This is a genomic window from Bradyrhizobium sp. McL0615, assembly GCF_049993905.1.
Classification (GTDB): Bacteria; Pseudomonadota; Alphaproteobacteria; order Rhizobiales; family Xanthobacteraceae; genus Bradyrhizobium.
Window position 1 is genome coordinate 8,574,610 of the sequence record NZ_CP188254.1, and the last position, 112,427, is coordinate 8,687,036.

Consider the following 112,427-nt stretch of genomic DNA (forward strand, 5'->3'; position numbering starts at 1 on the left):
AGCGCGGTATGGACAAGCGGAAACTCGACGTTCGCTTCCACCGTGCACCATGGCAACAGCGCAAAATCTTGGAACACAAAAGTCAGCGGATTGAGGCTGCCGGCCGGCGGCGCGCCGCGCAGCTTGGCAGCACCCGCATTTGGCTGCAGCAATCCGCCAAGGATCGACAGCAGCGTGCTCTTGCCGCAGCCGGAAGGACCGACGATCGCGACCACCTCGCCCGAGGCGACCGTGAACGACACGTTGTCGAGCACGTCGAGGGCGCCGAAGCGGTGGCTGATTTTGTCGGCGATCAGGTCCATTGAATTCCCGGCTAATTGCTGTTCGTCATTGCCTGCGACAAACGCGAAGCGTTTGCGCAAGGGAGCGAAGCGACGAAGCAATCCATCTTCCCCCCGCGTAGAGCCATGGATTGCTTCGCTGCGCTCGCAATGACGGCTTGGCGACGGATCGGCGCATCAATCCGCCTTCACATATTCCTTCGCGATGATCGCGTCCGCCGCAAATCCCTTGTCGACAAAGCCCTGCTCCTGCAGCCACGCGATCTGGTTGTCGACGTTCTTGACGTCGAGCTTGCCGTCGGGATCGATATAGGCGCAATTGCCGACCACCTGCTCCACCGGCAGATTGGTGTACTTGGCGATGATCTCGAGCAACGGTTTTGTCTTGTCGTTGATGTCGGCCTTGCCGTCCTTCACCGAAGCCAGGATCACGTCGTGATACTCGCGATCGGCGCGCACCAGCACGGCGAGAAGCTTGGTCACCAGCGCGGTGTTGGTCAGCGTCTTCGGCGAGGCGAACACCGCGCCGAGCTGCCACGGCGTCTCGTCGCCAACCCAACCGAGGAACTTTGCGCCGCCGGAATCCACCAGCGCCCGCGCGGTCGAGATCGGCAGCAGCGCTGCATCGACGGTTTCGCCCTTCAGCGCGGCCGCGGCATTCGACAGCGACTGCAGCGGCAGCACTTTTACCTCAGCGAGTTTGAAACCATATTTGTCGGCGAGCAGGCCGAGCGAATAATGAAAGCTGGAACCCACTTGGGTGACCGCGATGCGCTTGCCCGCAAGATCCTTCGGCGTTTTCAAGCCGGCCGCATAGGCGTTGTTGCTGGCGAAGTAGCCGATCAGCGGATAGCCCGCCTTCTCGCGGCTCATGCCGCCGATCACCTTCAGTGTGCCTTTGCCGGCTAGATTGTAGAGCCCGGCGGTAAATGCCGTGATGCCGAAATCGATGTCGCCCGAGGTCGTCGCCACGGCGATCGGCTGCGCCGCGTCAAAGAATTTCAGTTCGATGTCGAGCCCGGCCTCGCGAAAATAGCCCTTGTCCTGCGCAATGAACACCGGCGCCGACGACGACAGCCGGAGCACGCCGATTTTCGCCTTCAGCGCATCATCGGCCCGCGCAATCCCGCCCGCGCCGATGGCCAGCAGGGCCGCCATCGCGAGCCGTGCAAATTTTGACATCCCTCTCCTCCGTAACCCTTTTATAGCCCCTCGGGCACCTTCTGGTCCCGCCCGATGAACGCGCCCTGTTGTTTCAGGCCTTGTTGCAACTTTTCGACCGCAATGTCGCGCGGAATCGTGTTGCCGGCCAGCGCCAGTGCCGCAGCAGAGCCTGCCGCCTCCCCCATCGCAAAGCAGGCGCCGGACACCCGCGCCGCCGACTGCCCCTCATGGGTCATCGAGGCGCAGCGCCCGGCCATCAGGAGGTTGTCTATGCCTTCGGGCACCAGCATGCGATACGGCAATTCGTTGAAGCCGCGCGATTCCGGAATCGGCGGAAACGTGAAGGTCACATCTCCGGCGACGTGCTGTTCCATCGGCCAGCCATTGACGCCTATGGAATCCTCGAACGAGGCACAGCCCAGCACGTCCTCGCCGGACAGCATGTAGCCGCCGATCACGCGCCGGGTTTCGCGGATGCCGAGCTGCGGCGGCAGATCGACGATGTAGGATTTTTCGAAGCCGGGCACCGTGCGCAGGAATTCGAACGCCTGCACCGCCTGCCGCCGTCCGTCGATCTCGCCGCGCGTCATCTGGTCGGGATCAATGCCGCTGACCGCGGAACCATCCTCGCGCGCGAGCTGGGTAAAATTCACCCGCCATTCAATGCCTGACCGCTGCGGCCGCACGATCGCGGTCTTGCGCGGAAACCGATGCGTGCCCGCGGCCTCGGCCTTTTCCATCAGCGCCGGGATCGTGCGCCAGGCATCGCCCGCTTTTTCGGGATCGATGCCGTTGAGGCGGAACATCATCGAGGGATACATCATGCCGCCGGCATTGTCGCCGACCTCAAACGGCGCGCCCGCCCAGGCCGCCAGATCGCCGTCGCCGGAGCAGTCGATGAAGATATCCGCGCGCACCGCCTGACGGCCGGCCTTGGTCTCCACCATCAGCACGTTGATGCGCCTCTCGTCCATCACGACGCCGGCGCCGAGCGCATGAAAGAGAATGTCGACCTTGTGGGCGGCGAGCAAATCATCCGCCGCGATCTTGTAGGCCGCGGTGTCGTAGGCCTGCGCAAAAATCTTGCCGAGGATCAGATGCGGTGCGTTCAGCCCATCGAGCCGGTCGATCCGCGCCAGCAGGTCGGAGGCGATGCCCTGCACCACCCGATGCATCTCGCCATGAACGTTGGCGTGCAGCCCGCAGAAATTCGTGACGCCCGCGGCCGTGCCCATGCCGCCGAGAAAGCCGTAGCGCTCGATCAGCAGCGTGCGCCGCCCGGCCCGCGCCGCAGCTACGGCAGCGGCAATGCCGGCGGGACCACCGCCCAGCACGGCGACTTCATATTCGCCGTAGAGCGGTATCTGGCGCGCGGGCTCTTGAATGGTTTTCTTGGGCACCTGTGTATCCGCCTAGAATTTCAAGGTCACAATGCCTCTGGCGGCTTTGGGTCGAGCGGTCAAGCTTTGGGACCGCAAGGCATGGCGCACCCTTGATAGCACTGTTCAAAGAATCTAACTTTGGTTGAAGGATATTATTACGCAATTTTTGTTGGATGACCCCGAGATGGGAGGGAGTAATGTTTCGTTTATTTGGAGACCGAGATGGACTATCGCCGCACTTGCGAGAAAAATGGGGATACGTCCGTTTTCATCATCTAATATTAGCCACGGACGATTTCATCGTGTTCCTCGATAATTCACTAGACGTGGATTGGAAATCTAGTCCCGGATGGGACGAGGCGCACAGGAATCAGCGGCGGCAACTGGACGAGATTTTGAACCGGGCCGCCCAACTGGAAGCAGGAGACTGGGATAGGTCGGACGTCGAGCGGACACTAAGCCTGAAGCGGCAGATCGGCGAAGCCATTGCGCGAGGGTTAGGCGGAAACATCGCTCAAGCCAAACAGATGCTCGATACTGCCGAAGAGTATCGAGATAACGCAATCCTTGACTTCAAGAGAAGCAGGGCGATCCGAGGTCAAGTCAAGATCAAGGACGAGTGGGAAAGCTACTACAAGCGGTGGACGGCAATCCATTACACTATTGGAATTGGGGCTGTTATTCTCTCCACTTTGGTAGCATCAAAGCCAACTTGGATTGGTTCGGCGTTAGGTTCAGGCGAATGGCTGGGAATATTTGCGTGGCTCGCTGCAGTGTTTACTGGGTTGCTGACTTTTCTGTCACCAGAAAAGAAGGCGAGTAAGTATTCTCGAGCGTGGTCTTCTCTCAATAGTGAAATCACCCGATACAATGCTGATGAATCTTACACCGTGAATGACGTGTTGGAGGCCTACAACAAGGGTCAAAACGTTATCTTTGAAACATCTGATACCGGCAGGAGGCGGTAAGTTCGAGAAACTAACCGATGTTCCTGCCGGCCAACGAGGCGCACTCAGGTTCCGACCTGCAGCGGCGAGGTGAGCTTGCGCAGCGCGGCGATGACCGAGAGGGCAGTGATACGGCCTGTCTTCGGGTTTTCCGACGGGATGTTCTCGATTGCCATCGTGAACGAGGCCGAGTCGGAATCGACCTTGATCTGATGACAGTTGCGCGTCACATCAGGATCGGCCCAGATCTCGATGGTCGTACGATCGGGGCCGATGCCCGCGAGCGACAGCGCCGCCACCACATTGACATTGGCCGGAAATGCGGCGGCGGCGGCGCGCGCCGAGCCCTTGAACACGCAGAGCGCGGATTTCACCCCCTCCATGGAAATCCCGTTTTCGACGAGATAGGGCGCGCCGGCGAGACCGCCGGGCGGCTTGCGCGTGATCATCTGCACCGAATGGATATTGCCTTCGGCGGCTGCCGAAACCGCATCGAAGCCGATCAAGGCGCCGGTCGGCACGATGATCTGGCCGCCATGCGCCCGCGCCAGATCGATCAGTTCGGGACGCGGCAGTAGCGCACTGGCACTCAGCACCATGACCTGCTTGCCGGCGCTCAGCATCGGCCGGCAGATCTGGTCGAGGATCGCGGCCGGCGCGCATTCGACAACGAGGTCGGCGTGTGCGGGCAACTCATCGAGCGAGATCAGCGGACAGGCAATACCTTCGCGATCGAGCCAGGCTTGCGCCTTTGCCTGATCCCTTGCCGCGATCGCTGCGAGCGAAAGCCCCGGCAGACCCTGCGTCAGCTTGCGCGCTATGGTTTTGCCGATCTCCCCCAGCCCGGCGATGGCGATACGTTTGGACGGCAAATCTGATCCTCCAGTGATGGGGTGCCATAAAACCCGGAGAGATCGGACACGGCAAGACGCTATCCGCGTCTGCCGTTGCCTTTATCCAGCGCTTCCTCTAATTCGCAGCCCGCTTCTCCGCAGACGCCCCTACCCTCGACGCGCCGCGTCGCCGTCAAGCCGCCGCGCGAATGGTCTGCAGAAAGTCGCTGACATTGCTCTTCAACGAAACGGCCTGCTGCCGAAGCGCCGCCGAAGCTGTCAGAGCTGCCTCGGCACCGGCGTCGGTCTCGTTGGCCACCGCGCGCACGTCGCCCATCTCCTGGGTCACTGCCGCGGTTCCGCTTGCCGCCTCCTCGACATTGCGTGCGATGTCGCCTGTCGCGGCACCCTGCTCCTCGACTGCGGCGGCCACCGCCGAGGCGATCTCGGCCATTTCCTTGACCGTTGCACCGAATTGCGCGATCGCCGTTACGGTTTCGCCGGTGGCGCTCTGGATGGTTGCGATCTGGCTGGCGATCTGTTCGGTCGCCTGCGCGGTCTGGGACGCGAGATTTTTCACCTCGCTGGCGACGATCGCGAATCCCTTGCCGGCGTCGCCGGCCCGTGCCGCTTCGATCGTCGCGTTCAGCGCCAGAAGGTTGGTCTGGCTCGCGATCGCCTGGATCAGCTGAACGATTGTGCCGATCCTCTCCGCAGCGCTGGACAGCCCGCTGATCAGTTCGGAGGTCCGCTGCGTCTCGCTCGTTGCCCTGCTTGACACGGTGACCGAACGCTGCACCTGGGTCGATATTTCGCGGATCGAGCCGGCGAGTTGCTGGGTCGCGGCAGCAACGGTCTGGACATTGATCGACGCCTGCTCGGCGCGGGTCGCCACCGCTTCCGCAAGCCCCCGGCCGCGTTCAGCGACCCGTGCCAGGTCCTCGGCGCTGCGGCCCATCTCCTCCGCGCGGCCCCCGACGCCCGTAATCACGCCCTGCATGCCTTGCTCGAAGCGGCTGGCGAGCTCGGACATCATGCGCTGACGATCCGCCTCGGCGACGCCGTGTTGCGCCGCAGCTTCCTGCTCCATGCGGCGAACGGCCAGCGCGCTTTCGCGGAACACCTCGACAGCCCGCGCCATGCGACCGATCTCATCGCGCGACTCGCCACCCGGGATCGCATCGTCGAGTTCGCCCGCGGCAAGCGATTGCATCCTGTCCGTCATGCGGCGGATCGGGCCGGAGAGGCTGGCGCCGATCAACCATGCCAGCACGGTGCCCAAAAGCAGCGCGCCGGCCGCGCTCAGGATCACCGTCTGCTGCGTGTGCTGAACCGCCGCAGCGGTCTTCTCACCCTGTTCGGCGCGCACTGCGCCAAGCTTCGTGCTGATCTTGTTGACCTGCTCGTCGATCGCGGCACTGGCTTTCACCAGCTCGGCCTGCTTCGAACGCAGATCGCCGGCAACCTTGACCACCTCGTCCAACGCAGCCGCGTCAGCGGCGACCGCTGTCTTCAGTGCTGTGACCAGTGATTTCAATTTGGTTTCTGCCGTGCCGGCAATTTCGGCCTCGGTGTCGGCGATTGCGAGCTGGACGTTCCCTAGCGCGAGTTTTGCATCGTCGGCATCCGCCGTCGACAGCGTGTTCCCATAGCGCATCACCGTGATCCGCAACGCATCGACGACGGCGGCGAGCCGCATCGGGTTGATGAGCCGTACCGGATCGGATCGGTTGGCAAGGGCGACCTGGATGCCGCCGACATTAAGCCCTGCGACGGCACCGTGGGCGTCAGTTTTTGTCGTCGCCGCACGCAGCCGGTCGACGGCCTCCGTCGCGGCCGCGAAAGAAGACCGGTAGGTCTCCAGCGATGTTCGCACCGGGCCAACGCCCTCCGCGATGGTGGGCAACGTGCCGAACTGTCGTTCGATCTGATCGGTCAACTGGCCGACGCGCGCGATCGCCTGCGTCGCGGCATCCCTGTCACCGATGTTCCAGGTCCGGATGAATTTCTCCACCGCGCCGTTGGCGCTGAGCAGCGCGGCGCGCACCTGGGACATGCCGGCGTCTCCAGCGGCGCTGGTCACGAGTTCGTTCACGGTTCCGCCGATTCGCTCGACCTGAACCATGGCGAAGCCACCGAGAAGAACAAGGAAGCTCAACACCAGCGCGAAACCGCCAAATACCCGCGGACGGACACCGATCCAGGACATCATTGAAGGCACTTTCATTGTATTCCCGAAAATTTCTAACGAGCAGACCGAATAGCGGCGATCAAATCCTTGCCGAAACGCTTTTCGAATTCCTGGTCGAGCGGTTTGAGCGCGTCGAGGAAGGGCTGGCGGTCAATCTTCTCGATTACCTCCATGCCGCCTTTGCGCACCTGTTCGAGCCTTGGGGCGTCAAGCTCAGCCTGCCAGGTCACCTCAGCCGCCGCCTTGGCGGCCGCGATCAGCACAGCCTGGTCGTCCGGATCGAGTTGCTCAAACATCGCGCGATTGGCGACGAAGGCGATCGGCGCAAAGAAATGTCCGGTGAGGGTGAGGTGTTTCTGAACTTCGTAAAACCGGCTGTTGGCGATCGTCGGCACCGGATTTTCCTGACCGTCCAACCGTCCGTCCTTCAACGCGGCATAGACCAGCGGGAATTCCATCGGCACCACTTCCGCGCCCAGCGCCTTGAAGGTCATCAGATAGACCTCGTTGGGGATAACGCGGATCTTGAGGCCCTTGAGGTCGGCTGGCGCTCGAATCGGCTGCCTGGAATTGGTGATGTTGCGAAAGCCTTGCTTGCCCAACGCCAGCAACGTCAGCCCCTTGTCCGCGAATTTGGTGGCGATCGCTGACCCGATCGGGCCCTGCGCTACCGCCTTTGCATGCGCCACGTCACGAAACAGGAAGGGAACGTCAAACACGCCCAGTTCAGGAACGACCGAGCTGACAACCCCGCCGGAGATCACCGCCATGTCGATGGCGCCGGATCGGGTCGCGGCAAGCACCACGTTTTCGCTGCCGAGGGCGCCGTTGCCGCGGTAATCGACCACTAGACGCTTGCCCGATAGCGCCAGCAGTTTCTGACGAAACTCGTCCGAGCCAAATTGCTGCGGAGCCTGCGCCTGCGAGTTGAATGCGAGCGAGATAAGCCGGGGGGAAGTGGCAGCCGGCTGCGACACCAGCGACGCTGCAATCATCGATCCCGCGATACAAAATCGTCTCAACTGTCTGCGCATGTCACACCATTGTTCTGGCTTTAATCGCAGACCTATCAAACAATTATGGTTAAGGCGTTAAGGAGCGCCTTCGACGGAGAGGCGGTCCGTCGCAAGACGGGCAACGCTAAAATACTTCTGGACGTAGTTCCGGCGCTGGAATTGCAACCGGGAATAGTTGGCAGCGGCTGCGTGCGTGTGGCTTTCTCGCGCACGCGCCATGCGGTGCTTATCGACCTGCTAAGCCTTGCCTGCCCAATTCGCCGCCCGCTTTTCCGCGAACGACGCCAGTCCCTCCGACGCCTCTCTCGTCTGGCGCCGCTCCGAATGCATCCGCACCAGCCGCGCATAGGCCTCGTCATCGACGCCCATGCCGCCGAACGAGCTTTCCATCGCGAGCGCCTTGGTCTCGGCCATTGCCTGCGGACCGTTGGCAAGCAACTGCTCCACAACTTTCGCCCCCGCAGCCTCCAGCTCCGCCAGCGGCACCACCTCGTGCACGAGGCCGATGCGGCGGGCCTCAACCGCGCCAAACCGTTCACCAGTCAGTGCGTAGCGGCGGACCTGCCTCACGCCGATGGCGTCGCAGAGTTGCGGGATGATGATCGCGGCCGTCAGGCCCCAGCGCACCTCGGTGATCGAGAACAGCGCGTTGTCGGCGGCGACCACGACGTCGCACGCCGAGATCACGCCGGTGCCGCCGCCGAAGCAGCCGCCCTGCACCAGCGCCACCGTCGGAATCGGCAGCGTGTTCAGCCGCTGCACGGCCTCGAACGTCGCGCGCGACACCGCCTCGTTCTCTTCGGCAGATTTGGGCCGCACGCCGTTGATCCATTTCAGGTCGGCGCCGGCCTGGAAATGCTTGCCGTTGCCCTTGAGCACCACGACGCGGAGATTGGGCTTCTTGCCCAAATCATCCATCGCTGCGAGCACGCCGTTGATGAGCCCGGCGTCATAGGCGTTGTTCACCTCGGGACGGTTCAACGTCACGGTGCCAACGCCGCGCGCATCAAAATCCCACAAAACCGGATTGGCAGTCATTCGGTGGCCCCTTGGTTCGGCATTTTATCATGCCGGACAATAGGCCGAGATATCGGATGTTGTCATCGCCGCCGGTCTACCGGCGGCTGCGCCGCATATCTGCCCTGTCGGCGACGGCGGTCCTTCTTGGACCGATCGCCTCGAATTGCGCTTTTTGCTCGTCGTTCAGCGTCGCATAGAAGTCGTCGAGCGCCGTCCGCACGAGCTTGACCTGCTCCAGCATCACGCCGAGCCGCTTGCCGACGGCGGTGAGCCGCGCCGGCGGCGTGGCCGCTTCGTCGATCCGGCATGATGTGGCCAGCGCGTCGGCCGCCTTGGCGCTGGCATTCTGCAGCGCGGTCAAGCCGGGGCGTTGCGCGTCGGTGGGGTGCAGCCGCGTCTCGATCTCCTCGGCCGGCCATTGCAGGGCGGAGGACTGCGCGACGTCGCACGGCCGCGCCAACGACCTGCTACGGCGACGCTCGGTTTTCCGCTCCTGATCCTCGGCGACCGCGTTCAGGCGCGCTTTCTGCTCGTCGTTCAGAAGGCCGTAAAACTTGTCCAGCGCCGGCTGCACGGTCGCGACACCCGATATCATCGCCTCGATACGCTGCTGCATCGACGCAAGCCGGCCTGACGCCGTCAGCGCAACCGTGGTCGGGCACGCCGCCTTGATCTTCTGTGCTGACGTCACCGATGCATTGGCGAGATCGTCGAGGGCCGCGCGTTGCGGCTCGGTCGGCTCGATCGCCTGCGCGATCAGGTCGATCGGGAGCCCTGCGATTTCGCGGCTATCCTCGCCGCATAACAGTGCCAGCCGGTCCGGCGCGGCGCCGGCCGAGCCGCGCGGCGGCAGGTAGCCCGAAAGACCCTGATAATCATAGGGGCCGAACAGACCGGCATAGATGTCGTCATAGCCGTAGTACCAGAACGGTGCGCCGACGCGCGGTCCCCACAGCGCGTAGTCATAGATGTCGAAATAGGCGAACGGCCAGAACAGCGGTCCGACCCAGCCGTAGCCGCCATTGCCGTGGCGCCACCAGCCGCCGCCTCTGGACCGGCCGTATTGCCATCCGGCAAGCGCCGCGCCTGCGGTCACGCTGGCCCGCACCGCGGGACGATGCAGCGCTGCAGCATGGCGATAGTTGCGCGCGAGTGCGCGCGAGTTCAGCGCCCTGCCGGTCCCAGCGAGATTCATGCGTTGCGCAGAGAACGAACGCTGTGTTGAGAACGAACGGCGTGCGGAGAATGAACGATGGCCGGAGAACGAACGGAAATGCGCGGCCCTGCCGTGAAAATGGCCGCCGCCGTGATGCCCGCCGCCGAAATGGCGTCCTCCACCACCGAAATGATGTCCTCCACCACCATGATGACCGCCGCCGCCACCGTGACCGCCTCCATGACCACCGCCGCCTCTCGCGATGGCAAAGTCCGCCATTGACAGCGCCGTCGCAAAAACAATGACGGCAATTCCCAGTCCGAATTTCGACATGGCGCGTCCAATCATTGCTGTACTGCGAGCTTGACGCCGGGCGGATGAACGCCGACTGAATGGCGAGGTTCCGCCCGCCGCCCGGGCCGCGCCCGCCACAACCCGCCCTGTGCGGCGGACCGGTTGCGCCAAATCAAGGCTTGTGAAAACTAGCAACGCCCTTCCCTCCCAGCAGGATTTCACCCCATGCGGATTTGCGTTTTCGGTGCAGGCGCCGTCGGCAGCCATTTTGCGGTGCGGCTCGCACTGGCAGGACATGAGGTTTCCTGCGTGATGCGGGGCGCCCACCTGGATGCCGTGAAAGCCAACGCCCTGACGCTGCGGGTTGGAAATGGCGAGTTCAAGGCGATGGTGCACGCATCGAGCGATCCGGCCGCGCTCGGCCGGCAGGACGCGGTCGTCTGCACGCTGAAGGCCACGGGACTCCCCAGCCTCGCGGAAGGGCTGCATCCGCTGCTTGGCGAGGACACCGCCGTGGTGTTCGCGCAGAACGGCGTTCCCTGGTGGTACGATATCGGGCTCTCGCCAAGTCATCCGCCGGTGCCGGACCTGGCCTTCCTCGATCCCGGCGGCCGCCTGCGCGCCGCCATCCCGAAACGGCTTATCGTCGGCGGCGTGGTGTTTTCGTCCAACGAAGTCGTCGCCCCCGGCGTGGTCGCGAACCTGTCGCCCGAGCGCAACCGCCTCCTGATCGGCGAATGCGACGACCGCCAAAGCGAGCGGGTCGTGAAGCTGCGTGCGGCGCTCAACGAAGCCGCGATCGATTCGCCCGAGGTCACCCAGATCCGGGAAACGATCTGGTCAAAACTCCTGACCAACATGTCGATGTCGGTGCTGTGCCTGCTGACCGGCCAGACCGCGCGCGGCGTGCGCGACGATCCTGATCTCGCCGACATCGTGCCGCGCCTGCTCGACGAGGCCAACAGCATTGCGCAGAGCTGCTTCCCGGAGGTCAAGCGCGTCACGCGCTCCGGCCCCGCGCCAGACCACAAGCCTTCGATCCTGCAGGACTACGAACTCGGCCGCGCCATGGAGGTCGACGTGCTGGTCCGCGCCCCCGCGGCCTTCGCGCGCGCCGCAGGCCTTTCGACACCGATGCTCGACATGATGGCGGCGCTCGCGACCCGACAGGCGCGCGACAAGGGGCTCTATCGGGGTTAGCCCGATTGGCCGCGCATGCGTTATTCCGCTCGGAAAACTTTTCGCCGGCAGAGGGATCGGGTACATCCACAATGATGATTGGATGTCTCGCAAGGCCTGGCAGATGAAAAAGGCGAAGAACGCAGTTCAGCCGGGAGCCCCCGCCCTCGAGAAGGGGCTGGATCTGCTCGAAGCGCTTGCGGCGGAAGCGCGCGGCCTGAGCCAAAAGCAGCTGGCAGAACGTGTCGGCCGCTCGGTCGGCGAAATATTCCGGATGCTCGTCGCACTGGAACGGCGGGGTTATGTCACGCGCGATCCGGCGACGGGCGAATATACCCTGACGCTAAGACTGTTCCGGATTGCGTCGCAATATCCACCCACGGAACGACTACTGAAAGCTGCGCTCCCGGTCATGGAGCAACTCGCGAGCCGGGTCCAGCTATCGTGTCATCTGACGGTTCTGCATGGCGAGCAGTTCATGGTGATCGCGCGGATCGAACCGGAATGGCTGATGGGGTGGTCGGTCAAGGTCGGCGCCGTGTTTCCTCTCACCCAGCAATATGCGTCGGCCAAGGTACTGGCAGCGTTTCAGCTCGAGGGCAGACGCCGGGAACTTGCGGATGTCATCGCCGAACAGGATCGCATCAGCGGGAAGAAGGCCCTCGCGGCATTGGACAGGATTTCGGCCGAAGGCGGAAACTTTTCCAATGATGACGGCTACACGCGAATTCTTGCCTATAGCTGCCCTATCATCGAAGCATCGGGACGCGCGGTGGCGGCCCTGACCGTGCCGCTCGTGCGCCAGGACAAGATCCCCGCCGGCGAAGCCGCCACGATCGCAAGCGAACTCCGCAACGCGGCGAAGGCCGTGTCGGAAAGAATCGGCGCCACCGCGACGCCGTGAATCACCCCGCGGTTATTCCCGCGTCCACGACCCATGCCGCGCCGTTGACGTGCTCGGCCTCCCTGGATGCCAGGAATGCGACGACATCGGCAATGTTCTGGGGCTGTCCGTACCGTGTCGCGCCGGCGCGCCGAAATCCATGGGATGCACGGCCGGCCTGGTCATCCAGCTCCCGGATCATGCGGGATTCGACCGGCCCCGGAAGCACCGCATTGACGCGAATGCGCGTCTCCGCGACCTCGAGCGCCGCGGTCCGTGTCAATCCCAACACCGCATGCTTGGAAGCAACATAGCCTGACAGGCCGGCGCGCCCCCGAATCGCCGATGTCGATGCGGTGTTGACGATCGCGCCCCATCCCCGCGGAATCATCCTGGCCAGCACATACTTCAAGCCGATAAAGACGCCTTTTACATTCACCTGCATCACGCGATCGAAGACATCCTCGGGATATTCATGCAGCGGGGCTACCACGCCTTCGATCCCGGCATTGTTGGCAAAGATGCCGATCGGCCCGAAGGCATCCTCGATGGCATCTACAAGATGCGCGATCTGCTCCGGGTTCGCGACGTCGGCCCGAACAGCCCGGGCCTCGCAACCGTTTGCCTGCACGAGGCTCGCCGTCAGCGCCGCCGCCTGTTCGTCAATATCGACGATTGCGACCGCCTTGCTCATCCGCCCCAACCGCAGCGCGATGGCGCGACCGATATCGCCGCCACCGCCGGTGACGAGGGCCACCGGCCGGTCCTGCTCACCCGCTCCGTTCATGACTTGAGGAAATCGCAGCCGCCCTCTTCCAGCGGCCGCCACGCCTCGGTCGGCGGAATGGTCTGGATCAGTTTGTAGTAATCCCACGGATATTTGGATTCCTCGGGCTTCTTCACTTCGAACAGATACATGTTGTGAAGCTTGCGGCCGTCGGAGCGAACCGATCCCTTCCCGAACAAAGGATCATCCGTCGGCAGCTTCTTCATCTCCTGCACAACGGCCTTGCCGTCACTGGATGCGCCGAGTGCGTCGACCGCTTTCAGATAATGGAGCGTCGCTGCATAGACGCCCGCCTGCATGGCGGTCGGATATCGGTTGTTGTTGCGCGGAGCAAAGCGTTTGGCCCAGGCGCGTGTGCCGTCGCTGAGGTCCCAGTAGAACGATTCGGTGAATTGAAGCCCCTGCGCCACCTTCAGCCCCAACGAATGTACGTCGCTGAGATAGAGTACGGTCGCGACGACGCGCTGGCCTCCTTGCGGAATGCCAAACTCGACCGACTGCTTGATGGAATTGATGGTGTCACCGCCGGCGTTGATCAGGCCGACGATCTGCGCTTTCGAAGCCTGCGCCTGCAGCAGGAACGAGGAGAAGTCCTGGCTGTTGATCGGCGTACGAACTCCGCCAACCACCGTGCCGCCCAACTTCTGGACCACGTTCTTCACTTCCGCTTCCATCGCGTGTCCGAAGGCGTAGTCGGCGGTCAGAGTGTACCAGGTCTTGCCTCCACCGGCGACCACCGCGCGCGCGGTGCCGTTGGATAGCGCGTAGGTATCGTAGCTCCAATGCACGAGGTTGGGCGAACAAGCCTTGCCCGTCAGATCCGAGGATGACGCTCCCGAGACCAGAATCACCTTGTTGGTTTGCTGCACGATATTGCGGACGGCGAGCGCAACCGATGAGTTAGGCACGTCGATAATGGCTTCGACGTTGTTGCGATCGATCCACTCCCGGGCGATGTTGGCGCCGAGGTCGGCCTTGTTCATATGATCGCCGCTCACGACCTCGACCTGGCGCTTCGTCTTGTGCGGCCCGGCGAGAAAGTCCTCGACGGCCATTTTGGCGGCGGCAACGGAGCCGGGACCGGTGATGTCGGCATACAGGCTCGACATATCGGTCAACACGCCGACGCGCAGCGGCACGGCATCATCGGCCTGCGCCACTGCAAACCCGCCGGTGCTTAGGGCGATCGTCGCGATGCCGGCCAGTATCCGGCGGCGGCTTGGCGGAATGAGCTTGTCCATGGTCGAAGCCTCCCTCTGTCAGGCTCGAGCTCTTCGTCTCGGTGCCGGTGATCACTAGCGCGCGGATCTGCCCGCGCGGGTTCTTGACGTTACGGAATGAGCCGTTCGATCAGTCGCCTGTCCTCGACGTCAAAACCGCCGCCGTAGACGTCGGACACCATGAAGTGCGCGCCCAATATCTCCGGCTCGAGGTCCGCGATCGGATCGTATTCGCAAGGATGCAGCGTCATGGCGCAACGCCCCGGGACCGGCGCCGAGTATTTCAGCGGCGTGCGCCGGTAGGCGATGTCGGCGTAGGCCGTTTCCAGGCGCTCGGGATGCGGCAGGCGCCGCACGTGAATTTCGCCGGCAGGCAACTCCGCACCGTCGACGATGCGAACGATCGGCGCGGCCGGGTCCGGCGTGAAGCTGAAGTCCGCCAGCTGAATTCCGCGGCGCCTGACCCAGCCGGCAATCGATCCGTCGGCGCGTTCGTCGAACGCGTAATGGGTGTCCTTCTTGGTGTACCCAAAAACCTCGCGGCCGGCGCAGATACCCATCGGGTCGCTGCAATACATGAAGATGTGGGTCTCGGTGAACAAGCCCTTGTACCGAACAGGCACGGTCACCATCAGGTCGAACATCTGGCCGGCGTGAACGGCCATCGAATGGCCTGGGGACAGCATGAACCGAAAGGCAACGCGATCGCTGGCGATCTCGAACGGCGTATCCGAAAGCAGCTGCGCTACCTTCGCCGGGGCCACACGTGTCATGATCTCGACCGTCCGCAGCGTGCAGCCCCACTCGACCGGATAGGCCGGCGAGTAAGGTGGATTGACGCCGCTGTTCGGCTTGAGCTGATAGTCACCGAACATGCGGCGTTTCGGATCGTTTAATTCGGTCATTTCGATTCTCTCTGCTGTGGAATGCGGGCCTCGCCGCGGTGCGCGTCAGCGCATCGCTCCCATCTGCGCATTCCGCATCAACACTTTTTGCTGGTCGCCCATGACATGGGCGTGGAACGCCACCGCCGCATCGGACAGATCGTGATCCGGCGCATATTCCGGTTCGAAATTGCCGAACCGGTCGACACCGCGAACGAGCGTTGCACTGTCGCGCGTCCCCACGACCTGGCGAACGTAGGTCGGAAGGTAGCGAATGGCGAAGCCAATCCGGCGCTTTGCCGAAGGATTCGGGTCCGAACCATGAATCAGGCGAACATGATGGAGGGACATTTCGCCGGGCTGCAGCGAGAGCATCGCGGCGGTGTCGCCGTCGACGTCCACCGCGATCTCCTGCCCACGTGTCAGCAGATTGTTCGCCGCGAACGTGTCGCGATGCGCGACCTGCTCGAGTTTGTGCGTGTCCGGAATGACGCGCATGGCGCCGTTCTCGGCCGTGCTCTCGGAAAGTGCGACCCATGCCGTGACGATGTCCGCGGGATCCAGCCCCCAATAGGTCGAATCCTGATGCCACGACACGAAGCCGGGATCTCGGGCCTCCTTGATGAAGAACGTGCTGCTCCAGCAAAGAATATCAGGACCCATCACGGATTCGACCGCGTCGAGAATGGCGGGATGCCGGATCAGGCCGTCCAGCCAGGTGAACAGCAGATGGCTCTTGTGGCGCATTGACCCCTTGAGCACGCCATGCAGCTTTTCATAAGTTTCGAGGCACAGGCGAAGCCTTTCGGCCTCTGTAACGGGCATCACCCTGATCGGAGCGTAGTAGCCGTGCTCGCGGTAGTGAGCGACTGCGGCCTCGGGAAGCCCTCCCATCGTTTCCTCATTTCATATATGATTTTTATGTTCCATATATGAAATTCAATTCCTGGCGCGAGTCAAGCGCTAACGGACGCCACCCGGTTCCGGCAGCCGAACACAAAAGGGCGTTGCCTGCGTGCCGCGACGCCGGGCTGTCAACGCCAATGCTCAACATGATGGCCGCGCACCATCGGCCGGGCGCGCGGCAACGGTTTTATGAGGGCTAGCCGAAATGCGTGATGCGAAGCCCGGTCAGATCGCCTGCAGCCCCAGCCGCTTGAACAGCTTCCGGTCGGCCTCGTCTTCGGGATTGCCGGCCGTCAGCAAGGTATCGCCGACGAAGATCGAATTCGCTCCCGCAAAGAAGCAGAGCGCCTGCATCTCATCGGTCATGGCGGAGCGGCCGGCCGACAGGCGGACATAGGATTTCGGCATCATGATCCGCGCCAGTGCAACGATCCGGACAAACTCGATCGGCGCGATCGGCGCGGCTTGCGCGAGCGGCGTGCCGGCGATCGGAATCAGCATGTTGATCGGAACGCTTTCCGGCGGCTCGGGCAGGTTCGCCAGCGTGACCAGCATTTCGACGCGGTCGATTTCCTCCTCGCCCATGCCGAGAATGCCGCCGCAACACACTTTCATGCCGGATTGCCGGACATTCTCCAGCGTGTCGAGACGATCGGCGAATGTGCGTGTCGAGGTCACCTGCGGGTAATAGCGCGCCGACGTATCGATATTGTGGTTGTAATAGTCGAGCCCTGCCGCGCTGAGGCGGTCCGACTGATCGCGGTCCAGCATGCCCAGCGTCATGCAGGTCTCGAGCCCGAGCGCTTTCACCGCGCCGACCATTTCGACGATGGCATCCATGTCTCTCGGCTTCGGATTGCGCCATGCCGCGCCCATGCAGTAGCGCGTGGCGCCGCCGTCCCGCGCTTTCCGCGCCTCGGCGACGACCTTTTCGACCTCCATCAGCTTCGAGGCGACAAGCCCGGTCGAATGATGCGAGGACTGGCTGCAATAGCCGCAATCTTCCGGGCAGCCGCCGGTCTTGATATTGAGCAGCTTGCTGAGCTGCACGCGGTTCGGATCGAAATGCTGGCGGTGAACGGTTTGCGCCCGGAACAGCAGATCGTTGAACGGCAGCCGGTAGAGCGACCACGCCGCCTCGCTGGTCCACTCCGCAGCGTCCGCAAGCGGCGCCGTCACAGTCGCTTCATCCCGAACTTCGAGCATTCTTCACCTCTCCCGATCCTGATTGCCTCGTGCGGTCGTCATCGCACGCTGGCGAAGCCGATGCCAGCTGCGCGCGCCGTGCTGGTAAAAAATTGATCGCCAGCGCAAACCGCGCATTGACCACACCGCGGAGGTCGTATCACTCTCGACCCCGTTCAAGAAAAAGAAACCAGGGGAAGCCGAACATGCACGTCAAAGGCAAGGTCTGCGTCGTTACGGGAGCTGCGAGCGGCATTGGCGAAGCGGTGGCGCGCGCCTATGCGGAGGCCGGTGCGCGCGGCGTCGTCATAGCCGACCTGAAAACCTCGCGAGACAGGCTGGCGAAGGTCGCCGGCGACATCGACGGCTTGCCGATCACAGCCGATGTCGGGCTGGAGGAAGACATCAAGGCTCTGATCGCCGCGGCCGAAGACAAATATGGCCAGGTCGACGTGTTCTTTTCCAATGCCGGCCTGTCGCGCAAGGGACAGGAAACGGCTTCCGACGCCGACTGGGACGTGAGCTGGCGTGTCCATGTCATGAGCCACGTGTTTGCGGCGCGCGCGCTGGTGCCGGGCATGCTCGCGCGTGGATCCGGCTATCTCCTCAACACCGCTTCCGCGGCCGGCCTGCTGGCGTCGCTGAACTCGATGCCTTATGGCGTAACAAAAAATGCGGCGGTCGCACTCGCCGAACATCTCGCCATTCAATATGGCGACCGCGGCATCCGCGTGTCCGTGCTGTGCCCGCAATCGGTGCAGACCGGCATGACGACGCCGGGGCCGAGCGCGGCGCGGGTCGACGGCGTGTTGCAGTCGCCGGAAGTGGCGCGCATGGTGATCGAGGCGATGGCGGAAGAACGCTTTCTCATTTTATCGCATCCGCAGGTCGCCGAATACATGCAGCGCAAGGCCTCCAGCCGCGACCGCTGGCTCACCGGGATGCGGCGGCTGCGCGACAAGATTTACGGCGCGCCGCAACAATAGCGTTTTCGAGCGAAGGGGATGCCGGTTCGCGTCAAGAAAACGCTGGCGGAAGGAGCAATGGCAATGAATCAGTTTGAAATCGAGTGCCGCTACTTTTGCCGGCCGTAAAACAGCACCCACACGGAAAAATCCTCCGAAATATCCTCGAAACCATGTGCAACATGCGCGGCACAGAACAGCACGTCGCCAGGACCAACTGCGGTTACCGTTTCCTCGACTCGATAATGGCCGCTTCCGGAGGCGACGAAATAGAGTTCATCGCGCTGATGCGGGACCTGCGGTCCGTTGGTGGGACGGGCGGCGAATCTGACCTCAAGATCGCCGTCAACGAAGACTTCGGACGATCTCCCTGGTGTCCGTGGCAGAGCGAGCGCGGCGGCGAGCGACACTGGCGGCGGCGTGCGATCCATGGGACTCCTCCCGACAAGGAAAGAAGGATTTGTACATCATACGGTAATTTCAAACTGAGACACTTCCGGACTGATGAGTTCTGACCCTAGCCTGAGGTCTTTGGCGCAAACGGCGCCAATATGCCGTCGTATTTCTTCACGCCCGGCGAGGCGTAGGAACCGCGCCGCGACGTCATCAGCTTCAGCCCGGCCAGCGCCTCGGCCTGCTTCACTGCCGCCGCCACGCCATCGATGACCGGCACATCAAATTTCCGCGATAGTTTCTGCGCGAGATCGGCCATCCCGGCGCAGCCCAGCACAATCGCTTCCGCGCCCTTGTCGAGCGCGCGGGAAATCTCGGCTTCCAGTTTTGCTTCCGCGCCCGAGCCGGGCTTGTCGAGATCGAGCACCGCGACGTCGCAAGCGGTGACCTTTGCTCTTTCCGCAAAACCATAGCGGCGCACCAGTTCCTCCAGCGGCACGATCGAACGCGGCAGCGTCGTGACGACGGCGATGCGCTTTGCGATCTGGCCCGCCGTCACCAGCGCCGCCTCGCAAATGCCGACCACCGGAAAGCGCGCCGCGGTGCGGGCAGCGTCAAGGCCGGTGTCGTCGAAACAGGCAACGATCGCTGCGTCCGCATCGGGCGCATTCATCAGCGCCTGGATCAGGCCGGGCACGGCGAACGCCTCGTCGTAATACCCTTCGATCGAGACCGGCCCCATCGCCGACGTGACGGCGGAAATTTCAGTGCCGGGCGCGGCGACGGCGAGCGCCGCGGCGCCAATCGTTTCGGTCATCGCGGCAGTCGTGTTCGGATTGACGATCAGGATTTTTGTCATGGGCGCATCGTAAAGGGTATGCGGCATGGCGCAACTCTATCATCGGTCGTCCCTGCGAACGCAGGGACCCATAACCACGGGATTTGGTTGTTTGGGCAAAGCGATTACCACAGCGATTCACAATGACCGCCGCGGTGTATGGGTCCCTGCGTTCGCAGGGACGACGTTTGAGCTAGCCCACAATCTCATCAACCCACGCAGCGAACGCATCCAGCGCCTCGCCCATCACCTCGCGATCATTCCGCCCCGAGCTTTTCAGCACATGAAAGGAATGATCGGCGCCCTCAAGCAGTCGCAGCGTCGCGCGCGATCCCAGGCTTTTGACGACAGGCTCGAGCAGCCTCAGTTCCGCCAGCGCATCGCGCGTGCCCTGCAGAAACAGCATCGGGATATCGACCTCAGCAAGATGCCTCGCCCGATCGCTGGAAGGCTTTCCCGCCGGATGCAGCGGAAAGCCGAGAAACGCCAGCCCGCGAACGCCGGGCAAGGGTGAAAGCGCCTGCGCCTGCGATGTCATGCGCCCGCCGAACGATCGGCCACCCGCGATCAGCGGCAGTGCGGGCCAGCGCCGCCCGGCTTCCGCCACCGCCGCCCGCACCACAGCGTGCGCCACCGCGGGCGCATCGGGACGCTTGCTGCCTTTTTCCATATAGGGAAACTGATAGCGCAGCGACGCAATGCCGCGCTCGGCGAGGCCGGCAGCAACCGCTTCCATCGACGCATGGGTCATGCCGGCGCCGGCTCCATGCGCGAACACGTAACACGCGCGGGATTGCCGCGGGCGGATCGCCAGGCCGGAAACCGCCTCACCGGGGCTGATCTCAATTCGGAGCGATTCCGCTGCGGCTGCGCACATGTGACCCATCCAACACTCTGCTGCGTGATCCGGACTCTATACTGGAAATATCCCGGCGCGAGATCACCCCGCCGAGACCGCAACCGGCATGAGGAATCGGATTTATGGACAGGCCTCCAGCGCCACTATAAGATGGCATCATATTCAACCGCACGCCGAGGGTGATTCGCCTTCCGGCGTTTTTTGATAATAGACGGGTATTACGTGCCAGCAGCGCTGGTTTGGGGAGGGGCAGGCCATGCGTGGCAAAAGGATTGCAAAAATTGTGATCGCGCTGGCGATCGTCGGCATCGGTTATGCCGCCTTCAAGGACGACATCGCCAAGCTCTGGCAGGATTTTCACGTCAAGCTCGTGGAGCATCCGACGCCCAAGAGGACGGTCTGGCTCGACCAGGGCATCGCCAAGGAAAAGCTGAGCTGGTTCTATCACGCCGATCAGGGAACGCGGACGTTCGGCTTTCCCTACGAGTGGCTGATGGCGCTTGAGCAGCCGACGCTTCCCTGGCTGCTGTTCACCGAGGTCGACCTCTTCAGCGACACCGCCTATCTCGATCGCTACGGATTCATTGCCGACACCATCATATCAGGCAAAAAGGCGCTGCCGATCGGCTTCGCACAGGGCGGTCCGATGCTGGACCCGACTGGTGCGCCGTGGAAAAACCCGCGTAACAAGCAAGACATGACCGGCGTCGGCCTGACCTGCGCGGCCTGCCACACCGGCAGCTTCACCTACAAGGACACCGCTGTCGTCATCGACGGCGGGCCGGCCCTTACTGACCTGTTCAAGATGAAGCAGGGAATGGGTATCTCGCTCTTTCTGACGCGCTTCTGGCCCGGACGGTTCGACCGCTTCGCCGAGCGCGTCCTTGGACCGGGCTCGAGCATCGACGACCGCGCGACGCTCAAGAACCAGCTTGATCAGGTTCTCAATCAATACAAGCAGGTCAAGAGTCTGGAAGAGCGCGTCGCCTCGCAGAGCATCCTGGAAGGCTACGGCCGGCTCGACGCGCTCAACCGGATCGGCAACCAGGTATTTTCAATCGACCTGAAGAAGCCGGAAAACTACGCCGGCTCCTCCGCGCCGGTGCATTTCCCCCGGATCTGGAACACGCCGTGGTTCGACTGGGTGCAATATAACGGCTCGATCATGCAGCCGATGGTGCGTAACGCCGGCGAATCGCTTGGCGTGTCGGCGGAGCTCAACCTGAACGATCCGTCGAAGGGTCTCTTCAAATCGAGCGTTGACATCAAGTCACTCGACGAAATGGAGCAGATGATCAAGGGCAACACGCCGCCGAACGCGAAGGACGGGTTCTCGGGCCTGAAATCTCCAAAATGGCCCGGCGATATTCTGCCGCCGATCGACCAGAAACTGGCAGCCCAGGGCGCGGAGCTCTACAAGACCCATTGTCAGGAATGTCACCGTCCGCCGGTGACGAACGAGGCGTTCTACGATTTCAACAACAAGGACTGGTGGACGAAAAACCTGGTCGGCGAGGCGATCCTCAAGGTCGAGAATATCCCGATCTCGCATATCGGGACCGATCCCGCGCAGGCGGCAGACATGGCAAACCGAACGGTTGCCACTCCCGCAAATCTCGACATTCGCGAGACCTCATTCGCCCTCGCGCTCGGCGCCGTGGTCGAGAAGACGGTCAATTACATCTACGATCAGAGAAAGCCGCCGATGAACGCCGCGGAACGGCAGGCGGCCAATGGAAATATGAAGAACGAGCTGCGGAAGGACCTTGCCTACAAGGTGCGCCCGCTCAACGGCGTCTGGGCGACGCCGCCTTATCTTCATAATGCCTCGGTGCCGACCATCGAATATCTGCTGGGGGATCCGGAAAAAAGACCGGCGAAATTCTATCTCGGCAGCCGCGAATACGACCCCGTCAAGCTCGGTTACAAGACTGAGCCGATTGCCAACGGTTTCGAGTTCGACACCTCGATTCGCGGCAACTCGAACAGGGGGCATGAATTCCGCAAGGACTTCAGCAAGGACAAGGAAATCAAGGGCGTGATCGGACCGGCGCTGTCGGCGGACGATCGAAAGGCGCTGATCGAATACCTCAAGACGCTCTGAGGTCGTTGGCACACAGGCAACCGCGGCCGGGTTCTGCCCGGTCCGCATTTATAGCCGCAATGCGCGGCGCAGATGGATCAGGCGGCGCGCTTTACCGGCTGGCCACCAGCCGCAAATGCGGCTTGATCGTCTGTTCCAGTTCGGCCTTGAGCTGCTGCACGCGGGGATCGCCCGAGCGCGCCGCACACACCGCATATTGATTGACCGAGCACGCCAGCGCGTGCCGCTCTTCGGCCGTCCGCGTCACTTTCGGGCTGGACAGCCTCAGCACGATCCCGCCGAGTTGCACCAGCATTTCGTCGAGTGCCTGATTCACACTGGCAATCTGATTCATGGCACCACTCCCTTCGACAGGAGTAACAAGCAAGTCTGCCCGCCCGTTCCCCGCGCGAGCGCTTACGGATAACAGGAAGTAAACGGGGCACGCTTCCATCGACGCGTGGCCCACGCTTCTGCTTGCAGGACTCATTATCAATTGAAGGAAATCGTCCGGTTCCGCGCCTGCACGGCCGCGCGCTTCATTCACCTGGAACCAGATTCCCGACCGTCGGCCGCGACGGGCGCCGATGCTTTCGGCGCGAAAGATACAGCATCAGGCCCGTGACCATGAAAAGCGGCATCAGAGCCGCGGCCATCATGAACAGCAGCTGGCCCGGCCAGCCAAACAGGCTGCCGCGATGAATATCCAGCACGCTGGCAAGGATTCGCTCGCCGATCGATTTGTCCGCGTAGATCTCCGACGAAACCAGCCGGCCGGTGACGGTATCGATCCGGAATTCGTCCCGCGCGCCATCGTGCGACGCATCCCGCGACCAGGAGCGGATTCGCACGACTATCCCCGCACCGGCCGGCAGCGTCAGCTGCGCCGTTGCGAAACGGCTGCCCTGTTCATGCAGGAATGCCGACCAGGCGCGGTCGAGCGCCAGCGGTCCGGCCTCGGTTGCGCCAGTGCCAGCCCCCCGCGGCGATTTTGGCTGCATCTTCGGCTGCATCGGTGTTGCGACAGCCGAGGGCCGCGACAACAGCCAAGTAGCGCCGTTCTTGTACCAGTCGAACGAATACCACAGGCCGGTGAGCGTCATCACCAGATAGATCATGAGCACCCATGTGCCGGCGACGGCGTGCAGCGACCGGTGCAAGCCGCGACCGCGCAATGCCAGATTTGGCTTTAGCCATATTTTCACTCTGCCGGCGCGGCGCGGCCATCGCAGCACGAGACCGGAGATCAGCATCACGATCAAGCCGATCGCCACCACGCCAGTGACCTGCCGGCCATAGCCGTTGGCATCGCCGGGTATCAGCAGCCAGCGATGCAGCTTGCGGACGGTGGCGAAAAACTCCTCGCCCCTTGGCGTGCCGAGCACGCGCGCATCATACGGATCGACATAGACCGAGGATGGCCGCGATCCGCCTTCGTTGCGGGCAAACCTGACGCGTACCGCCCGGGACGGATCACTTGCCATCGTCACGGCCGAAACCTTGCCAAAATCCTGAGTGGCCTGCAGGCGCGCGATCAGCCCATCCGGCGTCAGCATCGGCGTGGATCGGGCCTCGACCTGCATGATCCCGGCATTCAGGCTGGCAACGATCTCGTCCTCGAAACTCATCGTCGCCCCGGTCAACCCGATCAAGCTCAGCACCAACGCAATCGCAAGGCCAATGATGGAATGGGCCTGCAACAGGGCGGCCTTGATCGAGGACTTGCTCATGGGGGAAACATGTCACGGGGATCGGCGCCGAAATCGACGAGGCTCGTCGCAATCGCCGCCTGTTCAACGGGGTTGCCCGAACCATACCGAAGAGATGTTCGTCCTGCTACCCGACCGGGGCTCGCGCGGTTTGTAATAGTTCTATGTTGGATGTACGACTGGTCGTCACTTCGCTTCACAAAGACGGGATTCACGCGGCCACGTCCAGCGGCCTCCGCGAATGAATAGAACAGCGTTGGAACTGAATCCCGCCGAGGACAGGCGCGCTTCATGCGAGCATCGGCAAGTCTGTCATCGCGATGCATCGGTAAGCGGCAATTACAGCAAAACCAGACAATGCGGCCGCCGCGCACCCGCCTGCAGGCTCATTGCAATTGAAGTAGATCGACCTGCTCACAAAATGGTGTGATTGCGGCGGTCACGCCCGTTATCTATGCTGTCGTCTTATTCCGAAGTGAGGCACGCCCCGCATGATTACGCCGCTCGATCCCGTCATCGCCCAGATCATTCCGCTGTTGCCGTTGCGCGATCCGACAAATATGACGCCGCAGAGCGCGCGCGATGCGCTCCGTGCGCTGGCCGCCTCGCGCGCGGATGTCCCGCCGCCACCGGTGATGAGTGCGGAGGACATCAAGGTGAAGGGCGCCACCGGCTTCCTCAGCGCCCGCGCCTACCGGAACTCGAACGACAAATCGCCGACGGTGGTGTTCTTTCACGGCGGCGGCTGGGTTGCCGGCGATCTCGAAACCCATGACCGGCAGGCGCGCTGGCTCGCGATCGAGACCGGCGCGGTCGTCATCTCGGTCGATTATCGCCGCCCGCCGGAGGTGCGGTTTCCCGGCGCCTTCGAGGACTCTTTCGCTGCGACAAAGGACGTCATCGCCCGCATCGCCGAATTCGGCGGCGACGAGAAGCGCGTCGGTGTGGCCGGTGACAGCGCCGGCGGCAATCTGGCGGCCAGCATCGCGATCGCCTGTCGCGACGCCGGCATCAAGCTGGCGGCGCAACTGCTGGTCTATCCCGTCACCGACGTCTTCGGAAATTTCGAAGATGCAAAAGAGAACGCCCGCTTTCCCTCGCGCGCAGAGAACGCGGAAGGCTATTTCCTCACCCGCGCCACCATGGAATGGTTTTGCGGCCATTACCTCGCCGACAAAACCCACGGCACCGACTGGCGCGTCTCGCCAATGCGCGCCAAAAATCTCGCGGGGCTTGCGCCCGCGGTCGTCGCGACCGCCTGGTTCGATCCGCTCCGCGACGAGGGCAAGGCCTATGCCGACGCGCTTGCCGCCGCCGGCGTTCCGACCAGCTATTACGACGGCCTCGGCCTCATCCACGGCTATTTCGGCCTCGGCGAAGCGTCGGAGACCGCCAAGCGCGAGGCGCAACGCGCGCGGGCCGATTTCAAGGCGTTGCTCGACAAGGGCGCGTAGCCCCGGGTGTCAGCGCCATCATCCGCGGCCCGGCAGGGCTCGAATGAATTCGACCAACGCAGCACTGACTTCGTTCGGCCGCTCCTGCTGGGTCCAGTGACCGCAGCCGGGAAGCATCTGGATGTTGCGCAAGCCGGGAACGAAGGTCTTGAGGTTCGCTAGCAGCTGGTCCGTGCCGGGGAAGGCGACCACGAAGTCGCGATCGCCCGCGATGTAGAGCGCCGGGACCGTCACCTGCAGGCCGGCCATCGCGCCGGTGATTTCCCAGTTGCGGTCGATGTTGCGATAGTAGTTGAGCGCGCCGCGAAAGCCGCTGCGCCGGAATTCCTCGCCGTAAAAATCGATGTCGCTTTCTTCGATCCATGATGGCAGGGTTTTGGGTGCGCCCGGTCCCTGCAGAAATCCGCCGCCCTTCGGCACCATGCCGAGGTTTTGTGCGGGCCCGCCGGCGGCCACGGCCGCGCGGGCTGCGGCTACGCCATCGCCGGACGCGCCGAACAGCATGTTGCGAATGGTCGCGCGCGGATCGCGCCCGAGTTCAGCCTCCGCGACGCCCGGCTCCTGGAAATAGAGCTGATAGAATTGCGCATTCTCGGTGCGCGGCATCAGGCTGGTCGGCGGCGCCTTGCCGCGCGGCCGGAACGGCACGCTGAGCGCTGCCACCGCCCTGAAGCGGTCGGGCCGCATGAGCGCGGCCTGCCAGGCGACGCTGGCGCCCCAATCATGCCCGACGATGACCGCGGTCGCCGCGCCCAGGGCGTCGAGAATGCCGACCATGTCGCTGACGAGATGCAGGATCGTGTATTGATCGATCGCCTGCGGCGCATCGCTCTTGCCGTAGCCGCGCATATCGGGGGCGACGACACGAAAGCCGGCGCCAGCGAGCGCGTCGATCTGATGCCGCCACGAGAACCAGGATTCAGGAAAGCCATGCACCAGCAGCACCAGCGGCCCCTCGCCCTGCTCGGCGATGTTGAGGTGAATCCCGTTGCATTCGATGATGCGTTGTTTCGGTGTGTTCATCTTTTCATCCCTCTGCGCGGTTGCCGCTGATGCGTTTGAAGAGACCGCATCAGGCGCCAGCCGCAACGCGAGCGGCGCCAGTGCCGCGGCCAATAGCTGACGTCGGTTCATGATCTCGCCTCCCGGCCAGGCCCACGCGCAGCAGCGGGCTCGGCTGTCAGTTGCGACTGCTGCTCGCGAACGAATTGTTCAAAGGTCTTCGGCTTGGCGCCGCCGATTTTTTCGATCGTGTCCGTCACGGCGAAGCGTGCGGCCTCCGCGGAAAGGCTGGCAGCTCGCAGCGACTTCCAGAGCGAGGACAGATGTTCGACCGCATGCGCATTCCAGCCGCGCGCGAGAACCTCGCTCCGCCATTGCTCGTCGGTGATTTCCTCGTAATGGATGTCCTTGTTGAGGACGCGCGCAAAAGCCCCGACGATCTCCTTGACGGAAATGACGCTGCCGATGACCGGATAAGCGGTTCCTGCGGCCCGCTCAGGACCCGTGAGCAGACCCACTGCAATCCGCGCGACGTCTTCGGCCGAGATCAGCGGCAGAATGGTGTTTTCATTGCCAAGCGGCAGGCGGATGGCGCCGTGCGCCGGCATGCCTGCGCCGACAAGACGCGCCACGTTTTCGTAAAACACGGTGGCGCGAAGATGGAGCGGACCGACGCTCGACCACTCGAACACCTGTTCCGACAGATAGTTCTGCCGCATCCGGGGCGTCGGCGCGTCGATCGACGATTGGTACATCACGAGATTGACGAGCCGCGAAACACCATGCTTGCGCGCGGCAAACGCCATCGCGGCGGTCGCGTCTGCCAGTCCGTCCTGGACCGGATAGGCAAAGTAGATCGCGGAGACATCCCTGGTGGCCTGTTCGACGGAGCGAGCGTCGAGGAAGTCGCCGACAACAATTTCGGCGCCGAGCGATTTCAGGCGATCGGAGCGTTCGTCGATCTGGCGCACGAAAGCGCGGACGCGGGCGCCGCGCTCGAGCAGCATCTCGGAGACATGCCGGCCGGTCCTGCCCTGGTTGCCGCCGGCCGCCGAGGTCACAAGGATTGGTTTCGTCATGACAGGTGTCCTTTACATCGGAGTTTGCTTTGGTACTATCCGGTACCGCATAAACCGAAATATGGTACTACTTGGTACCAAGTCAAGTGGAAAAATCAGGCGATGAGTCCAAGAATGAAGGCGCGCGAGGAGGAGACCGAAGGCACCGAGGCCCGGAAGCGGATCCTCGGCGCGGCCCTTACGGCGTTCATGGAGGGCGGCTATGCCCAGACCAGCACGCTGGAAATCGCAACGCGCGCGCGCGTTTCCAAACGGGAGCTTTACGCGCAGTTCGGCAACAAGGAAGCGATGCTCGTCGCCTGCATCACCGAGCGCGCCCAGCGGCTGAAGGCGCCGGCCGATCTCCCCGAGCTACGCGACAGAAAAATCCTGACCGATGTACTCGCCGCTTTTGCAACAAGGCTTCTGACGGAAACGACCGATCCGGTCGTCGTCGCCGTGTTCCGGCTGGCGATATCCGAAACCGTGCACGCGCCGAAGGTCGCGCAAGCGCTGGACACGATCGCCCGCAAGCCCACGCGCGATGCATTGCGAACGATTATGACCAACGCCAAATCAGCCGGGCTTCTTGCTGGCGATCCCGACGCGATGACCGAAAAATTTATGGGTCTGCTCTGGGGCGACCTGATGACCGGCCTGCTGCTTCAGGTCGCCGATCGCCCGAGCGCCGCCGAGATCGCGCGACGGGCGCGCGACACAACGACGGCGTTTTTGCAAATCTATCCGGAGCCCGGTTAGGGCTGGAGCCAGCATTAATTGGACTTCAGGTCATCGAAAGACTGGCGATCCCGGCATGACTCGAACATGCGACCTACGGTTTAGGAAACCGTCGCTCTATCCGGCTGAGCTACGGGACCGCGGACCCGCTGCGTAGGCGGGTACTGACCGCTTCATACCAAAGCGGGCGCGGCATCGCCAGCCCTCCGACACGGCTGACAGGCCGCATCGGAAGGAAGCCGGTTCCGGGCCAGACGATGTCGGGGTGGTCAACAGGCGTCCGCCCTACGCCTTGATGTTGTTCTCGCGGACGACCTGGCCCCAGATGCTGACCTGCTTGGCGAAGAACGTCGCAAAATCCTTGCCGTCGGCGAGCAGCAGCGTCATCTGCTGGGTCTCCTGCAAACTCGTCGCGACGGAAGGCTCGCTCAGAATCTCCTTTACCGATTTCGCCATGCTGGCGATGATGTCCGGCGGCGTGTCCTTTGGCGCAAAAATGCCCCACCAGGCTAGCGTCTCGAAATCGGGATAGCCCGCCTCGATCGCGGTCTGGGTGTCCTTGAGCACGGGCATCCGCTCACGGCCCATCTGCAGGATCGGACGCAGCATGTTGGTGCCGAGTTGTGCCGTGATCAGCGCGGCCGATCCGATGATCAGATCGACATGGCCGCCGAGCACGTCATTCATCGCCGGGCCGCCACCGCGGTAAGGCACGTGCGTGATCTCGACGCCGGCTTTCTTGCCGAGCACCGTCATGGCGAGATGGCCAAGCGTGCCGATGCCGACGGAGGCGTATTTTACAGCACCTGGATTTGCCTTGCAGGCCGCGATGACGTCGGCAAAATTCTTGTAAGGCCGCTCGGCGTTGGCGGCGACGACGTAGGGCGCGGTGCCGACCAGGAACACCGGGACGAGATCCTTCTCGACATCCAGGCCCGGCTTTTCGAGGATCGAGGGGATCACCGCATGCGAATCGAAGGTCACCATGAAGGTCGCGCCATCAGGCGCGCTTTTCGCGACCTGGATGGCGCCGAGCGAGCCGGCCGCGCCGGACTTGTTCTCCACCAGCACGGTGCGGCCGAGCTTGGTCTGCAGGTGGGATTGCAGCAGCCGCGCCAGCGCGTCGGTGGAGCCTCCCGGCGGGAACGGCACCACCAGCGTCATGTTCTTGGCCTGCTGCGCCAGCGCCGGCGTCACCGCGAAAGCGGCCGACGCTGCAAGCAAATTGCGTCTGGTAATCTTCACAAGTGTCTCCTCCTGATTTTGACTGCGATTTTATTTTTTGTTGTTCGCAGACTTGACTAGCGCGTGATGAATTTTCTCTGAATCGTCATCCCGCTCTTATTGTTTGAGTGGAGCATGGTCTCTTCGGAAAACCGGTTCCCTGTTTTCCGGAGCAGGCTCTAGCCGAAGCCCGACCCGGCTTTTTTATACTCGGGCCGCGGCGGGCTGAAGATGTCAAGCACGCGCGCGCCGTCCGGTCCAGCCCGCATCGTGTGCGGCACATTTCCCGGCGTGCGCCAGAAATCGCCCTTCTTGACCGAAATTTCCTCATCCCCCTGAACCCGGATGGCCGAGCCATCGAGCAGCACGCCCCATTGTTCCTCCGGGTGGTGATGCAGGGTGCCCTGAGCGTGCGGCGCCAGCGTCACCACCGACAGCATCGCGTGCTCGCCGGAGAAGATTCGCGTCGTGACCCCCGCCGCCAGTTCGCGAAGCAGGCCGTCGGCCGGGTTATCCAGATTGTGAAACTCGTCTTTCTGACTCATCGTTTCTCCCTGACGGTTTTCCTTGACGTTTTCCTTCGCGCTCTCGCGCATCGATCAAGACTTGCCGTAGCTGCCCTGGTAGCGGCCTTCGCGGATCGAGAGGATGGTTTGCTCCTCGCGCGCGATCTGGGCGCGAACGGCTTCCAGCAAGGTGCCTGCCGTCGCGGCGGGAAACGAGACCACGCCGTCCTCGTCGCCGACCACGATGTCGCCGGGGGAGATCACCGAGCCGCCGATCGATACCGGCACGTTGATTTCGCCGGGCCCGCTCTTGTAAGGACCGCGGTGGATCGCGGTGCGGGCAAAGCAGGGAAAATCGGATGCCGCGAAGGCCGCGACGTCGCGGATCGCGCCGTCGATCACATAGCCGGCGGCGCCGCGATATTCGGCGATCGTCTTCATGATCTCGCCCACCAGCGCCCGCGTCTCGTCGCCGCCGCCATCGACCACGATGACGTCGCCGGGCCCGACCAGTTCGAGCGCTTTATGGATCGCCAGATTGTCGCCCGGCCGCGTGCGCACGGTGAAGGCTATGCCCACCAGCTTGCTGCCGCGATGGAACGGCCTTAAGCCCACCGCGCCCGGCAGCCGGGCAAGGTTGTCGCTGATCACAGAGGTCGGCGCGCCTCTGAACGCCTCGATCAGGTCAGATGCCGGCTTCGGCACGCTCGTCATGGCCGTGGTGATGCTCATACAGACTGTTTCCCCTTGCGATTGTTCTGCCGCTCCGCCCGCCAGCGTAGCGCCGGCAGCCGGCGCCGCGGCGAGTGAAGTAGCACGCTGGACCGATAGCTCGGGGTCACGGCATGGCGCAACACCATGAAGTCCACCCTGGCCGCAAAACAAATAGCATTCCGCATGAGCAGCTATAATGGATTTGCAACACCTTGCCCGGCGCCCGGACCAGCCGCTTCGCCGCCCATCCAAGCCATTCTAATGACTTGGTGATTTTCGTCCGCATTCGGCATCGGTCGTCCGGCCATGTTGCCGCTGGCGGCCTTCAGTCGCACCTCCACCGGCCACACTTGTTAGCACCAAGTTAACCAGAGCGTTCGACGTTAAAGGCCGGATTCGACGATTCAGGCGCGGGTCACCTCAAGATGCTGTTTCAGAACCTTTCGCCTTCACCGGCGCTTTCGATTACGCAATTTTTCGATATTGATGCCTTCCGGCCGGTCGAGTTTGTCGCCAATGCGCGCAGCGTCCCCTTGAACCTCGCGAATTTCTATACCGCGCGCGCTATGGTGCAGTTGCCCTTCTGCCAGATCACCGTGCTCACCACGTTTCCCCGCATTGTCGATGTCAGCTACCGCGCGGCGCATGGCGTCGTCATGTTCCAGCTCGAGGACCGCTACGAGGTGTCCGCCAACGGCATGTCCGTGAACCGCCCGGCCTTTATCGGCATGCGCGGCAATCTGGATTTGCAGTTCGTCGAACCCCGTGGATCGCTGCACGCGATCGTCACCCTTGGCGCCGGCCTGCAGGATCGGGAATGGTTCGATACGCCGGACGAACTGTGCCCGTTCACGCCGGACCCCGACGCACTGGCGACGGTCAGATCCGTCACGACAGGTATTTTGCTGGCGGCTTCCGCCAGACCCGATTTGTTGCAGGAGCCGGGCTCGGCGTTTGTAATGCAGGAGGGCCTGCTGCTCGCCATCGACGAGATGTTCCGCAGCGGCCGAACACCGGAATTGGCGGGCCGGCTTGCAAGCAGGAGCTACTGCCGCCTCGTTCGCAGGATCGACGAGTATGTCGCGTTTCATGCCGCCTCGGCGATCTACAGCGCCGACCTGGCCGAACAATGTGGCGTGTCGGTCAGAACGCTGGGCACGGCAGTGGCGAACGTTCGCGGCATGAGCCTGCATCGCTATCTGCGTCTCAAGCAGCTTTGGTCGGCCCGCGCCCAACTCGTGAAAGGGTCCGACGCCATTACCGTGACGTCGTGCGCCCGCGCCAACGGGTTCCATCACATGGGCGAATTTGCCAGGCTCTATCGCGCGACGTTCCACGAAACGGCATCGCGCACCCTGGCCCGCGCGCGGATCTGACTGATTCTTGCCACAATGTAGCGTGCTTATCCGCTCGCTCTCAAAAGGTGCCGAATCGACCGTCGCAGCATCGCGCGCGCGGGGCGCTTTGCCGTTGAGTTTATTCGATGATTTTCAACGACATGGCACTGTGTTCCATCGGTCACATCCAACGGATAGACTCACAACGACAGCGGGAAAATCGTGCAATTTCGGCGTGACAGCGCTGCCAAAATGATGACAATCGACTCAATCACAGTTTCCTAGAGAATTCGCCTGGAGAAAACCGTCCGTGATCGCCTCACGTGCTTCTTCGTTTGCTATTGCTACCATCGGGAGCCTCGTCGTGCTGGCCCCGGTGCGCAGCGACGCGCAGTGGTGGCGTAGCGCACCTGTCGATTTCGAATCCTGCGCTGACGTGGCCGAGAAGGCGAAGACCAAGGAAGAAAAGACGGCGAAGCTCGCCGAATGCAACGCGAAGTTTGCCGGCCGTCGCAAGCCCGGCGGCGGCTACACCTATTACGACTTCATGCAGGACCGGACCTTCGACATTGCGGGCCCCAACCCGACGCCGGAAGAGCAGAAAAAGATCGACGAGCAATATACCGCCTATCTCGAGCGCGAACGGCGCAGCCACATCGCTGCGGCGCTGGCGGCCAAGCAGCAACAGCCGGAGCCGCCGCCGGCGCAGGAATGGCAACAGGTCTCGCTGCGCAGCGAACCGGGCTCTCTCCCGCCGGCTGAAACCGAAAAGGTGCCGGTACCGGTGGCAAGTCCGGTCAAGCAGGCGGCGCGCATCAAGGCGCTGCAATGCGCCAAGGATCAATTTTCGTGTGAATGGCCGCGGCTTTCAGAGAAAGTCAACGAACTGAAAAAGCTGTTCAACCCTCAGCAGCCGCAACAACAGGCGGCGGCCAGGCAGAAGAAGAGCTAGATCCTTCTGTCGTGGCGGAGGGGCTTGCTCACGCAACGACATCACCTCAATGCGCGCGTGGCTTCTTGACGCGGCGCGGCTTGACGACCGGCGCTACGGCTGCCCGTGACGCCGCCCGCTGCTCCTGCAGCCGAGCATCATAGCCCGGCGATGGCGTCGCCGTCGGCGGTACCGCCCGGGCGGGCGTCAACGACGCCGAGCCGGCAAGGACGACCGCCATCAGTGCCAGGCCTGTCCGGCTCATTCGCTTCTCCCTCGAACGCATGTTCGATCTGTGCTGGACGGCGCCACTCTAGGCCGGGCCGCACGCGCTGATCCAATCAATTCGCTGCGCGAACCTGGGCCGGTGTCAGGCCCGGCGAGCCCTTGGCCTCGCGCTCGGCCTGCCGGATCAGTTGCACGATCCGGCGCGACAGCGGCGCTTCCAGCCCACGACGTTCGGCGATCTCGGTGATGACGCCCTGCAGATAATCGATCTCGGTGCGCCGGCCGTGTTTGAGATCTTCCCACATCGACGACCGCGCCTCGGGATCAATCTTCATGGTCCGCCCCAGCATCGGCTCGAAGATGACATTGGGCAGGCGCAGCAGCGGCGGCATCCACCCTACCGGGATCGGCGCCGGCGAGACCGGCTTGATGCCCTCGGCGCGGATCGCAGCCAGACCTTCCGCGATCTGATCGGCGAATAATTGCCGCCATGGCCGCTGGGCCAGTTGCCGGCGCAGCGGCAGATCGGCCAGCGCATTGAGTGCGTTGTTGAGATTGAGCACGAGCTTGCCCCATTGCACGCCCTCAATGTTGTCGGTCGCCCGTATCGTCAGGCCCGCCACCGACAACCTCTCCGCAGGTAGCGCCGCATCCTGCGCGATGACGATGTCGCCGGAAGTAGCGCGATGAAACCGTCCGTTGCCGAGCGCGATCACGTTGAACGGCACCATGCCGCCGAGCACGCGCCGCCCCGGCAGCCGGTCGCGCAGGACGGCGGCATTGCTGACGCCGTTCTGCAGGCTGACGATGATGACATCCGATGGCACGTGCCTGGCGATGATATCGGCCATGGCGGCGGTATCCGCGCTCTTGACCGTGACCAGCACAATGCCGGCATCCTCAAATATTGACGGATTTTCCGACAATGCGAACCGATCGCGGGGAAGGGTCTGGTCGAAACCTTCGAAACTCGTCGGCCGCAGGCCGCCTGCTTCGATTTCGGCGATGACGCGCGGACGCGCCAGCAGCGCAACTCGGTGGCCGCCGGCCGCCAGCATGCCGCCGACGAAGCAGCCGATGCTGCCCGCCCCTGCAATACCGATGGTTTTGCCCGCAACCATTTTGCGCCTGCCGCGTTGCACCGGGCTTCAAATAGCAGAGCGCGCGGTCCGAGCCTACCTTGGGCGATGGCCGCCCGCTCCTTGTAACCGTCATACGCCGCCGTTATGTTCGACGCGGGGGCTACGCGGAGGAGACGACCATGGGTTTACTCGACGTACTCAACGGCATGCAGAATGGCCCACGTGGCCCGAGCACCCCCAGCGCCCAATCCGATAGCGGCGGCGGGATGTCGCCGATGACGATGGCGATCCTGGCGCTGCTGGCCTGGAAGGGCATCAAGCATTTCACCGGCAACCAGCCCGGCTCGGCGCCGCGGCCCGCGCCGGCGCCCGCACCCGGCAATGTGACTGCCGGCATGCCCGGCGGCACGGGCGGAGGCATGAGCGACTTGCTCAAGGGCGGTCTGGGCGGACTTCTGGCAGGCGGCGCGGCCGGCAGCATCCTGAGCGGCGGGCTCGGCGACCTCCTGAATCAATTCCAGCAGAAGGGACTTGGCGATCAGGCCAGCTCCTGGGTCAGCATCGGTCCCAACAAGCAGGTCGCGCCCGGCGATCTCGCCAACGCGCTCGGCGCCGACCAGATCGAGTCGCTCTCCGCCCAGAGCGGCCTGTCCCGCGACGAGCTGCTGCAAGGCCTCAGCAAGTTCCTGCCCGACGTCGTCAATCATTTGACGCCGGACGGACGGCTGCCGAACGAGAATGAATTGTCGGGCCGGATTTGACGTTGTTTAAGCGGCGCGCGGTTCGCGCCGCTTCGCTTCATCATCGACGCATCGGAGAGGGATAGCCATGAGCGGCATTATCTGGATCATCGTCGTCGGCTTCATCGCCGGCATCATCGCGCGGATGCTCTCGCCCGGACCGAACAATCCGGCCGGCTTCATCCTGACCACGGTGCTCGGCATCGCCGGGGCGTTTCTGGCGACATGGATCGGCCAGGCCATCGGCCATTACGGCCCCGACCAGGGCGCCGGCTTCATCACCGCCACCATCGGCGCGCTGGTGGTGCTGTTCATCTGGAATCGGCTGGTGGCCAGCCGCGTGATTTCGGATCCGGGGAATAGGTAAGAATTCGTGGGGTGGGCAAAGGAGCGTTAGCGACGTGCCCACCATTATTTCCGCGAGCTGACGGTGGTGGGCACGCTTCGCTTTGCCCACCCTACAATCTCGCAATGACGGATAGACCGTAGCCCGGATGAGCGAAGCGACATCCGGGGCCACTGCCCGCATCAATCCCGGATATCGCCGCGCTCATCCGGGCTACAATTCCGATTTCTCAAAGAACCAGATGCATCCCCGCGTCCATGCGGACGTATTCGCCGGTCATGTTGCTCGATGCCGGCGAGGCCAAGAAGCACACCAGTTGCGCGATGTCGTCGGCCGTCGAGGCGACCTTCAGCGGCACTTTCGCCACGACGGCGTCGCGTACTGCCTTGGCGCCGGCTTCGCCGCGGCCCTTGGTGAACCAGGGCGTATCGATATAGCCCGGGCATACCGTGTTGACGCGGATCAGCGGCGCCAGCGCGCGCGCCAGCGACTGCGTCATGGTGTTGAGCGCGCCCTTGCTCGCGGCATAGGCGACCGAGGAGCCGCCGCCAGAAATGCCGGCCACCGACGACACATTGACCACGGCGGACGGCTTGCCGGAGGCTTTTGCGCCGGCCTCGAGCTGCGCGCGCGCCGCGCGGATCATCTGGAACGGGCCGATCGTGTTGACGGCATAGATGCCCTGAAAATCTTCCGCCGTTAGTCCGTCGAGATCGTGATGCGGCACATGCTTGGTGGTGCCGGCATTGTTGACCAGCACATCGAGACGACCCCACGCTGCGGCCGCAGCCGCAATCTTCTTGCAGTCTTCATCGCGCGAAACGTCGCCCTGCACCACCACGACTTCCGCGCCGGCGCTGCGGCAGAGATCGGCGGTGGCTTCAGCTTCCGCCTTGCTGTTGGAATAATTGACGACGATGCGCGCGCCGCCCTTTGCCAGAATGGCGGCGGTGGCGGCCCCGAGGCCCGAGGCAGAACCGGTGACTATCGCGCACAAACCATCCTTCGACATCCGCATTTCCTCTTGTTGCTTTTGAGCTGGGTTTCGAGCCGCCCGTAGGTCGCGGGCTTACCATATCGTGCCGCAAAGCGCGTGCAAATTTGCGCACGTTCCACTATGCGGAATTTATTGTTTGCCTGATGGCCTTCATGCCAACGCCTCATGCCGCCCTGCGGACAGCGCTTGTCAGGGCTATGGCTTTTGCCCATCATTAAGCGCAAGAAAAGACCGCACCCGAGGCCTTGGCGAAAGCGCGAGGCCGGCCGGTGCCAATCAATTTCGGGGAACGCTGTGGCGGAGAGTGACAACATCGTTGCCGAGACCGCGGAGAAAATCTTCGCCGATCTCGCCGACGCCCAAACGATTAATCGCGATCAAAAAGACGCGTGGAAAGCCCCGCTGTGGCAGGCGCTGACCGAAGCCGGCCTGCCTTTGTCGTGGGTCGGCGAAGATTGCGGCGGCTCGGGTGCCTCGCTCGCCGAAGGTTTCAGCGTATTGAGCGCGGCCGGGCGATTTGCGGTCGCGGTGCCGCTCGCAGAGACCATGCTGGCAGGCTGGCTGCTGGCGCAGGCCAAAATCACCTCGCCCGACGGCGAGATGACGGTGGTGCCCGCGAGCCCGAAGGACCGCATTACCGTCGACGCCGATGGCAGTCTCTCGGGCAGGGCCCGCAGCGTGCCGTTTGCCAAGGCGGCAAAGCATTTTGCCGTGCTCGCAAACGATGCGAAGGGCAACTGCTCCATCGCGCTGGTCGATGCCGGCAAGTGCCGGATCGAGACCGGGCTCGGCCTCGGCGGCGACAATTCGGACACCGTAACGCTGGACAAGGTGCAGCCGGTCACGATCAAGCCCGCGCCGAAAGGCTTTGATCAGACCCGGCTGATGCTGATGGGCGGCGTCGCGCGCAGTCTGCAGATCGCGGGCGCGCTGGAATCGATGCTGGAAATTTCGGTGCGCTATTCCAACGAGCGCGTCGCCTTCGAGAAGAAGATCTCGAAATTCCAGGCCGTGCAGCACAATCTGGCGCGGCTCGCCGGCGAATCGGCGGCAGCGCTTGCGGCGGCGACCTCAGCCGCCGACGCCATGGCCAATGCCACCGCGTTCAACGACGAAGTGTTTCTCGAAGCGGCGGCGGCCAAAATCCGCTGCGCGGAAGCCGCGGAGAAAGGCGGCGCGATTGCCCATCAGGTGCATGGCGCGATCGGCTTCACCATCGAGCACATCCTGCACCGCTATTCACTGCGCGCGCTGGCGTGGCGCGACGATTTCGGTTCCGAAAGTTATTGGGCGGTCGAACTCGGCAAGCTCGTATGCAACCGCGGCGCCGATGAATTGTGGCCGCTGGTGGCCTCGCGCTGACATCAACACCGATCTGCCTGCATTAGAGAGCCACAATGACCGCAGCCCTCCGTTTCGATCCGATCCGCCTGCCGCCCGAGTGCGAGCAGTTGCGCAAGGAAGTCCGCGCCTTCCTTGCGGAAGAAATTGCCGCCGGCACCTTCGATCCGCACAAGCCGAACCGCGAAGACACCGACGTGCCGGAATTTTCCAAAAAAGTCGGCGCGCGCGGCTGGCTCGGCATGACCTGGCCGAAGAAATATGGCGGCCACGAGCGCTCGTTCCTCGAACGTTATGTCGTAACCGAGGAAATGCGCGTGGCGAACGCGCCGACGCGGCGCTTCTTCGTCGCCGACCGCCAGAGCGGCCCCGTGCTTTTGAAATACGCGCCCGAGAATATCAAGATGGACATCCTGCCGCGCATCTGCCGCGGCGAGGTGTGCTTTGCGATCGGGATGAGCGAACCGAACTCCGGCTCCGATTTGTTTGCGGCGAAGACGCGCGCGACCAAGACCGACGGCGGCTATCTGATCAACGGCACCAAGATCTGGACCTCATCGGCCCATATCGCCGACTACATGATCGCGATCTTCCGCACCTCGCCACCGACCAAGGAGAATCGCCGCCACGGCCTGACGCAGTTTCTGGTCAAGATGAAGCAGCCGGGCATCCAGGTGAACCCGATCGGCCAGATCACCGGACAATATGAATTCAACGAAGTGGTCTTCACCGACTTCTTCGTTCCCGACGATCACGTGCTCGGCGAAATCGACGGCGCCTGGAAACAGGCCACTTCAGAGCTCGCCTATGAGCGAAGCGGCCCGGAGCGTTTTCTCGAAACCTATTACGTGCTGACCGAACTGGTCCGCGCGGTGGGCAACAACCCGGATACCCGCAGCGCCGAGGGCATCGGCCGGCTGGTGGCGCAGGTTCATACCATGCGTCGCATGTCGGTCTCGGTGGCGGGCATGCTGCAGGCCGGCAAGGAGCCGGTGGTCGAAGCTTCTATCGTCAAGGACATCGGCACGGTGTGGGAGCAGCAATTGCCGCACCGTGTCCGCGATCTCGCCGCCTTTGTCGAGGAAACCGCCACTAACCGTGAGACGCTGGAAAAGCAGCTCGACTTCGCCATCAAGACCGCGCCCAAGCTGACGATCCAGGGCGGCACGACAGAAGTGCTGCGCGGCATCATCGCCCGCGGGCTCGGCTTGCGCTAATTCAACGAGGAAACCCAATGACCAAATACACTGATATCGGCGTCGAGAAGCACGGCCATGTCGGCCTGATCGAAATCCGCAAACCCCCGCTGAACTTCTTCGACGTCTCGCTGATCAACCAGATCGCGGACGCGCTGGAAGAGTTCGACAAGGACGTCGAAATCCGCGCCACCGTACTCGCTGCCCAAGGCAAGGCGTTCTGCGCCGGTGCCGACTTCTCCGATCCGAAGCGGCAGGAGCAAGAACAGGAATCGAAAAAGGATCCGGCGGCGAACCTGCCGATCAATCATCTCTATGTGCAAGCCGTGCGCATCTTCCGCAACAAGAAGCCGATCGTCGCCGCCATCCATGGCGCCGCCATCGGCGGCGGGCTGGGACTGGCCGTATCCGCCGATTTCCGCGTCACCTGCCCCGAGGCGCGTTTCGCCGCCAACTTTACAAAACTCGGCTTTCATCCGGGCTTCGGCCTGACGGCTACGCTTCCCGAACTGGTCGGCAAGAACAATGCCGAACTGATTTTCTACACCAGCCGCCGCGTTACCGGCGAGGAAGCGACAAGGATGGGCCTCGCCAATCTCTGCGTGCCGCAGGATCAGGTGCGATCAGAGGCGATGAAGCTCGCCGCCGAAATCGCCGAATGCTCGCCGCTCGGCCTGATCTCGACCCGTGCCACCATGCGCGCCGGCCTCGCCGATCGCGTGCTGGCCGCGACCAACCACGAGCTGGTCGAACAGAACAAGCTGCGCGCGACCGAGGATTTCAAGGAAGGCGTCAAGGCGACAGCGGAGCGTCGCGTGGCGAATTTCAAGGGACGGTAAGACCGCGCCGAACGTCGCTGCGTAGGGTGGGCAAAGCGAAGCGTGCCCACCATCGCGCGGCGTGCCTGATGATGGATGGTGGGCACGTCGCTTACGCTCCTTTGCCCACCCTACGGTAGTGTGCGCTCACGCCACCAGCTTGAATGTCACCCCGCAAAGATCGAACGCATCGCCCGACACCTTGCAGCCTTTCGCCTTGGCCGCATCGCGCACCTTGGCGATATCGGTGACCTTGAATGTCAGCCCGCTCATCAGATCACTCGCGCCTCTGATGAAGCGGAAGCTGGCGTTGGGCAGTTTCAATTCCGCATCATCACTGACGGCAACACCCAAAATCTTCCCCCAATGTTCCGCCAATCCTTGTGGATCCGGGCTCTGCATCTCGACGCCCAACAGCGCCAGCGTCACGTCTTTCCGGATCGCCTTCTGCCAATCCGGCCCCGCCGGCGGATAGGGCCCCAGAACATCGTCGCTGCCTGTGGTGTGATTGAACTCGATGAACGCGGCGCGACAGTCGCGCGGGTGCAGTTGCACGCCGTGATAGGGCGCGTGCGTGATCACGTTGGCGGTGCGCACGCCGATGCCGTTGGCGTGCTTGCCGCGCGCGTCGGGATCATCGCAGCAGAAGATCGCCATGTAGCCGCCGCGGCCGCCGGTCTTGTCGAGGAAGCGTCCCGCCGCGGTGCCCGGCTGGAATGGCGCCACCACTTCCAGCAGGATCGTGTCCACCGGCAGCAGCGCGTTCTCCAGTCCGTATTTCGCGACATTACCGTCGCGGTAACAAACGGTGAGGCCCATGATTTCGGAAATATCCGAAATCGCCGGCGCCAGATGCGGCGCCACCAGGCAGATCTGCCGCAGCCTGAGATACCCGGCCATCTCAATGGCCCTGAAACGACGGCTTGCGCTTCTCGACAAACGCCTTTGCCGCTTCCTTGTGATCGGCGGTGTCGCCCGAGCGCGAATGATGGATCGCTTCGGCGTCGAAGCAGGCTTCCAGCGTCATCGTCTCGGCATTGTTGATGTTGCGCTTGATGTAGCCCAGCGTCACTGACGGCCCCTGCGCCAGCGACATCGCCAGATCACGCGCCTCGGCATCGATGTCGGCGTCCGGCACCACCTTTGTCACCATGCCGAGATTGTAGGCCTCCGTCGCGCTCAGCACCGGCGAGGTCAGATAGAGCTCGCGCGCTTTTGCCGCTCCAAGCATCTGGGTCAGAAAATAGGTGCCGCCGTAATCGCCCGACAGGCCAACCTTGGCGAAGGCGGTCGTGATCTTGCAGGAAGCGCTGGCAATGCGCAGGTCGCATGACAGCGCGATCGAAAGACCGGCGCCCGCGGCGGCGCCGTCGAGCTGCGCCACCACCGGCTTCGGCATCTGGTGCAGGAGCCGCGACACTTCCATGCCGCGTCGCAGATTGGCCATCTTGGCCTCGAAGCCGAGCGGCGCCCTGCCCTCCGCCATCGATTTCACGTCGCCGCCGACGCAGAACGTGCCGCCGGCGCCCTTGATCAGCACCGCGCGCACCTCGTGATCCTCCACCGCGCGCCGCGCCGCCTCCACCAGCCCGCGTGTCATGTCCGGGTTGAGCGCGTTGCGCCGGTCGGGGCGATTCATGGTGATGGTGAGCAAGCCAGAGTCGAGTTTCTGGAGGACCATTTCGTTTGCGCTCATGAGTGGTGCTTTCGTTTGTTGTTGGTTGACATTGGATTCCGGCCTAGCCCCGTCATTGCAAGGTGCCGTAGGGTGGGCAAAGGCGCACTTGCGCCGTGCCCACCACCTTTGCCGCTGAGATGGTGGGCACGCTGCGCTTTGCCCACCCTACGAACACCGCTCCTACTTCTTCACCAGCGGACAGCGCGAAGCTTCCAGCGACTGGAACGCTTCGCTGCCGGGGATCGTCGTCAGCAATTTGTAGTAATCCCAGCGCACCTTCGACTCTGACGGCTTCTTGACCTCGAACAAATACATGTCGTGCACCATGCGGCCATCCTCGCGGATCTTGCCGTTCCTGGCGAACATGTCGTTGACCGGGGTTTCCTTCATCAGCTTCATGACGGCGGCGGAGTCAGTGGTTCCCGCGGCCTTCACGGCTTTCAAATAGTGCGTCACGGAAGAATAGACCCCGGCCTGCGCCGAAGTCGGTACCCGCTTGATGCGCTCCATGAATCGCTTGGAAAACGCGCGGGTTTCGTCGTTGAGGTCCCAGTAGAAGGCTTCCGAAAGCAGCAGGCCCTGCGCGGTTTCCAGCCCGATGCTGTCGATATCGGTGACGAAGGCGAGCAGCGGCGCGACTTTCTGGCCGCCCTTCATCAATCCGAACTCGGCCGCCTGCTTGATGGCGTTGACGGTGTCGCCGCCGGCGTTCGCCAGCCCGATTACCTTGGCTTTCGAAGCCTGCGCCTGCAGCAGGAAGGAGGAGAAATCCGACGTGTTGAGCGGATGCCGCACGGTGCCCAGCACCTTGCCGCCGGACTTCAACACCACATTGGCGGTGTCCTTTTCGAGATCCTGTCCGAAGGCGTAATCGGCGGTCAGAAAGTACCAGCTATCGAGGCCCTGCTTGACGGCGGCGAGGCCAGTCACATTGGCCTGGCCGAAGGTGTCGAACACATAATGAACCGTATAGGGGCCGCAGGCTTCGTTGGTGAGCCGGATCGAGCCGGGGCCGTTGAATATCACGATCCTGTTGCGCGCCTTTGCAATCTCGCCGGCGGCGAGCGCGGTGGCGGACGCGGCGACGTCGAACAGCATCTCGACGCCCTGATTGTCCAGCATGTCACGGGCGATGTTGGCGGAAAGGTCGGCCTTGTTCTGATGATCGGCCGCGATGATTTCGATCTTGCGGCCCAGCACTTCGCCGCCGAAATCCTCGGCCGCCATTTTCGCGGCGGCCTCCGAGCCCGGGCCGGTGATATCGGCATACAGGCTGGACATGTCGAGAATGCCGCCGAGCTTGAGCGGCGGCTTGCTTTGCGCCAGCGCCACCGTCGCCGACATCGCCAGAATCGCGGCGACAATGCCTGTTGTTGCTCTTCTCACGGAGGCCTCCCTGTTCACGCGCCGCATTACCTGCGGCTTTTGAAATTTTCGGCGCGATCATGCCGCATGGGGTCAGCAGCGGCAAGGCACGGGAGAGGGTGGATTCACCCGTGTTTTCCGCTAAGCGGAATGACTTCCGGGATGACACGGCACGGGACACGTACTCGCTGACAGGAATGGTCACCAGTTGCCGCGCCCGGCCACCTGTCCACGCCTGAGCAAGGTTTCCGCTTCTTCGATTTCGGGCAGATCTCGCTCCGTGTCGAAATCTGCGAGAACTGTCGCGAGCACGTCGGGTATTGCGTTGGTTCGGCCATTTGCACAATAGAGGTGCGCAAGTCCAACTGCGCTGCGCAGCGCGAACGTCTTCGTCCGTTGGGTTCCGGCGATGTCCAGGGCTCTGCGGAAGGCGTCTTCGGCCGTGGAAACGCCCGGTGGGCCAAGATACGACAACAGCTCACCTTGGCTGCGGTGGAGTTCGGCATCGAGCCAATGCTGGCCGGATCGTTCTGTCGAGGAGATCAACTCCCGCAAGATTTCCAGGCCAGCCTCAGGTTGCCCGGCCTCCGCTTTCGCCGCGGCGACCTGCATCCCCCAAAACGGTTCACAGAGATAGCAGTCATTCTCATGAAGCAATGTCCAGCCCCGTTGCATTTCCGAAAGCCCACCCATCCGGTCGCCGCCGCGCCACTTTGCCAAGCCGTTCAGGTAGCTGCCGGCGGCTACATACAGCGGCATCGTATGGTCGCGCGCGAGACCGAGAGCGAGAATCGTCTCGGTTTCCTGCAACATGCCCCCGCATAGTCCATCGAAGACCGCCTTGTGAACGAGCGCATTGGCCTGAGAGAGCGCCGGCTTGTCTCCGGTGACGCGCACCGCTTCAGCGGCGAGCCGGCGCGATCGATCAATGCTGCCGAGCGGCCAAAGCACCAGCGCAAGAAACCGCATGATGACGAAAGGCAGGTCCAGTGCCGACGCCTTGAAGGTCGCCGGATCAGGCTCAGACTCATAGATCGCAAGCGCACGCTCGAGATGCGGCTGCGCGTTCAGATAATCGCCGCCGAACCAGCAGGTCACCCCGGTTGTCCAGTGCGCAATGACCGTGGCCACCGGCGATTCCGGCCGCTGCCTGGCGGCACCCATGATGGCCTCCACCAGATCCCGCATCGGCGCGATCTCGCCGTGGGTCAGGCAGGCATTGAACAGGCCCGAATGGATCGGCGCCAGTTCGACCGGATCATTGATGTCGGCCGCGAATCGTCGGGCGCGCTTCCACGCGGCCACCGTTTCGGGAGCGCTATGACCAAGGCTGCCGCGGAGTGCGCGGCCATAGGCGATTTGAAGCTGAAGCCGGTTCATGGTTCGGCCCGGCCCTGCGGGCAACGCATCCGCAATGGCAACCGCCTTGCCGAGATGCGCGATGGCTTCAGTATAGGCCGAGCGCCTCAATGCCTGCAGGCCGGCCTTGCGCCACCATTCCAGGGCTGTTCCGTTCAACCCCGCTTCAGTGAAATGGAATGCCAGGACTTCCGGCTCGGTCTCGGCGATGATCGGAAACTTGTCGCGCAGAACGTCGCCGATGTGTTGATGCAGCATTTGCCGCCGGCTCTTGAGCAGACTCTCGTAAGCTGCTTCCTGAACGAGCGCGTGCTTGAAGCTGTAGGTCGCTTCCGGCGGCGCGCCGCGGCGCGCCAGTAGTTCGGCCTCTTCGAGTTGCGCCAGCGCAGCGCTCAGCGTCAGGTCATCGCGCCCCGCTACGCTTCGCAGCAGCGCGTATGAGAAATCGCGGCCGATGGCAGCACCGATCTGCGCAACTTCCTTGACCGGGGCCAGCCGATCAAGTCGCGCCATCAGCGAGTCCTGCAGCGTCGCGGGAATGGCGAGCGGCGGCAGCGGACTGTCGAGGCGATAGCGCCCGGCATCTTCCACCAGCAACCCCGACTCCAGCACCATCTTGGTCAGTTCTTCCACGAACAGCGGGATGCCATCCGTCTTGTCGATGATCTGCGTCAGCATTTCACCGGGCAGCTTTCGGCCGACGGTCACCTGCTCGATCAGGGCGCGCGTGTCCTGACGGTCAAGCCGATCAAGCCGCAGCAGGCTTACATTGGTGAGGCCCGCCCAGGGCGGCTCGAACTCGGGCCGGAAGGTCATGAGCACAAGTATCGGCAGCCCCCTGATCCGGTCGACCGTAAGATCGAACAACTCAAGCGTCGTCGCATCAGCCCAATGCATGTCCTCGCAGACAATCAACACAGGTTGCTGCCGCGCCAAGCCTTCAAGCTGGTCGAGAAGGGCAGCGAATGTCTGTCGCCGCTGCTGCACCGGATTTAAGCCGAGCGGCGGATAGCGCTCGCCGGTCGGAATCGAAAGCAGCGCGGCGATGAGCGGTGTCGCGTTGGCGACCTGGTGCGTTCCAAGCGCAAGCATTGCCTCAAGCTTGTCGAGCTTTTGCTCGGATGTATCCTGTGATCCGATGCCGGCAGCGCGCTCGAGTTGGGCGACAAAAGGATGAAGCGCGCTGTTCGTGTGGTAGGGCGAGCACTGATACCGTATCCGCCGGTGCGTCCCCAACGCGAGGCTTTCGGAAAGCGTTGCAACAATGCGCGATTTTCCGATCCCGGCCTCGCCGGAAATCAGTACCATTTGGCCCTGGCCCTGCCATGCCAGTTGCTGGCGCAAGAGCGCAAATTCGATCTCTGCCTTGCGACCGACAAAACCCATCGAGCGCGCGGTACGCACCGCTTCGAAGCGGCTCTCCGACGCAGCCCCCCCTTCGACCGCCCAGACCGCGATGGGTTCAGAGATACCCTTGACCTCGCGGCGGCCGAGGTTGCGAAAAATGAATAGTTCGCCGAGCAGTTCGCGCGTCGAGTCGGCAATGACGACCGCCCCCGGCTCCGCCAGGCCCTGGAGCCGGGCGGCGATGTTCGGCGTATCGCCGACCATTGCCCGCTGCTCTGCCGCACCTCCGCTGATGAGGTCGCCGACCACCACCAGCCCGGTCGCGATCGCGACCCGCACCTCGACCCGTTCCGCGCGCGTTACGAGCGGCCCTATAGCGGCGATGATGTCGAGCCCCGCCCGCACGGCGCGCTCCGCATCGTCCTCGTGTGCGCGGGGGTAGCCGAAATAGACGAGTATTCCGTCGCCGACAAACCTGGCGAGACTGCCGTCGTAAGTAGCAATCACCTTCGCGCAGGCAGTCCGATAGGCGCGGATCACCTCCCACATATCTTCGGGATCGAGACGAGCCGAGAGCGCAGTCGAACCTACCAGATCGCAGAACATGACGGTGAGGTGGCGTCGTTCGGCATCGTGCCGATGAACCTGCTCGTCCACCAATTCCGCCTGATTGAGTTGGGCGATCGCCCGCAGCATCTTGCGTCGATGGCCGAGCAGGACACCGAGCCTGTCGAAGTCCTGGTCCGTCAGTTCGGGAAAGACACCAAGATCAATCCCGTTCTCGGCAAAACGCAGCGCGTATTGTTCAAGCCCCAGCTGCTCGAGCCAGTCTGAAATCTGCTGCATTGGCTCCACCGGATGTGTAGTTGACAGCAGGCGAAACGCAGGGCCACGGAAGAAAACTTATCCCAATGCCCCTCGGATGGCACGCTTTGATGCAGCAATTCGACTGCGATCAGCTCTCTATTTCTTGCGAAAGCGGTGCTCGGCTACAGTGTTCGCTACCAAGCAGCGCATGATATGATGACAACAACTGCATCTTGATGCGCGCGCTATTTGCATCAAGCAGCGTTGCACAACCAGTGCGCAGTACGAGTCGAGCGACTTTGTCCGCCTTAGCTCAATGAGCGTAGGCGGAAGCGAAGCCGATCAACGCTTGCGCGGAGACGCGAAGGGTTTCGCTTCGCTCTACCGATCCTACGGCATCGTAGCGGTAAATTACCCCAACAGCCCCTTCCCCGGCACGTGGTTGAGCTCGAGCCGGATGCCATCCGGATCTTCGAACAAAATCGAATAATATCCCGGCGCCCACTGATCCTCGCGCGGCGCACGGATGATCTTCGCGCCGAGCGTCTGGAGGAAGCCGTGCAGCTCATCGATGTCGGCGCGCTCGCGGGCGCGGAAGCACAGGTGATGCAAACCGACGCGCTTCTGCTCGAACGCCGCGCCTTCATGCTCGGCTGACGGCGCGCTGATGCCGACCGCGGTCCGGCCGCCGACGCAATAATAGGTCGTCTCGGTGTCGATCACGGGTTTCAGCCCGAGAAACGGCAGCAGCTCACGATAAAATTCGCGGGAACGTTTGTAATTCGAGGCGGTAAGAAAAATATGTGCGATGCCGTTGACTTCCATTGTTTTCCCCCTCCAATGCAACCCAAGGTAGCAGTACCGTTGATCGTCGAGCATACAGGAACAAGCGGGATTGAGAGCGGCGGGATGATTCATTCCGCACGGCGTTGCAGCGCTACGCTCCCGGCATGCGCTGTGTCACTTTTCGTGCTGGCGGCCGCCGGGCGCGCCGGCGCCGCCGATTGCGCGCTGGAGCAGCAGGGCGAAGGACGCGTCGCCGCCGTGATCGATACGCGCAGCCTCCGCCTTGAAGACGGCCGCGAAATCCGCCTGGCCGGCATCGCGCGTGGTGGAGCAGACAGGCCCAGCGGCAGGGCAGCCCTTGCCGCCATCGCGGCCGGCCGCGAGGTGACGCTGCGTGGCGACGACGACACGCCGGATCGCTATGGCCGCCAGGGCGCCTTTGTGTTCGTGGCCGGCTCGGAACACTCGGTGCAGAGCGAGCTGCTGCGCCGCGGCGAAGCACTGGCGTCCGTTGATATCGCAGACAAAAATTGCGCTGCCGCACTGGCTACCGCCGAGCGCGCGGCGCGAGATGCCAAATTGGGCATGTGGGCTGAAGCCACGGCCATAAAAAACGCGGAAAGTCCGGGCGATATTCTGTCCGCGATTGGGCACTTTGCGGTCGTCGAAGGCAGAGTTCTGTCCGTTCGGCAAGTGGGGGCGATCACCTACCTGAATTTCGGGCGTAACTGGACACGGGACTTTGCTGCGACTATTTCAAGGCGCATCATACCGGCGTTCGAGAGCGCCAACCTCGGGCCTAAGTCGCTCGAAAATCGAAGGATTCGTGTCCGCGGCGTTGTTTCGTCGCGGGGAGGACCACGGATCGAACTGCTTCGGGTGGGGCAGGTTGAGGTGCTGGGCGGGACATAGCGAGTGATTCGAAGACTGGGCACCGGTTTTCGTTTGGATCGGGCGCAAAATAGGGATGAGATCGGCGATCCCAATCGGGTCGTGGGTTTCAGTGGCTGATTTGACGCATCGTGCAAAACGGCGCGAAATAAACACGGGCTGCCGCCTTCTGGCTGCGCCGGCGTTACTGTGCGCCGCGCTCGCGCTCTCTTCCTGTGGAAATCTGGGAAAACTCGAGACCGCCGCGCCAGCGGTGCCGACGCCGAAGCCGAGCCGCACGGTCGCGCAGACGCCGGCCAGCGAGCGCGAGCATGAGCGCATTCTCGCCTCCTATGGCGGCGCCTATGACGATCCGCGGCTCGCGACGCTGATCGGCAAGACGGTCGACCGGCTGGTCGCGGCCTCCGACCGTCCCGAACAGCCCTACCGGGTGACCATCCTCAATTCCGGGGCCGTGAACGCCTTCGCGCTGCCGACCGGCCAGCTCTATGTGACGCGCGGCCTGGTGGCGCTGGCCAGCGACACCTCCGAATTGTCGTCGGTGCTGAGCCACGAAATGGCGCATGTCATCGCAAAACACGCCTCGATCCGGGAAGACCAGGCGCGGCAGGCGGCGGTGGTGACCCGTGTCGTCACCGACATGAGCAACGACCCCGATCTGACGGCGCTGGCGCTGGCGAAGACCAAACTGACGATGGCGAGCTTCTCGCGCGCGCAGGAATTCGAGGCTGACGGCATCGGTGTCAGCATCGCGGCCCGCGCCCATTTCGATCCCTATGGCGCGGCGCGCTTCCTCGCCTCCATGGAGCGCAATGCGGCGATGAAGGCCGGCAAGACCTCGCTCGATCCCCGCACGCAGGATTTCCTGTCCTCGCATCCGGCGACGCCCGAACGCGTGCAGAACGCGCAGGCCAGCGCCCGGCAATACACCTCGCCGCAGAGCGCCGAGCGCGACCGCGAGACCTATCTCGCCGCGATCGACAACCTCGTCTATGGCGAGGACCCCAGCGAAGGTTTCGTGCGTGGCCGGCGCTTCCTGCATCCCAAACTCGGCTTCACCTTCCAGGCCCCCGATACGTTCACGCTGGACAACACCGCGCAGGCCGTGATCGGCGTGCGCGAGGGCGGCACGCAGGCGATGCGCTTCGACGTGGTCCGCGTGCCGGCCGAACAGTCGCTCTCCGATTATCTCAACTCCGGCTGGATGGAAGGCGTCGACAAGGGCTCGACCGAAGACCTCATGATCAACGGTTTCCCGGTGGCATCGGCCTCGGCGAACGGCGATCAGTGGCAGTTCAAGGTCTTTGCGCTGCGCTACGGCAGCGACGTCTACCGTTTCATCTTCGCCGCCAAGCAGCGCAACACCGAGAGCGAGCGCAATGCCCGCGAAACGGTGAACTCGTTCCGACGCCTGACGCTGGAAGAGATCCAGGCCGCGCGTCCGTTGCGCATCAAGGTCATCACCGCGCAGCCCGGCGACACCGTGGAATCGCTCGCCCACCGCATGACCGGCGTCGACCGCCCCGCCGAGCGCTTCCGCATCCTCAACGGCCTCGACCAGCACGCCCAGGTCAAGCCGAGGGATCGCGTGAAGATCGTGGTGGATTGATCCAAAATCGTCCGCAGCCGTCATTGCGAGCGAAGCGAAGCAATCCATTTTACCACAAAGAGAATGGATTGCTTCGTCGCTTGCGCTCCTCGCGATGACGTGGAGAGATATTCACCGCCTCGTCCCGGCCTTAAGCGGGGACGGCGTGTTGAGAAAGCTCGTTCAATCCAGGCTACTGGACACTCACACGCGCACGCCAACGCGACTCGAAACTATCGTCGTCGATCATCCGCGCCTGCGCATCCATCGGGCCGCTACGTTTCTCCGTGGCGACGCTGACGGGCGACGCTACCTTGACCTTGGCTTGCGCGGGCGCCGCTGCGGCCCATCGCAACAAGGATTTCGGGATCACGGTCTTGCCGGCGTACCAGCATTTTCGCCCGTCGATCAGGCGCCAGGACCAATGTCCTTGCGTCTTGGACGCCGAAGCACTGCATTCCCTGATCGGCGCTTTGGCCTGCGCGGTCAGCATGCCAATCGGTACGAGCGCAGCAGTGCAAACGGCAAAGAAAAAGACAGGCCGAATCTGCATCTTCATCGGTCACTCCCCGCGGCTAGTTGAGCGCAGGAGCAACCTCGCCTTTTATTCTGGTCATAAGAGGTCGAAAATCTGACTGGCTTCCACGTCAAGGCCCTCAAAACGCCATCTCGGATGATCTCCGGTGGCCCCATCGAAGGGCGCGGACACTGCCCGCCGGACGCACGCATTCGCCGACTTGCTTTGCTGCTGCGGCTTCGTGACCAACTCTAGTCGGTGATCGCCCGCGCGCGCCACCGCGCTTCGAAACTGTTGGCGTATTCAAGCATCCGCGCTTGCGCGTCGAGTGGATCACCGAGTTTCCCCGTGACGATGGTTACCGGGACAACGGTTACCGGCACGGGCTTTGGATCGGCTTTCGCTTGCACCGACACCTTCGCCGGCCACTGCAACAGTGATTTCGAGATCATGGTCTTGCCGAGGTACCAGCATTTTCGTCCATCGATCAGGCGCCAGGACCAATAGCCTTGCGCATGCGAGCCCCGGGCGACACTGCATTCCACCGCCTTCGCATTTGCCCCGCCGGTTGGCATGAGGGCCGCGATACAAGCGGCGAAAAAGACCAGCAGAATTTGCGTCTTCATCGAATACCCCTGCGGTTCAATTAGATGTGGACAGCAGCCTCATCCTCAAATTTGGCCACAAATGGCCAGAAATTTGGCCACAATTCGGGCGAACGGCGGCACAACGGGTTGAGGTGAGACGGCAAAAATCTATCGGTGCGTGTGCAGGCGAGTTGTGTCGCCGCTCGACCGCGCCAATCGACGCCGGATCAGGAACAGATCCAGATGACCACGACCGCGATCGGCAAGCCCACGCCAAATGCGCTGAGCGTAGCCAAGGCGAACTCGGAGAGCAGATTTGCCTGGGGTCGTACATCAGGTAACGACATGGCGTTACTCCTTGGAGCCCCCACAAGCCCCCGGATGAACGATAAAGACCGCCTTTGGGCGACTCTTTGTAAGGCCGGATGCTGAGCGGATATGGTTAACACGAGGTTAACCGGCGGGCGCTCACGCTGCCGCAAGGCGTTCGGCCGCCGATGCACGGAGCCGACCCCCACCAAACAAAAAGCCCGGTCTCGCGACCGGGCTTTTCGTTTTAATCCCTGGAATTGGGATCCTTTCAGGCGGCTTCGTCCGCCACGGCCGCGTCGTCGCCATCGGCTTCGACATCGGCCTCGTCGGCTTCGCCGTCCGCTCCGGTCGCCTCAGTCTTGGCGCCGCGGCGCGGGCTCTTGGCGAGCTGGCTTTCGATTTCCTTGACCGCTTCGGTCTCCGTCGAATGCTGCACGACGGCGATTTCGCGCGACAGGCGATCGAGGGCTGCTTCATACAGCTGGCGCTCGCTGTAGGACTGCTCGGGCTGCGATTCCGAACGGTAGAGATCGCGGACCACTTCGGCGATCGCAACGATGTCGCCCGAATTGATCTTCGCTTCATATTCCTGCGCCCGGCGCGACCACATGGTCCGCTTGACGCGCGCACGGCCCTTGAGCGTCTCCAGCGCCTTCTTGACCAGCGCCGGCTCGGACAGCTTGCGCATGCCGACATTGGCGACCTTGGCGGTCGGCACGCGGAGCGTCATCTTGTCCTTCATGAAATTGATCACGAACAGCTCAAGCTTGGCGCCCGCGATCTCCTGCTCCTCGATGGCCAGAATCTGGCCGACGCCGTGGGCGGGATAGACCACGAATTCATTGGCCTTGAAGCCCTGACGCTGGGTCACGACCTTCTTCGGCTCCTCGACGCGCGGCGCAGCGGCAACCGGCTTGGCGGGGGCCTTCGGCGGAGCAACAACAACAGCGGCTTTCGGGGGCGCTGCCTTCACAGGGGTCTTCACGGGAGCTTTGGCAGCAACTTTCGACGCAGGGGTCTTCGAACCCGTCGCTTTCGCGGCAGTCTTGGCAGTCTTTTCTGGCATTGCGCTTCTTTTGTTCTTAGAGGACTTTGTGGCCGCAGCCCTCTTGGCTACCTTCACAGGCGCCTTGGCACGGCCTTTGGTTGCGCTGCGGCTGGCCGGAGCGGCTTTTTTCGTGGTCTTGGAAGCACTCTTTTTACGCGTTTTCTGTGACACAGCCTGCGCGCGGAACTGCCACGCCCCTGTTGGATGTTTTTACGGGAACCCACCGGGGCCAAAGATACGCATTGGCCAGGATCGGCTTATAATGTGCCCAATATAGCACATTTTCCGCAAAAATCAATGATTTACGCCGGGTTCCGGGCCCTTACGGGGCCGTATCCGCCATAAGTCCAATAACAGGGTTAAATCGGCAACGCTGGTTCGGTTCAGTTTGGGGCCGAAAACAGGCTCAACGAGCCCTTAAACTTATCCACAGGCTAGTCGCCGGAGCCGGGTTCCTTGGAAAAATATTTCTCGAACTTGCCTTCGACACCCTCGAATTCTTTCGCGTCGGGCGGCATGTCCTTCTTCTGGGTGATGTTGGGCCAGCTCTTGGCGTACTCGGTGTTGACCTCGAGCCACTTCTCGAGGCCGGGCTCGGTGTCCGGCTTGATGGCGTCGGCGGGACATTCGGGTTCGCAGACGCCGCAGTCGATGCATTCGTCGGGATGGATGACCAGCATGTTCTCGCCCTCGTAGAAGCAGTCGACGGGGCAGACTTCAACGCAGTCGGTATATTTGCATTTGATGCAGGCTTCAGTGACGACGTAAGTCATCCAACGCTCCGAAACGATCGATTATCCGGGGTTTGCGTAGCGCATGCAGTGCGCTGCCGCAAGGGAAGCGGCGGGCCGCAAACGGCCGTTTTCAGGCCTCGCCGCCAGCTCTGTGCACTTAGTCACTCTTTGTGATTCTGCAAATCATCGTAGAGCACGCGTGCCGCCGTAGCATCGCCGCGCCGCTCGGAAAATCCCGTCACCTTGAGGACGCGCACGCTGTGATCGAGCGCGATGGTGAGCACGTCGCCGATCTTCACCGCGTGTCCCGGCGCCTTCTCGCGCACGCCGTTGATGCGGACGTGGCCGGCTTCGACGAGCGCGGCAGCGGAGGTGCGGGCCTTCACTACCCGCGCATGCCACAGCCACTTGTCGAGACGCTGCCGCTCCAATCAGTATCTCTCGATTATTCTTTCCGGCCGGCGAGCTGTTCCTTCAGCGCCGCCAGTTTTGCGAACGGCGAATTCGGATCGACCGGACGGTCGCGCTCGCGTGGCGCGGCGCTGGTCGCCCATTGACGGTGCGAGGGGCCGCTGTCGCGCTTGTCACGGCCGCCCTTGTCGCGTCCACCGAAATCACGGCCGCCGCGCTCGCCCTTGTCGCGGCCACCGCCGCCCTTGTTGCGGTCGCCCTTGTTGCGATCGAATTTGTCGCGGCGATCGCCGTCGCGGCCCTTGCCTTCAAAGCGCTCGCGGGGCGGACGCTCCTGACGCACTTCTGCCGTCGGTGCGCCCTCAACAGCCGCCACTGGTGTAGCCGTGGCATCCGCCGGCGCACCCTCGCGGGGCTTTCTGAATTCGTTGTTACGGCGGCCACGGCGATGGCGCTGCTCGCGCGGCGCGGCCTCGGCGCCTTCGCCGCTGGCTGGTGCTGCGGCGCCTTCGGCCGGGCGGCCGCGATGGCGCTGGCGGTTGCGATCCTGATGCGGGCGGCGCTCCTCGGAACGGCCGCCGGGCCGCCAGACTTCGACGAGCACAGGCTCGGCCGGCGCTTCGGCCTTGGCTTCTGCGGCGGGCGCATCAGCAGCAGGCGCTTCAACAGCACCGGCTTCAGATGGCGCGGCCTCGCTGGCCGCAATGGGCTCCGCGGCAGCTTCAGGCGCGCTTGCCGCTTCGACCCGTTCCACCGGCGCTTCTGCGGCCGGGGCTTCGGCGGCAGGCTCCGCTGCGGCTTCGACAGGCGCCGTCTCGATGGCCACGGCGGGCGCTTCGTTGACCGGCGTGACATTGGGCAGCAGCGAGGCTGACGGTGCGGGATCGCCTGACATCGACAGGTCGGCGACGACTTCTTCGACCGGCGTCTCTGCCGTCGTGTCCACATTTGTCTCGGCGCTCGCCTCAACCGGCGGCGTCTCGGCGGCGACGGTCTCGGCAACGACTTCAGGCGCGGGCTTCGGCGGCAGCGGCGCGCGCTTGTCCATGCGATAGCCGAGCGCGCGCAGGATCGAGGCAAAATCTTCGCCGGCAGATCCGGTCAGCGAGGTCATCGCCTGTGTCACCACAAAGCCGCGGCCATCGAATGCGCCGGTCGGTTTCTCGCCGGGCGACGACTCGCGCCACGCTAGCGCGGGACGAATGAGATCGGCGAGCCGCTCCAGAATATCGACGCGCACCGCGCGCTCGCCGCACTGGCGATAGCCGAGCACGCGATAGGCGTCGCGATGCAGCGCCTTGTCGACCGGGAAAGACGTGCGGCCCGAGCTCGCCAGATGCTGCGCGCCCGACAGCGCCGACATGTCGACATTGTCCTGCTTCTCGGCCCACAGCAGGGACGCCAGCGCGCGCGCCGCGGGCTTCAACAGCCCGGGGAAATAGATGTGATAGGCGCCGAACCGCACGCCGTATTTGCGCAGCGTCGCGCGCGAGGCCTGGTCGAGATCCTTCATCTCGGCGGAAATCTTTGCGCGCTCCAGCACGCCGAGCGCTTCGACCAATTGGAACGCGATGCCGCGCCCGATGCCGGTGATGTCCTCGGCCTTCGACAATCCGAACAGCGGGCCGAGCAGCTTTTCGATATGCGTCTTCAGCCACAGATCGAGCCGCGCCTGCACCGCCTCGCGTGGCGCGCCTGAGAGCCGATCGTCGGCAATGATGCGGATGCGCGGATGCAGCGCATCGTCGGCCGCGACGAGCTTTGCGACCGCGTCGCCGGTCCAGCGGATGGTGCCGTCGGAGGTCAGCACGAACTGGTCGTCGGGCGCGGCGGCAAGCTTTGTGGCGCGCGTGTCGATCTCGCTGGCGAGCACCTGCTGGGCAGCCGCCTGCAACGCCTTGGCATCCGAGCCGGCTTCCGCCGCATCGGGTGCAAAGGTAAATCCATCGAGCCGGCCGATGGCGTGGCCTTCCACAATCACTTCGCCGGTCTTGCCAATTTCCGTATTCAAAACACTGTTCTCCCGCAGGCGGCGCATCAATACACTGGTCCGCCGGTCAACGAAACGCTCCGTTAGCCGTTCATGGAGCGCATCGGATAATTTATTTTCGACCTCGCGGGCGATCCCCTGCCAGTGATCGGGGTCGGACAGCCAGTCCGGGCGGTTGGCGACGAAGGTCCAGGTGCGGATTTGCGCGATCCGGCCCGACAGCGTGTCGATATCGCCGGTGACGCGGTCGGCCTGGTCGACCTGGGCGGCGAACCATGCGTCCGGTATGCGGCCCCTCTTCATCAGGAATGCATAAAGCGTAGTCACGAGCTCGGCGTGGGCCGCGGGCGCCAGCCGGCGGTAATCCGGGATCTGGCAGGCGTCCCACAGCCGTTCCACGGCGGATGCGCCGTGGGCCATGTCCCTCACCTCGCCGTCGCGGGCGGCGTGATCGAGCACGCGCTGATCCTCGGCGATCGGCGCGCGGGTCAAGGCCTCATGCCCGGGCGGCAGGGCCAGCGAGACCTGCAACGCGCCGAGCGAAGAAAAATCCAGCTTCGAATTGCGCCACTGCAGCATTTTGACGCTGTCAAAGGTGTGGTTCTGCAGCGCGTTCACCAGCTCCGGCTCGAACGGCGCGCAGCGCCCCGTGGTGCCGAAAGTGCCGTTGCGGGTGGCGCGGCCGGCGCGGCCCGCGATCTGCGCGAACTCCGACGGATTGAGCCTGCGGAACTGATAGCCGTCGTATTTGCGGTCGGAGGCAAACGCCACATGATCGACGTCGAGGTTCAGCCCCATGCCGACCGCATCGGTGGCGACGAGATAATCGACGTCGCCGTTCTGGAACATTTCCACCTGCGCATTGCGCGTGCGCGGCGACAGCGAGCCCAATACGACAGCCGCGCCGCCATGCTGGCGGCGGATCAGTTCGGCGATGGCGTAGACTTCATCGGCGGAGAACGCGACGATCGCGGTGCGCCTTGGCTGGCGCGTGATCTTGCGGTCGCCGGCGAATTCGAGCTGCGACAATCGCGGCCGGGTGATGATGGACGCGCCCGGCAGCAGCCGCTCGATGATCGGGCGCATGGTGGCGGCGCCCAGCAGCAGCGTCTCGTCGCGGCCGCGGCGATGCAGGATGCGGTCGGTGAACACATGCCCGCGCTCGAGATCGGCCGCGATCTGGATTTCATCGACGGCGAGAAAACTCACATCGAGATCGCGCGGCATCGCCTCGACGGTCGACACCCAGTAGCGCGGGTTCTTCGGCTTGATCTTCTCTTCACCGGTGATGAGCGCGACGCTTTCTGCGCCCGCGCGGTCCGCGATCTTGTTGTAGACCTCGCGCGCGAGCAGCCGCAGCGGCAGGCCGATCACGCCGGAGGAATGCCCCAGCATCCGCTCGATCGCCAGATGCGTCTTGCCGGTGTTGGTCGGCCCGAGCACGGCGGTGACGCCGGCGCCGGGCGCGCGATCAGCCCCGTAGGAGGAAGGTGAGAAAGCCATGTGTTGCAGGTGTTTCTTTTAACTTGGGGTGCCCGAACCGTCATTGCGAGCGAAGCGAAGCAATCCATTGCGCGGCACGTGGAGGCATGGATTGCTTCGTCGCTACGCTCCTCGCAATGACGGGAAGCCCTTCTGGTTCCTTAGCGTCAATTCCGCCGATTCTGTTTCATTCTGCGACGGCGATGCGGTCGCGGCTTAAGCTCTGGAACGAGTCTGGAACGAAACGCGCCCGAATCGCTGACTCTTACCCAAACCCGATACGTTCACCGCAACATCTCGCGCTGAAGCGCTTCGGACGGCACTAGATCAAGTTTACACGGGCTCCACAAGCGGCGGTCTGGGGGTGAATTTCTTAATGGTCGGAGTCGAATCAGAAGTGGTCAAGAGTCAACATGATTCATGCTGGTTGTGCCGATGATGCCGCGAAAGAAGCTCTGCTCCCTCTCCCCGTCCTTTACGGGGTCGAGACGAGCGAAGCTCGCTCTTAGAGGGTCGGGGTGAGGGGCTCTCTCGACGAGCCGTGTCCGTGGAGACAGCCCCTCACCCGGATTGCTGCGCAATCCGACCTCTAAGAGCGAGCTTCGCTCGTCTCGACCCCGCGAAGAGCGGGGCGAGGTGACTTCCTAGGCTCAATTCGTCTTCGCCACCCGCGGCGGCATCGCGGTGGTCACGAACGACGTCGCCTCCAGCATCGCAGGGCCGAACGGCGTCGGTATCGTCATGCGGAAGGGAACCAGCACGCGGGTTCCCGCGATCGGCACGAAGGCGATCTCGATCCGGCGTTCGGTGGCGAGGTATTTGATCACGGGGCGGTCGGGGATGTAGCCCGCGACCGGCGTGAAGTAGATGGCGCAGACCAGCGCCGGCCCGTGATAGCCGCGCTCGGCCTTCACCGTTTCCATGCGCTTGTAATCGAGCTTGAGGTCGTAGCGCAGCCGGCCGTCAAAGATCCCCGCCGCCGTCCGGCAGGAATCCGGCGACAGCAGCTCGGCATTGCCTGGCACGCGCAGCATCGAGCCGGTCATGGGATCGAGCACGTTTTTGCGATGCGCGTCGGTGACCACGACCCGGTCCGGATCGACCGGCGGCGCCGGATCGATCGAAAAATCCTTCACATTGCCATTGGCCAGCACCAGGCGGATGGTTTCGGACTTCTTCTGCGTGGTGGTGGTGGCGGTATAGGCATTCGGCACCAGCGCGCCGTTGACGATGCGGCCCTGGCTGGCGCCGGAACCCGTGCCGCCCGAAAACGCCTTCAACAGGCCCGCAGTGCCGCCTTGGGCTGCGGCCGAAAACGTGTCGTCGCCGATTTCGATGGTCCAGGCGCCCTTGCCGACCGGAATGCCCGCCAGCGTCGCCTCATACTGCGCATCCAGCCGGCCCTGCGCGGACGCGGCCTGCGGCGCCAGCGCAGCGAGCGCAACGGCGCACAGGCTGAAACCGAGCCTTGAGAGCGGCGAAACGGCGCGTGTGGCGGTCACGAATGGCTTGTCCCGGGATCGGCGCTGGCTGATGGTCATTTAGGCAGAAATATCCGGCAAACAACGCGCAAGCTTAAGCGAAACCCACGCTTCAATCAGACCTCTCGTCAGCCCTCCCGCCTCTCTGCGGAAGACCAAAGGCCCTAACCCATCACGAAAGCCATGGTGTCGGCGGGGATTGCGCCCTTTATATGATCCCTTAAGTCGCTGGAAATCGGCCCAATTCCGCGGTTCGGACCTCGGCTTTTTCAAAGCGCAGCCTGCCCCGGCCCTGGACCCCGGCGCGAATTTCCGGTTGGCGTGAAGAAACCGCGTCAAAACAAGGGGCTTGGGCTCCCGGAACGGGGGTCACGCCGCCCAAAAACCTTGACCGCGTGGCCGTCTCCCCCTATACGACCGCAGTTCCTGGAAATGGACGCGATTTTGGACCCCCGCGCAGCCGCGAGACGCGCTTGCCTATGGCGGGGATGGAAGAGGATTTTCAGATGTCCCGGCGCTGCGAACTGACGGCCAAGGGCCCCCAGACGGGCCACAAGGTGAGCCACTCGAACATCAAGACCAAGCGGCGCTTCCTGCCGAACCTGGTCAACGTCACCTTCATCTCGGACGCGCTCGCCCGCAACGTGCGCCTGCGCGTCTCGACCAATGCGCTCAAGAGCGTCGACCACAATGGCGGCCTCGATGCCTATTTGATCAAGGCCAAGGCCGACGTGCTCTCGCCCCGCGCGCTCGATCTCAAGCGCGCGATCGAGAAGAAGGTCGGCAAGCCGGTGTTCGTGAAGAAGGCGAGCTGAGCTTTAGCTGCATCGGCGGATCGAAGTTTTAAACGGCCAGGTCGAAAGACCCGGCCGCTTTTGTTTTGGAATGCACCGCACTCACTCTCCGTCATGGCCGGGCTTGCCCCGGGGCCATCCACGTCTTTCGTCTTTAGTAGCCACCGTATTTTCACGGTGTGATTAGACGCGTATGCGCGCTTGCCCACGCCCTCCGGTTGCTCTTGTATGACGACAGGTCTGGGGGGTCTTTGGTCATGCGTAATCTGGGATTCGTGGTGCTTTGCGCCGCGTTGGGCGGCTGCGTTTCAACCGGCGAAACCATTGCGTTCCGCACTTCCAATCCACAGCAACAGGCGATGATGCGCGACGGGCAACCGGCGCTCGTCTCACGCCAGAAGAATTCGCTGGTGCTGGTCCGCCCAGCCTCGCGTCAACTGCAGGCGAACGGGCGACCGGTGTTTGTCGTCGGCATCAACAACGTCGGAAAGCAGCCGACGGAATTTCGCGTTGCTCAGGTAGAAGCCACACAGCACGTCGGCGGCTCCGATTTCGGAATGCAGATCGTCACGTTCGAAATGCTGCAGCAGGAAGAAAAAAACCGCCAGGTGGCGGCAGCCATTCTCACTGGCGTTGCCGGCGCCGCAAATTCCTACAGCGCGTCTCGCGCTGGCTACGGAAGCTATACGACCCCGAGCGGTCGCTCCGGCACCTTCTACAGCCCGACAGCCGCCGCGATCGCACAGAACAACGCCGCTATTCAGAACGAAGCCATGTTCGCCGCCACCATCGAAACGGGACAGCGCAACATGGCCGCGCTTGAGCAGACGGTCATCAAGGACAACACGCTGATGCCCGGCGAATGGTACGGCGGCCAGTTGCACATTGCGCCCCCAACCGATCAGGCTGGCGGCCAAAAGAGCTACACGATTGTTATTACCGTCGGACAGGATCGGCACGTGGTGGACATCAATCAAGGGCCTGCGGGAACGTAATGCTGAGCGTGCGGCCCCATGGTGAGGCGACTATGCACATTTGTTGGATGTGGCCGAGGCCGGTAGAGCGCGGTCTTTTTTGTTTGTTGGGCTCAATGCCGAAGAATGGCCTTTAGACCAAAGCCTCGTCTAAAGTGCGCCGAATACGCTCGCGCCCAAGTTGCGCTTCTGCTATTAGTGGCAGATTAATTGATCCATTATTTGCAGCATGACGCAGGACGAATTGCCTTCGAAGCAAAAGCCCAAGACCAAACCTCGTCGCCAACCGGTCAGGGCGTTCTCTCCCGTTGACGTCTTCGATACAACAGATCCAGGCGACGCAACTCAACAAAACTTCCGTTACCAGCACGCGTATGGCGTCATGCTCCTCGTGAGCGGCAAGCTCAAGTTACGCCCTTACCTGGCGATCTGGTGCGAACACCATGAAGACTATCTAGCCGAGAGAGACGATAAGAAATTTGATGCCTATCAGATAAAGACGTCTAGGCCGGAGAGCGGCGCTTGGAAACTTAATGATCTCGGACTGATAAAGACTATTGGTCGCTTTGTTGAACTCGTCGACGAATTTGGGGACGCGATAGAGCACCTGCTATTCGTCTCGAATACCGAGTGCGAAATAATAGGCCCGGACAACAAGAATGATCGGCTTAGGGCCCAATGCCCTCGACTGTTCTTGGAGCATGTTCGTTCGTGCAAAGCACCCGACAACATAAACGAGGTCTTCAAACCCACCTTTTTGAACCTCCAGGCGGAGTGCGGCTGCTCCGGTGAGTTACTACTTCGTGTTCTAAATCGCATGGATATCATTCCGGACCATCCCGTGGCGAAATCGATGCAGCCTTGTCGCACGAGCACATCGCTAAACTCGACACCTGCAAGTCACTCGACGCAGAAAAGCTTGACGGCTTTCGTGACCACCTCGTCGGCGTCGTTTACCGCGCATCTTCCCTGCAAGTAGAGGACCCAATTCGACACCTACGCCCCCTCATTGATGGCACCGACATCGACCCGCGACTGGCCGCCAAGCGACTCCCGGTCGATCGCCTGGCTGCTTACGCGGCCGAATCGAACGGGCCGATGATGTTCCAGTATATCGGCGAGAGTCTCATTGAACTCGGCCGATTAAGATCGCCGTCGATTCTGCGACAGAAACTTACGGCCGGCGGTTTGGAAGAAGAAGTAGATTACATGTCAGCGCGAGAACGCTCTGCCGAACGGCATCTCCTTGAAGACATTGCGCGGCGACCAGAGCGTTACCCAGAATTGGCGAAACAGATTGAACAAGTTGTTCTTGGCGAATGTCGCGAGGCCCATCTGCGCGCGCGTGAGAAACCATCGCCTTACGGAGCAGCCATGATGATCGATGTCCAGGACAGACTCCGGAGGACAGCAAGAGAAGAGGCAGCGCTTGTGGGCAATCACACCTACGAGTGCCTGATCGGAATGGCGGGCCTCCTAACGAGCGAGTGCGTCATATGGTGGAGCCCGCGCTTTCATATCGATCCTGAGCTATAGGCATGAGTCTACGAATCGTAAAAGCAGCCGCAGACTCTGAGAACGAAGACGACTTGCACCTCGCGCGTCTGCTCATTCTCCTCGGAAGCGCCGACGCACGAAAGACGACACCGATTACAAAGGCGCGCGCCATCGAAGGAATCACTAAGTTAGCGAAGATGGACTTTTTGTTGCGCTATCCGACGTGTCTTGAACGTGTGCTAGCAACGCTCAACCGCCAGCCTGAAGATGTAGAAGTCAAGGATCGCGAACGGACGTCGATCGAAACGAAAATGATCCGATTTCGATATGGACCGTGGGACGCGAGATACCGTCGATGGCTCGGATTATTGTCATCGCGAGACTTGGTTCGCCTGGCGGTCGAAGGCAACACCGTCGTTATTGGCCTGACCGTCTCCGGACGGGAGTTGGCCGAGACCATCAAAAGGAACGGCTTGTTTTCTGAACTAGTGCGAAGAAGTGATTTGACCGTCAGAGCTGTCGGTTCGATGTCGGCAACGCGTTTGAAAGATTTTATCTATGAAGCAATTCCGGAAATAACCGATATGAAATGGGGCGAAGAAATCACTCTATAGTTTGGAGAACGATTTTGGAATTTCATCTAACTTCATTGATCTTGGCCTTTAAGAAGGAAACTGTAACCATTCCCTTCGCTGAGGTCAGCTATTTCTGGGGGCAGATGGGGGCAGGAAAGACAAGCATTGCTCGGCTTATCGATTTTTGTCTTGGTGGCACAATCGAACTGTCGCCAGCACTCCAAAACGAATTCGTTTCAGCAACACTTCATCTAAACCTTCAGAAAGGACTCCTTGAATTAGAGAGGCCCCGAGACTCCAATCTTGTTGTTGCAAGATGGGGCACCAAAGATGATGCAATACAAGTTGCCATACCAGCACGTGAAACGAATGGCGAGGTCGTTCCCGACACCGGAATTGAAAATCTTTCTGACCTGATTTTCTGGATGTCGTCTCTGACACCTCCACGTGTTCGGCGTAGCAAGGTAAAAGTTGATAGCGAGACAAATAGACTCTCACTCCGAAACCTCCTTTGGTACTGCTATCTCGACCAGGACGAGATCGATAGCTCCTTCTTTCATCTGGACGGCAGCAATCCGTTCTCGCGGTTCGCAAGCTTGGATGTCATTCGATACGTAATTGGCTACCACGACGAGCACATTTTGGAGATCGAAGCGCAACTTGACTCGCTTAGAGGTCAGCGGACCGCCACAATCGCAAGCATTGAAACGCTAACGCGCGTGCTTAAGGATGTCGGCGTCGAGTCGGAGCTGGAAATTCAAGGTCGAGTCAAGGAGTTTCGGGAAGCGGCGGCGCTACTCGCGACCGAAATCAGTGCACAGCGTGAACAAACGGCTGTCGATCGCACCACTGTGCGCCGATAGACTCAAAATCCAGGCGCTGCAACTAACTGAGAAGCTAGCAACACTCGATGACGCCATATCGGAACTACTGCATGCCAGAAACCACGATATCCGACACCTCCATGAGATTGAAACACTATCTATAAAATTTCGGCGTTCTCTCTCTGCGAGGACCGTCCTCTCGGGAGTGGTGTTTCACTCATGTCCGCGGTGCACTCAACTTTTGCCCGATCCTTCAGACGAGAGGTGCTATGTCTGCGGGCAGCCTGAACTAGATGAAGTCGACAACTCGGCCGACGACGCCTTGGTCCAACGCGACATCAAATCTAGGACTGAAGAACTGCGCGATATCATCCAAAGGCACGACGCTTCACTAGCCCGGTTGCGCAGAGATAAGGAAGCGCTTGAGCTTGAGCGCCATCGCGTTGAGCGCCAGAGGAATGAAGCGTCACAACGTTTGGATTCGGCGTATCTTTCGTCGATACTCACCAAGGAGCGAGAACGGTCCGCTCTGTTGCAACAAGCGGACAGCGTGGAAGCTATGGCCCGATTTCCTCAAATGCTCGAAACACAGCGCCGTAGAGTCAACGAGATACAAGCTCAAGAAATTAGCCTTCGGGCACAGTTAAGAGAAGCTCGAGAAGCGGCCGAGAAAGACGCTACCAACCTCAATAGTCTGAAGGACCTGTTCCTCGACTGTCTCGTTCGATCGGAAGTGCCAGGAATCTCGCGGGGTGACGTCGTCGATATTTCACCGCAGACGTTTTTACCCGAGCTGCATTCCCCGGGCGTCGCGGACACTACCGTTGCGAGCTTTGCAACGTTGAGCAGCGGCGGAAAGAAGACGCTTTTTAAATGTTGCTTTGCGGTCGCCATTCACAGGCTGGCGGTGCAAGTCGGTGCACCATTACCAGAGATGCTGATTATCGACTCGCCGATGAAGAACATCAGCGAACGTGAAAATCGCGAGCAATTTAAAGGATTTTATAACCTGATATACGAGCTCAAGGCTGATGAACTCAAGAACACGCAGTTCATTCTCATCGACAAAGAATACACTCCGCCGCCCCGAGAGCTTAAGTTGCGAGTGCAGAACCGACATATGAAGCCTAACGATCCTCAATATCCCGCGCTGATCCCGTATTATCATGGAAACTAGCGCTTTGGGCAAATGAGCGCGACGTTACTCTGCCACCCTCCCATCCCTCTCGCCAGCCCGACCAGCCTCCGCCAGACTTCAGGATGAAAGGGGCGAGAGGCACCCCTATGCGCAACATCACCATCTGCAGCGACGGCACCGGCAACGAGATTCCGAGAACATTTCCGCGTGATGAAGCTCTATCGCTGCCCGCGCAAGACGGAGAACACGCAACCGCAAAACAGCGGGGTTGGCCGATGGTGGAGCGGCGGGACCTTTTCAGGATTTGCCAAAGGCTGCCGATCAGCGACGCGGAAACAAATCGCCGACCGGCGGGCGGAGATGCCCGCACGGCAGTTCGTCAGGTTTTATCGTTCATCCGCCAGGTCGCGGAACCTAGCATATGCGGCAGCGTCCCCAGCGTGCGCAGCAGCCGCCGACGGCGCATCCCGCGCAGCCACCGCAGCCGCGCACGGCGCAGCCACGGCAGCCCCGGCATCCACGGCAACCGCCGCAGCCCCGGCGGACAACAACGACGGCGAGCTGCTGCAGGTCGCTGCGATCGATTTCCTTATCGAAGAGATGGAACGTGGCGAGGCTGACGTCGGCCATTTCCTCTTCGCCAAGAACGAAGCGCTGATCGGGCGGGATGTTGTGAGATTGCGGGAAATCAGCCGTGGGTATCGTGTTCGCCGATGCGCTCCCCCCCAGCGAAAGTCCCAGTCCGGCAGTACCGAGTACCGTGGCGGCGGCGACTTTGGTTGTGCGCGCGTGCTTCGAAGCTTGCTTCACCCTTGGCATGGTCGCGTCCTTCGTTGTTGAGAAAGGGTCGACTTGACATCGGAAGTGTGCCGTACGTTTGGAAATGCAACCTAGCGCATCCCGTTCCACTTTGCGCGAGGGCTTTTTTTGAATTTCAACTGGTGAGAGAGAAAAGGGATGGATATTGAGACAGCAACGCTGTCCCAACGTGTCACGGGCAAGACGCCCGCATGAGACCTTGACGCATTGCTGCCTCGGGCAAGCCTAGACTCGCTCCACCGCGGCAGCGACCGGCCGCTTGTAGCCTTATCGAGGCAGTCGAGCTGATTTGTGCTTGTTTTATCGGAGTTTACTTCGGAGTTTATTTGGCCGCCCTTCGTCTCCGCCAGGGCGCGTGAGAACTGCCTGAAATCCCCAAAAATCCGTTATACTCGCCAAGGTAGCATCACCTGATTCCCTAAGCGAGCCCCCATGCGCAATATCATCATCTGCTGCGACGGCACCGGCAACGAGATTTCCGAGAACATTTCCAATGTGCTGAAGCTCTATCGCTGCCTGCGCAAGACGGAGAAGACGTCCCCGCGGCAGCTGGTGTTTTACGATCCGGGGGTCGGCACGCTGGAGCGGCCGGACCCGTGGCACAAATTGAAGCAGGATTTCAACGCCATCCTGGGGCTGGCCACCGGCTATGGGCTCGATGACAACGTGCTCGCGGCTTATTCCTTCCTGGTCCACACCTATCAGGCCGGCGACCAGATCTATCTGTTCGGCTTTTCCCGCGGCGCCTATACCGTGCGGGTGCTGGCGGGGCTGATCCACAAGGTGGGCCTGATCACGCCGGAACAGGTCAATCTCGCCGGCTCCGGGCTGATCGCCTACAAGCAGTTCTCCTCCGACGAGGCGCCGAAGCTGCGGGCGAAGTTCAAGTCGGCCGTCGATGTCGCCGCCGCGGAAGACACGCTGCCGCAGACCGCGTTCGACAACGCCGCCCAATTCGCGCGCATCACCTCGACGCGCTGGCCCACCATCCGCTTCGTCGGCGTCTGGGATACGGTGGCGAGCGTGATCGTGCCGCGGGCCGATCGCTTCTATCTCCCGAGCCTGGAGGAGCTGGCGTTCACGCTTTTGAACCCGAGCGTGCAGACGTTCCGGCAGGCGATCTCGATGGACGAGCGGCGCTGCATGTTCCGCCTGAAAAAGTGGGACGACCCGCAGACCTACAAGCACAACCGCTTCAACGACGCACATGCCGAGCCGCAGGATATCCTGCAGGTGTGGTTCGCCGGCGTGCATGCCGATATCGGCGGCGGCTATCCGGAAAAGGAAAGCGGGCTTTCCAAATATCCGCTGCTCTGGATGATCGACGAGGCTGTGAAGTGCGGACTCGGGGTTAACCAGGCCACCGTCAACCAGCTCGCCTGGGGCATCCAGCGCAAGGGCAGTCCGTATTCCTATGTCGTGCCCGACGTGCGCGGCGACCTGCACACCTCGCTGTCGGGCGCGTGGTGGATCCTCGAATATCTGCCCAAGAGCGCGAGCTACAAGGAATGGCCGGCGCGCAAAGCCCATTTCGGCTATTACATCCCGGACGCCGAACCGCGCTTCATTCCCGACGGCGCCATCGTCCACGAATCCGCGGTGCTGCGCATGGACGCGATGCCGAGCTACCGGCCGGTGAATTTGCCGAAACAGTTCGAGAAGTTTCCGATGCCGGTGCCGCCGGCGCATGCTTCTGCCGAGGCGGAGGAGGATTCGTAGGTGGGCAAAGGCGCGCTTGCGCCGTGCCCACCATTGCCCGACACGTTGCCGATCGATGGTGGGCACGCTTCGCTTTGCCAACCCTACGGTCTCTATCCATTCGTCATTGCGAGCGAAGCGAAGCAATCCATAGCGCGGCAGCAAGAAAGAATGGATTGCTTCGCTTCGCTCGCAATGACGGCGAGAGAGCGGAGCGCTCTCCTTCCCTTCTCCCCTTGTGGGAGAAGGTGGATCGTCGCCGCGCAGCGGCGGCGAGACGGATGAGGGGTATCTCTCCGCATGCAGGCTCTGTGTTTGCGGAGAGAACCCCTCATCCGGCGCTTCGCGCCACCTTCTCCCAACCCAACTCGGGTTTACCCGAGTTGGGCATCAAATTTGGTCGCAGTCGGATAAATCCGACTTCGATGGGAGAAGGAAGAAACGCCACCGCATGCGCTCACGTCTTCAATCCACATCGCGGCGCCAATGGTGGGCTGTCATCACCCGCGAAGGCGGGTGATCCAGTATTCCAGAGGCTTCAGCGATTGATCGATAGGCCGCGGCGTACTGGATCGCCCGGTCAAGCCGGGCGACGACAACGGTGTTTGGTATTAAAACGTCACTATGTGACCTCCTGTGTGACTGCCCGACGGGCAAATCACTAAAACCTGTCCAGTCCTCTACATAAAAATATTCCGCTTCGCGTTCGACCCAAATCACTCCTACAACTCCGCCATCCCGCGCCCACAAGAGGGGCGTATCGCGATCGTCACGGACGTTGGGTGCGGGGAGCGGTGGCCGCGGCACGCCGGGCGCGCAACACGCCTTCGCAGGGTGAGCTTGCTCATGAGCGAAGGCCGCGCGCCGACGAACGGCGAAGGTCGCGGACGGCAAAGCCGTGTGGTTCTGGCGCCCGTTGCTGGCGTCAAGCCGGCGGAGGTTTTGCGAAATCCAACCGGGTTTCGAAGGGCCTTCAATCCGCCGGCGATGGAGGCAAGAGGAATTCGTCTCCAGGGAGAGCACGGTATAAGCCGTAAACCCATCGCGCAGGGAATGCCGGGCTGCTCCGGCTGTACCTGTATGCTCGTGTGCGCACTTTTCTCGTGCACATTGCACACGAGACCGCGGGTGCCAGCCTGCACCCGGCATTCCCTGCGCCCTCTTGATTGAAGGGCGTCAACGAATGGCAAAACCTCGGGCGAAACGCGCCGCGAGAACGCGAAGGTGTGTTTGATGTAGTCGGTGACGCCACATCTTCGACTGTCATCGTCCGCCTTGTGCGCGATTGCGCACTGGGGCGGACGATCCAGTATTCCAGAGACGTCAATGATTGAACCGAGAGACCGCAGCGTACTGGATACCTCGCCTGCGCGGGGTATGACGACCTCGGGTATTCATCGGCGTTCGAAACCTCGATCACTCGGCCACCGGCCGACCACCCCCGCAATCTTACGGCCCCAATCCCGCCGCCGCGCGACCCAAATGGTTTACGGATCGTTCAACTCTACCCCCTATTCTCGCGCATCTGCTGCCAGAACCGGCTTGAAACGCTCAGGACGAGCGATGTTGGAACGATCAATCGCTGACGAAGTCGAGGCGGCCATCAAGGCCGGCTCGACGGAAAAACACCTGGATACGCTGAGGCAGGTCACCGACCTGTTTCTGGTGTCCGCCGACGGCTATTCCGGCGAACAGATCGAGCTGTTCGGCGACGTGCTGGAACGGCTGATCCGGACCGTCGAGTTGCGCGCGCTGGCCGATGTCGCCGCGCGGATCGCGCTCGCCGAAATGAGCACGCAGTTCGCCTCCGTCAAGCAGGCGCCGGCGGCCGTGGTCCGGCGCCTCGCGAACAACGAAGAGATCTCGATCGCGCGCCCGGTGCTGACCGAATCGGCGCGGCTGACGGCCGAGGATCTGATCGAACTCGCGCAAACCAAAGGCGAGCAGCATCTGCTCGCGATCTCCGGGCGCTGGTGGCTGACCGAGGTGGTCACCGACGCGCTGTTGAAGCGGCATTACCCTTCCGTCAGCTTGCGGCTCGTCACCAATCCCGGCGCGCGGATGTCGGCGAGCGGCTACGCCGTCGTGCTGAAGCAGGCGGAGACCGATCCTCATCTGGCGGTCGAAACCGGTATTCGCGTCGACCTGCCGCCCGAGCAGCGCCAAAAATTGCTGCGCAGCGCCACCGAGGTCGTGCGCACGCGGCTATTGTCGCGCGCGCCGCCGCATCTGTTCGAGGAAATCAGGAACGCGATCGCGCTGGCTGCGGCCGGCGCCAACCGCGAAATGTCGCGCACCCGCGATTTCGCCGCCGCCCGCCGCTTCGTCGCAGCGCTGGCCAAGCACGGCAAGCTCAACGAGCCGGCGCTGCTGGCCTTTGCGAAAGAGCGCAAATACGAAGAGACGGTCGCAGCCCTTGCCGAATTATCCGGCTCGACCGTCGATGTCATCCGCCCTGTGATGCAGAGCCTGCGCGACGACGGCGTGCTGATCCCCTGCCGCGTCGCCGGACTGAACTGGGAAACCGTCGCCGCCGTCCTCGACAGCCGCTTCGCTTCGGGAAACACGGGCCGCCATGAACTGGCGAAGGCCAAAGAGCAATACGGCAAGCTGACCGTCGAAAGCGCCCGCCGCCTGCTGAAATTCTGGCAAGTCCGCGCCGCCGACGCACCGCCGAAAACGGGGTGAGTTGAGTAGAGTTGAGTTGAGGGAAGTTGGAGTTGGAGTTGGAGCGACGAAACCTCCTCCGTCATTGCGAGCGAAGCGAAGCAATCCATCCATCCGCTATGCCGCGATATGGATTGCTTCGTCGCTTCGCTCCTCGCAATGACGGGGAAAGAGCGGCGCGCACAAAAGCCGTAGCCCGGATGAGCGAAGCGATATCCGGGGCAACCGTTGAGAGCATCCCCGGATATCGCTGCGCTCATCCGGGCTACGAAGCGTCCACCTTCTCCCAAAAGGGAAGAAGGAAAAATATCACGCAGCCCTGGTCAACCCTGCGTCAAGATGCTTTAGCCGCGGCATCACTTCCTGCTTCAGCAGCCGCAGCGAATTGTGCCACGCCTCGGGCTTGTGCTTGTAGTCGAAGCCGAACACCAGGAGCGTGCCGAAGCCGCCGACCTCGTGATAGATTTTCTCGATCTTCTCGGTGACGGTCGCAGGCGAACCCACGATCCAGTTGTTGCGGGCGCAATATTCGGCGGTCACGTCGGAGTCCGGCACGTCGGGATTGGCCTTGAGGTAGTCCTTGAAGCCGAAATGGCCGAGCAGCGGCAGGAAGTATTCGGTCATCATCCGGCCCATCATGTCGCCGACCGAAAGTCGCCACGCTTCCTCGTCGGTGTCGGCGACGAACACCTCGCGGACCATGCGCCAGTCGCTGCGCTTCGGCTTGCGGCCGGTCCGGGCGGCGCCGATCTCGACCGATTCCCAGTGGCTGCCGACATAGGCCGGGTTGAGGTTGAGGCTCATCGGAATGTAGCCGCGCTCGCCGGCGAGCTTGAGCGTGTCCGAGCCCTTGGAGAGGCCGGCGACGCCGATTGGCGGATGCGGCGCCTGCTTCGGCTTGAGGTGGGGCTTGAGGAAGTCGAACATGGTGTCGGGCTTGCTCACCGTCCAGAACTTGCCCTTGTGGGTCCAGGGCGCGTCCTCGGTCCACATTTTCAGGATGATCTCCAGCGCCTCCCGCGTCATGTCGCGGTTCTGGCCGGACATGCCGTCGACGTTGAACATCGCCCAGTCGCTCGGCAGGCCCGAAGCCGCGACGCCGAAATTCAGCCGGCCGTCGGAGAGGTGATCGAGCATCGCGACGCGGTTGGCGAGTTCGGCCGGGTGGTGATAGGGCAGCAGGAAACCGCCGGGGCCGAGGCGGATATTCTTGGTCTGCAAAAACGCCTGCGCGAGCAGGAGATCGGGCGACGGATGCGGTTCCCAGGGCGCGGTGTGGTGCTCGCCGATCCAGGCTTCCTGATAGCCGAGCTCATCGAGCCACCGCAGCGTCTGCAGGTCCCAGTCATGACCCTCCTTCAATCCGCACTCCGGCGGATGGGACGGCATCGTGAAATATCCGATCTCCATGGGGCGTCCTCTCGCTGTATGTTTTTCAAAACGCGTCTGTCGCGCGCAAGCGAGAGCATAGCACGCGACACGTGTGGCTGAGATATGACGAAACGGATGGGCAGAGGTTCGCGCGGCGGAGTGACGCGTACTCCGCGGAGGCACCGCTCATCCGTCTCTCTACCGCTGCGCGTCAGCGATCCAACTTCTCCCACAATAGGAGAAGGGGAAGAAAAGAACGGTGATGCGTTACCTCGTCCCGAACGTGGTGGCGCCGAACAGCGCCTTTTGCGTCGAGGGCTGCGAGCGCCAGTATTGCGGCGGGGCTTCGACATGGCCGCCGAGTTCGGCGGCGGCATGCCAGCCCCAGCGCGAATCGTAGAGCATGGCGCGCGCCAGCGCGACCATGTCAGCCTTGCCGGAGGCCACGATCTCCTCGGCCTGCTTCGCTTCCGTGATCAGGCCGACGGCAATGGTGGTGAGGCCGGTGGCTTCCCTGATCGCTTGCGCGAACGGCACCTGGTAGCCGGGGCCGAGCGGGATTTTTTGCAGCGGCGAAACGCCGCCCGAGGACGCGTCGATCCAGTCGACGCCGCGCTTCTTCAGCTCCTGCGCGAATTCGATGGTCTGCGCCAGATCCCAGCCGCCCTCGACCCAGTCGGTGCAGGACACGCGCAATCCCACCGGCTTGTCGTGCGGAAACGCCTCGCGTACCGCGTCGAATACTTCAAGCGGAAAGCGCATGCGATTCTGCAACGAGCCGCCATACTGATCGGTGCGCCGGTTGGCGATCGGCGACAGGAACTGATGCAGCAAATAGCCATGCGCGGAGTGCACCTCGATGGCGTCGATGCCGAGCCGCTCGGCGCGCTTGGCGGCCGCCACGAAGGCCTCGCGCACCCGCGCAAGACCAGCCGCGTCGAACGCCAAAGGCGGCGTCTCGGCTTCCTTGTGCGGGATCGCCGAGGGTCCCTCCGGCCGCCAGCCGCCTTCGCTAATCGGGATCAACTGGCCGCCGTCCCACGGCGTGTGGCTCGATGCCTTGCGGCCGGCATGCGCAAGCTGGATCATCACCGCGGCCTTCGAGCGCTTGCGCACCGAGGCCAGGATCGGCTTCAGCGCGGCTTCGGTCGCGTCGTTCCACAGGCCGAGGCAGCCAGGCGTGATGCGGCCGATCGCCTCGACCGCCGTTGCCTCGATGCAGAAGACCGCGGCGCTCGACAGTGCCAGCGAATTGATGTGGGTGAAGTGCCAGTCATTGGCCTCGCCGTCGACGGACGAGTATTGGCACATCGGCGCCACCATGATGCGGTTGGCAAGGTTAAGGCCGCGCAGCTTGATCGGGGTAAACAGAGCGCTCATGGGGGATGTCCGGACCGGGAGGGAAAGCAGCCCTTAACGTGTAGCGATCGGCTTCCCTCGCCTCAACCCGCTGCGGCTGCAACCCTCCCCTCCGGTTTGATGCGTTGCGGCGAGAAGCCTCATGGCTTGATGCCCGCGGCCTTGATCAACTCCAGATTGGCTGCCGTCTCGCGCTTGACGAGGTCGTCCATCTCGGCCGGCTTCATCGGCATCGGTTCGATGCCGAGCTTTTTCAGGCTCGCCTGCATCGCCGGATCGGCCAGCACCTTCTCGCCCGCCACATGCAATTTTTCGACGATGTCGCGCGGCGTCTTCACTGGGGCGAACACGCCGAACCAGATCACGCTGTCGGCATCCTTCAATCCGATCTCGACCGGCGTCGGTACGTCAGGCAGATCAGCGACACGTTTTGGTGTCGAGACCACCAGCGCGCGAACCTGGCCCTCGCGGATCAGCGGCAGCGCGGTCGCGAGCGGGCAGAAATACAGATCGATCCGCCCGCCAAGAATGTCAGCGATCACTTCCGGGCCTGCACGATAGGGCACATGGGTGGCCTCGATGCCGGCGGCAAAGCGGAATTTTTCGGTGCTGATATGCACGGCGCTGCCAATGCCGACTGACCCGAACGAGATCGAGCCGGGCTTGGCCTTGGCGTCCGCGATGAAGTCCTGGATGGTCTTCCAGGGCCGCTCCTTCGGCACGATCATCACATTGGCGCTGGATCCGATCATCAGCACCGAGGCGAGGTCGCGGGTGGGATCGAAGGTCGCGCTCGGAAAAATCGCCGGTGCAATCGCCAGCGCCGAGGACTGGGCGAGAATGCTGTAGCCATCGGGATCGGCCTTCGCGACCAGCGCCGAACCGACCACGCCGCCGCCTCCGGCGCGGTTTTCGATCACGATCGACTGACCGAGTTCGGCGGAGAGGCGTTCGAACACCAGCCGCGGCACCACGTCGGCCGCGCTACCCGCGCCGAACGGAATAGTCGCCTTGATCAGCCGCGATGGCCAGCCTTCTGCCTGCGCGGCGGTGGCCGTGCAAAAGCTGAAAAATACGCAAATAACGCGAAGGAACTTGCTCATCAAAAACTCCGTTTTGATCGCCTATAGCGTTGCAAGAACCGTTCCGTTATTCACCTGCTACCCCACCAGCGTGAACTGCAGCAGCAGATTGCGCTGGATCAGCGAGAAATTGTCGTCGGAGACCAGTGTCAGCACCGTGTCGCCCTCCGGCGTGACGTGGGCGTCGATGCCTTCCATGTTGTCGATTTCGTTGCCGAGATCGGCCTCGAAGATCGAAGGCCCGTCGATGACGGCGCCGGGGGCAATGGAGGCGACCGCGACACGGCGGATGCGGATGCCGACCCCGCCGATCCAGGAAAATTTGCGTTCCAGGATCAACAGAGTGCCGGACGGCAGCAGCACCGCGTCGCTGATATCAAAATTGTCGGTGCGGCGGATCGAAAACTGGCCGGGCGATCTGCCGCCGATCAGGAAGCCGAGGATGTTGCCCTGCGCATCGAGGCCGCGTTCAGAGATCGCGATCAGCGTTCCCGCCAACGGCAAGTTCTTCGGCACCATCACCAGCGCCTCGATGCCCTTGTTGTAGGGCAGCTTGCGCGCCGCCGGCGGCAGCGGCACGACTTCGGCGAGCGCCCGCGTAAAACCTTTGGCGAAATCGAAACGCAGCACCTGGTTGACGCGCTCGATACCGACATAGGCCAGCGAGCCGTCGAGCGCGAGCGCCTCGGTATCGAACCAGCCGCGTGAGGTGATCGGCTTGCCGTCGGGACCGAGCATCGGCGAGGCCTCTACGTCGTCGAGCCCGGTCATCTCGCGGCCCTTGTAGACGATGCGTCCCGTGAACCAGCTGCCCTTGTCGCTGATCGCGATGAAGCGCTCGCCCTTGGCGTCGAGCCGCAGGCCAGACAATCCACCGAAGCCGCGAAACCGCGAGGTCAGGATGAGGCCGCTGCGATATTCGAGTTCGCCGAACCGCCCGCGCGAACGGTCGCGGGTGTCGAACGAGGGTAGCGGCCGGGCATTGACCTCGATCGAGACCGGCGCGGTGACCGAAAATTCGTCGGGAACAGCTGGTTTCGGTGGCCGCTGAACGGGCGTTTGCGCCAGCGCCGCGCCAGGCATCGCCGCCACCGAAAGCCCCGCCGCAGCATATTTCAAAAGCCGGCGACGGCTCAGGTGGTTGCTCCTCATGGTGAGGAGCGCATCTTGCGCGTCTCGAACCATGAGGCCACGGACGGGCCTTCATCCTTCGAGACGGGGCGAAGACGCCGCTCCTCAGGATGAGGGGTACCGTTTTCGCGAACCGTCATTTCATCCCGTCACGAATGCAACCGGCGCGGCCGGTGATGGCCCGAGGTGGGCGCGGCGCCGTGGGTCTCGCTGAACAGTTCGGCGAGTTTTTCGGTGATGGCGCCGCCGAGTTCCTCGGCATCGACGATGGTGACGGCGCGGCGATAGTAGCGCGTGACGTCATGACCGATGCCGATCGCAATCAGCTCGACCGGCGAACGGGTCTCGATCTCCTCGATGATGTGGCGTAGATGCCGCTCGAGATAATTGCCGGGATTGACCGACAGCGTGGAATCGTCGACCGGCGCGCCGTCCGAAATCATCATCAAGATCTTGCGCTGTTCGGCCCGGCCGAGCAGCCGCTTGTGCGCCCAGTCGAGCGCCTCGCCGTCGATGTTCTCCTTCAGGAGACCCTCGCGCATCATCAGGCCAAGATTCTTCCGCGCGCGTCGCCACGGCGCGTCGGCAGACTTGTAAATGATATGGCGCAAATCGTTGAGACGGCCCGGATTGGCCGGCTTGCCAGCCGCAAGCCACGCCTCGCGCGACTGCCCGCCCTTCCAGGCGCGCGTCGTGAAGCCCAAAATCTCGACCTTGACGCCGCAGCGCTCCAGCGTGCGGGCGAGAATGTCGGCACAGGTCGCCGCCACCGTGATCGGACGGCCGCGCATCGAGCCGGAATTGTCCAGCAGCAGCGTCACCACGGTATCGCGGAAGGTCGCTTCCTTCTCATGCATGAAGGACAGCGGATGATAGGGATCGGTAACGACGCGCGACAGCCGGGCGGGATCGAGGATGCCTTCCTCGAGATCGAACTCCCAGGCGCGGTTCTGCTGCGCCATCAGGCGGCGCTGCAGCCGGTTGGCGAGCCGCGCGACGATGCCCTGCAGGTGCGCGAGCTGCTTGTCGAGATAGGAGCGCAAGCGTTCCAGTTCATCATGGTCGCAGAGATCTTCGGCCGCGATCACCTCGTCGAACTTCGGCGCGAACGCATGATATTCCGGCCCGCGCGGCTCGTTGGCGCCGCGGGAATTCGGCCGCGTCGCCTCACCTGGTGTCTCGTCGTCGCCGAGTTCGCCGTCATCGAACGTGTCTGACGTGGAAGCTTGCGCGCTCTCCATCGCGCTTTCCGACATTTCGTCGGTGGAAGCCTGCGCCTGGTCGGCGCTCATTTCCTGCGCGGCGTCGGAATCGGGCGAGCCTTCGGCGCCGGACTGATCGTTCTCGCCGTCCTGATTCTCGTCGTTCTCGTCGTCATCGGCGTCGGCATCGCGTTCGTCGCCGAGATCGAGCGCCGACAGCAAATCGTGCACGAGATCGCCAAACTTGGCCTGGTCCTCGGTGACGCGGCTGAGCTGGTCGAGCCGGGCGCCGATCTTGTCTTCCAGCGCCGGCCGCCAGAGATCGACCATCTTTTTCGCAGCCGCAGGCGGCGCCATGCCGGTCAGCCGCTCACGCACCAGCATCGCCAGCGCATCCGACAGCGGCGCATCGGCGCGGTCGGTAATCTCATCGTATTTGCCGCGATGGAAATGATCGTCGAGCATTGCCGTCAGGTTCTTGGCCACCCCCGCCATCCGGCGCGAGCCGATCGCCTCGACGCGGGCCTGCTCCACCGCCTCGAACACGCCGCGTGCCTGCGGATTTCCCGGCATCAGCTTGCGGTGCACTTTTGGATCGTGACAGGCGAGCTTCAGCGCGATCGAATCGGCATGGCCGCGCACGATGGCCGCGTCGCGCTTGGTCATCTTGCGGGCCGGCTCCGGCAACCGCGCCTTGCCCGGCGCGAGACCGGGACGCTCAGCCGCAAACGTCACTTCCAGTTCCGGCGCCTTTGCGATCGCACGCAGGCAGGAGGTCACCGCGCGCTTGAACGGCTCGGTCGGGGCTTCCTTGGATCCGGTACGGAATTTGGAGTTGGATGTGCTCATAGCGCTTTCGTAAACCAGTGCCGCGTGACGCCTTCGGGATAACCTTCGATCGAACCGAATTCCTTGTAACCGCAGGCGCGGTAGAAGTCCGGCGCCTGAAAACTCATCGTGTCCAGATAGGACCGCGTGGCCCCGAACTTTCTTGCCTCGTCTTCAATCGCCTTGATCAGCCGCGTCCCGTAGTCCTTGCCGCGGAGCTTCTGCTCCATCCAGAAGAACTGGATAAACAGCACCGTGGTCCAGACTTCGCCGACAATCCCGCCGACGATCTTGTCGCCCTCGCTTAGCGAGATGGCGAAGCGCCTGTATTTCTGCTTCCCCATCTTTTCGGTGTTGTAACCGATCAGCCCGCCGAGCACCGCCTTCTTGGTTTTTCCAATGGTGCGCTCGACGGCAATTTTCGCCATGGGCTAGCTGAGCGCCACGTTCACCGCCGACTCCGCCAGCTCCTGATTGAAGCAGCGCTGATAGAATTCGGCCACCAGCGGCCGTTCCAGCTCATCGCACTTGTTGAGGAAGGTGACGCGGAACGCGAAGCCGATATCGCTGAAGATATCGGCGTTCTCGGCCCAGGTGATCACGGTGCGCGGGCTCATCACCGTCGACAAATCGCCATTGGCGAACGCGTTGCGGGTGAGATCGGCGAGCCGCACCATCTTGTTGACGATGTCGCGGCCTTCCTGCGTGCGGTAGTGCTTCGCCTTGGCGAGCACGATCTCGACTTCCTCGTCATGCGCCAGATAGTTCAGCGTGGTGACGATCGACCAGCGGTCCATCTGGCCCTGGTTGATCTGCTGGGTGCCGTGATAGAGGCCTGACGTATCGCCGAGGCCGACCGTGTTGGCAGTCGAGAACAGTCGGAACGAAGGGTGCGGCTTGATCACCTTGTTCTGGTCGAGCAGCGTCAGGCGGCCCGAAACTTCCAGCACGCGCTGAATCACGAACATCACGTCCGGGCGACCGGCGTCATATTCGTCGAACACCAACGCGATGTTATGCTGCAGCGCCCAGGGCAGGATGCCGTCGCGAAACTCAGTAACCTGCTTGCCGTCGCGGACCACGATCGAGTCCTTGCCGACCAGATCGATACGGCTGATGTGGCTGTCGAGGTTGACGCGCACGCAGGGCCAGTTCAGCCGCGCCGCAACCTGCTCGATATGGGTCGATTTGCCGGTGCCGTGATAGCCGGTGACCATGACGCGGCGGTTGTGGGCGAAACCAGCGAGGATCGCGAGCGTGGTGGCGCGATCGAAGCGGTAGTCGGAATCGATGTCCGGTACATGCGGATCAACTTCCGAATAGGCCGGCACTTCGAGATCGGTATCGATTCCAAACACCTGCCGGACCGACACCTTCATGTCAGGCAAACCGGCGGGCTCCGTAACTTTGCTCATGGCGGCGGTCGTCATCAATCCTCCGAGGGTTCCGGGCGTTCCCGAAACCAGATCTGTTGAATGGCTGCGGATGGGGGCTGATACCAACGTAGCAGAGAGCAACGGCCGGCAGAAGCCCGTGGCACAATCAAAGTTCCGTTGCCATATCATTGAGATAGGGTGTGTATCTGGTTTTTGGAGGGCTGCTCTGCGAATCACGCCGCACTTTTGCCGGCTTGGCTACCCGCCAGGCTCAAAACCAGAGGCTGGCCAGCACTTTCAGCCCCTGCCCGGGCTGGGTAGCTCTGGTTCAGGCTCCCTACTGGAAAGCAGATTGTGACTTCATTCCTCGATCCTCTGATCGCATTCGTTTCGGCGCATGCTTGGCTGGCCTATCTCACCCTGTTCCTCGCAGCTCTGCTGGAGGCGGTTCCGGTCGTGGGCGCGCTGGTGCCCGGCTCGACCATCATCCTTGCCCTGAGTGCACTGGTGCCGGGCGGCGAATTGCAGCTATGGGGCGTGCTGGCGGCGGCCATTGCCGGCGCCCTGATCGGCGACGGCTCGGCGTTCTGGACCGGCCATCGCTCGCAACGCGAAATTCTCGGCGCCTGGCCGATGTCGAGATATCCCGGCGTGATGGCGCAGAGCGAGGCGTTCTTCCATCGCTGGGGTGCGCTAGCGGTTTTCTTCGCCCGCTTCGTGCCGCCGGTCCGCGCTTTCGTTCCTGTCACGGCGGGCGCGCTCGGAATGCCGCCCGTCAGGTTTTACGGGATCAACGTTCCGGCGGTGGTCGCTTGGGCATTGGCGCATGTGCTGCCGGGCGTACTCGCGGTCTCGGCGCTGCACCACTATGCCGGCCTTCCGCACCACCACCACATCGGCAAACATCTTTGGATTCTAGGCGTATTTGCTACGGCGATCATCGCGCTCGGCGTCTGGACGCTGCGCCGCCGCCGGGCCGGAAAGGCCTCTTGAGATCAGGCCCGGACCGGGCTTCGCCCCGGCGCCGGACCGACATAGCGCGCGCGGGGCCGGATCAGCCGGCCGTGTTGCAACTGCTCGCAGGCGTGCGCGATCCACCCCACAGTGCGCGCCATGGAAAACAGCACCAGTTCATGGCCGGGCGGCAGACCTAGCGTGTGCACCAGCACCGCAAGGGCGTAGTCGATATTGACGAACTCGCCGGTGGCTTCGGCGATGCGCTCGGGAATTTCGTGCGTGAGCTTGCGGTCCGCGCCGGAACGCGCCAGCGCCTCCAGCAGCGCCCGCGCGCGGGGATCGCCGTGCTTGTAGACGCCATGACCGAAGCCCGCGAAGCGTTCGCCGAGCGCGACGCGCTCCCGGATGACGGGAGCGACCTCGCCATTGGCCAGCGTCTTGAGAAGCTGCGCCGCCAGCACACCGGCACCGCCGTGCTTGGGGCCCTTCAGCGCCACGAGGCCGGCGATCACGGAGTCAAAGAGATTGAGACCGGTCGAGGCCGCGCAGCGTACGGTGAAGGTCGAGGCGTTCAGTTCGTGATCGGCCAGCAGCACCAGCGCGCGGCGGATCAAATCCGGTGCGTACTTGTTATCAGGGGCCCACACCCGCGCGATCTGTACGTGAAGCGGTTTTGCCGATGATTTCGCGTTCAGCATGGTCGCGACCACCAGTCGTACGATGCGGCCACCGACCATCGCCCGTCCGTCGGGCGCCCGGGTGAAGGCGCGCGGGTCGGCCGCCGCCGCCAGCGCCAGCACGGCGATGGCGCGATCGATGGCGCTGGCCTTGCGCGTGGCCTCGGCGACGGCGCGCATCTCGTCCGAAACGATCGGGCAATTGTCCGGCTCGAACGGATCGACGCCGGTAACGTCCCACAGCAGCGTCGCGGCGTGTTCGAGCGTGTCGCGCTCGGCGAGATCGACGCAGTTGACGCCGCGATAGATCGCGCCGTCCTCGGTAATGGTCCCGACGGCCGAATCCATAACAGGCAGGTCGGCGTCGAAACTGCGCATGCCGCGCGGCTCGGGCGCCGGCGTGCGGCGTTCCTTCAGCGTGCGGACGTCCTCGGCCCGGTAGCGGTGGCTGCGGGAATCCTGCGACGGCTCCGAGCGGATCAGGCCGCGGCTGACGTAGGCGTAGAGCGTCGCATGCGAGATCGCGAGTTCGGCGGAGGCCTCGCGGGCCGAGAGGTAAAGGCCGTCGGATTTTTTCATATTGATTTACATAATCAAGATTGATCAATCTGTCGAGGGACCCGATCTTTGGAACCGACAAAGGAGAGTCCTCATGAATATGCAGCTTTCGAAGACCCCGATCGGCCTGGACGGGATTCCCGCCGCCGAAACCGTGCTCAGCCATGTCGACGGCGAGCGCGGCGAACTGATCATCGCCGGCGAGCGGGTCGGCGACCTCGCCCGCAAGACCGGATTTGAGGGCGTGACCGCCCGGTTGTGGAGCGGCGGAACCGGCCAGCCGGTCGGCGAAGCCGCAGTACGGGCTGCGCTTGGGGCGGGCCGCGAACGCGCCTTCGCCCGACTGCCCGACCTTTTGGGCATCACGCGCGGGCTATCGATCGTCGACGGTTTTCGCGCGGCGATTGCGGGGCTGCGCGCGGAAGCGGGCCTTGCGCATGAAGCCACGATCGTCGGTGCATTTCCGGTCATCGCCGGTGCCTTGGTCCAGCGCGCGAAGGGGAACGACCCCATCGCACCCGATCCAACCGCGAGCCATGCAGCCGACACGCTGTCGATGATGCTCGGCCGCAAGCCGAACGCGCGCGAGGTGGCGGCGCTGGACGCCTATTTCGTCACGGTGTGCGACCACGGCATGAACGCGTCGACCTTCACAACGCGCGTGGTGGCCTCGACGCAGGCGGATTTGTTCGCAGCCGTCACCGCCGGTTATTGCGCGCTGACAGGTCCGCTGCATGGCGGCGCGCCGGAGCCGGTGCTGGAAATGCTGGACGCGATCGGCACGACCGAGCGCATCAAGCCGTGGGTCGACAGTGCGCTGGCCCGCGGCGAGCGGCTGATGGGCTTCGGCCACCGCGTCTATCGCGTCCGCGATCCACGCGCCGATGTGCTGAAGGGCGCGATCGAGCGGCTTGCCGGCGAAGGCGCCGACCTGCCGTTTGCCGGCGAGGTCGAGGCCTACATCCGCGACGCGCTGCGGCGGAAAAATCCGGAACGCCCGCTCGACACCAATGTCGAATTCTTCACCGCCATCCTGCTCGACGCGCTGAAAATCCCGCGGCAGGCGTTTACGCCGATCTTTGCCGTGGCACGCGCCGCCGGCTGGACCGCGCATGCCCGCGAGCAGCAGCGCGGCGGGCGGCTGATACGGCCGAATTCAGCGTATATCGGGCCGATGCCCGAGTGAACGATGAAGGTAGCCCGGATGGAGCGCAGCGCAATCCGGGCTACAAGCTGTCGTCCCTGCGAACGCAGGGACCCATAACCACAGGCTTTTGTTGTTGCGGGAAAGTCGTCGACCAGCGGATCAAAATCGAGAAGCCGCGGCGTATGGGTCCCTGCGTTCGCAGGGACAACGCCGGATTTGCGCCAGCGACGCTACGCGCCGCGCACGACCGTCTTGAGATAATTATACGCCTTGATGATCTCGATCAGGCGATCCTCGGTGGAGCGGTCGCCGCCATTGGCGTCGGGATGGTGCTGTTTGACCAGCGCCTTGTACTTCGCCTTGACCTCCTCGAGGGTGGCTTCGGCGGTGAGGCCCATCACTTGCAGCGCCTTGCGCTCGGCGTTCATCACCTTGCGGGTTTCGGCCTTGGCCTCGGCGCCCGGTCCGGGCCGCCAGCGGCCGCGCCCGTTGAGCTCGGAGAACATGCTGAACGGATCGGAGGCGCCGTCAAAATCCTCGGCGGCTTGCTTGCCCTTCTTGCCGGCGGTGTTGGCGCCCATCTTCCAGGTCGGGCGATGGCCGGTCAGCGCGTCCTTCTGGTAGCGCGCGACCGCGTCGGCATTCATGCCCTGGAAGAAATTGTAGTTCTGGTTGTACTCACGGACGTGGTTGAGGCAGAAGTGAAAATACTCCCGCGAATTCTCCCGGCCCTTCGGCGCGCGGTGCGGGCCCTTGTTCTGGCAGCCCGCCCACTCGCACATGGCGGCTTCCTCGCGCGCCTGCGCCTGCTGCTTCGCGCTCAGCTTGTTGGGCTTGATGCGAATGGAGTCGAAGAATTTGGATGAATCAATTGCCATGACTGACTTTGACTACGCAATGCCCAAGGCTTCAAGTCTTGACATTGCGAATACCTCTGTTCGGATGCCATTGACGGAAAGCGGACAACAGAATTATCTGCGCCATCATGAGCACCAGGGACGCTATCATAAACAAGTTGCGTGAAGCTTTCTTGCCGGAAAGCCTCGACGTCACGGACGAATCTCATCTGCATGAGGGCCATGCGGGTCACCGGCCGGGCGGCGAAACGCATTTCAGGGTCAATATCGTATCTCCGGCCTTCGAAGGGAAGAGCCGGATCGAGCGCCACCGTATGGTAAATGCGACGCTTGACGCGGAACTCAAGGGCTCCGTTCACGCGCTCGCGATCAAGGCGCAAGCACCGGGAGAAACCGCCGGCCGGTAATTTGGCAAAACCCGCCGCAAGAATATGAGCGCCCGATGATCATGTCGCAGAAGCTCATCGTTTTGGCAGGGCTGCCGGGTTCCGGGAAGAGCACGCTGGCCGAAGGGCTTTCGCGGCATTTTTCGCTGCCGCTGTTTTCGGTCGATCCGATCGAGGCCGCGATGTGGCGCGGCGGCCTGCCCCGGGATCAAACGGGGATCGCCGCCTATGTCGTCGCACAGACCCTGGCCGCGGAGCACCTCAGGCTGGGGCAGTCCGTCGTGATCGACGCTGTCAATCCGGTCGAAGCGCCGCGTGCCGCATGGCGAAGCCTCGCCGCAAAATATCGCACGGACCTCGCGATCATCGAATGCGTTTGCGTGGACGAGGCGACGCACCGCCGGCGCATCGAAGCGCGAATGCGCGCCATCGAGGGGATGAGCGAGGTCACGTGGGCTGGTGTCGAGAAACGGCGCACCGAATACGAAGCCTGGACCGACGCAAGGCTGACGCTGGATACGTCGGCACATCCACCCGGACGGTTGCTCGCGGAAGCCATCGGCTATCTGGCGTGAGTTGGTCCGCCAGCTTCCTGTGCAGATCGGCCGGGACGGTAGAACCGTTTTCGCAACTGTGAGACGATCGCAGGAGCGATGGATCCGATTCCGTTCAGACGCGGGTCGAGTTGATCCCGATTCCATCGCAGGTCGATGGGGTCGTCCGATGCGATATTGGGCACGCTTCCGATGGGCCGCCGCCGTGGCGCTGCTGGCTGCGGCCTCCCCGATCAGGGCCCACGCGCTGGATATGCCGAGCCCCTTCGTCCAGGAAATCCTGATCAAGAGCATTCTGGTGACGCTCAACGACGCGGTGGCGTCGGACAATTTCACGGTTCTCCACGCCAGGATTTCAAAGCCGTTCCGCGATCAGTTTCCGCCCGACAAGCTGCGGGCCGTCTTCAAGGACCTGGTCGAGAAGCACGCTGTGTTCGACGCGATCGTCGCAAGCCCGGTCATCCCGGATGAAGAGGCGAAGATCGACGACAAGGGCGTGCTGCGCCTTAAAGGCCATTTCGACACGACGCCCAAGAAGGTGAAGTACCAGCTCGGCTTCATCCCATCCGACGGCCAGTGGAAGCTCAGCGGCATCAGCATCGATATCGAATAGTCATGGCCGTGGGGAAACGCGCTGATGCCACAGCTACACAGCCGCGCCGGCCGGGAGGCAATCAACCGTGTGCAATTCGAACTTCATTCCATTTCGCCGACCGAAAATGCTATTTGGATCTCCGGGATCAAAGTCAGCGTCTTTTCCCGGGAAGGCAAAGGATGGAATTACCTTCATGGATTGAGCTGGTCGAAAGAAACGTCGCTAAATTTGGCGACCTTGTCGCCGGCATCGACCCCTCGCTTTCCGATATTCCCGAGTTTTTCGGGCACGACGGCCAGTGGATCGGGCGGTTCGTCGATTTCATGATCGAGTCCATCGAGGGACGCGTCGGCTTCGTCAAATTCCAGTCGGCCTATTTCGAAGCGTGTGGACTGACGGGTCTGACGGCGCTCTCCGCCGGAATCAGGAAAGCACGGGCGGCCGGCATCGGTGTCATTCTCGACGCCAAACGCGGGGACATCGGCGCTACGGCTTCCGCCTATGCCCGCGCCTACCTGACCCCCGCGTCGGCCGGCGGCAGCGGCGACTTTGAAGCCGACTGCCTGACCGTCAATCCCCTGATGGGACCGGATACGCTGGAGCCCTTCGTCGAATGCGCCAATCGCTTTGGCAAGGGCCTGTTCGTGCTCTGTCGAACGTCCAATCCCGGCGCGGGCTGGCTGCAAGACAAGATGACGGGTAATCGCCTTGTTTCCGATCGACTCGCCGATCTCATTGCCACCATGGGAACCAACGCCAACAGCGATTCCCGGCTGAACGCGGTCGGCGCCGTGGTGGGCGCGACGGTGCCGCATGAAGGCCGGCGTCTGCGGCAATTGCTACCCCGCTCGATCATCCTGGCGCCCGGTCTTGGCGTGCAGGGCGGAGACGCCGCAGCCATTCACTCCTTGCGCGGCGACACGCCGGGCGACCTGCTGATTCCGGTATCGCGCGGCTTGACGCTGGCGCGGGATCGCAGGATGTCCGCCGAAAACTATCGAGAGCTCATCATCGGCCGGATCGACGAATTCAAGGCGGCGGTCGCCTATGACTATTTCGGCAATCGCGCCGTCCCGGCCTGACGCTCTCGAGCCTTTTCCGTTTCGATGGAATCGAAACGGGGCTCTAGATTCTTGATTTGACGCGTTTTCTTGACGCGAACCGGTCGCCACTTCGCTTGAAAACGCTCTAGAACGCCGTCCCCGCCCGCTTCGGCTTCGGATCCTCGCCCTCGGCTTCGCGCGGCACCGGCGCGATCTTGAGCGCGGTGATGCGGTTGCGCTCACGCCGCAGCACGCGGAAGCGAAAACCGTGGAAGGTAAAACTCTGGCCGCGATCGGGGATCGAGCGCGCCTCGTGAATCACGAGGCCCGCGACGGTGGTCGCCTCCTCGTCCGGCAGATGCCAGTTCATGGCGCGGTTCAGATCGCGGATCGGCACCGAGCCGTCCACCACCACGGAGCCGTCGGGCTGGGCGCGGACGCCGGCCACCACCACGTCGTGCTCATCGGAAATATCGCCGACGATTTCTTCCAGAATGTCTTCCAGCGTCACCATGCCCTCGACCTCGCCATACTCGTCGACGACGAGCGCGAAGTGGGTCTTGCGGCGGCGGAACGCCTTCAACTGTTCGGACAGCGGCCGCATCTCGGGCACGAACCACGGCGGCAGCATGATGGCCGTGACATTGATCCGCGAAGTGTCGCCCTCGGAGGCCCGGATCGCGCGCAGCAAATCCTTGGCGTGCAGCACGCCGATGATGTTCTCCGGCTTCTCGCGCCAGAGCGGAATGCGGGTGTATTCGGTCGCCAGCACCTCGCCCACGAGTTCGTCCGGCGGCAGGTCAGCGTTGATCAGCACCATCGCGGTGCGGTGGACCATGACGTCGGAGACGGCGAGGTCGCCGAAGCGGAAGACGTTGTGGATATATTCGGCCTCGCCGCTTTCGATGCCGCCATGCACGGCAGATTCTTCCACCAGCCCTTCGATCTCGGAATCGGTGAGGATTTCGTGCTGCGAGGATTCCTTGACGCCGAGCAGGCGCAGAATCCCGCGTGAGGCGCTATTGAGCAGCCAGTTCAGCGGATAGAACACCAGATAGGACAGATGGAGCGGATAGGCGATCCACTGCGAGACCGGCATCGGCTGGCGGATCGCGAGCGTCTTCGGCACCTGCTCGCCGATCACGATGTGCAGCGAAGAGAACACCAGAAAGCCCGCCATGAACGACATGAAGTGAAGCGTGCGCTCCGACATGCCGAGTGGAATCAGCACCGGCTCCAGCAGCGCGGACACGGTCGGTTCGCCGACCCAGCCGAGGCCGAGCGAGGCCATGGTGATGCCGAGCTGGCAGCAGGCGAGATAGGCCTCGATATTGCCCATCATGCCGTGCAGCAGGCGCGCGCCGAAGCGGTCCTGCTCGACCATCGCCCTGATGCGAAACCCGCGGCTCTTGACCAGCGCAAACTCGGCGGCCACGTAAAACGCGTTGGCGGCGAGCAGCAGGAACGCAAGCAGCAGATTGGACGCGGTCGAACTCATATATGCCTCGTGACGGCCCCGGCCTCGCGCGACGCTTGGCCCACACTGCGTCCCGGCAATCCCGTTCTCATCCCGACAACTTCTGTTGCAGGAAATCGCGCACCAGCGCCGGCTCGACGTCGTTTGCGACCACCGCGCGGCCGACTGCCTGCAGCAGGATGAAGGTCAGCTTGCCGCGCTTGACCTTCTTGTCCTGCGCCATCAGCGCCATCAGTGCGTCGGCATCCGCGAGGCCCTCCTGGGCGAAGCCCGCGATGTCCTGCAGATGGGTCGGCAGACCGACAGAAGCGAGATGGCGTTCGACGCGGGCGGCATCGGCTTCGGAGATCATGCCGAGCTTGGCGGAAAATTCCGCCGCCAGCACCATGCCGACGGAGACGCCTTCGCCGTGGAACAGGCGGTCGGAAAAGCCGGTCGCGGCCTCCAGCGCATGGCCGAAGGTGTGGCCGAGATTGAGCAGCGCGCGCTCGCCGTTCTCGCGCTCGTCGCGGGAGACGATCGCGGCCTTGGCGCGGCAGGAGGTCGCAATCGCGTGCTCGCGCGCCGCGCCGCCGGAGAAGATGTCGGCGTGGTTAGATTCGAGCCAGCTGAAAAAGGCTTCGTCGCCGAGCACGCCATATTTGGCGACCTCGGCATAGCCGGCGCGAAACTGGCGCGGCGACAGCGTGTCGAGCACGGAGGTATCGGCGATGACAAGCACCGGCTGATGGAACGCGCCGAGCAGGTTCTTGCCCTGCGGCGAGTTGATGCCGGTCTTGCCGCCGACCGAGGAATCGACCTGCGCCAGCAGTGAGGTCGGCACCTGGACGAAATCGACGCCACGCCGCAGGATCGCCGCCGCAAAGCCGGCGAGATCGCCGACCACCCCGCCGCCGAGCGCAATCACCAGATCGTTGCGCTCGATCCTGGCCGCGATCAGCGCCTCAGAGACCTTTTCGAGACCAGCATAGGTTTTCGATATCTCGCCTTCCTCGACGACGACGCGCGATGTCGGGATGCCGGCTTCCGCCAGCGACTGCTCGGTTGGCTCCAGCCAATGCTTTGCCACGGTGCGGTCGGTGACGATGGCCGTGCGCACGCCCGGCCGCAGGGCGGCGATGCGGGCGCCGAGCGATTGCAACACGCCACGGCCGATGACGATGTCATAGGCGCGGTCGCCGAGGGCGACGTCGACCGTGATATCGGCGGAATGTTTCAGCGGCGCAGTCATGGCGTGACGTTCATCCCGTCGGTTGTTGGCTGGACAACGGTTGCGCCGGCACACAGCCGGGCGCGCAGGGCATCGATACATTCGTCGACAATGCGGTCGTGCGGCACGTCGCGCGAACCGATCGTCAGGTCGGCGCTCTGGTAAACTGGCTCGCGTTCGCTGAGCAGCCGGTTGACGGTCGCTTCAGGATCGGCGGTCTGCAGCAGCGGCCGGTCGGCGCGGCGGCGTACCCGTTTCATGATGGTGTCGGCGTCGGCCTTGAGCCAGATCGAGACCGCCTTGTCGCGGATGCGGTTGCGGGTCTCCTCGCGCATGAAGGCGCCGCCGCCGGTCGCAAGCACGCATGGCCCGTCGGCCAGGAGGCGGGCGATCACCCGCGCCTCTCCATCCCTGAAATAATCTTCGCCGTGGGCCTCGAAGATTTCGGGGATCGTCATGCCCCGCGCCTTCTCGATCTCGATATCGGCATCGAGAAACGGCAGGCGCAGCCGGGCCGCCAGCCGACGGCCGATGGTCGACTTGCCGGCGCCCATCATGCCGACCAGCACGACCGAACGCCTTCCCAGGGCCGACGTGATGTCGGCCTCCTGGGGGGTGCTCGGTTGTGCCGGTGCGGCGGTCTCGGACATCAAAAACTCTGCGGTTTTGCGGGACTTGCCCGCGGCAGCGACACCTATACTACCCCCATTGACGCCCCCGCCAGAGGCTCTTGCCACGGGGATGGGAACATGTTGGATGATTCCATTGGTTAATTCGCCGCCCTGAGCCCCCTATGCCCAGTTTGTTCCGCTTTCTGACGGTCGTCGGCATCATCGCCGGGGTGATTTATGGCGTGATTTTTTCGCTGGCGAATTTCGTCACCCCAAAACCCCGGGAAATGACGGTCACCATCCCCGCAGACAAGTTCCTCAAGAAATAGCCGCTATCGTCTGATTTGTGAGAGACGAATTCGGGGAGCGGCATCTCGTGACGGGATGTCGGGGACAATGCGTTCCAGCAAGACGGCCACAGACGCGAAACTGACCAACCTGTTCCTCGACATGCTCGCGGCGGAACAGGGTGCGGGCGACAACACGCTCGACGCCTATCGCCGCGACCTCACGGATTTTTCCGAATTTCTCGGCCGCAAGGGACAAAACTTTGCCGGCGCCGGCACCGATTCGCTGCGGGACTACCTCGCCGACCTCGACGTCAGAGGCTTCAAATCCTCCAGCGTGGCGCGCCGGCTCTCGGCGATGCGGCATCTGTTCCGCTTTCTCCTGAACGAGCGCATCCGCAGCGACGACCCGGCTGCGATCCTGTCCGGCCCGAAACGCGGCCGGGGCTTGCCGAAGGTGCTGTCGATCGCGGATGTCGATCGCATGCTGACGCGGGCCAAAGAATTGAGCGAGGCCAAGAACGTTTCGCCGCAGCAGCGGCTGCGCGCGATGCGGCTGTATTGCCTGCTGGAAGTGCTCTACGCCACGGGCCTGCGCGTTTCCGAACTGGTGGCGCTGCCGCTGTCGGCCTCGCGGCGCGATGCCCGCATGATCGTCGTGCGCGGCAAGGGCAACAAGGAACGGCTGGTGCCGCTCAACGAAGCGTCGCGGCAGGCGATGGCCGATTACCTCGCCGCGATAGAAGCGCTCAAGCCAGAGAAGAAGAAAGGCGCCGCCCCTTCGAAATGGCTGTTTCCCTCTTTCGGCGAGAGCGGCCATCTGACGCGGCAGCATTTTGCCCGCGACCTGAAAGAACTGGCGGCGGCATCGGGCCTCGCGCCGCGCCTGGTCTCGCCGCACGTGCTGCGCCACGCCTTTGCCAGCCACCTGCTGCATAACGGTGCCGACCTGCGCATCGTGCAGACGCTGCTAGGCCATACCGACATCTCGACCACGCAGATCTACACCCATGTGGTCGAGGAACGCCTGAAAAGCCTGGTGCGCGACCTGCATCCGCTGGCGGAGAAGTAAGCTCTCGTAGCCCGGATGGAGCGCAGCGCAATCCCGGGTTCTCCCAGCCAGCGACCATCCCGGATTACGCTGCGCTCCATCCGGGCTACGGGACTGCAAGACTCACTCCCGCTTGACTTCCGGGCCATCTCCACCGAAACAGCCGTCTCCCGCCCGCGGCCTTGTTTGGCGCGCTTTCGGCAAACCGGGTCATCCGGGCCGAGATGCATGCTAAATCATTGAAGATGCGTGCTTTCCTTAAGCGAATCGAAACCGCTTCGCCTCCAAGCACGTTGTTACCTATATTGTCTCGATGCCGGATCAGATGCGCAGCTATCTCGATTTTGAAAAACCCGTCGCCGAACTAGAGGCCAAGGTCGATGAACTGCGCGCGCTGGCAGCGTCCGGCAGCGACATCGGCGACGAGATTGCGCGCATTGAGGACAAGGCGCAGCAGGCGCTGTCCGACCTCTATGCCAATCTGACGCCGTGGCAGAAGACGCTGGTGGCGCGTCATCCGCAGCGCCCGCATTTCACCGATTTCGTCAACACGCTGATGACGGAATTCACGCCAATGGCCGGCGACCGCAAGTTCGCCGAGGACGAGGCGCTGGTGGGCGGCTTCGGCCGCTTCCGCGGCGAGCCGATCTGCGTGATCGGCCAGGAGAAGGGCGCCACCACCGACGGCCGTATCAAGCACAATTTCGGCATGGCGCGCCCCGAAGGTTATCGCAAGGCCGTTCGACTCATGGAGATGGCCGACCGTTTCGGCATTCCGGTGCTGTCTCTCGCCGATTCCGCCGGCGCCTATCCCGGCATCGGCGCCGAGGAGCGCGGCGTGGCGGAAGCCATTGCACGCTCGACCGACACATGCCTCTCGCTCGGCGTTCCCAATGTCGCGATCATCACCGGCGAGGGTATGTCGGGCGGCGCCATCGCCATCACGACCGCGAACAAGGTGCTGATGTTCGAACACGCGATCTACAGCGTGATCTCGCCGGAGGCCGCCTCCTCGATCCTGTGGCGCGACGGCACCAAGGCCCAGGAAGTCGCCAACGGCATGAAGATCACCGCCCAGGACATGCTGCGCTTCGGCGTCATCGACCAGATCCTGAAAGAACCCTCCGGCGGCGCCCACCGCGATTCCGCCGCCATGATCTCGGCGACCGGCGATGCGATCGCCGAGGCCTTCAACGAACTCCGCAATCTGGACGCCGACGGCGTCCGCCGGCAGCGGCGGCAGAAATTCCTCGATATCGGCCGCAAGCTCGGCTGATTGGGCCCTTGCCCCGCCCCCGGATGGGCGTCGACCGACCTCCGGCATCCCATTCGTTGGCGCCGTCTTAATGACGCTTTATTTGGCCGGATCACTTGATTCGGCCCTAATTAGGCCCAGACGCAGTCTTTAAACTCTATTGACCATGCCTGCCGGGAAGCGGCCGGTGCATCGCGTTCGGGTTGCGGCGCGGAAGGTCAAAGGGTACAATTTTATGCATTGGCTTCAGGGCATGTTCGCTGTGATTTGGGGTGCGAAAATGCCCGGTGGGTGTGGAGCTTAGCCTTTGATTAACCGTTCCCTGCTTCGCGCGCTCGTCACGTCGGCTGCCCTTGCGGGCGCAGGTGCGCTGCTGGCCAGCTGCAACGGCGACGACATCTCGCTGGCCAACAACGCCAAGGCCAACCAGCCGGTCCCGCCAAAACTGGTCGCCGACATGACGGCGAAAGACATGGATCTGCAGTCGCCGATCCTGGTCCGCCTGTATAAGCAGGAAGCCGAACTGGAGATCTGGAAGCAGGACCGCTCCGGCCGCTTCGCGCTGTTGAAGACCTATCCGATCTGCCGCTGGTCCGGCGATCTCGGACCGAAGGTCCGCGAGGGCGACCGCCAGGCGCCGGAAGGCTTCTATACGATCTCGCCGGCGCAGATGAATCCGCAGTCGGCCTATTATCTCTCCTTCAACACCGGCTATCCGAACGCCTTCGACAAGGCGCTCGGCCGCACCGGCTCGCAGCTGATGGTGCATGGCGACTGCTCCTCGCGCGGCTGCTATGCGATGACCGACGAGCAGATCGCGGAGATCTATTCGCTGGGCCGCGAATCCTTCTTCGGCGGCCAGAAATCGTTCCAGCTGCAAGCCTATCCGTTCAAGATGACGCCGGCCAACATGGCCAAGCACCGCAACAACCCGAACATGCCGTTCTGGAAGATGATCAAGGAAGGCAATGATCATTTCGAGGTGACGCGGCAGGAGCCGAAGGTCGATTTCTGCGAAAAGAAATACGTGTTCGATGCGATCAAGAAGCCCGGCGCGACGCGCGATCTCGTGTTCGACGCTTCGGCCAAATGCCCGGACTATGCGATATCAGACGAGATGGCCGACGCCGTACGCGAGAAGCAGGCCACCGACATCGCCGAGACCGCAAGGCTGATCGCCAAGGGAACGCCGATGGCGCGGATCAACACCGGCATCGACGGCGGCATGCATCGCGTGTTCGCTGCGCGCGTACCCGACGGCAACACTGGTCTTTCGGAGCCCGGCGACGGCTCCCTGTCGCTGATGGCCCGCGCGCCCGGCACCATTCCCTCCCACGTCAATCCGCCCAAGGCGCCCTCCGATAATCTGCTGATGGGTACGCCGGAACCGCCGAAGCTTGCCGCGGCCCCGGCTCCTACCCCTGCAGCAGCGCCAACGCGCGTCGCCAATGCGGCGCCGGCGGCCGAGAATGATGGATGGTTCTCCAGCCTGGCCCGCAAGGTCGGTATCGGCGGCGGCGCGGCTGACGCGACCGCAAGCACGCCGCCCGCGAAGCCGAAGGTGATCGAGGCCAAGCAAACCGCGCCCCGTCCCGACGCGTCGCCACCGAAGGCCGCGGCGCCGAAGCCCGACGCCAAGCATGCCGCCGCCAACCGTCCGCCGCTGAAGCCGTCGGTCGATAGCTCGGCGCCCGCTGCCAAGGACAATCAGGTCTCAGGCTCCGCGCCGATCGTGTCGTCGAACTCGTTCGACAGCCGCTTCGGGGCGACGAAGTAAGACGCTCGACGCGCCTTTCGCAGACTCCGGAACAACAAGCGCCGTCATGTGCCGCAAAAGCGGCATCGGCCATTGGCGACGGTGAATTTAGCGAGACAGCGCTGTCTGGTTCATCGGCTTGCGCGGATGACGACGCCGGATCCGCTACGCTGCTCAACGACACGTCTTCATTGTCCCGCTGCGCTTCGCCGCGCCTGAAACTTTTGAGTGTGTCAGGCCTGCTGGTACCAGAGTGCTTCACCGTTGAGGCATGACTTCTTCCGCCCGGTGCGAAGTTAATATAGCCTGAGGACAGGCCGCCAGCGGGCAGTGCCGAAGGCCCGTCGGAGTATCAGCGGCATCATGCCCACGGCGGGGCTAAAGTCCTTCATCTCCAGGTTTTGGGCCGGCTCGTTTTTCATTTGAGCCGGAAGCGAGGCTAACGCCTCATCGATCAAACACGCCCCAACAGGAGGACATCATGCATTTTTGTATGACCGGACAATACACGCCAAAAGCTCTCAACGGCATTCTGGAAAATCCCACCGTCAGTCGCTACGAAGCAGCAAAAAAGCTGATCGAAGCCGCCGGCGGCAAATTGATCTCGATGTATAGCACTGCCACCAACGGGCCCGGCGTCCTCGTTATCTTCGATGTGCCCGATCCCAGCTCAGCACCGGCGATATCAGGCACTGTCGTCGCAGCCGGCGCGATCCACAATGTAAACCTCACGCGGCTGTGGACGCAGGACGAAATCACAAAAGTTCGGCAAAAGGCGGCCGAGCTTCGTGGCTCGTACAGGCCGCCCGGTGGCTAAATGATCGGTGACGGCTCCGGCAATGGTGGTGCTGACAGCCGTCGAACATGCTCATCAAAACAATGGTGGCAGGCGATGGCCTGCCACCATTGTCGTTGCGGGGAAGACGACAAAGCTTATTGAATCAATGCCTAACCGTACTTCCCGTGGCAGTGCTTGTACTTCTTGCCTGAACCGCAGGGACAATCCTCGTTGCGGCCGACCTTGCCCCAGCTTGCGGGATTCTTGGGGTCGCGATCGGCGGCAGCGGTCTCCGGCACCAGCGAGGCGCTGGCAAAGGCCATCTCGTCTTCGCCGGTATTCGGATCGAACTTGTGCGCTTCCATCGGCGGCAGCGCCGGCTGCTGCTCTTCCGGCGGCACGATCTCGACGCGCATCAATTGCGCCGTCACCGCCTCGCGCAGATGCGCAGTCATCGCCTCATACAGGCCGAAGGCTTCCGACTTGTACTCCTGCAACGGATCGCGCTGGCCGTAGCCGCGCAGGCCGATCACCTGACGCAGATGATCGAGCATGATCAGGTGCTCGCGCCAGAGGTGATCCAGCGTCTGCAGCAGGATCGTCTTCTCGACGTAGCGCATCACGTCGGGGCCCCATTGCGCCACCTTGGCCGCCATGTGCTCGTCGACGCGCTGCTCGATCCGCGTCAGCAATTCCTCGTCGGCAATGCCCTCTTCCTTGGCCCATTCCTCGACCGGCAGGTCGACATCGAGCACGCGCTTCAATTCTTCCTTGAGGCCCGCGACATCCCACTGCTCGGCATAGGCGTGTTCGGGCACATGCTTGACGACGATGTCGTCGATGAAATCATGACGCATGTCCGCGACCATGTCGGCCACGCTGTCGCTCTTCATCAGCTCGACGCGCTGGTCGAAGATCACCTTGCGCTGGTCGTTCTGCACGTTGTCGAACTTGAGCAGGTTCTTGCGGATGTCGAAGTTGCGGGCTTCAACCTTCTGCTGCGCCTTTTCCAGCGCCTTGTTGATCCAGGGATGGATGATCGCCTCGCCTTCTTGCAGGCCGAGCCGCTGCAGCATGCTGTCGAGCCGGTCGGAGCCGAAGATCCGCATCAGATCGTCTTCCAGCGACAGGAAGAATTTTGAGCGACCGGGGTCGCCCTGACGGCCGGAACGGCCGCGCAGCTGGTTGTCGATGCGGCGGGATTCATGCCGCTCCGAGCCCATGATGTAGAGCCCGCCGGGCTTGGTGATGGTCTTGGCCGGCCTGCTGCCCTTGGCGGGCTCGACCTCGACCACGTCCTCGGCCTTCAGCACGATCTCGCGGAAGCGTTCGATGTCGGCCTTGATCTGTTCGATCTTCTTGGCCTTCTCCGCCTCGTCGGTAATGTCAGCGGTCTCCTGCTGGATCCGCATATCGAGCGAACCGCCGAGCTTGATGTCGGTACCGCGGCCGGCCATGTTGGTCGCGATCGTGATCGCGCCGGGGACGCCGGCTTCGGCGACGATATAGGCTTCCTGTTCGTGGAAGCGCGCGTTCAGGACCGCAAATAGCTTGGCAGGCTTGCCCGCCCGCGCCGCGGCGTAGAGCTTCTCCATGCCGTGTTCCGCGCCGAAATCGATCTGCTTGTAGCCGTTCTTCTTCAAATAATCGGCCAGCACCTCCGACTTCTCGATCGAGGCCGTGCCGACCAGCACGGGCTGCAGCCGCTTGTTGGCGCGTTCGATCTCAGCCAGGATCGCGGCGTATTTCTCGTTCTGGGTGCGGTAGACTTCATCGTCCTCGTCGAGGCGCGCGACTTGCACGTTGGTCGGGATTTCCACCACCTCGAGCTTGTAGATGTCGAACAGTTCGTCGGCCTCGGTCAGCGCCGTACCGGTCATGCCGGCGAGCTTTTCGTACATCCGGAAATAGTTCTGGAACGTGATCGAGGCCAGCGTCTGGTTTTCCGGCTGGACCTGGACGTGCTCCTTGGCTTCCAGCGCCTGGTGCAGACCTTCGGAATAACGGCGGCCCTGCATCATGCGGCCAGTGAATTCGTCGATGATAATGACTTCGCCGTCGCGGACGATGTAATCCTTGTCGCGCGTGAACAGCGAGTGCGCCCGCAGCGCCTGGTTGATGTGGTGCACGACGGAGACGTTCTCGACGTCGTAAAGCGAATCGCCCTTGAGCTGGCCGGCGTCGCGCAGCAGCGTCTCGATCTTCTCCATGCCGGCTTCGGTCAGCGTCACCGTGCGCTGCTTCTCGTCGACGTCGTAATCGGTCTTGTCGAGCTTGGGCAGGAAGGTGTCGATGGTGTTGTAGAATTCCGAGCGGTCGTCGAGCGGGCCGGAGATGATCAGCGGCGTGCGCGCCTCGTCGATCAGGATCGAGTCGACTTCGTCGACGATGGCGTAGAAATGGCCGCGCTGCACCATGTCCTCCAACCGGTATTTCATGTTGTCGCGCAGATAATCGAAACCGTATTCATTGTTGGTGCCGTAGGTGATGTCGCGCGAATAGGCTTCCTTGCGCTCGGCATCGTCGAGGCCGTGGACGATCACGCCGACGGAAAGCCCGAGGAAATTATAGATCTGGCCCATCCACTCCGAGTCGCGACGGGCGAGGTAGTCGTTGACGGTGACGACGTGAACGCCGCGGCTGGCCAGCGCGTTGAGATAGACCGCGAGCGTCGCCACCAGCGTCTTGCCTTCGCCGGTCTTCATCTCGGCGATGTCGCCCTCATGCAGCACCATGCCGCCGATCAGCTGGACGTCGAAATGGCGCTGGCCGAGGGTGCGCTTGGCGGCCTCGCGCACGGTGGCGAAGGCCGGTACCAGGAGGTCGTCGAGCGTCTTGCCGTCGGCGAGTTGCTGGCGGAATTCGGCGGTGCGGGCTTTCAACGCCTCGTCGGACAGCGCGGCGAGCTCGGGCTCAAGCGCGTTGATGTCGTTGACACGGGACTGATATCCCTTCACCCGCCGGTCGTTGGCGGAGCCGAAAAACTTGCGGGCGAGCGCGCCGATCATGCCAATTCCTGCCTTTGCCGTTACTTGCGTTGCGCCGTGACGTAGTCCACCAAGCTGCCTATCAACTCACCGTGACGCATCGCGGCAAACACCCGTTCCCGGGGCCCAGCCGCCTCATGAGTGGGAATTAAGCAATCCAAGGTTCAACGGCAAAAAACGTAGCAAAATAAGCGCTATCGCCGCTGGAGGTTCCGGCACAGATATGGCTGGGTTGGGGCCTTGTCAACGTGGGTCCATCTGTCAAGGAATTCATCATTTTGACAGACTTTTCGCGTTGCCAAGGCCGCATGATTGGGCGAGTGTCCCGCCGCCTTTGCCGCCCCCCTTCTTCAAGACAAGGATTTTCCATGACCGCCTCGTTCCCGGAAACGAAAACCGGCCTGCGCTTCGGCCTCGCCACCCTGGCCGCAACGGCCTGCCTGGCTGCGATTTTGGCCGCCGGCCAGCCGGTTCGTGCCCAGGACAACCCCGTTCTCGCCAAGGTCAACGGTGTCGAGATCCGCCAGAGCGATGTGGCGCTGGCGGAAGAGGAACTCGGCCCCAGCCTCGCCCAGATGGACCCGGCGACCAAGAAGGACAATGTACTGGCCTTCCTGATCGACCTGAAAATCGTCGCCAAGGCCGCCGAAGACAAGAAGGTCGAGAATTCCGAGGACTTCAAGCGGCGCCTGGCCTTCACCCGCAGCCGCCTGCTGATGGACAGCCTGCTCGCCACCGAGGGCAAGGCTGCGACCACCGACGAGGCCATGAAGAAGGTCTATGAGGAGGCTTCCAAGCAGATCACCGGCGAAATGGAAGTCCACGCCCGGCACATCCTGGTCGAGACCGAGGACGAGGCCAAGGCGATCGCCGAAGAGCTGAAGAAGGGCGGCGACTTCGCCGAGCTGGCGAAGAAGAAGTCCAAGGACCCCGGCGCCTCCGATGGCGGCGATCTCGGCTTCTTCACCAAGGAACAGATGGTGCCGGAGTTCTCCGCCGTCGCCTTCACGCTTGAACCCGGCAAGATCTCCGACCCCGTCAAGTCACAATTCGGCTGGCATATCATCAAGGTCGAGGAAAAGCGCGCCCGCAAGGCCCCCGACTTCGAGCAGGTCAGGGCCCAGATCGAGACCTATGTGACACGCAAGGCCCAGGCCGAATACGTCGCCAAGCTGCGCGAAGCCGCCAAGGTCGAGCGCATGGACAAGCCGGCCGAAGCCGCCAAGACCGAGGCCAAGCCGGACGCCGCCAAGGAGCCTGCAAAGCCCGCGGACTCCAAGATGGCGCCGGCGAAGAAGTAAAAAATCGCTGTCCCTTCTTTCGGACCAATAGTATTGACCATCGTCATGGCCGGGCCGAAGCGCCCGGCCGTTCCATGTCCGGGGACTGGTTGACTGGCCCCGAAGACGTCGGTGCCGGGGCAGGTCCGGTGACGGTTGATCTGGTCGAAGAAGGTGCACGCATGTCCACTCCTGTTTCTCCCCTCGCCCCGACCGATGTTCCCGACATGCCCGCGATTGCGGGCGTCAGGCTCGCCACCGCCGCCGCCGGCATCCGCTACAAGGGCCGTACCGACGTGCTGCTTGCCGTCATGGACAAGGGAACCACGGTAGCCGGCGTCTTCACCAAATCGAAATGTCCGTCCGCACCCGTCGAGTGGTGCCGCGCCAAGCTCGGCCGCGGACAGGCCCGCGCGCTGGTGGTGAATTCCGGCAATGCCAATGCGTTCACCGGCAAGACCGGCAAGCAGTCGACGGCGCTGACCGCACAAACCGCGGCGAAGGCGGTCGGCTGCACGACCTCCGACGTGTTCCTCGCCTCCACCGGCGTGATCGGCGAGCCGCTCGACGCCACCAAATTCGACGGCGTGCTGGCGACGCTGGCTGAGGCCGCCACGCCCGACCACTGGATGGCCGCGGCGAAAGCGATCATGACCACCGATACCTTCCCGAAGGTCGCGACCGCGACTGTAAAACTCGGCAAGACCAAGGTGACCATCAACGGCATGGCAAAGGGCGCCGGCATGATCATGCCCGACATGGCGACCATGCTGTCCTTTGTGTTCACCGACGCGCCGCTGTCGTCTTCCGTGCTGCAGACGCTGCTCAAGAACGGCGTCGACGACACCTTCAACGCCGTCACGATCGACAGTGACACCTCGACATCGGATACGCTCCTGGCCTTCGCCACCGGCGCCGCCGCTGCCGAGGGTGCGCCGAAGATCAGCCGCGCCAGCGATCCCAGGCTGAAGGCGTTCGCCAAAGCCTTCCACGGTGTGCTGGCCGACCTCGCCGAGCAGGTGGCCCGCGACGGCGAAGGTGCGCGCAAGCTGGTCGAGGTGATCGTCGAAGGCGCGACCACCAAGACCTCGGCGCGCAAAATCGCGATGTCGATCGCGAATTCGCCGCTGGTGAAGACGGCGATCGCCGGTGAGGACGCCAATTGGGGCCGTGTGGTGATGGCGGTCGGCAAGGCCGGCGAGCCCGCCAACCGCGACAAGCTCTCGATCTCGTTCAACGGCATCCGCGTCGCCAAGAGTGGCGCTCGCGATCCGTCCTACAACGAGGCCGAGGTTTCCGAGGTGATGAAAAATCCGAAGATCCAGATCAAGGTCACGCTAGGCCTCGGCAGGGGCCGCGACCGCGTGCTGACCTGCGATCTCACCAAGGAATATGTCGCGATCAACGGCGACTACCGGTCATAAGCGAGAGCGCGGCGCATGGCTGACATCAAGCTCACCCTCGTCGTCGCCTGCGCCCTGGTCGATACCGACAAGCGCGTGCTGATCGCGCAGCGCCCGGAAGGCAAGGCGCTCGCGGGCCTGTGGGAATTTCCCGGCGGCAAGGTCGAGCCCGGCGAACGGCCGGAGCAGACGCTGATCCGCGAACTGCATGAGGAGATCGGGATCGACGTCAGCGAGCCGTGCCTGGCGCCGCTGACCTTTGCGAGCTACGCCTATGACACGTTCCATCTGCTGATGCCGCTGTACATCTGCCGGCGCTGGGAAGGCCTGGTGATCGCGCGCGAAGGCCAGCAGCTGGCCTGGGTCCGCGCCAACAAGCTGCGCGACTACCCGATGCCGCCCGCGGACATTCCGCTGATCCCGCATCTGATTGATGTGTTGATGTGACGAGACGGCGTTCCCCGGATGCGGCGCAGCGCCCACCACGTCATTGCGAGCGCAGCGAAGCAATCCATGCCTCAACCCGGGGATAGATGGATTGCTTCGTCGCTTCGCTTCTCGCAATGACGAACGCAGAAGTCGATTTACTCCCCCTTACCCTTTTTCACCGCCGCCTCCAGGCTCGCCTTCGCCGAACCCGGCTTCAACGGCTGCTGCTGGCTCTCATGCGGCGCCCAGCCGGACAGCCAGATAACGTCGAAGGTCGCGCGGATGCGACCGTCCGCGTCGGCAAAACGTTCGCCGTAAATCTGCGCCATCCGCAGCATGGTGGCGCGGCGGGTCGGCGTGCGCCGCCGCTCGATCAGGACGTTGGTGGCGCCCATGCGCCGAAGATCCTGCATCAGCGAAAACGCACTGTCGTAGCGCACCACGACGCGATCGACGTCGGTGACCGGAAGCGCCAGCCCTGCGCGTTGCAGCAGCGCGCCGATATCGCGCAGATCGGCAAACGGCGCGACGTGCGGCGAGACCCCGCCTTCGCATTCGGCTTCCGCCGCGGCAAAGGATTGCCTGAGCTCCGTCAGCGTATCGCCGCCAATCGTCGCCGCCAGCAGCAGCCCGTCGGGTCTGAGCGCGCGACGGATCTGCGCCAGCACGCCCGGGAGATCGTTGACGAACTGGAGTGCGAGCGCCGAGACGGCGAGGTCGAGCGATTGCGGCTGCAGTGGGAGCGCTTCCGATTGATCGGGATCGATGCGGGTAATCGACTGGAAGCGATCAGTGACAGGTTTTTTCAGCAGTTCGCCCGGCGTCCAGATATCGGCAACATCGGCAAAATTCCGCGTCACCGCCTGCAGCCGTTCTTCAAAATCTTCCCTGACGCGATCGAGCAGGAACGTCGCCGGTCCGGTACGCCGCGCGCGTTCAACCCGCGCGTGCAACAGTGCGCGGTCGAACAGGATGGGCGCGGCGGTCGGGTTCGAGGCCATGCCGGTTGGTACGACGGTCAGCGGTCCATCTCAATCCCTCTTCATGACAAGGGCGGCTTCGTAAGCCTCCGGTCACGAGGTGAGCATCTTTCATAAAATTTGGGCGTGACCGCACGCTCGCGGCCAAGCTATGAATAAGCGTCAGGTTAGTGGCGCGACGGAGCATCAGACGATGATCACTTGTTACCTGAAGTACGAAATCAATCCGGACAAACTCGCCGAATTCGAAGCCTACGGCAGGATGTGGCTGCAACTGCTGCCGAGATTCGGCGGCATCCACCACGGATACTTCCTGCCGTCGGAAGGGGCGAGCGACGTTGCCCTCGGGATGTTCAGCTTCCCGAGCTTCGCGGCCTATGAACAGTATCGGAAAGACAGCGCCGGAGATCCGGACGTTCAGAAAGCACTCGCCTTCGCCAAGCAAACACGCTGCTTCATCCGCTTTGAGCGGTCGTTCTTCCGACCTGTGCTTCCGAAAGAGCCATAGGGACAGATAAGAACAGTCCATCGACTTGAGCGTTGCGCAGTACAGCGCTAGCCTCTTCCCATGGACGCCGAGGCATCACCACCACGCTCCATCACCAGCCACCTGCGCGGCGCGTTGAGCGCCTGCCGCGACGGGTTCGCGCATCTCCCAAAACTCGCGCTCGATATCGCGCTGCCGACGCTGTGCGTTTCCTGCCGCGAGCCGGTCGATGGCGAGGGCGTCTGCGCGGGGTGCTGGGCCAAACTGTCGTTCATCGCGCCACCGTTCTGTCCGCGGCTCGGCATCCCCTTTGTCTACGATCCAGGTCCGGAATTGCTGTCGATGGAGGCAATCGCCAGCCCACCGGCGTACCAGCGCGCCCGCGCCGCGGTGCGCTATGACGACGTCGCGCGCACACTGGTTCACTCGCTGAAATACCAGGACCGCACCGATCTGGCGCCCGCCATGGGCCGCTGGATGGCCCGCGCGGGCCAAGAATTGCTCGCAGACGCCGACGTGCTGGTGCCGGTTCCCCTGCACTGGCGGCGCGGCTGGAGCCGCCGCTACAACCAGTCCGGCGCGCTGGCGCGGGTGATTTCGCGCCAAAGCGGCGTAAAGCTGGCCTCCGAGGCGCTTCGCCGCATCCGCCCGACTCAACAGCAGATCGGGCTGTCCCGGCCGCAGCGCGCCAGCAACGTGCAGGGCGCCTTCAAGGTCGCTCCCGATCGCATGGCTGATATCCAGGGCCGTCGCATCGTCCTGATCGACGATGTCCTGACCTCAGGCGCTACGACGGACGCCTGCGCCCGCGTGCTGCCGCGCGCCAAGGCCGCGCAGGTCGACGTACTGGTATTCGCGCGGGTTGTGGACAGGCACCGGGCTCCCATATAATTCAAAGACTTGCCAAATCAGAGCACGCCATGACCGCCATTGAAATCTACACCCGCCCGGGCTGCGGCTATTGCACCGCTGCCAAATCGCTGCTGACGCGCAAGAACGCCGCGTTCACCGAATTGAGCATCGCGGCGGACCCGGCCTACCGCGAGCAGATGTACGAGCGCGCCGGCCACGGCACGACCTTTCCCCAGATCTTCATCGGCACAACCCATGTCGGCGGCTGTGACGAGCTTTACGCGCTGGATCGCGCGGGCAAGCTCGATGGCATGCTGGCGGGAGAAAAGGCCTCCTCATGAGCGCTGGCTCGACCTTTACCGCCGCCATGGTGCAGATGCGCACCGGGCTGTTGCCCGAACCGAGCCTCGAGCAGGGCAGCAGGCTGATCCGCGAGGCCGCCGCCCAAGGCGCCGATTACGTGCTCACGCCCGAGGTGAGCAACATGATGCAGCTGAACCGCAAGGCGCTGTTCGAACATCTCGCCTCCGAAGAAGACGATCGCTCGCTGAAAGCCTATCGCGAGCTCGCCGCGGAATTGAAGATCCATCTCCATATCGGCTCGCTGGCGCTGCGGTTTTCGCCGGAGCGCGCGGTCAACAGGTCCTTCTTGATCGGGCCGGACGGCAATGTGCTCGCCAGCTACGACAAGATCCATATGTTCGATATCGACCTGCCCGGCGGCGAGAGCTATCGCGAATCCGCCAATTACCAGCCGGGCGAGACGGCCGTGATCTCGGATCTGCCGTGGGGCCGCATCGGGCTGACGATCTGTTACGACGTGCGTTTTCCGGCGCTCTATCGCGCTTTGGCGGAAGCCGGCGCGTCGTTCCTCACGGTGCCGTCGGCCTTTACGCGAAAGACCGGCGAGGCGCATTGGCACACGCTGCTGCGCGCCCGCGCCATCGAGAACGGCTGTTTCGTGTTTGCCGCGGCGCAGGCCGGCATGCATGAGAACAAGCGCGAGACCTACGGCCATTCGCTGATCATCGCCCCCTGGGGCGAAATTCTCGCCGAAGGCGGCGTCGAACCCGGCGTGTTCCTGGCCGAGATCGATACCTCGAAGGTCGAGACGGCGCGGAAAACCGTGCCGTCGCTGCAGCACGGACGCCGCTTCGGCATCGCCGATCCCAAGGCCGGCCCCGAGCATCTGCACCTCGTCCGGGGTTCGGTATGATCCGCTACAACCTTCGCTGCGAGAAGGGCCACGCGTTCGAAAGCTGGTTTCAAAGCTCTGCGGCCTACGAAAGTCAGGAAAAGCGGAGACTGGTGAGCTGCCCCGCCTGCGGCTCGGTGAAGGTCGAGCGCGCCATCATGGCCCCGCAGATCGTCAGCAAGAAGGGCCGCGAGGTAGCCCCGCCTGCGCCGGCCGCACCTGCGGAAGTGACGGCATCATCGGAATCGACGCCGCTGCTGATGGCGCAGGAGCGCGAGCTTCGCGCCAAGCTGAAGGAATTGCGCGATCACATCGTGAAGAATGCCGACAATGTCGGCGAGCGCTTCCCCAACGAGGCGCGCAAGATGCACTACGGCGATATCGAGCATCGCCCGATCTACGGCGAAGCCTCGGCCGACGAGGCGCGCGCGCTGATCGACGAAGGCGTCGAGGTGTCTCCGCTTCCAGTATTGCCGGACGACCGCAATTGATCGAGGGCCGATGAGCCCGGACACGTATCCATCCTGGTTGGTATGGGCCCTGCTCTCGGCCGGATTCGCGGCGTTGACTGCGATCTTCGCCAAGATCGGCGTCGAAGACATCAATTCCGATCTCGCCACCTTGATCCGCACCGTCGTCGTGCTCATCAGCCTGTCGCTGATCTTGTTTGCGACCGGCCAGTTCAACCAGACCGGACCGATCTCGACCAAAAGCTGGGCATTCCTTCTGCTGTCGGGCCTCGGCACCGGCGCGTCCTGGATCTGCTATTTCCGCGCGCTGAAACTCGGTCCGGCCACGCTGGTGGCACCGATCGACAAATTAAGCGTGGTGTTGGTGGCGCTGTTCGGCGCGGTGTTTCTCGGCGAACGGCCATCGCTCAATGGCTGGCTTGGTATCGCGCTGATCGCCACGGGCGCGGTGTTGATCGCTTTCAAGCGGTAACAACGGTCAGGACGAGGGCCGCATATGCGACACCCTCGGCAATGCCGGATCGAGACAATCCCAGTCGTGTCCGCGCGATGCGAACATCACGATCTCCGGCTTGAATCCGGAGGGATCATCCAGCGTGCCGACATAAACGCCAATCATGTCAGGCACGTTTCTCGGCTTGTTGTAGAGCGGCGAGCCACACTTGCCGCAAAACCCCTTTCGCTTCTCGTCCCCGCTGTCTGCGGTTCTCAGATTTTCGACGACATCGCCGGTGACCCGCATGGCGGCACGAGGAAACACCATGACGGACGCATGTCCCGCGCCGGTGTCCCTCTGGCAGTCGCGGCACTGACATTGGAAGCTTCGAACGGGCTCCGCTTCGATCTCGTAGCGGACCGCGCCGCAGGTGCAGCCGCCGGCGTATCCACTCATGCGAACCCTCCCATCTCCGGCCTGGAGAATGCTTAACCACGAGGTAAAGTATCTGGGCGAGGCCCGCGCTGTCAATAGATCGCGCATGCCAAGCTCGGCGCCAGCATTAAGCAAGTGAGCGCGCAAAGCTAGACGGCGATTAACAGCGCCACGCCGACCACGATCAAGACGATGCCGGACAGTTCCCGCGCCGACAGCGGCTGCTTGAACGAATAGTAAGACACCGCCTGCGCGAACAGCACTTCGACGAGCGCCAGCGTACGCACGTTCGCGGCCGCCGTCAGCGCGAACGCCAAAAACCAGAATTGCGAGGCGAACGCGCCCATGAAGCCTGCGAGCATCGAAGGCCGCCACAGTCCGAAAATCTTCATCAGTACGTCAGGCGCGCGGACGAGCAGATAAATCGTCAGCACCAGCGTCTGCACGAACAGGCCGAACACCAGCGTGTAGGACGCCGCCGTCACAAAGGATACGCCGGGCACGACAATGACCGCGCCGCGAAAGCCGACCGCCGACAGCGCGAATGCCGCGGCGGCGGCGAGGCCCAGCAACGTCGGCTTCAGATCCGCAAAGCCCTTCTCGGAGCCAGGTCGCAGCGCGGCAATGACCACGCCGGCGGTCGCGATCAGGATCGCGATCACCTTCAGCACCGTCAAATGGTCGCTGAGAAAGATGAAGCCGAAAATCGCGGTCTGGATCGCTTCGGTCTTCAGATAAGCCGTCGTAACCACGAACGAGCGGTCATTCATCGCAAGTAGCATCATGCCTGTGCCGACGATCTGGCTCAGCGCGCCGAGCAGCAGCCATGGCCAGAACGCGGCCGTCGGCCACGGTATGGGGTCGCCGGTTACAGCGATGACAGCCACGAAGAAAATGATCGAGAAAGGAAAGCCGAACAGGAAGCGGATATTGGTCGCGCCCCAGGTCCCGAGCGGCCCCGTCAACGACCGCTGCATCGCATTGCGGGCGACCTGGCCCAGCGCAGCGATGATGGTAAAGGGAATCCAGAGCGTGGCGACGGAGAGCATGGAAAATACCGGCGGGAAGCTGGCGCACCGTGCCGGGTGGGATGCGCCAGGTCAACAGGACCAGCGTCATGACAGGATTGCGATTAAGCCGAAATTCTCTCGTCGTCCCTGCGTGCGCAGGGACGACACCGGTTATGTAGCTAAGATGCCGGGATCAACTATGCCCCCTCCGCCACCACCATGTAGTTGACGTCCATGTCGGACGAGATGCTCCATCGGTCGGCGAGCGGGTTATAGACCACGCCGGCCTGCTCGGTGATGGCGAGCTTGTTGTTCGAGAGATGTTGCGCGAGTTCGTCGGGGGTGACGAACTTGTCCCACTGGTGGGTCCCGCGCGGCAGCCAGCGCAGCACATATTCCGCACCGACGATCGCGAGCGCAAAACTCTTCCAGTTGCGGTTCAGTGTCGAGACCACCATCAACCCGCCCGGCTTGACCACTGCCGCGCAGCGGGCGAGGAATGCGCCGACATCGGTGACATGCTCGATCACTTCCATCGCCAGCACGACATCGAAGCGCTCGCGCAAATCCATCTCCTCGACGGTGGTGCAGCGATAGTCGATCGACAGATGTCCCTTGTCGGCATGCAGCCTGGCGGCGGCGATGTTGGTCGCGGACGGATCGATCCCGATCACCTGCGCGCCAAGCCGCGTGAACGGCTCGCACAGCAGGCCTGCGCCGCAACCGATATCGAGGATGCGCAGGCCCGACAGGCAACTCAGGCTCTTGGCGTTGCGATCGAACTTGCGGCAGGCGGCGTCGCGGATATAGGCGAGCCGCAGCGGATTGATCTTGTGCAGCGGGGCCATCTTGCCCTTGGGGTCCCACCACTCGTCCGACAATTTTGAAAATTTTGCGACTTCGGCCGGGTCAACGGTCGAGCCCGTGGCGGAGAAACCGCCGGCGGAGGAATTTTGCTGCATGGCCATGATTTAAGTGCCAACCGGTCGTGTCGTGATGGCATTACGAAACGCCAGCGGCGACGCAATGGTGGAAATGGTTTCCTTACCTTCGCCGACGCCCATGATCGTGACGTTGCCGTAGTTCATGATGCGGCCGATGATACTCTGGTTGACGTCGACGCTCTCGACCTTGTCGAGGCTCATCTCGAAGGTACGCCGCTTGATGAAGCCGGTCTTGTGGACGATCCGCATGTTGGTGACATCGGTCTCGGTGGTCCAGCGATGGAACCAGGCGGTCAGGCTCCAGTACAAGGCGGCAAGCCCGACGACTGCGGCGAACGCCAGGCAGACCAGCATCAGAACGTCGGTGCCGACCATGCGCGACAGCACCAGGAAAACGACCGCAACGATCCAGGCCCCGATGGCCGGCAGATAAAACATCCAATGCGCGTTGGTCGAATACAGCACCTTCTCGCCAGGCTGCAGGATTTCGTCGATATACCGGCCCATACGCCTGCCCTGAATTAACCCGCTACTACAGCCATTTGCGTCATTTTTGGGCCGAAAACGAAGCTGGTTGCTTGCTCCGGACCGCGCCGCTATGTATACGCCGCTTTCGGCCCGGGCGCTCCACTTTCCGTGCGGGTCACCTTACTTATCCTCACAGGGAATGCACGCGTCGTCATGGGCCGCCTCGTGATGAAATTCGGCGGCACGTCCGTCGCCAATATCGACCGAATCCGCAACGTCGCGCGTCACGTCAAGCGCGAAGTCGACGCCGGACACGATGTCGCCGTTGTCGTATCGGCCATGTCCGGCAAGACCAACGAGCTCGTGGACTGGTGCCGCGACGCCTCGCCGCTGCATGATGCGCGCGAATATGACGCTGTGGTGGCATCCGGCGAACAGGTGACCTCGGGTCTGCTCGCGATCGTGCTGCAGGGCATCGGCATCCAGGCGCGCTCCTGGCAGGGCTGGCAGATCCCGATCAAGACCTCCGACGCCCACGCCTCGGCGCGGATTCTCGAGATCGACGGCACGGAGATCATGAACCGTTTCGCCGATCGCAAGGAAGTCGCCGTCATTGCCGGCTTCCAGGGCATCAACCCGCAGAACAACCGCATCACCACGCTCGGGCGCGGCGGGTCGGACACCTCGGCGGTGGCGATTGCGGCGGCGATTCGCGCCGACCGCTGCGACATCTATACTGACGTCGATGGCGTCTACACCACCGATCCGCGGGTGGTTCCCAAGGCGCGGCGGCTCGACAAGATCGCCTTCGAGGATATGCTGGAACTGGCCTCGCTGGGCGCCAAGGTCCTGCAGGTGCGCTCGGTGGAACTCGGCATGGTGCACAACATGCCGGTGTTCGTCCGTTCCAGCTTCGACAAGCCCGAGGATATCGACCCGCATGGCACGCCGCCGGGTACGCTGATCTGCAGCGAGGAGGAAATCATGGAAAGCCACGTCGTCACCGGCATCGCCTTCACCAAGGACGAAGCCCAGATTTCGCTGCGCCAGATCGAGGACAAGCCCGGCGTGGCCGCCGCGATCTTCGGGCCGCTGGCGGACGCCAACATCAATGTCGACATGATCGTCCAGAACGTCTCCGAGGACGGCAAGACCACCGACCTCACCTTCACCGTTCCGGCCTCCGACTATAACCGCGCCCGCGACACCATCACCTCGTCGAAGGCCAAGATCGGCTATGTCAGGCTCGACAGCGCCACCGACGTGTCGAAGGTCTCGGTGATCGGCAGCGGCATGCGCAGCCATGCCGGCGTCGCGGCAAAGGCGTTCAAGGCGCTGTCCGAGCGCAATATCAACATCCGCGCCATTACCACCTCCGAGATCAAGTTTTCGGTGCTGATCGACGCCGCCTACACCGAACTTGCGGTGCGCACGCTGCACACGCTCTACGGGCTCGACCAAGCTTAGAACGATTTTCTCTCAAATCTAGCGCATGGTCTGATCGCCAAACCGGCGGCGTTTTGGCAGATCATGCGCTTCGCTAGCGCAGCATCGGCGCTGACACACACGTTATTGGTTCTGGCAGGCGTTTTGCTTGGCAAAACAAGCCTCGATTGGCTATACGGCCTGTGAGGTGGGTTGCCGCAAACTGCGCCACGGTTTTGGCGATCCCGATTCGGCCGGGATCAGGGTGCCTGCGGCCGCGCCGAATGAATAAAATTGTTGTTTTTCGTGCGTTTCACGCCAGCCGCCGGCTACCCGGCGGTCTGGATTCGCGGGGGAGGATACCAGCACATGCGGAGCGCGTCGGGAGGCCCCCGCGTCTTGTTGAGACGGCTCCGCGAAACCATGGCGGAGCAGGTCTCGGCGCAGGAGCGCCTGGACAAGATCGTGGTGCTGATCGCGGCCAACATGGTGGCCGAGGTCTGCTCCTGTTATGTGCTGCGTATCGATAACACGCTCGAACTTTACGCCACCGAAGGTCTGAACCGCGACGCCGTCCACCGGACGGTGCTGAACGCGCATGAGGGCCTGGTCGGCCTGGTGTCCAGCGAGGCGAGCCCGCTCAACCTCTCGGACGCGCAAAGCCATCCGGCGTTCTCGTTCCGGCCTGAGACCGGCGAAGAAATCTACCATTCGTTCCTCGGCGTGCCGATCCTGCGGGCCGGCAATACGCTTGGCGTGCTGGTGGTCCAGAACCGCGCCAAACGCACCTATGTCGAGGAAGAGGTCGAGGCGCTGCAGACCACCGCCATGGTGCTGGCGGAAATGATCGCCTCCGGCGAACTGGCGGCGCTGGCGCAGCCCGGTGCCGAACCGGCGGCGCGGCATTCCCTGCATAAGACCGGCGCCATCCTCTCCGACGGCATCGCGCTCGGCCATGTCGTGCTGCACGAGCCGCGCGTCGTCATTACCAACTACATCGCCGAAGACCTGCCGAAGGAAATCAAGAAGCTGGATGCGGCGCTGACCAAGCTGCGCGCCGACCTCGACCGCATGCTGGAGCGCGGCGACGTCGCCGAGGGCGGCGAGCATCGCGAGGTGCTGGAAGCCTACCGCATGTTCGCCAACGACCACGGCTGGTCGCACAAATTGCACGAGGCAGTCGCCACCGGCCTCACCGCCGAAGCCGCCGTCGAACGTGTGCAGTCCGACACCCGCGCGCGCATGCTGCGCTCGACCGATCCTTATCTGCGCGACCGCCTGCACGATCTGGAAGACCTCGGCCATCGCCTGATGCGGCAACTGGTGGGGCAGGATCACGCGCCGTCGCGCGAACAGTTGCCTGAGAACGCCATCCTGATCGCCCGCGCGATGGGCCCTGCCGCCCTGCTCGATTACGATCGCAAGCGGCTGCGCGGCCTGGTGCTGGAGGAAGGCACCGCCAATTCCCACGTCTCGATCGTGGCGCGCGCGCTCGGCATTCCCGCCGTCGGCGAGGTGCCGAACGCTCCCGGCATCGCCGATCCCGGTGACGCCATCATCGTCGACGGCACGTCGGGCTCGATTTATGTCCGCCCCTCGGCAGAGATCGAATCGGCCTATGCCGAGCGGGTGCGGTTTCGCGCGCGGCGGCAGGCGCAGTATGCCGCGCTGCGTGACATGCCCTGCGTCACCAAGGACGGCCAGCCGGTCGAACTGATGATCAATGCGGGCCTCGTGATCGACCTGCCGCATATCGACGATACCGGCAGCGCCGGCATCGGGCTGTTCCGCACCGAGTTGCAGTTCATGGTCGGCCAGAGCCTGCCGCGCAGTTCCGACCAGCTCGCGCTCTATCGCACCGTGCTGGACGCCGCCGGCGCCAAGCCGGTGACGTTCCGCACCCTCGATATCGGCGGCGACAAGGCGCTGCCCTATATGGAGACCGTGGTCGAGGAAAATCCCGCGCTCGGCTGGCGGGCGATCCGGCTCGGGCTGGACCGGCCGGGACTGTTGCGCGGCCAGATCCGCGCGCTGCTGCGGGCCGGCGGCGGCCGCGCGCTGAAGATCATGTTCCCGATGATTTCCGATGTTGCCGAATTCGACCAGGCCAAGGCGATCGTCGAGCGCGAGCTGACCTATTTGCGCCAGCACGGCCATGCGCTGCCGGAACGGATCGACGTCGGCACCATGGTGGAGGTGCCGGCACTGCTCTATCAGCTCGACGAACTCCTGAAGAAGGTCGATTTCGTTTCGGTCGGATCGAACGACCTGTTCCAGTTCATGTTCGCGGTCGACCGTGGCAACGCCAAGGTTTCCGAACGGTTCGACACCATGTCGGCGCCGATCATGCGGGCGCTGCGCGACATCGTGCGCAAGGCGCAGGCGGCGAAGAAGACGGCATCGCTATGCGGCGAGATGGCCTCCAAGCCGCTCGGCGCGCTGGCGCTGATCGCGCTCGGCTACCGCTCATTGTCGTTGTCCGCCACCGGCCACGGCCCGGTGAAGGCGATGATCCTGGACCTCGACGCCAGGAAGGCCGAGGCTGTCATCATGCCGCTGATCGACGCGCCGGCCGGAAGCGTGTCAATCCGGAAGAAATTGACGGAATTCGCGGAAGCCGAGGGGCTGTCGTTGTAGCGAGGCTCTGTCCCGACAACTCAGCCGTCCGCATCCGCCTCTCGAGAACCACGCCATGCTACCTGAAGCCAAACTCGATATCCTGCTCGCCCACCACGCCTCGCTGGAAGCCGAGCTGCTGGGCCAGCTGAATTCCGAAAAATACGTCCAGATCACGCGCGAACTCGCCGAGCTCAATCCGCTCATCGATGCGGTGAAGGATTATCGCGCGGCGCGGGCCGAGATTGCGGGCGCCGAACAGCTGTTGGCGGATTCCGCCACCGATCCCGAAATGCGCGGCATGGCCGAAGCCGAACTCGAAACGCTGCAGGCGCGGGTCGCCGAACTGGAGCAGAAGATTCGCGTGGCGCTGCTGCCCAAGGACGCCATGGACGACCGCAACGTGGTGCTGGAAATCCGCGCCGGCACCGGCGGCGACGAAGCCTCGCTGTTCGCCGGCGACCTGTTCCGGATGTACGAGCGGTTTGCCGCGTTGCAGGGCTGGAAGGTCGAGGTGATCTCGGCCTCCGAAGGCACCATGGGCGGCTACAAGGAAATCGTCGCGGAAGTGCAGGGTCGCGGCGCGTTTGCAAAACTGAAATTCGAATCCGGCGTGCACCGCGTGCAGCGCGTGCCCGACACCGAGACGCAGGGACGCATTCACACGTCAGCGGCCACCGTCGCCGTGCTGCCCGAGGTCGAGGATGTCGACGTCGACATCAAGAACGACGATTTGCGGATCGAGACCATGCGCGCGCAGGGCGCCGGCGGCCAGCACGTCAATAAGACCGAATCAGCGATCCGCATCACGCACATCCCGACCGGCATCGTCGTCATGATGCAGGACAGCCGCTCGCAACACAAAAACCGCGCCTCCGCGATGAACATCCTGCGCTCGCGCATCTATGACGCCGAACAGCAGCGCGTCGACGCGGCGCGCTCCGCCGACCGCAAGGAAAAGGTCGGCTCCGGCGACCGAAGCGAGCGCATCCGCACCTACAATTTCCCGCAAGGCCGCGTGACCGACCACCGCATCAACCTGACGCTCTACAAATTGCCGCAGGTGATTTCGGGCGAGGCGCTGGGTGAACTAACCGACGCGCTGACCACCGAACACCAGGCCGCCCAGCTTGCAGCGCAAGGCGCGGCGGCGTGAGGACGATTCTCGCTGTCGTCCCTGCGAACGCAGGGACCCATAGCCACCGGCGTTCTTTGTTACTCAAGATGCCAACCCACACCGCCCAAATCGAAAGGCCGCGGGGCCGCGATGAGCGCAATTGCGCTCACGCTCGGGGTCCCTGCGTTCGCAGGGACGACGCGTGGAGGGATTTGCGCGAGGACGCCGCATGACCGATTTCGTCGGCCAGACCGTCGAGACCGCGCGGCGCACTCTTACCACGCAATTCAAATCCGCCAGCATCGAATCCGCTGAACTCGACGCGCGGATTCTGACGGGCCATGCGCTTGGCCTCGATCTGACCGGCTTGATCTCGGCCGCGCAGCGTCAGCTCGCCCCGGACGAATCGGCATGCCTCGCGGAATTCGCCCGCCGCCGCCTCGTGGGAGAGCCGGTCGCGCGCATTCTAGGCGAGAAGGAGTTTTGGGGGCTGCCCTTGCGACTCTCGTCCGCAACGCTGGTGCCGCGGCCGGATACCGAGACAGTGGTCGAACTGGCGCTGGAACTGCTGCGCGCTGGCGGAGGCCTCGATCGTCCCTTGCGCATCGCCGATCTCGGCACCGGCTCCGGCGCGATCCTGCTGGCGCTGTTGTCCGAGTTGCCGGCGGCGCAGGGTTTCGGGACCGACATTTCGGAGGGCGCCTTGCATACGGCCTCGGCCAACGCGGCGCGCACAGGCCTCTTGGAGCGCGCGACGTTCGTCGCCTGCGATTACGCCAGCGGGCTGACCGGCCCGTTCGATCTGATCATCTCGAATCCCCCCTATATCCGCTCGGCGGACATCGATGGCCTGGCGACGGAGGTGCGGAACCACGATCCGCTGGCCGCGCTCGATGGCGGTGCCGATGGGCTGGACGCCTACCGCGCGCTGATTCCCCAGGCGGCCGGCCTCCTGGCGCCGGGGGGCTGTCTTGTTGTGGAAGCCGGGCAAGGCCAAAGCGGCCCAATCGAAGCATTCATGACGAACGCGGGGTTAACGCCCGCAACCGCCCCCAAAGCCGATCTGGCAGGCATTCCGAGGGCCGTCGC

At 63.0% G+C, this 112,427-nt stretch carries 107 protein-coding genes and 1 tRNA gene (2 of these 108 only partly in view); 49 read left to right on the forward strand and 59 right to left on the reverse strand.

The features are described from left to right. The 3 genes from ACPPVP_RS41325 to ACPPVP_RS41335 form a co-directional block, all read right to left on the reverse strand. Positions 1-302: the beginning of an ABC transporter ATP-binding protein gene (locus ACPPVP_RS41325; RefSeq protein ID WP_426529613.1), read on the reverse strand. Its footprint begins 472 nt before the window's first position; the window shows 302 of its 774 coding nt (coding positions 1-302); its start codon is at positions 300-302; its stop codon lies beyond the left edge, outside the window. A gap of 156 nt (positions 303-458) precedes the next feature. After that, a complete protein-coding gene (locus ACPPVP_RS41330) occupies positions 459-1,463 on the reverse strand; it encodes an ABC transporter substrate-binding protein (protein ID WP_426529615.1) in 1,005 nt (334 codons plus the stop codon). Between the two features lie 20 nt (positions 1,464-1,483). After that, positions 1,484-2,845 carry an FAD-dependent oxidoreductase gene (locus ACPPVP_RS41335; protein WP_426529617.1) on the reverse strand — a complete coding sequence of 454 codons (1,362 nt, stop codon included), beginning with the start codon at positions 2,843-2,845 and terminating at the stop codon, positions 1,484-1,486. Positions 2,846-3,024: 179 nt separating this feature from the next. Here ACPPVP_RS41335 and ACPPVP_RS41340 point away from each other — a divergent pair, with 179 nt between their 5' ends. After that, complete coding sequence (locus ACPPVP_RS41340) at positions 3,025-3,795, forward strand: hypothetical protein (RefSeq protein WP_426529619.1); 771 nt, start codon at positions 3,025-3,027, stop codon at positions 3,793-3,795. A gap of 44 nt (positions 3,796-3,839) precedes the next feature. On the opposite strand, the gene ACPPVP_RS41345 is transcribed toward ACPPVP_RS41340, so the two are convergent. The 6 genes from ACPPVP_RS41345 to ACPPVP_RS41370 form a co-directional block, all read right to left on the reverse strand. Continuing rightward, positions 3,840-4,646: an aspartate dehydrogenase gene (locus ACPPVP_RS41345; RefSeq protein WP_426529621.1), complete on the reverse strand. Its 807-nt coding sequence runs from the start codon at positions 4,644-4,646 to the stop codon at positions 3,840-3,842. A gap of 154 nt (positions 4,647-4,800) precedes the next feature. After that, complete coding sequence (locus ACPPVP_RS41350) at positions 4,801-6,834, reverse strand: methyl-accepting chemotaxis protein (protein ID WP_426529623.1); 2,034 nt, start codon at positions 6,832-6,834, stop codon at positions 4,801-4,803. Between the two features lie 17 nt (positions 6,835-6,851). Beyond that, complete coding sequence (locus ACPPVP_RS41355) at positions 6,852-7,793, reverse strand: TRAP transporter substrate-binding protein (protein WP_426529625.1); 942 nt, start codon at positions 7,791-7,793, stop codon at positions 6,852-6,854. 258 nt (positions 7,794-8,051) lie between these two features. After that, the gene (locus tag ACPPVP_RS41360) at positions 8,052-8,852 is read right to left on the reverse strand and encodes an enoyl-CoA hydratase-related protein (RefSeq protein ID WP_426529627.1); all 801 of its coding nucleotides are present in this window, start codon (positions 8,850-8,852) and stop codon (positions 8,052-8,054) included. A 76-nt stretch (positions 8,853-8,928) separates the two neighbouring features. Beyond that, complete coding sequence (locus ACPPVP_RS41365) at positions 8,929-10,029, reverse strand: Spy/CpxP family protein refolding chaperone (RefSeq protein WP_426529629.1); 1,101 nt, start codon at positions 10,027-10,029, stop codon at positions 8,929-8,931. After that, positions 10,026-10,232 (reverse strand): hypothetical protein, encoded by a 207-nt coding sequence (locus ACPPVP_RS41370; RefSeq protein WP_426529631.1) that lies wholly within the window; start codon positions 10,230-10,232, stop codon positions 10,026-10,028. The genes ACPPVP_RS41365 and ACPPVP_RS41370 overlap by 4 nt, the downstream gene beginning before the upstream one ends. 277 nt (positions 10,233-10,509) lie before the next feature. Here ACPPVP_RS41370 and ACPPVP_RS41375 point away from each other — a divergent pair, with 277 nt between their 5' ends. Both ACPPVP_RS41375 and ACPPVP_RS41380 read left to right on the forward strand, forming a co-directional pair. Continuing rightward, positions 10,510-11,484 (forward strand): ketopantoate reductase family protein, encoded by a 975-nt coding sequence (locus ACPPVP_RS41375; protein ID WP_426529633.1) that lies wholly within the window; start codon positions 10,510-10,512, stop codon positions 11,482-11,484. An 82-nt stretch (positions 11,485-11,566) separates the two neighbouring features. Beyond that, positions 11,567-12,367 (forward strand): IclR family transcriptional regulator, encoded by an 801-nt coding sequence (locus tag ACPPVP_RS41380; RefSeq protein WP_426529635.1) that lies wholly within the window; start codon positions 11,567-11,569, stop codon positions 12,365-12,367. Position 12,368: 1 nt separating this feature from the next. Here the strand turns inward: ACPPVP_RS41380 and ACPPVP_RS41385 are convergent, their stop codons facing one another. From ACPPVP_RS41385 to bioB, 5 genes are all read right to left on the reverse strand, one after another. After that, positions 12,369-13,133, reverse strand: coding sequence for an SDR family NAD(P)-dependent oxidoreductase (locus tag ACPPVP_RS41385; RefSeq protein ID WP_426529637.1), 765 nt, complete (start codon positions 13,131-13,133; stop codon positions 12,369-12,371). Beyond that, positions 13,130-14,374, reverse strand: a complete 1,245-nt coding sequence (locus ACPPVP_RS41390; RefSeq protein WP_426529639.1) for an ABC transporter substrate-binding protein — start codon at positions 14,372-14,374, stop codon at positions 13,130-13,132. Before ACPPVP_RS41390 ends, ACPPVP_RS41385 begins: the two co-directional genes overlap by 4 nt. Before the next feature lie 89 nt (positions 14,375-14,463). Further along, entirely contained in the window at positions 14,464-15,258 is a 795-nt protein-coding gene (locus tag ACPPVP_RS41395) for an acetoacetate decarboxylase family protein (protein ID WP_426529641.1), read from the reverse strand. A 45-nt stretch (positions 15,259-15,303) separates the two neighbouring features. Further along, the gene (locus ACPPVP_RS41400; RefSeq protein WP_426529643.1) at positions 15,304-16,131 is read right to left on the reverse strand and encodes a phytanoyl-CoA dioxygenase family protein; all 828 of its coding nucleotides are present in this window, start codon (positions 16,129-16,131) and stop codon (positions 15,304-15,306) included. 237 nt (positions 16,132-16,368) lie between these two features. Next, positions 16,369-17,349 (reverse strand): biotin synthase BioB, encoded by a 981-nt coding sequence (bioB, locus tag ACPPVP_RS41405; RefSeq protein WP_426529645.1) that lies wholly within the window; start codon positions 17,347-17,349, stop codon positions 16,369-16,371. A 185-nt stretch (positions 17,350-17,534) separates the two neighbouring features. Here bioB and ACPPVP_RS41410 point away from each other — a divergent pair, with 185 nt between their 5' ends. After that, the gene (locus tag ACPPVP_RS41410) at positions 17,535-18,314 is read left to right on the forward strand and encodes an SDR family oxidoreductase (protein WP_426529647.1); all 780 of its coding nucleotides are present in this window, start codon (positions 17,535-17,537) and stop codon (positions 18,312-18,314) included. An 89-nt stretch (positions 18,315-18,403) separates the two neighbouring features. Here the strand turns inward: ACPPVP_RS41410 and ACPPVP_RS41415 are convergent, their stop codons facing one another. The 3 genes from ACPPVP_RS41415 to ACPPVP_RS41425 form a co-directional block, all read right to left on the reverse strand. After that, positions 18,404-18,724 carry a cupin domain-containing protein gene (locus tag ACPPVP_RS41415; protein ID WP_426529649.1) on the reverse strand — a complete coding sequence of 107 codons (321 nt, stop codon included), beginning with the start codon at positions 18,722-18,724 and terminating at the stop codon, positions 18,404-18,406. Between the two features lie 86 nt (positions 18,725-18,810). Next, positions 18,811-19,545 (reverse strand): aspartate/glutamate racemase family protein, encoded by a 735-nt coding sequence (locus ACPPVP_RS41420; protein ID WP_426538337.1) that lies wholly within the window; start codon positions 19,543-19,545, stop codon positions 18,811-18,813. Positions 19,546-19,717: 172 nt separating this feature from the next. Next, on the reverse strand, positions 19,718-20,401 hold the full coding sequence (locus ACPPVP_RS41425) for an alpha/beta family hydrolase (RefSeq protein ID WP_426529651.1): 684 nt from the start codon (positions 20,399-20,401) through the stop codon (positions 19,718-19,720). A gap of 238 nt (positions 20,402-20,639) precedes the next feature. Here ACPPVP_RS41425 and ACPPVP_RS41430 point away from each other — a divergent pair, with 238 nt between their 5' ends. Beyond that, positions 20,640-22,487 (forward strand): di-heme-cytochrome C peroxidase, encoded by a 1,848-nt coding sequence (locus ACPPVP_RS41430; RefSeq protein WP_426529653.1) that lies wholly within the window; start codon positions 20,640-20,642, stop codon positions 22,485-22,487. A 91-nt stretch (positions 22,488-22,578) separates the two neighbouring features. Here the strand turns inward: ACPPVP_RS41430 and ACPPVP_RS41435 are convergent, their stop codons facing one another. Together ACPPVP_RS41435 and ACPPVP_RS41440 are read right to left on the reverse strand one after the other, a co-directional pair. Then, the gene (locus ACPPVP_RS41435; protein WP_426529655.1) at positions 22,579-22,821 is read right to left on the reverse strand and encodes a hypothetical protein; all 243 of its coding nucleotides are present in this window, start codon (positions 22,819-22,821) and stop codon (positions 22,579-22,581) included. Positions 22,822-23,005: 184 nt separating this feature from the next. Next, positions 23,006-24,196, reverse strand: a complete 1,191-nt coding sequence (locus ACPPVP_RS41440) for a PepSY-associated TM helix domain-containing protein (RefSeq protein ID WP_426529657.1) — start codon at positions 24,194-24,196, stop codon at positions 23,006-23,008. A gap of 470 nt (positions 24,197-24,666) precedes the next feature. Between ACPPVP_RS41440 and ACPPVP_RS41445 the strand changes: the two genes are divergently transcribed. Beyond that, complete coding sequence (locus ACPPVP_RS41445) at positions 24,667-25,629, forward strand: alpha/beta hydrolase (protein ID WP_426529659.1); 963 nt, start codon at positions 24,667-24,669, stop codon at positions 25,627-25,629. Between the two features lie 18 nt (positions 25,630-25,647). On the opposite strand, the gene ACPPVP_RS41450 is transcribed toward ACPPVP_RS41445, so the two are convergent. Both ACPPVP_RS41450 and ACPPVP_RS41455 read right to left on the reverse strand, forming a co-directional pair. After that, positions 25,648-26,763 (reverse strand): alpha/beta fold hydrolase, encoded by a 1,116-nt coding sequence (locus ACPPVP_RS41450; RefSeq protein WP_426529661.1) that lies wholly within the window; start codon positions 26,761-26,763, stop codon positions 25,648-25,650. Next, positions 26,760-27,710, reverse strand: a complete 951-nt coding sequence (locus ACPPVP_RS41455; protein ID WP_426529663.1) for an NmrA family NAD(P)-binding protein — start codon at positions 27,708-27,710, stop codon at positions 26,760-26,762. The genes ACPPVP_RS41450 and ACPPVP_RS41455 overlap by 4 nt, the downstream gene beginning before the upstream one ends. Positions 27,711-27,812: 102 nt before the next feature. On the opposite strand from ACPPVP_RS41455, the gene ACPPVP_RS41460 reads away from it, so the two are divergent. After that, positions 27,813-28,448, forward strand: a complete 636-nt coding sequence (locus ACPPVP_RS41460) for a TetR/AcrR family transcriptional regulator C-terminal domain-containing protein (RefSeq protein WP_426529665.1) — start codon at positions 27,813-27,815, stop codon at positions 28,446-28,448. Positions 28,449-28,490: 42 nt separating this feature from the next. On the opposite strand, the gene ACPPVP_RS41465 is transcribed toward ACPPVP_RS41460, so the two are convergent. The 4 genes from ACPPVP_RS41465 to ACPPVP_RS41480 form a co-directional block, all read right to left on the reverse strand. Further along, positions 28,491-28,567 (reverse strand) — tRNA-Arg (locus ACPPVP_RS41465). Between the two features lie 145 nt (positions 28,568-28,712). After that, complete coding sequence (locus ACPPVP_RS41470) at positions 28,713-29,672, reverse strand: Bug family tripartite tricarboxylate transporter substrate binding protein (RefSeq protein ID WP_426529667.1); 960 nt, start codon at positions 29,670-29,672, stop codon at positions 28,713-28,715. 158 nt (positions 29,673-29,830) lie between these two features. Continuing rightward, entirely contained in the window at positions 29,831-30,196 is a 366-nt protein-coding gene (locus tag ACPPVP_RS41475) for a dimethylsulfonioproprionate lyase family protein (protein WP_426538339.1), read from the reverse strand. A 54-nt stretch (positions 30,197-30,250) separates the two neighbouring features. After that, positions 30,251-30,889, reverse strand: a complete 639-nt coding sequence (locus ACPPVP_RS41480; RefSeq protein WP_426529669.1) for an RraA family protein — start codon at positions 30,887-30,889, stop codon at positions 30,251-30,253. Positions 30,890-31,296: 407 nt separating this feature from the next. Here ACPPVP_RS41480 and ACPPVP_RS41485 point away from each other — a divergent pair, with 407 nt between their 5' ends. Together ACPPVP_RS41485 and ACPPVP_RS41490 are read left to right on the forward strand one after the other, a co-directional pair. Further along, entirely contained in the window at positions 31,297-32,247 is a 951-nt protein-coding gene (locus ACPPVP_RS41485) for a helix-turn-helix domain-containing protein (RefSeq protein WP_426529670.1), read from the forward strand. Positions 32,248-32,518: 271 nt separating this feature from the next. Then, positions 32,519-33,160, forward strand: a complete 642-nt coding sequence (locus ACPPVP_RS41490) for a hypothetical protein (RefSeq protein ID WP_426529672.1) — start codon at positions 32,519-32,521, stop codon at positions 33,158-33,160. Positions 33,161-33,206: 46 nt separating this feature from the next. Here ACPPVP_RS41490 and ACPPVP_RS41495 read toward each other — a convergent pair whose 3' ends face one another. Both ACPPVP_RS41495 and ACPPVP_RS41500 read right to left on the reverse strand, forming a co-directional pair. Next, entirely contained in the window at positions 33,207-33,404 is a 198-nt protein-coding gene (locus tag ACPPVP_RS41495) for a hypothetical protein (RefSeq protein ID WP_426529674.1), read from the reverse strand. Between the two features lie 76 nt (positions 33,405-33,480). Continuing rightward, the gene (locus ACPPVP_RS41500) at positions 33,481-34,488 is read right to left on the reverse strand and encodes a 2-dehydropantoate 2-reductase (RefSeq protein WP_426529676.1); all 1,008 of its coding nucleotides are present in this window, start codon (positions 34,486-34,488) and stop codon (positions 33,481-33,483) included. Between the two features lie 140 nt (positions 34,489-34,628). On the opposite strand from ACPPVP_RS41500, the gene ACPPVP_RS41505 reads away from it, so the two are divergent. Together ACPPVP_RS41505 and ACPPVP_RS41510 are read left to right on the forward strand one after the other, a co-directional pair. Then, a complete protein-coding gene (locus ACPPVP_RS41505) occupies positions 34,629-35,210 on the forward strand; it encodes a YidB family protein (RefSeq protein WP_426529678.1) in 582 nt (193 codons plus the stop codon). A 67-nt stretch (positions 35,211-35,277) separates the two neighbouring features. Next, positions 35,278-35,556 carry a GlsB/YeaQ/YmgE family stress response membrane protein gene (locus tag ACPPVP_RS41510; RefSeq protein ID WP_426529680.1) on the forward strand — a complete coding sequence of 93 codons (279 nt, stop codon included), beginning with the start codon at positions 35,278-35,280 and terminating at the stop codon, positions 35,554-35,556. 208 nt (positions 35,557-35,764) lie between these two features. Here the strand turns inward: ACPPVP_RS41510 and ACPPVP_RS41515 are convergent, their stop codons facing one another. Next, the gene (locus tag ACPPVP_RS41515; RefSeq protein ID WP_426529681.1) at positions 35,765-36,547 is read right to left on the reverse strand and encodes an SDR family NAD(P)-dependent oxidoreductase; all 783 of its coding nucleotides are present in this window, start codon (positions 36,545-36,547) and stop codon (positions 35,765-35,767) included. A gap of 279 nt (positions 36,548-36,826) precedes the next feature. On the opposite strand from ACPPVP_RS41515, the gene ACPPVP_RS41520 reads away from it, so the two are divergent. From ACPPVP_RS41520 to ACPPVP_RS41530, 3 genes are read left to right on the forward strand one after another with little or no spacing between them, the layout of a single operon-like run. Then, complete coding sequence (locus ACPPVP_RS41520) at positions 36,827-37,894, forward strand: acyl-CoA dehydrogenase family protein (protein ID WP_426529683.1); 1,068 nt, start codon at positions 36,827-36,829, stop codon at positions 37,892-37,894. Positions 37,895-37,929: 35 nt separating this feature from the next. Next, complete coding sequence (locus ACPPVP_RS41525) at positions 37,930-39,090, forward strand: acyl-CoA dehydrogenase family protein (RefSeq protein WP_426529685.1); 1,161 nt, start codon at positions 37,930-37,932, stop codon at positions 39,088-39,090. 17 nt (positions 39,091-39,107) lie between these two features. Continuing rightward, complete coding sequence (locus ACPPVP_RS41530) at positions 39,108-39,908, forward strand: enoyl-CoA hydratase/isomerase family protein (protein WP_426529687.1); 801 nt, start codon at positions 39,108-39,110, stop codon at positions 39,906-39,908. A gap of 126 nt (positions 39,909-40,034) precedes the next feature. Here the strand turns inward: ACPPVP_RS41530 and ACPPVP_RS41535 are convergent, their stop codons facing one another. The 5 genes from ACPPVP_RS41535 to ACPPVP_RS41555 form a co-directional block, all read right to left on the reverse strand. Next, a complete protein-coding gene (locus ACPPVP_RS41535) occupies positions 40,035-40,787 on the reverse strand; it encodes a hypothetical protein (RefSeq protein WP_426529689.1) in 753 nt (250 codons plus the stop codon). A 1-nt stretch (position 40,788) separates the two neighbouring features. Next, positions 40,789-41,583 carry an enoyl-CoA hydratase gene (locus tag ACPPVP_RS41540; RefSeq protein WP_426529691.1) on the reverse strand — a complete coding sequence of 265 codons (795 nt, stop codon included), beginning with the start codon at positions 41,581-41,583 and terminating at the stop codon, positions 40,789-40,791. A 162-nt stretch (positions 41,584-41,745) separates the two neighbouring features. Further along, positions 41,746-42,909, reverse strand: coding sequence for an ABC transporter substrate-binding protein (locus ACPPVP_RS41545; RefSeq protein ID WP_426538341.1), 1,164 nt, complete (start codon positions 42,907-42,909; stop codon positions 41,746-41,748). A gap of 222 nt (positions 42,910-43,131) precedes the next feature. After that, complete coding sequence (locus tag ACPPVP_RS41550; protein WP_426529693.1) at positions 43,132-46,482, reverse strand: adenylate/guanylate cyclase domain-containing protein; 3,351 nt, start codon at positions 46,480-46,482, stop codon at positions 43,132-43,134. 372 nt (positions 46,483-46,854) lie between these two features. Then, a complete protein-coding gene (locus tag ACPPVP_RS41555) occupies positions 46,855-47,268 on the reverse strand; it encodes a VOC family protein (RefSeq protein ID WP_426529695.1) in 414 nt (137 codons plus the stop codon). 84 nt (positions 47,269-47,352) lie between these two features. Between ACPPVP_RS41555 and ACPPVP_RS41560 the strand changes: the two genes are divergently transcribed. Next, positions 47,353-48,141, forward strand: a complete 789-nt coding sequence (locus ACPPVP_RS41560; protein ID WP_426529697.1) for a thermonuclease family protein — start codon at positions 47,353-47,355, stop codon at positions 48,139-48,141. A gap of 100 nt (positions 48,142-48,241) precedes the next feature. Further along, positions 48,242-49,729, forward strand: coding sequence for a M48 family metalloprotease (locus tag ACPPVP_RS41565; protein WP_426538346.1), 1,488 nt, complete (start codon positions 48,242-48,244; stop codon positions 49,727-49,729). Positions 49,730-49,901: 172 nt separating this feature from the next. Here ACPPVP_RS41565 and ACPPVP_RS41570 read toward each other — a convergent pair whose 3' ends face one another. The 7 genes from ACPPVP_RS41570 to ACPPVP_RS41600 form a co-directional block, all read right to left on the reverse strand. Continuing rightward, positions 49,902-50,267 carry a hypothetical protein gene (locus ACPPVP_RS41570; protein WP_426529699.1) on the reverse strand — a complete coding sequence of 122 codons (366 nt, stop codon included), beginning with the start codon at positions 50,265-50,267 and terminating at the stop codon, positions 49,902-49,904. A gap of 209 nt (positions 50,268-50,476) precedes the next feature. Then, positions 50,477-50,851: a hypothetical protein gene (locus tag ACPPVP_RS41575; protein ID WP_426529701.1), complete on the reverse strand. Its 375-nt coding sequence runs from the start codon at positions 50,849-50,851 to the stop codon at positions 50,477-50,479. A gap of 541 nt (positions 50,852-51,392) precedes the next feature. Continuing rightward, a complete protein-coding gene (locus tag ACPPVP_RS41580) occupies positions 51,393-52,097 on the reverse strand; it encodes a CarD family transcriptional regulator (protein WP_426529703.1) in 705 nt (234 codons plus the stop codon). A gap of 509 nt (positions 52,098-52,606) precedes the next feature. Further along, positions 52,607-52,945: a ferredoxin FdxA gene (gene fdxA / locus ACPPVP_RS41585; RefSeq protein WP_247521875.1), complete on the reverse strand. Its 339-nt coding sequence runs from the start codon at positions 52,943-52,945 to the stop codon at positions 52,607-52,609. 122 nt (positions 52,946-53,067) lie between these two features. Beyond that, positions 53,068-53,337, reverse strand: a complete 270-nt coding sequence (locus ACPPVP_RS41590) for an RNA-binding S4 domain-containing protein (RefSeq protein WP_426529705.1) — start codon at positions 53,335-53,337, stop codon at positions 53,068-53,070. Between the two features lie 14 nt (positions 53,338-53,351). Next, positions 53,352-56,810, reverse strand: coding sequence for a helicase-related protein (locus ACPPVP_RS41595; RefSeq protein WP_426529707.1), 3,459 nt, complete (start codon positions 56,808-56,810; stop codon positions 53,352-53,354). Positions 56,811-57,439: 629 nt separating this feature from the next. After that, positions 57,440-58,330 (reverse strand): DUF3108 domain-containing protein, encoded by an 891-nt coding sequence (locus ACPPVP_RS41600; protein WP_426529709.1) that lies wholly within the window; start codon positions 58,328-58,330, stop codon positions 57,440-57,442. 446 nt (positions 58,331-58,776) lie between these two features. Here ACPPVP_RS41600 and rpmB point away from each other — a divergent pair, with 446 nt between their 5' ends. The 7 genes from rpmB to ACPPVP_RS41635 all read left to right on the forward strand — a co-directional run bounded on the left by rpmB (position 58,777) and on the right by ACPPVP_RS41635 (position 64,111). Beyond that, positions 58,777-59,085 (forward strand): 50S ribosomal protein L28, encoded by a 309-nt coding sequence (gene rpmB, locus ACPPVP_RS41605; RefSeq protein ID WP_108512821.1) that lies wholly within the window; start codon positions 58,777-58,779, stop codon positions 59,083-59,085. A gap of 257 nt (positions 59,086-59,342) precedes the next feature. Then, complete coding sequence (locus ACPPVP_RS41610) at positions 59,343-60,059, forward strand: hypothetical protein (protein ID WP_426529711.1); 717 nt, start codon at positions 59,343-59,345, stop codon at positions 60,057-60,059. A gap of 361 nt (positions 60,060-60,420) precedes the next feature. Further along, positions 60,421-61,017 (forward strand): dsDNA nuclease domain-containing protein, encoded by a 597-nt coding sequence (locus ACPPVP_RS41615; RefSeq protein ID WP_426538348.1) that lies wholly within the window; start codon positions 60,421-60,423, stop codon positions 61,015-61,017. Next, positions 60,900-61,574: a hypothetical protein gene (locus ACPPVP_RS41620; protein WP_426538445.1), complete on the forward strand. Its 675-nt coding sequence runs from the start codon at positions 60,900-60,902 to the stop codon at positions 61,572-61,574. Before ACPPVP_RS41615 ends, ACPPVP_RS41620 begins: the two co-directional genes overlap by 118 nt. Positions 61,575-61,576: 2 nt before the next feature. Then, positions 61,577-62,149, forward strand: coding sequence for a hypothetical protein (locus tag ACPPVP_RS41625; RefSeq protein WP_426529713.1), 573 nt, complete (start codon positions 61,577-61,579; stop codon positions 62,147-62,149). Positions 62,150-62,163: 14 nt separating this feature from the next. Beyond that, a complete protein-coding gene (locus ACPPVP_RS41630) occupies positions 62,164-62,973 on the forward strand; it encodes a hypothetical protein (protein ID WP_426529715.1) in 810 nt (269 codons plus the stop codon). Positions 62,974-63,175: 202 nt separating this feature from the next. Then, positions 63,176-64,111 carry a hypothetical protein gene (locus ACPPVP_RS41635; RefSeq protein WP_426529717.1) on the forward strand — a complete coding sequence of 312 codons (936 nt, stop codon included), beginning with the start codon at positions 63,176-63,178 and terminating at the stop codon, positions 64,109-64,111. A 375-nt stretch (positions 64,112-64,486) separates the two neighbouring features. On the opposite strand, the gene ACPPVP_RS41640 is transcribed toward ACPPVP_RS41635, so the two are convergent. Continuing rightward, positions 64,487-64,891 (reverse strand): hypothetical protein, encoded by a 405-nt coding sequence (locus ACPPVP_RS41640; protein ID WP_426529719.1) that lies wholly within the window; start codon positions 64,889-64,891, stop codon positions 64,487-64,489. A 432-nt stretch (positions 64,892-65,323) separates the two neighbouring features. Between ACPPVP_RS41640 and ACPPVP_RS41645 the strand changes: the two genes are divergently transcribed. Continuing rightward, entirely contained in the window at positions 65,324-66,610 is a 1,287-nt protein-coding gene (locus tag ACPPVP_RS41645) for a DUF2235 domain-containing protein (RefSeq protein ID WP_426529721.1), read from the forward strand. A 1,542-nt stretch (positions 66,611-68,152) separates the two neighbouring features. After that, on the forward strand, positions 68,153-69,277 hold the full coding sequence (locus ACPPVP_RS41650) for a DUF2336 domain-containing protein (RefSeq protein WP_426529723.1): 1,125 nt from the start codon (positions 68,153-68,155) through the stop codon (positions 69,275-69,277). Positions 69,278-69,565: 288 nt separating this feature from the next. On the opposite strand, the gene ACPPVP_RS41655 is transcribed toward ACPPVP_RS41650, so the two are convergent. From ACPPVP_RS41655 to cobS, 7 genes are all read right to left on the reverse strand, one after another. Further along, complete coding sequence (locus tag ACPPVP_RS41655) at positions 69,566-70,666, reverse strand: LLM class flavin-dependent oxidoreductase (protein ID WP_426529725.1); 1,101 nt, start codon at positions 70,664-70,666, stop codon at positions 69,566-69,568. A gap of 228 nt (positions 70,667-70,894) precedes the next feature. After that, positions 70,895-72,007 (reverse strand): NADH:flavin oxidoreductase/NADH oxidase, encoded by a 1,113-nt coding sequence (locus ACPPVP_RS41660; RefSeq protein ID WP_426529727.1) that lies wholly within the window; start codon positions 72,005-72,007, stop codon positions 70,895-70,897. A 119-nt stretch (positions 72,008-72,126) separates the two neighbouring features. Next, on the reverse strand, positions 72,127-73,089 hold the full coding sequence (locus ACPPVP_RS41665; protein WP_426529729.1) for a Bug family tripartite tricarboxylate transporter substrate binding protein: 963 nt from the start codon (positions 73,087-73,089) through the stop codon (positions 72,127-72,129). A gap of 57 nt (positions 73,090-73,146) precedes the next feature. Beyond that, on the reverse strand, positions 73,147-74,220 hold the full coding sequence (locus ACPPVP_RS41670) for an esterase-like activity of phytase family protein (protein ID WP_426529731.1): 1,074 nt from the start codon (positions 74,218-74,220) through the stop codon (positions 73,147-73,149). A gap of 128 nt (positions 74,221-74,348) precedes the next feature. Continuing rightward, positions 74,349-76,250, reverse strand: a complete 1,902-nt coding sequence (gene cobT, locus ACPPVP_RS41675; RefSeq protein WP_426529733.1) for a cobaltochelatase subunit CobT — start codon at positions 76,248-76,250, stop codon at positions 74,349-74,351. Continuing rightward, positions 76,247-76,657, reverse strand: a complete 411-nt coding sequence (locus ACPPVP_RS41680) for a GNAT family N-acetyltransferase (protein ID WP_426529735.1) — start codon at positions 76,655-76,657, stop codon at positions 76,247-76,249. The genes cobT and ACPPVP_RS41680 overlap by 4 nt, the downstream gene beginning before the upstream one ends. A 3-nt stretch (positions 76,658-76,660) precedes the next feature. Next, positions 76,661-77,659, reverse strand: coding sequence for a cobaltochelatase subunit CobS (cobS, locus tag ACPPVP_RS41685; RefSeq protein ID WP_426529737.1), 999 nt, complete (start codon positions 77,657-77,659; stop codon positions 76,661-76,663). Between the two features lie 300 nt (positions 77,660-77,959). On the opposite strand from cobS, the gene ACPPVP_RS41690 reads away from it, so the two are divergent. Further along, on the forward strand, positions 77,960-78,598 hold the full coding sequence (locus tag ACPPVP_RS41690; RefSeq protein ID WP_426529739.1) for a DedA family protein: 639 nt from the start codon (positions 77,960-77,962) through the stop codon (positions 78,596-78,598). 2 nt (positions 78,599-78,600) lie between these two features. Here ACPPVP_RS41690 and ACPPVP_RS41695 read toward each other — a convergent pair whose 3' ends face one another. Continuing rightward, positions 78,601-79,818 carry a citrate synthase family protein gene (locus ACPPVP_RS41695; RefSeq protein ID WP_426529741.1) on the reverse strand — a complete coding sequence of 406 codons (1,218 nt, stop codon included), beginning with the start codon at positions 79,816-79,818 and terminating at the stop codon, positions 78,601-78,603. Between the two features lie 73 nt (positions 79,819-79,891). On the opposite strand from ACPPVP_RS41695, the gene ACPPVP_RS41700 reads away from it, so the two are divergent. Beyond that, positions 79,892-80,983, forward strand: coding sequence for a citrate synthase/methylcitrate synthase (locus ACPPVP_RS41700; RefSeq protein ID WP_426529743.1), 1,092 nt, complete (start codon positions 79,892-79,894; stop codon positions 80,981-80,983). Between the two features lie 191 nt (positions 80,984-81,174). Here ACPPVP_RS41700 and ACPPVP_RS41705 read toward each other — a convergent pair whose 3' ends face one another. Continuing rightward, positions 81,175-81,822 carry a J domain-containing protein gene (locus ACPPVP_RS41705; RefSeq protein WP_108512466.1) on the reverse strand — a complete coding sequence of 216 codons (648 nt, stop codon included), beginning with the start codon at positions 81,820-81,822 and terminating at the stop codon, positions 81,175-81,177. A 107-nt stretch (positions 81,823-81,929) separates the two neighbouring features. Between ACPPVP_RS41705 and ACPPVP_RS41710 the strand changes: the two genes are divergently transcribed. The 4 genes from ACPPVP_RS41710 (at position 81,930) to pyrF (ending at position 84,418) form a co-directional block, all read left to right on the forward strand. Further along, on the forward strand, positions 81,930-82,208 hold the full coding sequence (locus ACPPVP_RS41710) for a BolA family protein (protein ID WP_426529745.1): 279 nt from the start codon (positions 81,930-81,932) through the stop codon (positions 82,206-82,208). Between the two features lie 35 nt (positions 82,209-82,243). After that, positions 82,244-82,762 carry an AAA family ATPase gene (locus ACPPVP_RS41715; RefSeq protein ID WP_426529747.1) on the forward strand — a complete coding sequence of 173 codons (519 nt, stop codon included), beginning with the start codon at positions 82,244-82,246 and terminating at the stop codon, positions 82,760-82,762. 148 nt (positions 82,763-82,910) lie between these two features. Further along, positions 82,911-83,354, forward strand: a complete 444-nt coding sequence (locus ACPPVP_RS41720; RefSeq protein ID WP_426529749.1) for a hypothetical protein — start codon at positions 82,911-82,913, stop codon at positions 83,352-83,354. A 161-nt stretch (positions 83,355-83,515) separates the two neighbouring features. Then, the gene (gene pyrF / locus ACPPVP_RS41725; RefSeq protein WP_426529751.1) at positions 83,516-84,418 is read left to right on the forward strand and encodes an orotidine-5'-phosphate decarboxylase; all 903 of its coding nucleotides are present in this window, start codon (positions 83,516-83,518) and stop codon (positions 84,416-84,418) included. A gap of 106 nt (positions 84,419-84,524) precedes the next feature. Here pyrF and ACPPVP_RS41730 read toward each other — a convergent pair whose 3' ends face one another. From ACPPVP_RS41730 to ACPPVP_RS41740, 3 genes are all read right to left on the reverse strand, one after another. Then, entirely contained in the window at positions 84,525-85,877 is a 1,353-nt protein-coding gene (locus ACPPVP_RS41730) for a hemolysin family protein (protein ID WP_426529753.1), read from the reverse strand. Between the two features lie 67 nt (positions 85,878-85,944). Further along, positions 85,945-87,087: a 3-dehydroquinate synthase gene (gene aroB / locus ACPPVP_RS41735; protein ID WP_426529755.1), complete on the reverse strand. Its 1,143-nt coding sequence runs from the start codon at positions 87,085-87,087 to the stop codon at positions 85,945-85,947. Then, positions 87,084-87,716 (reverse strand): shikimate kinase, encoded by a 633-nt coding sequence (locus ACPPVP_RS41740; protein ID WP_426529757.1) that lies wholly within the window; start codon positions 87,714-87,716, stop codon positions 87,084-87,086. The genes aroB and ACPPVP_RS41740 overlap by 4 nt, the downstream gene beginning before the upstream one ends. A gap of 143 nt (positions 87,717-87,859) precedes the next feature. Between ACPPVP_RS41740 and ACPPVP_RS41745 the strand changes: the two genes are divergently transcribed. The 5 genes from ACPPVP_RS41745 (at position 87,860) to ACPPVP_RS41765 (ending at position 92,843) form a co-directional block, all read left to right on the forward strand. Then, positions 87,860-88,006 carry a histidine kinase gene (locus ACPPVP_RS41745; RefSeq protein WP_247521898.1) on the forward strand — a complete coding sequence of 49 codons (147 nt, stop codon included), beginning with the start codon at positions 87,860-87,862 and terminating at the stop codon, positions 88,004-88,006. A gap of 67 nt (positions 88,007-88,073) precedes the next feature. After that, positions 88,074-89,036: a site-specific tyrosine recombinase XerD gene (gene xerD / locus ACPPVP_RS41750; RefSeq protein WP_426529759.1), complete on the forward strand. Its 963-nt coding sequence runs from the start codon at positions 88,074-88,076 to the stop codon at positions 89,034-89,036. 292 nt (positions 89,037-89,328) lie between these two features. Then, entirely contained in the window at positions 89,329-90,291 is a 963-nt protein-coding gene (locus tag ACPPVP_RS41755; protein ID WP_426529761.1) for an acetyl-CoA carboxylase carboxyltransferase subunit alpha, read from the forward strand. A gap of 286 nt (positions 90,292-90,577) precedes the next feature. After that, positions 90,578-92,047, forward strand: coding sequence for a L,D-transpeptidase family protein (locus ACPPVP_RS41760; protein ID WP_426529763.1), 1,470 nt, complete (start codon positions 90,578-90,580; stop codon positions 92,045-92,047). A 460-nt stretch (positions 92,048-92,507) separates the two neighbouring features. Next, positions 92,508-92,843 (forward strand): GYD domain-containing protein, encoded by a 336-nt coding sequence (locus tag ACPPVP_RS41765; protein WP_426529765.1) that lies wholly within the window; start codon positions 92,508-92,510, stop codon positions 92,841-92,843. Between the two features lie 131 nt (positions 92,844-92,974). On the opposite strand, the gene secA is transcribed toward ACPPVP_RS41765, so the two are convergent. After that, positions 92,975-95,812, reverse strand: a complete 2,838-nt coding sequence (gene secA, locus ACPPVP_RS41770) for a preprotein translocase subunit SecA (protein WP_426529767.1) — start codon at positions 95,810-95,812, stop codon at positions 92,975-92,977. A 347-nt stretch (positions 95,813-96,159) separates the two neighbouring features. Between secA and ACPPVP_RS41775 the strand changes: the two genes are divergently transcribed. From ACPPVP_RS41775 to ACPPVP_RS41785, 3 genes are all read left to right on the forward strand, one after another. Further along, positions 96,160-97,092, forward strand: coding sequence for a peptidylprolyl isomerase (locus tag ACPPVP_RS41775; RefSeq protein ID WP_426529769.1), 933 nt, complete (start codon positions 96,160-96,162; stop codon positions 97,090-97,092). A 161-nt stretch (positions 97,093-97,253) separates the two neighbouring features. Beyond that, positions 97,254-98,495: a bifunctional glutamate N-acetyltransferase/amino-acid acetyltransferase ArgJ gene (gene argJ / locus ACPPVP_RS41780; RefSeq protein WP_426529771.1), complete on the forward strand. Its 1,242-nt coding sequence runs from the start codon at positions 97,254-97,256 to the stop codon at positions 98,493-98,495. A 15-nt stretch (positions 98,496-98,510) separates the two neighbouring features. Continuing rightward, the gene (locus ACPPVP_RS41785; RefSeq protein WP_426529773.1) at positions 98,511-98,921 is read left to right on the forward strand and encodes a (deoxy)nucleoside triphosphate pyrophosphohydrolase; all 411 of its coding nucleotides are present in this window, start codon (positions 98,511-98,513) and stop codon (positions 98,919-98,921) included. 137 nt (positions 98,922-99,058) lie between these two features. Here ACPPVP_RS41785 and ACPPVP_RS41790 read toward each other — a convergent pair whose 3' ends face one another. Further along, positions 99,059-99,904: a methyltransferase domain-containing protein gene (locus ACPPVP_RS41790; RefSeq protein ID WP_426529775.1), complete on the reverse strand. Its 846-nt coding sequence runs from the start codon at positions 99,902-99,904 to the stop codon at positions 99,059-99,061. Between the two features lie 172 nt (positions 99,905-100,076). On the opposite strand from ACPPVP_RS41790, the gene ACPPVP_RS41795 reads away from it, so the two are divergent. Genes ACPPVP_RS41795 through ACPPVP_RS41820 form a run of 6 tightly spaced genes read left to right on the forward strand, consistent with a single transcriptional unit; the run spans position 100,077 to position 103,359 of the window. Then, positions 100,077-100,391: an NIPSNAP family protein gene (locus ACPPVP_RS41795; RefSeq protein ID WP_426538350.1), complete on the forward strand. Its 315-nt coding sequence runs from the start codon at positions 100,077-100,079 to the stop codon at positions 100,389-100,391. Positions 100,392-100,451: 60 nt separating this feature from the next. Continuing rightward, positions 100,452-101,261, forward strand: coding sequence for a ComF family protein (locus ACPPVP_RS41800; protein WP_426529777.1), 810 nt, complete (start codon positions 100,452-100,454; stop codon positions 101,259-101,261). Between the two features lie 29 nt (positions 101,262-101,290). Continuing rightward, the gene (grxC, locus tag ACPPVP_RS41805) at positions 101,291-101,563 is read left to right on the forward strand and encodes a glutaredoxin 3 (RefSeq protein WP_426529779.1); all 273 of its coding nucleotides are present in this window, start codon (positions 101,291-101,293) and stop codon (positions 101,561-101,563) included. Beyond that, positions 101,560-102,438 carry a carbon-nitrogen hydrolase family protein gene (locus tag ACPPVP_RS41810; protein WP_426529781.1) on the forward strand — a complete coding sequence of 293 codons (879 nt, stop codon included), beginning with the start codon at positions 101,560-101,562 and terminating at the stop codon, positions 102,436-102,438. The genes grxC and ACPPVP_RS41810 overlap by 4 nt, the downstream gene beginning before the upstream one ends. Further along, complete coding sequence (locus ACPPVP_RS41815) at positions 102,435-102,908, forward strand: DUF1178 family protein (protein WP_426529783.1); 474 nt, start codon at positions 102,435-102,437, stop codon at positions 102,906-102,908. The genes ACPPVP_RS41810 and ACPPVP_RS41815 overlap by 4 nt, the downstream gene beginning before the upstream one ends. A 10-nt stretch (positions 102,909-102,918) precedes the next feature. Further along, positions 102,919-103,359 (forward strand): EamA family transporter, encoded by a 441-nt coding sequence (locus ACPPVP_RS41820; protein WP_426529785.1) that lies wholly within the window; start codon positions 102,919-102,921, stop codon positions 103,357-103,359. A 6-nt stretch (positions 103,360-103,365) separates the two neighbouring features. Here the strand turns inward: ACPPVP_RS41820 and ACPPVP_RS41825 are convergent, their stop codons facing one another. From ACPPVP_RS41825 to ACPPVP_RS41840, 4 genes are all read right to left on the reverse strand, one after another. Further along, on the reverse strand, positions 103,366-103,779 hold the full coding sequence (locus ACPPVP_RS41825) for a GFA family protein (RefSeq protein ID WP_426529787.1): 414 nt from the start codon (positions 103,777-103,779) through the stop codon (positions 103,366-103,368). Positions 103,780-103,907: 128 nt separating this feature from the next. After that, positions 103,908-104,807 (reverse strand): EamA/RhaT family transporter, encoded by a 900-nt coding sequence (locus ACPPVP_RS41830; RefSeq protein ID WP_426529789.1) that lies wholly within the window; start codon positions 104,805-104,807, stop codon positions 103,908-103,910. A gap of 158 nt (positions 104,808-104,965) precedes the next feature. Continuing rightward, positions 104,966-105,736, reverse strand: coding sequence for a bifunctional 2-polyprenyl-6-hydroxyphenol methylase/3-demethylubiquinol 3-O-methyltransferase UbiG (gene ubiG, locus ACPPVP_RS41835; RefSeq protein WP_426529791.1), 771 nt, complete (start codon positions 105,734-105,736; stop codon positions 104,966-104,968). A 3-nt stretch (positions 105,737-105,739) separates the two neighbouring features. Beyond that, positions 105,740-106,219, reverse strand: a complete 480-nt coding sequence (locus ACPPVP_RS41840) for a PH domain-containing protein (RefSeq protein ID WP_426529793.1) — start codon at positions 106,217-106,219, stop codon at positions 105,740-105,742. A 174-nt stretch (positions 106,220-106,393) separates the two neighbouring features. Between ACPPVP_RS41840 and ACPPVP_RS41845 the strand changes: the two genes are divergently transcribed. The 4 genes from ACPPVP_RS41845 to prmC form a co-directional block, all read left to right on the forward strand. Continuing rightward, complete coding sequence (locus tag ACPPVP_RS41845) at positions 106,394-107,647, forward strand: aspartate kinase (RefSeq protein WP_426529795.1); 1,254 nt, start codon at positions 106,394-106,396, stop codon at positions 107,645-107,647. A 327-nt stretch (positions 107,648-107,974) separates the two neighbouring features. Continuing rightward, a complete protein-coding gene (gene ptsP, locus ACPPVP_RS41850; protein ID WP_426529797.1) occupies positions 107,975-110,242 on the forward strand; it encodes a phosphoenolpyruvate--protein phosphotransferase in 2,268 nt (755 codons plus the stop codon). A gap of 55 nt (positions 110,243-110,297) precedes the next feature. Beyond that, on the forward strand, positions 110,298-111,377 hold the full coding sequence (gene prfA, locus ACPPVP_RS41855; RefSeq protein WP_426529799.1) for a peptide chain release factor 1: 1,080 nt from the start codon (positions 110,298-110,300) through the stop codon (positions 111,375-111,377). Between the two features lie 190 nt (positions 111,378-111,567). Further along, a protein-coding gene (gene prmC, locus ACPPVP_RS41860; protein WP_426529801.1) for a peptide chain release factor N(5)-glutamine methyltransferase crosses the window boundary here: on the forward strand, positions 111,568-112,427 show its 5' portion. The gene runs 22 nt beyond the window's last position; the window shows 860 of its 882 coding nt (coding positions 1-860); its start codon is at positions 111,568-111,570; its stop codon lies beyond the right edge, outside the window.

What these genes read in the sequence shown, in the direction of transcription:
- ACPPVP_RS41740 (WP_426529757.1), bottom strand. Translation starts at nt 87,716, where the DNA reads ATGTCCGAGACCGCCGCACCGGCACAACCGAGCACCCCCCAGGAGGCC.
- ACPPVP_RS41815 (WP_426529783.1), top strand. Translation starts at nt 102,435, where the DNA reads ATGATCCGCTACAACCTTCGCTGCGAGAAGGGCCACGCGTTCGAAAGC.
- ACPPVP_RS41430 (WP_426529653.1), top strand. Translation starts at nt 20,640, where the DNA reads ATGCGTGGCAAAAGGATTGCAAAAATTGTGATCGCGCTGGCGATCGTC.
- ACPPVP_RS41820 (WP_426529785.1), top strand. Translation starts at nt 102,919, where the DNA reads ATGAGCCCGGACACGTATCCATCCTGGTTGGTATGGGCCCTGCTCTCG.
- ACPPVP_RS41545 (WP_426538341.1), bottom strand. Translation starts at nt 42,909, where the DNA reads ATGTCGGCGACGGTGGCGCTGGCGCAAAGCAAGCCGCCGCTCAAGCTC.
- ACPPVP_RS41680 (WP_426529735.1), bottom strand. Translation starts at nt 76,657, where the DNA reads ATGGCGAAAATTGCCGTCGAGCGCACCATTGGAAAAACCAAGAAGGCG.
- ACPPVP_RS41450 (WP_426529661.1), bottom strand. Translation starts at nt 26,763, where the DNA reads ATGAACCGACGTCAGCTATTGGCCGCGGCACTGGCGCCGCTCGCGTTG.
- ACPPVP_RS41515 (WP_426529681.1), bottom strand. Translation starts at nt 36,547, where the DNA reads ATGTCGAAGGATGGTTTGTGCGCGATAGTCACCGGTTCTGCCTCGGGC.
- ACPPVP_RS41730 (WP_426529753.1), bottom strand. Translation starts at nt 85,877, where the DNA reads ATGAGTTCGACCGCGTCCAATCTGCTGCTTGCGTTCCTGCTGCTCGCC.
- ACPPVP_RS41395 (WP_426529641.1), bottom strand. Translation starts at nt 15,258, where the DNA reads ATGACCGAATTAAACGATCCGAAACGCCGCATGTTCGGTGACTATCAG.
- ACPPVP_RS41785 (WP_426529773.1), top strand. Translation starts at nt 98,511, where the DNA reads ATGGCTGACATCAAGCTCACCCTCGTCGTCGCCTGCGCCCTGGTCGAT.
- ACPPVP_RS41705 (WP_108512466.1), bottom strand. Translation starts at nt 81,822, where the DNA reads ATGGCAATTGATTCATCCAAATTCTTCGACTCCATTCGCATCAAGCCC.
- ACPPVP_RS41530 (WP_426529687.1), top strand. Translation starts at nt 39,108, where the DNA reads ATGACCAAATACACTGATATCGGCGTCGAGAAGCACGGCCATGTCGGC.
- ACPPVP_RS41390 (WP_426529639.1), bottom strand. Translation starts at nt 14,374, where the DNA reads ATGGACAAGCTCATTCCGCCAAGCCGCCGCCGGATACTGGCCGGCATC.
- ACPPVP_RS41510 (WP_426529680.1), top strand. Translation starts at nt 35,278, where the DNA reads ATGAGCGGCATTATCTGGATCATCGTCGTCGGCTTCATCGCCGGCATC.
- ACPPVP_RS41600 (WP_426529709.1), bottom strand. Translation starts at nt 58,330, where the DNA reads ATGACCATCAGCCAGCGCCGATCCCGGGACAAGCCATTCGTGACCGCC.
- ACPPVP_RS41840 (WP_426529793.1), bottom strand. Translation starts at nt 106,219, where the DNA reads ATGGGCCGGTATATCGACGAAATCCTGCAGCCTGGCGAGAAGGTGCTG.
- ACPPVP_RS41425 (WP_426529651.1), bottom strand. Translation starts at nt 20,401, where the DNA reads ATGTGCGCAGCCGCAGCGGAATCGCTCCGAATTGAGATCAGCCCCGGT.
- ACPPVP_RS41340 (WP_426529619.1), top strand. Translation starts at nt 3,025, where the DNA reads ATGTTTCGTTTATTTGGAGACCGAGATGGACTATCGCCGCACTTGCGA.
- ACPPVP_RS41400 (WP_426529643.1), bottom strand. Translation starts at nt 16,131, where the DNA reads ATGGGAGGGCTTCCCGAGGCCGCAGTCGCTCACTACCGCGAGCACGGC.
- ACPPVP_RS41410 (WP_426529647.1), top strand. Translation starts at nt 17,535, where the DNA reads ATGCACGTCAAAGGCAAGGTCTGCGTCGTTACGGGAGCTGCGAGCGGC.
- ACPPVP_RS41380 (WP_426529635.1), top strand. Translation starts at nt 11,567, where the DNA reads ATGTCTCGCAAGGCCTGGCAGATGAAAAAGGCGAAGAACGCAGTTCAG.
- ACPPVP_RS41355 (WP_426529625.1), bottom strand. Translation starts at nt 7,793, where the DNA reads ATGATTGCAGCGTCGCTGGTGTCGCAGCCGGCTGCCACTTCCCCCCGG.
- ACPPVP_RS41555 (WP_426529695.1), bottom strand. Translation starts at nt 47,268, where the DNA reads ATGGAAGTCAACGGCATCGCACATATTTTTCTTACCGCCTCGAATTAC.
- ACPPVP_RS41710 (WP_426529745.1), top strand. Translation starts at nt 81,930, where the DNA reads ATGAGCACCAGGGACGCTATCATAAACAAGTTGCGTGAAGCTTTCTTG.
- ACPPVP_RS41475 (WP_426538339.1), bottom strand. Translation starts at nt 30,196, where the DNA reads ATGAGTCAGAAAGACGAGTTTCACAATCTGGATAACCCGGCCGACGGC.
- ACPPVP_RS41745 (WP_247521898.1), top strand. Translation starts at nt 87,860, where the DNA reads ATGCCCAGTTTGTTCCGCTTTCTGACGGTCGTCGGCATCATCGCCGGG.
- ACPPVP_RS41440 (WP_426529657.1), bottom strand. Translation starts at nt 24,196, where the DNA reads ATGAGCAAGTCCTCGATCAAGGCCGCCCTGTTGCAGGCCCATTCCATC.
- ACPPVP_RS41505 (WP_426529678.1), top strand. Translation starts at nt 34,629, where the DNA reads ATGGGTTTACTCGACGTACTCAACGGCATGCAGAATGGCCCACGTGGC.
- ACPPVP_RS41765 (WP_426529765.1), top strand. Translation starts at nt 92,508, where the DNA reads ATGCATTTTTGTATGACCGGACAATACACGCCAAAAGCTCTCAACGGC.
- ACPPVP_RS41445 (WP_426529659.1), top strand. Translation starts at nt 24,667, where the DNA reads ATGATTACGCCGCTCGATCCCGTCATCGCCCAGATCATTCCGCTGTTG.
- rpmB (WP_108512821.1), top strand. Translation starts at nt 58,777, where the DNA reads ATGTCCCGGCGCTGCGAACTGACGGCCAAGGGCCCCCAGACGGGCCAC.
- ACPPVP_RS41455 (WP_426529663.1), bottom strand. Translation starts at nt 27,710, where the DNA reads ATGACGAAACCAATCCTTGTGACCTCGGCGGCCGGCGGCAACCAGGGC.
- ACPPVP_RS41650 (WP_426529723.1), top strand. Translation starts at nt 68,153, where the DNA reads ATGTTGGAACGATCAATCGCTGACGAAGTCGAGGCGGCCATCAAGGCC.
- cobS (WP_426529737.1), bottom strand. Translation starts at nt 77,659, where the DNA reads ATGACGACCGCCGCCATGAGCAAAGTTACGGAGCCCGCCGGTTTGCCT.
- ACPPVP_RS41845 (WP_426529795.1), top strand. Translation starts at nt 106,394, where the DNA reads ATGGGCCGCCTCGTGATGAAATTCGGCGGCACGTCCGTCGCCAATATC.
- ACPPVP_RS41415 (WP_426529649.1), bottom strand. Translation starts at nt 18,724, where the DNA reads ATGGATCGCACGCCGCCGCCAGTGTCGCTCGCCGCCGCGCTCGCTCTG.
- ACPPVP_RS41435 (WP_426529655.1), bottom strand. Translation starts at nt 22,821, where the DNA reads ATGAATCAGATTGCCAGTGTGAATCAGGCACTCGACGAAATGCTGGTG.
- ACPPVP_RS41385 (WP_426529637.1), bottom strand. Translation starts at nt 13,133, where the DNA reads ATGAACGGAGCGGGTGAGCAGGACCGGCCGGTGGCCCTCGTCACCGGC.
- ACPPVP_RS41500 (WP_426529676.1), bottom strand. Translation starts at nt 34,488, where the DNA reads ATGGTTGCGGGCAAAACCATCGGTATTGCAGGGGCGGGCAGCATCGGC.
- secA (WP_426529767.1), bottom strand. Translation starts at nt 95,812, where the DNA reads ATGATCGGCGCGCTCGCCCGCAAGTTTTTCGGCTCCGCCAACGACCGG.
- ACPPVP_RS41375 (WP_426529633.1), top strand. Translation starts at nt 10,510, where the DNA reads ATGCGGATTTGCGTTTTCGGTGCAGGCGCCGTCGGCAGCCATTTTGCG.
- ACPPVP_RS41660 (WP_426529727.1), bottom strand. Translation starts at nt 72,007, where the DNA reads ATGAGCGCTCTGTTTACCCCGATCAAGCTGCGCGGCCTTAACCTTGCC.
- ACPPVP_RS41535 (WP_426529689.1), bottom strand. Translation starts at nt 40,787, where the DNA reads ATGGCCGGGTATCTCAGGCTGCGGCAGATCTGCCTGGTGGCGCCGCAT.
- ACPPVP_RS41615 (WP_426538348.1), top strand. Translation starts at nt 60,421, where the DNA reads ATGCTCCTCGTGAGCGGCAAGCTCAAGTTACGCCCTTACCTGGCGATC.
- fdxA (WP_247521875.1), bottom strand. Translation starts at nt 52,945, where the DNA reads ATGACTTACGTCGTCACTGAAGCCTGCATCAAATGCAAATATACCGAC.
- ACPPVP_RS41810 (WP_426529781.1), top strand. Translation starts at nt 101,560, where the DNA reads ATGAGCGCTGGCTCGACCTTTACCGCCGCCATGGTGCAGATGCGCACC.
- ACPPVP_RS41550 (WP_426529693.1), bottom strand. Translation starts at nt 46,482, where the DNA reads ATGCAGCAGATTTCAGACTGGCTCGAGCAGCTGGGGCTTGAACAATAC.
- ACPPVP_RS41700 (WP_426529743.1), top strand. Translation starts at nt 79,892, where the DNA reads ATGAATATGCAGCTTTCGAAGACCCCGATCGGCCTGGACGGGATTCCC.
- ACPPVP_RS41645 (WP_426529721.1), top strand. Translation starts at nt 65,324, where the DNA reads ATGCGCAATATCATCATCTGCTGCGACGGCACCGGCAACGAGATTTCC.
- ACPPVP_RS41595 (WP_426529707.1), bottom strand. Translation starts at nt 56,810, where the DNA reads ATGGCTTTCTCACCTTCCTCCTACGGGGCTGATCGCGCGCCCGGCGCC.
- ubiG (WP_426529791.1), bottom strand. Translation starts at nt 105,736, where the DNA reads ATGGCCATGCAGCAAAATTCCTCCGCCGGCGGTTTCTCCGCCACGGGC.
- ACPPVP_RS41695 (WP_426529741.1), bottom strand. Translation starts at nt 79,818, where the DNA reads ATGAAAAAATCCGACGGCCTTTACCTCTCGGCCCGCGAGGCCTCCGCC.
- bioB (WP_426529645.1), bottom strand. Translation starts at nt 17,349, where the DNA reads ATGCTCGAAGTTCGGGATGAAGCGACTGTGACGGCGCCGCTTGCGGAC.
- ACPPVP_RS41575 (WP_426529701.1), bottom strand. Translation starts at nt 50,851, where the DNA reads ATGAAGACGCAAATTCTGCTGGTCTTTTTCGCCGCTTGTATCGCGGCC.
- ACPPVP_RS41720 (WP_426529749.1), top strand. Translation starts at nt 82,911, where the DNA reads ATGCGATATTGGGCACGCTTCCGATGGGCCGCCGCCGTGGCGCTGCTG.
- ACPPVP_RS41640 (WP_426529719.1), bottom strand. Translation starts at nt 64,891, where the DNA reads ATGCCAAGGGTGAAGCAAGCTTCGAAGCACGCGCGCACAACCAAAGTC.
- ACPPVP_RS41540 (WP_426529691.1), bottom strand. Translation starts at nt 41,583, where the DNA reads ATGAGCGCAAACGAAATGGTCCTCCAGAAACTCGACTCTGGCTTGCTC.
- grxC (WP_426529779.1), top strand. Translation starts at nt 101,291, where the DNA reads ATGACCGCCATTGAAATCTACACCCGCCCGGGCTGCGGCTATTGCACC.
- ptsP (WP_426529797.1), top strand. Translation starts at nt 107,975, where the DNA reads ATGCGGAGCGCGTCGGGAGGCCCCCGCGTCTTGTTGAGACGGCTCCGC.
- ACPPVP_RS41460 (WP_426529665.1), top strand. Translation starts at nt 27,813, where the DNA reads ATGAGTCCAAGAATGAAGGCGCGCGAGGAGGAGACCGAAGGCACCGAG.
- ACPPVP_RS41670 (WP_426529731.1), bottom strand. Translation starts at nt 74,220, where the DNA reads ATGAGGAGCAACCACCTGAGCCGTCGCCGGCTTTTGAAATATGCTGCG.
- ACPPVP_RS41665 (WP_426529729.1), bottom strand. Translation starts at nt 73,089, where the DNA reads ATGAGCAAGTTCCTTCGCGTTATTTGCGTATTTTTCAGCTTTTGCACG.
- pyrF (WP_426529751.1), top strand. Translation starts at nt 83,516, where the DNA reads ATGGAATTACCTTCATGGATTGAGCTGGTCGAAAGAAACGTCGCTAAA.
- ACPPVP_RS41480 (WP_426529669.1), bottom strand. Translation starts at nt 30,889, where the DNA reads ATGAGCATCACCACGGCCATGACGAGCGTGCCGAAGCCGGCATCTGAC.
- ACPPVP_RS41330 (WP_426529615.1), bottom strand. Translation starts at nt 1,463, where the DNA reads ATGTCAAAATTTGCACGGCTCGCGATGGCGGCCCTGCTGGCCATCGGC.
- ACPPVP_RS41360 (WP_426529627.1), bottom strand. Translation starts at nt 8,852, where the DNA reads ATGACTGCCAATCCGGTTTTGTGGGATTTTGATGCGCGCGGCGTTGGC.
- ACPPVP_RS41825 (WP_426529787.1), bottom strand. Translation starts at nt 103,779, where the DNA reads ATGAGTGGATACGCCGGCGGCTGCACCTGCGGCGCGGTCCGCTACGAG.
- ACPPVP_RS41775 (WP_426529769.1), top strand. Translation starts at nt 96,160, where the DNA reads ATGACCGCCTCGTTCCCGGAAACGAAAACCGGCCTGCGCTTCGGCCTC.
- xerD (WP_426529759.1), top strand. Translation starts at nt 88,074, where the DNA reads ATGCGTTCCAGCAAGACGGCCACAGACGCGAAACTGACCAACCTGTTC.
- ACPPVP_RS41350 (WP_426529623.1), bottom strand. Translation starts at nt 6,834, where the DNA reads ATGAAAGTGCCTTCAATGATGTCCTGGATCGGTGTCCGTCCGCGGGTA.
- ACPPVP_RS41655 (WP_426529725.1), bottom strand. Translation starts at nt 70,666, where the DNA reads ATGGAGATCGGATATTTCACGATGCCGTCCCATCCGCCGGAGTGCGGA.
- cobT (WP_426529733.1), bottom strand. Translation starts at nt 76,250, where the DNA reads ATGAGCACATCCAACTCCAAATTCCGTACCGGATCCAAGGAAGCCCCG.
- ACPPVP_RS41755 (WP_426529761.1), top strand. Translation starts at nt 89,329, where the DNA reads ATGCCGGATCAGATGCGCAGCTATCTCGATTTTGAAAAACCCGTCGCC.
- ACPPVP_RS41560 (WP_426529697.1), top strand. Translation starts at nt 47,353, where the DNA reads ATGATTCATTCCGCACGGCGTTGCAGCGCTACGCTCCCGGCATGCGCT.
- ACPPVP_RS41795 (WP_426538350.1), top strand. Translation starts at nt 100,077, where the DNA reads ATGATCACTTGTTACCTGAAGTACGAAATCAATCCGGACAAACTCGCC.
- ACPPVP_RS41370 (WP_426529631.1), bottom strand. Translation starts at nt 10,232, where the DNA reads ATGGAGGCGGTCACGGTGGCGGCGGCGGTCATCATGGTGGTGGAGGAC.
- prfA (WP_426529799.1), top strand. Translation starts at nt 110,298, where the DNA reads ATGCTACCTGAAGCCAAACTCGATATCCTGCTCGCCCACCACGCCTCG.
- argJ (WP_426529771.1), top strand. Translation starts at nt 97,254, where the DNA reads ATGTCCACTCCTGTTTCTCCCCTCGCCCCGACCGATGTTCCCGACATG.
- ACPPVP_RS41625 (WP_426529713.1), top strand. Translation starts at nt 61,577, where the DNA reads ATGAGTCTACGAATCGTAAAAGCAGCCGCAGACTCTGAGAACGAAGAC.
- ACPPVP_RS41830 (WP_426529789.1), bottom strand. Translation starts at nt 104,807, where the DNA reads ATGCTCTCCGTCGCCACGCTCTGGATTCCCTTTACCATCATCGCTGCG.
- ACPPVP_RS41790 (WP_426529775.1), bottom strand. Translation starts at nt 99,904, where the DNA reads ATGGCCTCGAACCCGACCGCCGCGCCCATCCTGTTCGACCGCGCACTG.
- ACPPVP_RS41420 (WP_426538337.1), bottom strand. Translation starts at nt 19,545, where the DNA reads ATGACAAAAATCCTGATCGTCAATCCGAACACGACTGCCGCGATGACC.
- ACPPVP_RS41365 (WP_426529629.1), bottom strand. Translation starts at nt 10,029, where the DNA reads ATGAATCTCGCTGGGACCGGCAGGGCGCTGAACTCGCGCGCACTCGCG.
- ACPPVP_RS41495 (WP_426529674.1), bottom strand. Translation starts at nt 33,404, where the DNA reads ATGAGCCGGACAGGCCTGGCACTGATGGCGGTCGTCCTTGCCGGCTCG.
- ACPPVP_RS41485 (WP_426529670.1), top strand. Translation starts at nt 31,297, where the DNA reads ATGCTGTTTCAGAACCTTTCGCCTTCACCGGCGCTTTCGATTACGCAA.
- aroB (WP_426529755.1), bottom strand. Translation starts at nt 87,087, where the DNA reads ATGACTGCGCCGCTGAAACATTCCGCCGATATCACGGTCGACGTCGCC.
- ACPPVP_RS41525 (WP_426529685.1), top strand. Translation starts at nt 37,930, where the DNA reads ATGACCGCAGCCCTCCGTTTCGATCCGATCCGCCTGCCGCCCGAGTGC.
- ACPPVP_RS41800 (WP_426529777.1), top strand. Translation starts at nt 100,452, where the DNA reads ATGGACGCCGAGGCATCACCACCACGCTCCATCACCAGCCACCTGCGC.
- ACPPVP_RS41715 (WP_426529747.1), top strand. Translation starts at nt 82,244, where the DNA reads ATGATCATGTCGCAGAAGCTCATCGTTTTGGCAGGGCTGCCGGGTTCC.
- ACPPVP_RS41570 (WP_426529699.1), bottom strand. Translation starts at nt 50,267, where the DNA reads ATGAAGATGCAGATTCGGCCTGTCTTTTTCTTTGCCGTTTGCACTGCT.